Origin of the sequence: Achromobacter sp. (genome assembly GCF_050285565.1) — a bacterium.
In the GTDB taxonomy this organism is placed as follows: domain Bacteria; phylum Pseudomonadota; class Gammaproteobacteria; order Burkholderiales; family Burkholderiaceae_B; genus Achromobacter.
The window spans coordinates 55540-170882 of the sequence record NZ_JBLZXG010000007.1 but is presented as its reverse complement, the minus strand read 5'-3'; the positions used below and the strand labels follow the sequence as shown (position 1 = coordinate 170882).

Sequence of the window (115343 nt, the reverse complement as noted above, 5' to 3'; positions counted from 1 at the left end):
ATTCGCGGCGGGGACGTACGCGACTGGACGCGGCAGCGAGCGTCGCTTCTTCATTCGTCCGCAGGCGCAACTGATATGGTCTGGCGTGACCGCGAGCGCGCATACCGATCATGCCGGCACGAGGGTCACAGGGGAGGGGGGCGGCAACCTGCAAACCCGCCTGGGCACGCGGCTGTGGATGACGAGCAACGGCGCCTGCGTCGAGGCCTGCCCGGGCCAGCCCTCCGGCGTCGAGCCTTTCGTTGAAGTGAACTGGCTCCACCTCTCCAAAAGCTACGGCGCCAGGATGGGCGAAACCCGCGCATTGCTTCAGGGAACCCGCGACAGCGTCGAATGGAGCGTGGGCCTGGAAGGCGGGCTTGGCAAAGGCCTGCGGGTCGCGGCCAATGTGGCGCGGCAACAGGGCGGATACGGCTACCGCGATACGCGCGGCGCGCTGAGCGTGAGCTACCGCTTCTGAGCGCGAGCCGCGTGGCCCGTGGCGGCTATCCGTGCAGCGCCCTGCCGAAGGCCGCCAGCACCGATTCGTGCAGGGTTTCCGACAGGGTCGGATGCGCGAACACGGTGTGCATCAGGTCTTCCTCGGTGGCCTCCAGCGCCGCCGCCACGCCGTAGCCGGCGATCAGTTCGGATGCCTCCGGATGGAGGATGTGCGCGCCCAGCAGCTCGCCGGTCTTGGCGTCGAACACCGTCTTGACCAGGCCCTGATCCTCGCCCATGGCAATCGCCTTGCCGTTGCCGGCGAAGGTGAACCTGCCCACGCGGATCTCGCCGCCCGCGGCCTTGGCGTGTTCGCGGGCGCGCGCCTCGGTCATGCCGACGCTGGCGACCTGCGGATGCGAATAGGTGCAGGCGGGAATGCGCAGCGGGTCGAGCGGATGCACCGGCAGGCCGGCGATGGCTTCGACGCACAGCACCGCCTCGTGGCTGGCCTTGTGCGCCAGCCAGGGCGCGCCGGCCACGTCGCCGATGGCGTAGACGCCCGGCTCGGCGGTGCGGCCCAGGCCGTCGGTGACGATGTGGGTTTTTTCCACTTTCACGCGGGTCTGTTCCAGACCCAGGTTCTCGACGTTGCCGACGATGCCGGCCGCGACGATGACGCGCTCGACTTCCAGTTCGAACGACTTGCCCTGCTGTTCCAGCACGGCCTTGACGCCAGCGGCCGTCAGGCTGGACGACTTGACCGCGCACTGCGTCAGCACGCGGATGCCTTGCTTCTCGAACGCCTTGCGCGCCAGCGCGGAGATCTCGGCGTCTTCCTGCGGCAGGATCTCGGCGGTCATGTCGATCAGCGTCACCTCGGCGCCGATCGCGCGGTAGAAACTGGCGAACTCGGCGCCGATGGCGCCGGCGCCCACCACCAGCAGCGACTTGGGCAGCGCTGGCGGCGTCAGCGCCTGGCGGTAGGCCCAGATGCGCTCGCCCAGCGGCAGCGCCGGCAGCTCGCGCGCCCGCGCGCCGGTGGCCAGGATGATGTGGCGGGCCGACAGCGTGGCGCCGTTGTCGAGCGCGACACGGCCGCCGCCGGCCAGTTTGGCGCTGGCGGCGAATACCGCCACGCCGTTCTTCTTCATCAGGTGCGCCACGCCCTGGCCCAGGCGGCCGGCGACCTTGCGCGAGCGCGCCACCATCGCGGCCAGGTCGGGCTGGGCCGCGCCCGCGCCGGTCACGCCGTAGTGCCCGGCTTCGCGGCAGGCGCGCAGCACGGTGGCGCTGTGCAGCAGCGCCTTGGTCGGAATGCAGCCCCAGTTCAGGCAGATGCCGCCCAGCTCGGCGCGTTCCACCAGCGCGGTGGACAGGCCCAACTGCGCCGCGCGGATGGCGGCCACATAGCCGCCGGGGCCGCCGCCCACCACCACCAGGTCAAACGAAATCTTGGTCATGGCGGGGCTCACAGCAGGATGCGCACGGGGTTTTCGATCAACGCGCGCAAGGCGGCCAGCCAGCGCGCGCCGACGGCGCCGTCCACCACGCGGTGGTCGGCCGACAGCGTCACGGTCATGACGGTCGCGGCCTTGATCTCGCCGCTGTCGTCCACCACGGGCCGGCGCTCGGCCGCGCCCACCGCCAGGATCGCCGCTTGCGGCGGATTGATGATGGCGGCGAACTGCTTGATGCCGTACATGCCCAGATTGCTGACCGTCAGCGAGCCGCCGGTGAATTCCTCGGGCTTGAGGCGATTGACCTTGGCGCGCCCGGCCAGTTCGACGATCTCGCTGGCGATGGCGGACAGCGGCTTGACGTCGGCGTCGCGCACGATGGGCGTGACCAGGCCGCCGTCGGTGGCCACCGCCACGCAGATGTCGGCGCCGGCGTGGAATTCGATGGCGTCGTCGTGCCAACTGGCGTTGACCTCGGGCACCTCGCGCAGTGCCAGGGCGGCGGCGCGCACGATGAAGTCATTGACCGACAGCTTGACCGCGCCGCCCTGGTTGGCCTGCGCGCGCAGGGCCAGCAGCGCGTCCATGCGGCAATCCACCGTCAGGGTGAAGTGCGGCACCTGCTGCTTGCTTTCGGTCAGGCGGCGGGCGATGGCGCGGCGCATGCCCGAATGCGGCACGCGGCGGGCGGCGGCGCGTTGAGTTGGCGGCGCGACGGCCGGGGCGCGGTCGCGCGCGGCCTCGACGTCGCGGCGCACGATGCGGCCATGCGGGCCGGTGCCTTGCACGTCGAGCAGGTTCACATGCCATTGCGCCGCCAGGCGGCGCGCCAGCGGGCTGGCGAAGCGGCGGGTGCCGGGGGCGGGTGCGTCGGTGGCGGTGGTGCGCGCGGCGGATGCGGCGGCGACCGGCGCGGCGGTCGATGCCGCGTTGGCCGTCGCGCCGGCCGCCGGTGCCGTGGCAGCCTGTGCGGTGGCGGCGGGCGCCGCCGGCTTGGCCGCCTGCGTGCCGTTTTCCGCCAGCGCCTGGTCGATCGCCGCGGCGTCTTCGCCCGGCGCCAGCAGCACGCCGATCACGGTGTTGATCGGCACCGACGCCGGGCCGGCCTGCACCACGATGCGGCCGAGCACGCCCGCCTGTTCGGCGTTGATCTCGACGATCGCCTTCTCGGTTTCGATTTCCGCCAGCGCCTCGCCCACGGCGACCGTGTCGCCTTCCTGCTTGAGCCATTGGTGCAGCGTGCCGGCGTCGGCATCGGCCGCGACGGAGGGGAGCTTGATAAGGTGTGCCACGTGTAGTTCGTCCTATTCTGCGCGCACGGCCAGGTCGGGCCGGTAGGCCGCCGGGTCGTCGTATTCGACCAGTTCCAGCACATTGCCTTCGGGGTCGCGGAAGAAGGCCAGCCAGGTGCCGGGCCGCACTTCCATCGGCGCCGGCTCGCTGTCGAAGGCCACGCCGCGCGTCCGCAGGCGCTCGACGGTGCCGGCCAGGTCATGCACGATGAAGGTCAGGTAGGCGCTGCCCTGGCGTTCCAGGATGGCGGCGCCGCGCACCGCCGGCTCCGGCGCCCTGGCCGGTTGCAGCAGCTTGATGCGCTCGCCATACGAGGTCTGCAGGCGCGCCACGTCGTAGCCATGCGGTGTCAGACCGGTGGCGCGGGCCTTGTCGGCCGGCACGCTGACCCGGTTCACCAGCGTCAGGCCGACCACCTCGGTGTAGAACGCCAGCAGCGCGTCCAGGTCGGCGCAGCAGATGCCAACCTCCATCGGCACGCTCATGCGCAGGGCGGCGCTCATGCGCGTTCTCCCAGGTCGGCCAGCACGTCGTTCAGGCCGGCGATGACTTCCTCGGTGTCGGCGAAGGCGGCGCGTTCCAGCACCTTGGAGATGCTGGGCGAGGCTTCGCCGCCGGTGACGCGCTTGACCGGCTGGTCGAGCCAGTCGAAATAGCGGCGCTGGATCTCGTCGGCCAGCATGGCGCCGTAGGAGGTGCCGCGCGCGCCCTGTTCGACGATCAGCACGTTGTTGGTCTTCTGGATGCTGGCGCCAATGGTGTCCCAGTCCAGGTTGGCGCGGTCCAGCGTGCGCAGGTCGATGACTTCCGCGTCGACGCCGGTTTCTTGCGCCGCCTTCAGGGCGCGGCTGACCATCGACAGGTAGGTCAGCACCGTGACCTTGGCGCCTTCGCGGCGCACGCGCGCCTTGCCGAACGGGATGGCGTAGTCGAGGTCGTCGACGGGCACTTCGCCCGAGGAGGCGTAAAGGTCGACGTGCTCGATCACCAGCACCGGGTCCTTGGAGGCCAGCGCGGTGTTCATCAGGCCGATGTAGTCATAGGGCGTGGACGGCGCGACGATGCGCCAGCCCGGCGCGGTGGCGAACACGCCGGCCGGGTCCATCGAGTGTTGCGAGCCGTAGCCCGTGCCCATGGCAACCTTGGTGCGCAGCACGAACGGCACGTCGATGTCGCCGCCGAACATGTGGCGGGCCTTGCCGATCTGGTTGAAGATCTGGTCGGCCGCGACCCACATGAAGTCGGGATACATGAATTCCACCACCGGCTTGTAGCGGCCGTCCATGGCCAGGCCGCCGCCCAGGCCGGCGAAGGCGTTCTCGGAGATCGGCGTGCCCAGCACGCGGTCGGGGTATTTGTCCTTCAGGCCGCGGGTGGCGCCGTTGGTGCCGCCCTTCAGGCGGTGCACGTCCTCGCCCAGCACCACGACGCCGGGGTCGGTCTCCATGCGGCGGTCGAGCACATCGGCCACCGCATCCACGAACTTGCGCTCGGCCTGTTCGCCGGCGTGGTCGGCGGCCTCCTGGTAACGCAGGCCAGTCAGTTCCGAGCCGTCGCTGCGCAGGCCGACGTCGCGGAAGTCGGGGCGCGGCCACAAGTCGGCGCGCACGCGGCGCTTGCCGCCCTCGGTGGCCTCGGTCAGGCGGCCGGCCACGTCCTTCATGACGTCCTTGCAGCGCTGGCGCAGGCCATCGACCTCGGCCTGGGTGATCAGCTTGCGGCCGATCATCTCGGCGGCGATCTTGTCCAGCGGGTCGCGGCGGCGCCATTGCGCCTCTTCTTCCTTGCTGCGGTAGCCGAAGGCGCTGCCGGGGAAGGGGCCGTTCTGGTGGAAGAAGCGGTACACGTCCACTTCCACGATGGTGGGGCCGTTGCCGGCGCGCATGTGGGCCACCGCTTCCGCCATGGCCAGGTGCACGGCCAGCGGGTCCATGCCGTCGACCCGCCAGGCCGGGATGTTGAAGGCCTGGCCGCGCGCCGACAGGCGCGGCTCGGCGGTCGATTCCTCGACCGTGGTGGACACGGCGTAGCGGTTGTTCTCGATGAAGAAGCACAGCGGCGTCTTCCACGCGGCGGTCAGGTTCATCGTCTCCAGCACCGAGCCGATGTTGACGGCGCCGTCGCCGAAGTACGTCACGGCCACGCGGTCGGTGCCGGCGTGGCGGTGGGCCCAGGCCGCGCCGGCGGCCAGCGGCACGCCGCCGCCGACGATGGCGTTGGTGCCGAGCGCGCCGGCCTCCAGCCAACGCAGGTGCATGCTGCCGCCACGGCCGCGGCAATAGCCCTGCGCCAGGCCCATGATCTCGGCCAGGGTCTTGTGCAGCACTTCGTCGATGGCGGGCGTGAGCGGGTTGCGCGGGTCCAGGCCCAGCGGCGCGACGTGTTGCAGCGCCTTGGCCAGGAACTGGTGGTGGCCGCGGTGCGAGCCGTTGATCTGGTCGCCCGCGCCCAGCGCCAGCACCGAGCCGACGGCGCCGCCCTCCTGGCCCACCGATGAGTGGGCGGGGCCATGCACCAGGCCTTCGGCGGCCAGGTCCAGCACCGCTTCCTCGAAGGCGCGGATCCAGTGCAGCTGCGTCAGCATGGTGGCCAGCAGCGCGGGGTCGGCCTGTTGCCAGTCCGAGGCCTCGACGGTCAGTTGCCGCCAGGGCGCCTGCGAGCCAAGCGGTTGGTAGGTGGCCATGAGTGAATCTCCAGAATATAGGTAAGCGTCGATGCGTTAGACGTCAGAGGTAGCTGTAGCGGCTCCAGCCGCCGTCGGCCACCAGGGTGTGTCCGGTGATATAGGCGGCCTGGCGCGATGCCAGGAACACCGCCAGGTCGGCCATCTCGGCCGGCTGCGCCAGGCGCCGCAGCGGCGTGCGCTGCTTGAGGCGTTCGGGGTCGAGGCGGCCGCGCGCGGCCAGGTCGCGCACCAGGTCGGTCTCGACGTAGCCGGGCGCTAGCGCGTTCACGCGCACGCCCGCCGGGCCCCATTCCACCGCCAGGGTCTCGGTCAGCAGCACCACCGCGCCCTTGGTGGCGCAGTAGGCGGCGCGGTCGGGCGCGGCCACCACGCCGTACATCGAGGCCAGGTTGATGATGCAGCCCTCGCCCTTGGGCACCATGCGGCGGCCGGCGGCCTGGGCGCACAGGAATACGCCGGTCAGGTTGATGTCGACCGCGCGCCGCCATTCGTCGGGCGTGACCTCCAGCGACGGCTTGTTGGCCGAGATGCCGGCGTTGTTGACCAGCACGTCGATGCCGCCCCAGGCCTGCTCGACCTGGACGAAGGCGCGCTCGACCGCGTCGGCGTCGGTGACCGAGGCCTGCGCGGCCAGGGCCTGGCCGCCGGCCGCCTGCAGCCCGGCCACGGCGGTGTCCAGCGCGGCCGGATCCATGTCCAGCAGCGCCACCCGCGCGCCCTGGCGCACGAACGCCTCGGCGGTGGCGTAGCCGATGCCTTTGGCGCCGCCGGTGATCACCACATTCTTGCCGCGCAGGTCGGCGTGGCGTACTTCGGGAGTATTGTCCAAGTGCTTGCCTCTACAGATAGGGCGGCGGTCAGACCGCCAGCCATTCCTGGACCACGTCCTGGCGCTCATGCAACTGCGCGGGCGGTCCTTCGAAAACGATGCGGCCGTGGCCCATCACGCTCACGCGGGTGGACACCTTCAGCGCGATGGTCAGCTTCTGCTCGACCAGCACGACGGACACGCCGCGCCGGTGGATGTCGCGGATCACGTCGGCGATCACTTCAACGATCTTGGGCGCCAGGCCCTCGGTGGGTTCGTCGATCAGCATGACCTTGGGGTTGCCCAGCAGCGAGCGGCACATGGTCAGCATCTGCTGCTCGCCGCCGGACAGATTGCCGGCGCGGGTGTTGCGGCGTTCCTTCAGACGCGGGAAATAGCCGAACATCTGCTCGATGGTCCAGGCCGGCGCGTCGGGGCGGACGGGTTGCTCGCCCATGCGCAGGTTTTCGTCCACCGTCAGGTTGGCGAACACTTCGCGCTCTTCCGGCACGAAGCCCAGTCCGGCGCGGGCGATCTCGAACGGACGCTTGTTGGTGATGTCGCGGCCCTCGATGGCGATGCGGCCGCCGGTCACGTCCACCAGCCCCATGATGCTTTTCATGGTGGTGGAGCGGCCGGCGCCGTTGCGCCCCAGCAGACTGATCACTTCGCCGCGGCCGACCGCCAGGTCGATGCCGTGCAGGATGTGGCTCTTGCCGTAGTGCGCGTGCACGCCTTGCAGGGCCAGCAGGGGGGATTGCATGCTCATACCGTTTCCTCTCCCAGGTAGGCTTCGCGCACGCGGGCGTCGCCGCGGATCTCGGCGGGCGTGCCGGTGGCCAGGATCTCGCCGTACACCAGCACGCTGATGCGGTCGGCCAGCGAGAACACCACCTGCATGTCGTGCTCGACGATCAGCAGGGTGCAGTCGCGCGTCACGTCCTTGATCAGCTCGACGGTGTAGTCGACCTCGTGCTGCGACATGCCGGCCATGGGTTCGTCCAGCAGGATCACCTTGGGCCGCGAGGCCAGCGTCATGCCGATTTCCAGCGAACGCTGTTCGGAGTAATTCAGGTCGCCCGCCGCCGTGTGCTGCTTGGGCGCCAGGCGCACCTTTTCCAGCAACTGGTCGACGTGCTCATTGACGGCGCGGTGGCGCGCGATGGGGCGCCAGAAGTTGTAGACCAGGCCATGCATGCGCAGCACCGCCAGCCGCAGGTTCTCGCGCACCGACAGGCGCGGAAACACGTTGGTGATCTGGAACGAACGCGCCAGGCCGAGGCGGTTGATGCGCTCGGGCGGCAGGCCGCCGATCGAGTGCGCGCGCAGGCTGATGTCGCCCGAGGTCGGCGCGAACGAGCCCGACATCAGGTGGAACAGCGTCGACTTGCCGGCGCCGTTGGGGCCGATCACGGCGTGGCGTTCGCCGGCCTCGATCTTCAGGTTGACGCCGCGGATGATCTGCGCGTCGCCGAAGGACTTGCGCACGTCGGTCAGGGTCAGGATCTCGTGGCTCATTGCGCGGTCTCCAGCACGGGGGCGGCCTCGGCCTCGCCACGCCACAGGGCCAGCGCCCAGCGGCAGGCCAGCAGGCCGCCCGCGAACAGCGCCAGCGGCGGCAGCCAGGTCGACAGCGCCAGCGGCGCCCAGTCGTGGCCGAACAGGGAAATGGCGGGCCAGCCGGCCTCGGGGTTCATCGCCAGCAACGAGCGGTAGTCGCGCGCGAACATGCGTTGCAGCATCTCCACCGAGAACACCGTGGCGCCGGTCAGCAGCAGGCCGCCGAGGACGGACACCGCCGCGCGCGGCAGCCAGTCGGCCAGGCCGCGCTGGCGCAGCGACTTGGCGGCGCGCTGCACCAGGCCCACCAGGCCGTCCGGCACGAACAGCATCACCAGCACGAACAGGATGCCCTGGTACAGCAGCCAGGAACGGGTGATGTCCGCCAGCGTCTGCGACAGGAAAGTCAGGATCGAGGCGCCCAGCACCGGTCCCAGGAAGGCGTTGACGCCGCCGATGTAGGCGAACAGCACCGCGTCGGTCGACAGCTTGACCTCGAACAGCACGTAGTTGCCGGCCTCGATGTTCAGCGCCTGCAAGCCGCCGGCGATGCCGGCGAACATGGCCGACAGCGCGAACACCATGGTCTTGAGCGTGTGCGGCCGGTAGCCCAGGTAGCGCAGGCGGCTGGCGTTCTCGCGCAGGCCCAGCGTCAGGCGGCCCAGCGGCGTGCGGGTCAGACCATACAGCGCGGCCAGCGACACCAGCACCCAGGCCAGCACCAGGAAGTACACCTGCACGTCCGAGCCGAAAGTGAAGCCCCAGGCCGGCATGCGCATGGCCGACAGCCCGGCCTCGCCGCCGAACACGCCCTTCAGGTGCGGCGCCAGCGCGTGCAGCAGCTCGGCCAGCGCCAGCGTGATCATCGAAAAGTAGACGCCTGCGCGCAGGGTGGCGAACCAGCCCGCGACCAGGCCGAACAGCAGGCCGGCCACGCCGCCGGCCAGCGGCAGCAGCGGCGTCGGCAGCAGGCCCGCGCCGCCCAGCGCGTTCATGGCGTGGATGGTGGCGAAGGTGCCGACGCCGAAGTAGGCGGCGTGGCCGAAGGACAGCATGCCGCCCTGGCCGGCCAGCAGGTTGAAGGCGCAGGCGAACAGCGCCGCGATCAGCATCTGCACCGCCGCCACCAGTTGCCCGGCGGGCAGCAGCCAGGGCAGCGCGCACAGCGCCGCCACGCACGCGAGCAGCAGCAGGGCGGCCGGGGCGCGATGGGAAGACGTCGGGCTCATGCCTGTTCTCCCTTCAGGCCCGAGGGCTTGACCAGCAGCACCACCAGCATCAGCAGGAACGGCAGGGTCGCCGCCAGGCTGGAGATCTTCACCGTCATCAGGCCGCCCACGCTTTCGGCCCATTCGCCGGCGCCGAACAGGCCGAACAGGGTCGCCAGGCTGGCGTCGATGCCGACCGAGAACGAGCTGATCAGGCCGATCAGCAGCGAAGCGATCATGGCGCCTTCGAGCGACCCCAGGCCGCCGACCACCACCACTACGAACACCAGCACGCCCAGTTCCAGCGCCATGTTCGGATTGGTGGTGTAGAACGCGCCCGCGACCGCGCCGGCCAGCCCGGCCATCGCCGCGCCCACACCGAACACGCTCATGAACACCAGCGGCACGTTGTGGCCCAGCGCTTCGGCCATGCGTGGCCGATAGATGGCCGAGCGCACCACGATGCCGACGCGGGTGCGCGACAGCAGCAGGTAGATCACCGCGAACATCGCCAGCGACACGCCGCCCATCAGCAGGCGGTAGAAGGGATAGTCGGCGTCGAACACGCGGAAGGCCGCGAAGTTCAGGAACTGCGGCACGCGGTAGTCGACCGGGAAGTCGCCGTAGAACAGCTTGATCAGCTCGGCGACGATGAATGCCAGGCCGAAGGTCACCAGCAGCTCCTGCGCGTGGCCGAACTTGTGCACGCGGCGCAGGAAGAAGCGCTCCACGCCCATGCCGAGCACGCCGGCGATGACGGTGGCCAGCACCAGCGCGGTCCAGAACCCGGTGACGGGCGTCAGGGTATAGGCGGCGTACGCGCCTATCATGTAGAACGAGGCGTGCGCGAAGTTGAGCACGCCCATCATTCCGAAGATCAGTGTCAGGCCCGCCGACACCATGAATAGCAGCAGGCCGTAAATCACGCCGTTCAACAGCGAGACGGTAAAGTATTCCATGTCCGCTCCAAAATCCTTGCGCGCAGGCGCCGGGCGCCTGGCGTTGCATCACGCTCTGGTTTTTTCCGGCCCCGCGCCGGCGAGCGCTTTATTGGCGGTCAGCCACGGGCGGCGTGCCGCCCGCGGCCGTCGCGTCGTCAGTCCGGACGAACCATCTTGCAGGTGCCCTGCACCGGCGCGGACACGTCCGCCGCGGCCAGCACCTTGACCGGCTCGAAGCCCATGTCGGTGCCGTCGGCCTTGTACTTGGCGTTCTTGCCGACCTTGGACACCACCATCGGCAGCTGCACCTGGTGGTCCTCGGCGCGCATGGTGTAGGTGCCCAGCGGCGAGGTGTAGGTAACCTTCTCCAGCGCGCGCGCCAGGTCCGGCACCGACAGCTTGCCGTCCTTGGGCTTGACCTGCTTGAGGGCCTCGCCCAGGAAGGTGATGCCGATCACGGTCTGCGGCTCGGTGTAGCTCGGGTAGTGGCCGGTCTTGGCCTTGTAGTCCTCGGCGAACTTGGCGCCGTCCTCGCCCGCGGCCTCGATGTTGTAGGGGTGGGCGATGTAGTGGCCCAGCGCGACTTCGCCGGCGTTGGCGAGGTTGCCCACCTGGTCCAGGAACACGGTGGCAAAGCGCACCTTCAGGCCGGCCGATTGCGTTGCCTTCATCAGCAACAGCAGGTCGTTGGACCAGTTGCCGGTGATGACGGTGTCGGGGTTGGCCGAGCGGATGCGGGCCACGTAGGGCGCGAAGTCCTGGATCTTGTTGACTTCATGCAGCGTCTTGCCGACCACTTCATAGCCGTACTGCTTGGCGAAGCGCTCGGTGGCGCCTTCCATGTCCTGGCCCCAGGAGTAGTTCTGGTTGATCGCGTAGACGCGCTTGCCCAGCGTGCCGTCGGCCGCCATGACCGAGGCCAGCGCCTTGACGCGCAGGTCGGCGTTGGTGGTGAAGCGGAAATGATAGAAGTGGCACTTCTGGCCGGTCAGTTCCAGGGCTTCGCCGCCCACGTTCAGGAACACGACTTCCTTGCCCGGGTTGCGCAGGTTGTGCTTGCGCACGTCCTCGGTGAGCTGGCCGGAAATGGCCGACGACGAGCCTTGCACCAGGATCTGCACGCCTTCGGCGGCCGCGGCGCGGAAGCGGTCGGAGGCGCCGACCGGGCCGCCCTGGTTGTCGAACTCGACCAGTTCCAGCGGCTGGCCGTTCCAGCCGCCGGCGGCGTTGATGCGGTCCAGTTGGTACTTGACCGCCGCGCGGAACATCAGGCCGGTCGAGGCCTGCGGGCCGGACAGCGTTTCGATCAGGCCGATCTTGACGGGCGCGGCCTGGGCCGAGGCGGCAATGCCGGCCAGGCAAAGCAGGCCGGTGGTGAAAGCCAGTTTCATGCGTGTCTCCTCCGTGGAACGGGAGTGGTAGGTCTGTGAATCAAGCGAGCGCGCTGTGCTGCGCCTCTTCTATGCCCAGGAAGCGGGCAATTTCGGTGAGTTGCCCTTCCAGCATGTAGAGGCCGGGATGGGTGCGGCAGCCGCGCGCGGCGGCGGCGCGCAGCAGCGGCGTGTCGACGCGGCTCATCACGGCGTCGGCCACCACGGCGCCGGGCGCCAGCGCATCCAGTTGGAAGGGCAGGGGATCGTTGTCGTCCAGGCCCAGGGTGGTCGCGTTGATGGCGATGTCACACGGGTCGGGACGCGGGCCGGCCACGCTGATGGCCAGTCCGGGGAAGTGTTGCGCCAGGCGCGCGGCGAAGGCCTCGGCCTTGGCGGCCGAGCGGTTATAGAGCCGCAGGCTGGCTGGCGCGGCGTCGGCGATGGCGCAGGCGATGGCCTTGCCGGCGCCGCCCAGGCCCGCCAGGTAGACATGGCGGCCGGCAGGCTCATGGCCCTGGCCGCGCAGGCCGGCCACGAAACCCAGGCCGTCGAAGTTGCCGCCGGTCAGGCAGCCGTCGCGCAGCCGCACGGCATTGACGGCCCCGATCAGCGCGGCGGCGGGGGTGAGGGCGTCGCACAGCGCGGCGGCGCTTTCCTTGTGGGGCACGGTGACCACCAGGCCGCCCAGGTTGGCCAGGCCGCGCAGGCCCGCGAACAGGCCGGGCAGGCCGGCGGCGGTGACGTGGAAGGGAACCATGACGGCGTCGACGCCGCGCTCGCGCAGCAGGGCGTTGAGCCGCTGGGGCGTCTTGACGTGCGCGATCGGGTCGGCCGCGATCGCGAATACGGTTGTGCTGCCGGTGATTTCCACCTGATTGTCCCCTGCCTGTCATGCGGCCGTCGGCCGTGTTTTCTGGACACCCTTGATTGAAATCGCCAGTTGCTTTACGCTTTCAACACAAGTTGTCAGGCAACTTTATTAAGTTGTCCGATAAATCATAGGGCAAGCGTTTTTCCCGTGTCAAGCGATGCATTTGGCGGTTCAATCGAATCGCCGGCGGCGTCCCGGGAGCGGTCGCGGGCCGTCGAAAAAGAGCTTTGGAGACAGCATGATTTCGTTCGAAGGACAGGTAGTCGCCATCACCGGCGCGGGCAATGGCATCGGTCTGGCGACCGCGCGGCTGATGGCCGCGCACGGCGCCCGGCTGGTGCTCACCGATATCGACAGGGCGCGCCTGGACGAGGTGGCCGCGGAGCTGGACGCCAGCGGCCAGCGGGTGTTCGTGCACGCGCTGGACGTGGGCGCCTCGCACGATTGCGACCGGGTGCTGGAACGCGCCGCGCATCATTTCGGCGGCATCGACCACCTGGTGCATTGCGCCGGCATCTACCCCGAGCAACTGGTCAAGGACACCAGCGACGAGGCTTGGAAGAAGCTGATGGGGGTGAACCTGGACGGCACCTTCTATGTGTGCCGGGCGGCCCAGCGCCACCTGCGCCAGAACGGCTCGATCGTGCTGCTGACCTCGCTGGCGGCGCAGCGCGGCAGCTACGCGCACGCGGCCTACTCGGCGTCCAAGGGCGCGGTGCAGAGCTTTACCCGCAGCCTGGCCCTGGAGCTGGCGCCGCAGATCCGCGTGAACGCGGTGGCGCCGGGCATCATCGCCACTTCGATGACGCACGACCTGATCGGCCAGAAGGGCGCGCAACTGCTGGAAAGCACGCCCTTGCGGCGCTTCGGCACGGCCGAGGAAATCGCCGGCGCCATCGCCTTCCTGTGCTCGCCGCTGGCCGGTTTCGTCACTGGCGAGGTGATGCAGGTGAACGGCGGCATCTATATCGCGTAAAGTCTGAAACGGCCGCGCCCTCGTATCCGGCAAAATCCTATAATTTTCAAGGGCGCCGCCGCATTGAAACGTCGAGAATTCCTATAACCACAGGCTGGCGCGCCCCCGGGGCTTTCCGGCCGCGAGCCGCCTTCACGTTTTAACGATTCCCCATGCAGCCCACTCAAGCACAGGACTCCGACCCGCAGCGCGCCGCGCCCCGACACTCGCTTTCGGCGGGCGTGGCCGACGCGCTGGCCGAGCAGATCCGCCAGGGCGCGCTGGCGCCCGGCGACCGCCTGCCCACCGAAAAGCAATTGACCGAGATCTACTCGGTCAGCCGCGCGGTGGTGCGCGAAGCGCTGGCGCGCCTGAAATCCGAAGGCCTGATCACCTCGCAGCAGGGCAGCGGCGTGTTCGTCGACCCGAACTTCCAGCGCAACGCCTTCCGCATCGCCGCGCCCTCGCCCGGCGACAACCAGGATCTGGAACACATCCTGGAACTGATGCTGTCGATCGAAGTCACCGCCGCGCGTTACGCGGCGCAGCGCCGCACCGAGCCCGACCTGAAGAAGATGCGCCAGGCGCTGGTGGGGATGGAATACGCGCTCATCAACGACAAGCTGGGCGACGAAGAAGACTACCAGTTCCACCAGGCCATCGTGCAGGCCACGCACAACCCGCACCTGGTGGCGCTGAACGATTACCTGGAAGCGAATGTGCGGCGCGTCATCCGCAGCGCCCGCAACAATACGGCGCGCAGGTACGCCGAGCGCATGGCCGCGGTGCAGAGCGAGCACCAGGCAATCTTCGCCGCCATCGAGGGCGGCGATTCCGATGCCGCCGGCCGCGCGGCCGAGCAGCATCTGCGCAACGCCGCCGATCGCCTGCGGCTGTTCCAGGCGGAACGTTCGCCGCCGGTCTGAGCCTCAGGCGAAGGTCTGTTCCATTTCGCGGCGGAACTGCACGGCGGCCGCGCGCTCGTCGTATTCCACATCGCTCCAGCGGATCGCCTGCGACTGCCGCACCGCGCGCTTGAGCTTGACCTGGTGCGACAGGCCCAGCGGCAGGTAGCCTTCGTCGACCGAGTCGCGCGCCGGCATCAGCCGACCGTACACGGTGTAGCCGCCTTCGCCGTCCAGCAACTGCCCGGCCTGCAGGTCACGCTTGGCGGTGGCCACCACGTCGCCATGCCAGCCGGCCGGCGCGCCGGTGGGCTCGCGCCGCAAGCCGACGCTGGCCACGCTGATGCCCAGTTCCAGGCCGAGCAGATGATAGGGCTTGTACATGGCGGTGTAATTGCCGCTGGGGTCGGTGACCAGGCCGTATTCCTTGAAGCAGCGGCGCACGTAGTCGCTGTCGGCCGCCAGTGTCACGTACACGCCCCAGCGCAGGTCGCGGAACACTGGCCGGCCATCGCGTTCGAGCGAGGAAATCACCTCGACCTGGCCGCGATGGTGCAAGATGCCGCCAACCTCGCGCGGCCGCAGTACGCGCGCCAGGTCGTCCACGCCGCAGGGCGGGAAATGCAGGCCCGACGGCGAGGGCAGCAGGCCGGTGGCGTTGGACACCGCCGCCATCTCGATGGCGCTCTTGGTGCCGTCCAGGAAGCTGTTGAACATCTGCGCGTTGAAGTCGCCGGCCGCCACCATCTCGGCGGTGAAGCCGTAGTACGGCCAGACGGTGTCGGGCGTGGAGGTGTGGAACTCGGGCAGGTACTTGGTGCCCTTGCCGGCCGCCATCACCTCGAAACCCGCCGCGCGCGCCCAGTCCACCATTTCGCAGATCAGCGCCGGTTGGTCGCCGTAGGCCAGCGAGTAGACGATGCCGGCCTCGCGCGCGCGGCGCGCCAGCAGCGGGCCGGCCAGCGCGTCGGCCTCGACGTTGACCATGATGATGTGCTTGCCGTGCTCGCAGCAGGCCAGCACGTGGCCGATGCCGGCCGCCGCCTGGCCGGTGGCGTCGATGACGATGTCGACGTCCGGGCTGGCGATGACCGCGTAGGGATCGTCGGTGAAGTAGACCTTGCCGTGCTTGAGGGCATCGCCGGTGCTGGCGGCGTTGAGCGCCGTGGCCGGCCAGCCGACCCGGGTGAGCGCGGCGCGGGCGCGGTCGGGCGTGAGGTCGGCCACCGCCACCAGCCGCATGCCGGGCGTGCGGGGGGCCTGGCTCATGAACATCGCGCCGAACTTTCCGGCGCCCAGCAGCGCTACGCGCAAGGGCTTTTGGTCGGCTTCTCGCTGCTTGAGCAGGCGGTGCAGATTCATGGGCAGGCTCCTCCAGGATATGGGGATACAGCACCACAGGATAGCCGCAACCCCGGCCGCTGAACAGGGCCGGCCAGCCGGCCAGCAGGCGTTCATCCGCCTGTCATCCGGCCTTCATTCGTCGGCCGTATACAGCTCGCCCGCCAGCACGTTGCGCCAGTTGTTCCAGGTGACCCGTGGACGGTCGGCGACGCCGCGGTTGTAGGGCGCATCGAACAGAATGTGCTTCCAGCGCGGCCTGACCGCGCCCTGGATCTGGGGCTTGTCGTCGATCAGCAGGTGGCCGTGGACCAGCGTCTTGTCCTTGGTCAGGATGAGGCGGTTGGTGGCCTCGCGGCCCAGGTGTTTCTCGACCCACAGATACTTCTCGGCGACGCAGTTCTCGAACTGCGACAGCGGCGAGGTGCAGATGCGCACGTCCATGCCCAGCGCCAGCAGTTCCCGCACCGCCTCCAGCGCGCCCGGCACCGGCGGCAGATTGCGGATGAAACCGGGCGCGGTATAGATGGCCTCGGCCATGCCGCGCAGCTCGGGCGCGTAGTCCTCGCGGATGTAGAAGGACTTGCGTTCCTCGAACGCCACCGGCGCGATGTCGGGGTGGCGCGCGCGCCAGGCGTCGATGAAGGCGTGTTCGAAGTCGGCCAGCACGCCGTCTTGGTCGAGCAGGATGATCATGGAGATCCTAAGTCGTTGCGACGCGCTCGATTGTGCCAGAGTGGCGGACCCGGTTTCAGCCGGGTTGCGGCCGCGACCGGGCGAGGACGCGGTAGCGGCTGCCTCCATCGGTGGATTCGGAGGCCACCAGCACCATCCGGTCATAGCGCCAGGTCACGGGCGGCGGGGCGTCGGCGGGCGGTTCGGGGCGCTCGATGTTGCGCAGCAGCGTGACGTGCGGGCGGAATGGCTGGGGCGGCGGCGTGAAGCCGAAGGCCGATAGCCACAGCCACAGGCCGTCATGGCTGGCCTGGAGCGGCTCAGGGGTATGTTGCGGCCCGGCCCACAGGATGCGCGGCCGGGCGAAGACGCCGTAGCGGTCGATGGGAACGGCGCCGGGCAACAGCCGGTGATACGGCGTGGCGTCAACGAGTTCTGCGGCGATGTCCTGTTCCACGGCGCCCAGGAAGGCCAGCGTCATGTGCAGCGTTTCGGTGCGCATGGGGCGGCCCTTGCTGTGCGGTTGGGCGCGGGCGGCCCAGCTGGCAAGCGTATCGGCCAAGGCGGTGTCGGGCCACAGGGCGTAGAAAAGGCGGAGCGTCGACATGGCGGGATTTTAGCGTTGCCGCCCGCGCAGTCCCCCGCGCCACAGGCAAACCAAGCCGGCAAGGGGGCCTGCGACAGGCACTACGGATTGGCCGCCACGGTCTCGGTGCCGGGCACGGGGTTGCCCCAGCCGCCGCCGATGGCCCGGATCAGGTCCACCGCCGAGCGCGCCTGTTCGCCGCTCAACTGCACGGCGACCCGCTGTTGCAGCAGCACGCTGCGGTCCGCCTCGATCACATCGAGATAGCTGATCGAGCCTTCGCGGTACTGCGTGTGCGACAGCTTGGCGGCGCGGGCCGAAGCTTGCACCGCGGCATCCTGCGCGCGCGTCTGGTCGGCCAGGATGCGCAGGTTGGCCAGGTTGTCCTCGACTTCGCGGAACGCGTTCAGCACCGTCTGGCGGTAGACCGCCACGTCTTCCTCGTAGACCGCGCGGGCGCGGTCCAGGCCGGCCTGGCGGCGGCCGCCGTCGAAGATCGGCATCGACAGCGCGGCGCCGACCAGCGGGCCCAGCAGGAACGTGCGGCTGGACCACTGGAACAGGTTGCCCAGTTCCGACGACTCGTAGCCGAAGGCCCCCGTGATGTCCAGGCGCGGGAAGAACGCCGACTTGGCCGCGCCCACGCGCGCGTTGGCGGCGGCCATGGCGCGTTCGGCCGCGGCGATGTCGGGACGGCGTTCCAGCAGCGTCGACGGCAGGCCAGCCGGAATCGACAGGGCCACCTTCTCGATCGGCTTGGGCGGCATGGCGAACTCGGACGGCGCGCGGCCCAGCAGCACGGCCAGCGCGTGTTCGCCGGCGGCGCGGCGGCGGTCGATGCCCAGCGCCTCGGATTGCGCCGAGGCCAGCTCGGCCTTGGCGCGCGCCAGATCCAGTTCGCTGATGTCGCCCGCGTCGTAGCGGCGCTGGATCAGTTGCAGCGTCTCGGTGCGCAGTTGCACCGTCTGGCGGTACAGCGCGGCTTCGGCGTCCTGTTCGCGCACCAGGAAATAGGTGCTGGCGACGTCGGCCTGCAGCGCCAGCAGCACCGAGCGGTACAGCGCCTCGCTTTGCTGCGCATCGGCGGTGGCGGCGTCGGCGGTGGAGGCGACCCGGCCGAACAGGTCGGCCTCGTACGACACCGTGCCCTGCGCGCGCCAGGTGGTCACCGGCCGCGTGGGCGTGCCGTCGGGCAGGCCTTGCGATACCGCCGAGGGCCGCTGGCGGTTGGGGCCGAAACCCGCGTCCAGGCTGGGGAAGAAGCCGGCGCGGGCCTCGCGCTGCAGCGCGCGGGCCTGGGCCAGGCGGGCGGCGGCGGCCTGCAGGTTCTGGTTGGCCTTCTGGGCTTCTTCCTGCAATTGGTTCAGGCCTGCGTCGCCGAACACCTTCCACCATTCGCCGCGCAACTGTTCTTCCGACGGTTGGGCGGGTTTCCAGGTGCCGGCTTCGGCGGTGGGCAGGGCGGCTTCCTTGTAGGCCGCCGGCGTGGCGGCCGCGGGCCGTTCGTAGGTCGGGCCCACCGCGCAGCCGGCCAGCACGAGCAGGGCGGCAAGCAGGGCGGAACCGCGGATCAGTCTTTTGGTCTTCATGACGATTCTCTTGGGCGCGCGCCCCGCCGTGCGGGACGGGGCGCGCTGGCTATTTTTTCCAGGCCGGATCAGGCGTGGTGCTGCGGGGCGGGCGGGGCGTGCGGGTCGATGTGCGGCACGCACACCGGCGCTTCGTGCGGCGCGGCCGAGTGCAGCGTCTTGCCCCCCAGCGAACGCAGCAGCACGTAGAACACCGGCGTCAGGAACAGGCCGAACAGGGTCACGCCGAGCATGCCGAAGAACACCGCGACCCCCATGGCGTGGCGCATTTCCGAACCGGCGCCCGACGACAGCACCAGCGGCACCACACCCATGATGAAGGCGATCGACGTCATCAGGATCGGGCGCAGGCGCAGGCGGCTGGCCTCGATCGCGGCTTCGAGCGGCGAGCGGCCGTTCATTTCCAGCTCGCGGGCGAATTCCACGATCAGGATCGCGTTCTTGGCCGACAGCCCCACCAGCACCATCAAGCCGATCTGGGTGAAGATGTTGTTGTCGTTGCCCGTCAGGTAGACGCCGGTCAGCGCCGCCAGGATGCTCATCGGCACGATCAGGATCACGGCCAGCGGCAGGGTCAGGCTTTCGTACAGGGCGGCCAGCACCAGGAACACCAGCAGCACGCTGATCGGGAACACCCACAGGCCAGCGTTGCCCGCCAGGATCTGCTGATACGTCAGGTCGGTCCATTCCAGCTTCATGCCGCGCGGCAGGGTCTCGGCGGCGACGCGCTCGGCCGCGGCCTGCGCCTGGTTGGACGAATAGCCCGGCGCCGGCCCGCCGTTGATGTCGGCGGCGGTGTAGCCGTTGTAGCGCACCACCATCTCGGGGCCGAAGGTCTGCTTGACAGTCACCAGCGACGACAGCGGCACCATGTCACCCGCGGCATTGCGGGTCTTGAGCTGCAGGATGTCGTCGGAATGCGCGCGGAATTGCGCGTCCGCCTGCGCCCGCACCTGGAACACGCGGCCGAAACGGTTGAAGTCGTTGACGTACATCGAGCCCAGGTAGATCTGCATGGTGTCGAAGACTTCCGTCACCGGCACGCCCAATTGCTTGGCCTTGACGCGGTCCAGGTCCACGTCCAGCTGCGGCACGTTGATCTCGTAGCTGGAGAAGGCGGGGCCGAGCTCGGGCGCCTGGCGGGCCTTGGCCAGGAACGCCGACTTGGCCTTGTCCAGTTCGGCGTAGCCGGCGGCGCCGCGGTCTTCGATCTGGAACTTGAACCCCCCCAGCGTACCCAGCCCCATCACGGGCGGCGGCGGGAAAACGGCGATGAACGAGTCCTGGATGGCCGCGAACTTCTGGTTCAGCGAGGCGGCGATGGCATTACCCGACAAGGCCGCGCCCTTGCGTTCTTCGAACGGCTTGAGCGTCACGAACACGATGCCGGCGCTGGAACTGTTGGTGAAGCCGTTGATCGACAGGCCCGGGAAGGCGATGGCGCTCTGCACGCCGGGTTCCTTCAGGGCGATGTCGCTCATGCGGCGGATCACGTCTTCGGTTCGATCCAGCGAGGCGCCGTTGGGCAGTTGGGTGAAGCCGATCAGGTACTGCTTGTCCTGCGCCGGCACGAAGCCGCCGGGCACCAGGTACGACACGCCGATGGTGGCGGCCACCAGCACGGCATAGACGCCCATGGCGCCGGCCTTGCGGCGGATCACGCCGGACACGCCCACGCCGTAGTTCTCCGAGGCGCGGCCGAACACGTTGTTGAACCCGTTGAAGAAGCGGCCGAACACGCGGTTCATGCCCCGGGTCAGCCAGTCCGGCTTGTCGTGGTGGCTCTTGAGCAGCAGGGCCGACAGGGCCGGCGACAGCGTCAGCGAGTTAAAGGCCGAGATCACCGTCGAGATGGCGATGGTCATGGCGAACTGCTTGTAGAACTGGCCGGTCAGGCCGGTCATGAACGCCAGCGGCACGAACACTGCGCACAGCGTCAGGGCGATGGCGATGATGGGGCCGCTCACTTCCCGCATGGCGCGATAGGTGGCGTCGCGCGGACTCAACCCGGCCGCGATGTTGCGCTCGACGTTCTCGACCACCACGATGGCGTCGTCGACCACGATGCCGATGGCCAGCACCATCCCGAACAGCGACAGCGCGTTGATGGAATAGCCGAACATCAGCAGCAGGCCGAAGGTGCCCACGATCGACACCGGCACCGCCAGCAGCGGGATGATGGACGCGCGCCAGGTCTGTAGGAACAGGATCACCACCAGCACCACCAGCGCGATGGCTTCCAGCAGCGTGTGCACCACGGCCTCGATGCTGGCGCGCACGAACTGGGTCGGGTCGTATTCGATGCGGTATTCCACGCCCGGCGGGAAGTCCTGGGCCAGCTCCGCCATGGCCGCGCGCACCTGCGACGACACGTCCAGCGCGTTGGCGCCCGGCGATTGCATGATGCCCATGCCCACCGCCTGCTTGTTGTCCAGCAGCGAACGCAGGCCGTATTCCTGGGCATCCAGTTCCACGCGGGCCACGTCCGACAGGTGCGTCACCGCGCCGTCGGCCGAGGTCTTGAGGATGATGTCGCGGAATTCCTCTTCGGTCTGCAGGCGGCCGCGCGCGTTCACGTTCAACTGCAGCGGCACGTCGCCCTGGGTCGGGGACGCGCCGATCACGCCGGCGGCGACCTGCACGTTCTGTTCGCGGATGGCCGCGACCACTTCGCTGGCCGTCATGCCGCGCTGCGCGACCTTCTGCGGGTCGAGCCACACGCGCATCGAGTAATTGCCCGCGCCCCACACCGTCACTTCACCCACGCCGGTGATGCGCGCCAGGCGGTCCTTGATGTTCAGGATCGCGTAGTTGCGCAGGTAGGTGATGTCGTAACGGTCGTTGGGCGAGATCAGGTGCACCACCAGCGTCAGGGTGGGCGAGCTCTTGGTGGTCGTGACCCCCAGCCGCTGCACGTCCGGCGGCAGGCGCGGCAGCGCCTGCGACACGCGGTTCTGCACCAGTTGCTGCGCCTTGTCCGGGTCCACGCCCAGCTTGAAGTTGACCGTCAGCGTCAGGTTGCCGTCGCTGTTGGCCTGCGACTGCATGTACAGCATGTTTTCCACGCCGTTGATGGATTCCTCCAGCGGCGAGGCGACGGTTTCGGCGATGACCTTGGGGTTGGCGCCCGGATACTGCGCGCGCACCACCACCGAGGGCGGCACCACCTCCGGGTATTCCGAGATCGGCAACTGGAACATGGCCAGCAGGCCACCGAGCAGCACCAGCACGGACAGCACCCCGGCGAAGATCGGCCGGTCAATGAAGAATTTCGAGATATTCATGAACGTTCTCGTTCTGCTTTGCGGTTCACCGGCGGCTTAGTTGGCGGCCGCGGTCTTGACCGGGTTGCGTTGCGCCGCGACCATCGGCACCACGGTCGGGCTCACGGCGTCGCCAGGGCGCACGCGTTGCAATCCGTTGACCACGATGCGTTCGCCGGGCTTGAGACCGTCGTCGACGACCCGCAGGCCCTCCTGGTTGGCGCCCAGCTTCACCTGGCGGTAGTTGGCGTGGTTCTTGTCGTCCAGCACCAGCACGTAGCGCTTGTCCTGGTCGGTGCCGATGGCCTTCTCGTCGATCAGCACGGCGCTGCGCGGTTCGCTGCCGCCCAGGCGGATGCGGGCGTACAGGCCCGGCAGCAGGGTGCCGTCGGCGTTGTCGAACTCGGCGCGCACGCGGATGGTGCCGGACGTGGCGTCCAGCCGGTTGTCCACCGATTGCACGAAGCCGGTGCGCGAATAGCCCTCCTCGTTGGCCAGGCCCAGCTCGACCGGCACCGAGCCGGCCTTGCCGTTGCGGGCGGGGTTCACGTACTTCAGGAAGGTCTGTTCGTCGACGTCGAACGAGGCGTACATCTTCGAGACCGACACCAGCGTGGTCAGCGGCACCGAGGCGGCGCCAGCGGCGACCACGTTGCCGACCGTGACTTCCGCGCGCGACACGCGGCCGGCGACCGGCGCTTCGATGCGGGTGTAGCCCAGGTTGAGCTTGGCGTAGTCCAGCGCGGCCTGCGCGCCCTGCAGGTTGGCCGCGGCCTCGCGGGCGGCGTTCTGCTTTTCCTCGAAATCGCGGCGCGCGATGGCGTTGTCGGCCAAGAGGCGCTGGCCGCGCGCCAGTTCGCTCGCGGTGTACGAGGCGCGGGCCTTGGCGGCGGTCAGGGCGGCGGCGGCGCGGTCCACCTCGGCCGCGTAGGGACGCGGGTCGATGGTGAACAGCACGTCGCCCTTCTTGACGATGCTGCCGTCCTGGAAGTGCACCGCCGTCAGCGTGCCGGAGACCAGCGGACGGATGTCCACGCGGTCGATGGCTTCCAGCCGGCCGGAATAGCGCTGCCAGTCGACGATGGTCTTGTTGACCACTTCGGCCACTTCGACCGGGGGCGCGGCGGGCGCGGCTTGCGCCTGGGCCGCATTGGCGCCGGCGGGGGCGCGAAACAGGGCGTAGCCACCGCCGGCGGCGATGACGGCCGCGAAAACGACGAGCACAGCAATACGATTACGCGAAACCATGATGTTCCTTGTGGGTGATGTCGGGGTGAAGCGCGCTTGCCGGAACCGCGAGGGGGCGGGGGGCGGCGGGGGCGGGCATCGCGGCGGGTCTGTCAGTCCTGAAACACCGACGTCATATTGCGGTGCAACATGCGGCGCGGTTACGTTTCCCTGGTGAAATCCGTCTATTTGGAGACGGGTTTTACCGGGATCGGAATCTGAGGATTGACAGGCCCTGGGATGGCGCCGGGCGGCACGGGCACTTCAAGATGGTTTGCATTCTGAGTGTTTTGCCGGCGCGGATAAACACGTCTGTCTCGGCAACACTGTTCGGCAGATTGGTCTAATCCCGGCCGGAATCGGGTTATGCTCCGTACACCCCGACCAAACTGCCTTATAGGACACCGCCGCCATGGATCGTTTTCAGGCTATGCAGGTGTTTGTGCGCGTCGTGGACGCCAATAGTTTCACCCGGGCGGCCGACAGCCTCTCGCTACCGCGCACCACCGTCACCACCATCATTCAGAACCTCGAACGCCTGCTCGGCGTGCGCCTGCTCAACCGCACCACCCGCCGCATCGGCCTGACGCCCGACGGCGCCGGTTACTACCAGCATTGCGTGCGCATCCTGGCCGACGTCGAAGAAACCGAAGCCTGCTTCCAGGAAGCGGCCCTGCGCCTGAAGGGACGATTGCGCATCGACGTGCCGACCTGTATCGGCCGGCTGATCCTGATCCCCTCATTGTGTGATTTCCACGACAAGTACCCCGACGTCGAGCTGGTGCTCGGCCTGGGCGACCGGCCCGTGGACATGGTGCAGGAGGCCGTCGACTGCGTCATCCGCGCCGGCGACCTGGAAGACTCCAGTCTGGTGGCGCGCCGCATCGGCACGCTGCAGACCGTGACCTGCGCCTCGCCGTCCTACGTGGCGCGCCATGGCATGCCGCAAACCATCGAGGAACTGCGCAACCACCACGCGGTGCATTACTTCTCCAGCCGCACCGGCCGCAACTGCGCCTGGGACTTCAAGATCGACGGCAAGCACCAGGAAGTGGACATGCGCGGCACCGTGGCGGTGAACGAAGCCGGCGCCTACCTGGATTGCGGCCTGAAGGGTTTCGGCCTGATCCAGACGCCGCGCTACATGGCGCTGCCCTACTTGCAGTCGGGCGAGCTGATCGAAGTGCTGCCGCAATGGAAACCCAGCGCCACCGCGATCTCGGTGCTGTATCCGCAAAGCCGCCAGCTTTCGCCCAAGGTGCGGGCCTTCGCCGACTGGGCGGCCGAACTGTTCGCCAGTTGCCCGCTGCTCAGCGGCCGCGACGAAACCGATCCGGCCGCCGCCAGTTGCGGCGTGTTCCAGCAGCGCCAGGTCAGCCAGGCCCGGCAGATGGCCGTGGCCGGCGTGGCCGCCGCCAACGATCCGCTGCCGCGCCGCCGCACCGCGCGCGAAGAGGCCGCCGAGTACGCCCTGTAGGCCGGCCGCGTCACCGGCGTGGCGGCGCCGAGGGGCCGCCACGCCGGCAATCCGCCCGCCGGCGATACCCCGCGACACCGGGAAACCCCGTAGCAGATACAGGGCGTGTGTCCCTCGTACTTCTCGAAACGTCTGTATAGTCCGACAGTCAAAGCCTCAACGCATTCACTGTCGATCCGCTCTATGCAGCCTGTACTCCCCGCTTACCTGATCGCCCGTTGGCTTTTGCTGCTCGTCCTGTTGGCGGGGGTGTATTTCCTCAGCGGCTTCCTGGTTCCCGCGCTGGCCGCGCTGATCATCGGCCTGGCCAGTTGGCCGTTGTACCAGCGGCTGGTCGTGCGCTGCGGCGGCCGCACCGCGCTGGCGGCGTCGCTGGCGTTGCTGGTGGTGGTCGTGGTGTTGATCGTGCCGCTGTCGCTGGCGCTGTCGTACGCCATCAAGGAAGCAAGTTCTTTCTTCGCCTGGGCCATCGCCGCCAACCGGCACGGCGTGGCGGTGCCGGCCTGGATCACCTCGATGCCGGTGGTGGGCGACCGCCTGTCCGAATACTGGCAGGCCTACATCGGCCAGCCGCATGCGCTGGGCGCGCTGGTCGAGGCCGTCAGCGGCGAGCACCTGGGCAACATCTACCGCATGGTGCTGGCCGCCACCGGCAATGTGTTCCAGTTGCTGCTGACCGTGCTGTTCATGCTGATCACGCTGTTCTTCGTCTACAAGGACGGCATGCGCATGGTGGCGCAACTGGACGTGCTGGGCGAACGGATCCTGCCGGCGCGCTGGCAGCGTTTTTCGCGCGTGGTGCCGGCCACCATCAACTCCACCGTCACCGGCATGGGCCTGATCGCGCTGGGCGAAGGCCTGGTGCTGGGCATCGCCTACTGGGTCGCGGGGGTGCCGTCGCCGGTGCTGCTGGGCGTGGTCACCGGCTTCATGGCGCTGATTCCCGGCGGCGCGCCGCTGTCGTTCACGCTGGTGTCGCTGTATCTGGTTGGTTCCGGCCATGTGGTGGCGGGCATCGCGCTAATGGTGTGGGGCAGCGTCGAACTGTTCATCGTCGACAAGACGCTGCGGCCGCGCCTGGTGGGTGGGCCCGTCAAGCTGCCGTTCCTGCCGACCTTCTTCGGGCTGGTGGGCGGCGTGAAGACCATGGGCATCGTCGGGCTGTTCGTCGGCCCGGTGCTGATGGCGCTGCTGGTGGCCGTGTGGCGCGAATGGGTGCACCACGAGGAAGTCGAACGCGACAGCGCCCGGCTCAGGGCCGCGGCGCCGCCCGACCAGACGCCGGCCGGCGGCTAGCGCCGTGCGGCCATGCGTTTGGGTGTAATCTAGCTCTCCCCGCGCCCGCCGGCGCCTCGTCCGGCACGCGCCTGCCCTGTGCGCAGACGCTTTGCAGCTTCCGCCGCGGGGTCTGAGGGTTGGCAGGTTCAGCATGTCCCGGGCATTGCAAGAAGATGAGTTAGCGATCCTGCGCGAGCAGGGTTTCGTGGTCGCGCGCCAGTTCGCCGACCCGGCCGAGGTGGCGGCGCTGCGCGCGCTGGCCGAGCGCCATTTGCGCGAGCATGTGGCGCCCATCGAGTACGAGGCGGATCTGCGCTACCCTGGCGCGCCCGCGTCGCGCGACGCCGAAGGTGGCCTGACCGTGCGGCGCCTGCTCGGCGCCTACGGGCGTGATCCGCTGTTCGCGCAATGGGCCACCAATGCGCGCATCGGCCACGCGCTGGCGCGCTACTTCGGCCAGACGCCGGTGCTGTCCACCGTGCACCACAACTGTGTGATGACCAAGCATCCGGCCTACGGCAGCCTGACCGGCTGGCACCAGGACATCCGCTACTGGTCGTTTTCCGACGCCAACCTGATGTCCTGTTGGCTGGCGCTGGGCGACGAAACCTGGGACAACGGCGGCCTGTCGTTCATTCCCGGTTCGCACGCGGCGGCATTTCAGCCGGCGCAGTTCGACGACAAGAAGTTCTTCCGCGACGACGCGCCCGCCAACGCCGCCTGGATCGCGCGCGCCGTCTGTCCCGAGCTGCGCGCCGGCGACCTGGTGTTCTTCCATTGCCGCACGTTGCACGCGGCCCAGGGCAACCGCAGCGACCGCGTCAAGCTGTCGCTGGTGCACACCTATCATCCGCAGTCCTGCCACCCGTTGGCCGGCACCCGCTCGGCCAGCCAGCCGGGCGTGCCGCTGGCCGGTTAGCGCGGCGGCGCCGTCAGCGGCGCCGGCCCAGCCATGCCAGCAACAGCACCGAGGCGCCGATGGCCGCGAGGTTGAAGCGCATCGCGCTGGCGAAGGCCTGCGCGTAGCGGTCGCCGCTGGCCGCGTCCGCCCAGGCGTCGAGCGTGGCGCTGAACAGCATGCCGGCGGCGGACACGCCCAGCGCCGCGCCCACCTGCTGCAAGGTGGCGACCACCCCTGCCGCCATGCCGGCCTGGCGATCTTCCACCAGCCCCAGGGCCAGGTTCACCAGCGGCGTGTTGACCGCGCCTTGCGCCGCGCCCAGCCAGACCAGCGCGGGCACCAGCGACCACGGCGCGAGCGCGTCGCCGGCCGCCCCCACGTGCAGCATCAGCGCGGCCGTGGCGCCGCCATAAAGCAGCGCGGCCACGGTCACCGCGTGCGTGCCAAAGCGCGCGACCAGTCGCGGCGCCGCCATCGAGCCGGCCACGAAGCCGACGCTGGCGGGCGCGAACACCGTGCCCGCGGTCAGCGCGTCCACCCCCAGCCCGGTCTGCAACAGCAGCGCGTAGCACAGGAACATGGCGCTGGCGGTGGAGAACACCAGGGTCACCAGCAGGCAGCCGGCGGCAAAGCGCGGCTGCGCCAGCAACGCCATGTCGACCAGCGGCACGCGGCCGGCGGCGGCGGCGCGTCGCTGCATCCAGACGAACAGCGCCAGCAACGCGACCGCGATCGCGCCGCAGGCCAGCGTCCAGGCGGGCCAATGGCGCGCGGGCCCTTCGACCAGCGCCAGCAACAGCAGGCCCAGCCCGCTTCCGACCAGTGCCGAGCCGCCCCAGTCCATCGGCGCGCCCGCGGCGTCGCGCGATTCGGGAATGTGCCGCGCCAGCCGCCAGGCCAGGATGCCGACCGGCACGTTCACCAGGAAGATCGTGCGCCATGCCAGGCCGAACAGGTCGGCGTGCACGATCCAGCCGCCCAGCACCTGGCCGGCGATGGCCGCCAGCCCCAGGGTCATGCCGAGCAGGCCAAAGGCGCGGCGCCGCGCCTGGCCGTCATAGCTGACGCGGATCAACGCGTACACCTGCGGGAACAACATCGCGGCGGCCACGCCCTGCAACACCCGCGCCGCGATCAGCGCATTGGCGTCGGGCGCCAGGCCGCACAGCGCCGAGGCCAGCGCGAAACCGGCCATGCCCAGCATGAACAGACGCCGGCGGCCATGGCGGTCGCCCAACCGGCTGCCGGCGATCAGCAGCACGCCATAGGCCAACTCGTAGGCGACGATGATGAAATTGATCTGCGCGAAACTGGCCGGCAGCGTGGTCTGCATGCTGGGGATGGCGACGTTGACCACGAACAGGTCGAAGATCGTGATGAAGCCGCCGGACAGCAGCACCGCCAGGCCGAGCGGGCCGGGCGCGGCGGGCTTGGCGGGTTTGGCGCAGGCATCGGGGCAGGGCGAGGGCAGGGTGGCGGAGGGCATGAACAGGCCTTCAGAGTGGGAATCGGCGCTATTCTGTGAGCGATTCGAACCTTATACAATTTAGCTGTTTATGCTATTACTGAAGGCAATAGCCCATGCCCCGTCCTTGCCTGCGTGACCCGGCCGCCGCACCCCTGCCACCCGCGCGTCCCGACGCCGAGGCGGGCGCCCAGCGCCTGGATCGCACCCGCGCCGACCTTGCCGAATTCCTGCGGCTGCGCCGCGAGCGCCTGAGCCCCGCCGCGCTGGGCTTGCCGGCCGGCGGCCGGCGCCGCACGCCCGGCCTGCGGCGCGAGGAAGTGGCGGCGCTGGCGGGCGTGGGCCTGGCCTGGTACACCTGGTTCGAGCAGGGCCGCAACATCAGGGTGTCGGCCACCTTCCTGGAAAACCTGGCGCGGGTCCTGCGGCTGGACGCGGCCGAGCGCCGCCATCTGTACCTGCTGGCGCACCAGCGTCCCCCGGCCGAGCCGGGGCGCACCTGGTGCACCGTGCCGCCGCAGGTGCGGCGCCTGATGGACGATCTGCCCGCGCGTCCCGCCTATATCCTGAACCTGCGTTGGGACGTGGTGGCGTGGAACGCCGCCGCCGAACGCGTATTCGGCTTCGGCGCGCAACCGGCGGGACGGCGCAACCTGCTGTGGATGCTGTTCGTGGAGCCGTCGATGCGCGAGCTGTTCGTCGATTGGCCGGCACAGGCGCCGGCCATGCTGTCCACCTTCCGGCGCGATTTCGCCGCTGCCGCGGGCGCGCCGGACATCACCGAACTGGTCGACGAACTCGAACGCGTCGCGCCCGAATTCAAGGCGTGGTGGCGCGAGCACGACGTGCAGGGCGCCTGCATCGGCGTGCGCGGCCTGCGCCTGCCGGCCTTGGGCGAGATGGCGTTCGAGCACGCCACCTTGTCGGTCGATGAAAGCCGTCATCTGCGCCTGGTGGTCTACGCGCCCGCGCCGGACGAACCGCGGGCCGCGGCCTTTGCGCGCTGGCTGGCGCGCCAGCCGCGCGCGGCCGCGCGTGGCTCCAGAGAATAGGCGCCGCGTGGCGCTACGGCGGGGGCGCGGCGCGCTTTTATAGTCGGGGCGATTCGCCCCTTCCGCCCGCGCCATGTCCATCGAAATCCTGTCCCGCCGCAAGGCCCTGTCGCTGCTCGCCGTGGTGGTGCTGGCCTGGGGCTTTACCTGGGTCGTCAGCAAGTTGCTGCTGCAATACCTGACCCCGATCTGGGCGGTGGCCGCGCGCAGCGTTGTCGGCACCGCCGCGTTGCTGCTGCTGGGCCTGGCGCTGCGGCGGGTGGCCTGGCCGGTCAAGGCCGACCTGCCCGTGATCCTGAGCGTGGGTCTGCTGCACATGGGCGCGTTCGCCGCGCTGGTCAGCCTGGGCCTGCAATACGTGCCGGCCGGCCGCTCGGTGGTGCTGGCCTACACCACGCCGCTGTGGGTCATCCCGGGCGCGCGCCTGTTCCTGGCCGAACCGATCGGGCGCGGCCGGCAACTGGGGCTGGCGCTTGGCCTGCTGGGGTTGGCCGTCATCTTCAATCCGCTGGCGTTCGATTGGGGCAATCGCAAAGCCGTGCTCGGCAATGGCCTGGTGCTGCTGGCGGCGCTGTGCTGGGCCGTCAACATCGTCTACGTGCGCGCGCATCGCTGGGTCACTGCGCCGTTCGAATTGGCGTTCTGGCAGGCGTTGCTGGCGTCGGGCGTGCTGGCGGCCGTGGCCTGGGCCGCCGAGGGCGCGCCGCGCGTGGTGTGGCGGCCGGAACTGGCTTGGCTGCTGGGCTATGGCGGCGTGTTCGGCATCGCCGTGGCGTATTGGGCGGCGGTGAACGTGAACCGCGCGTTGCCCGCCAGTGTCACCGCGATCGGCCTGCTGGGCGTGCCGGTGGTGGGCCTGCTGTGTTCGGCGACCGTGCTGCATGAGCCGCTGAGCCTGCCGCTGCTGCTGGGAATGGCGCTGATCGTGGGCGGCATCGCCGCCGGGGTGCCGGACAAGGGGCGCGGATAACGGGCCGCGACAGGGCGCTTGACGGCCGGAAGCGTGTCTGTGTATCGTACGATATATATCTTAAGATACGTCGTAAGATATATCTTAAGTCATACGTCAGATACTCAGCGAGGCCCTTCATGCGCCATTTCCATTTCCTGACCGCCTTCACCCATGGCGCCCGCCACGGCGTCCGCAACGCTCATCCCGCTCATCCCGGCCACCCGCAATGCCACGATCCTCGCGGCCATGGCGCCGGCTTCGCCTCCGGCCGCTGGCACGAAGGCGGCCGTGGCCGTCCTGGGCGCCACGCCGGCAGCGGCGGGGGCGGCGGCGGGTTCGGCGGCGGGTTCGGCGGCGGGTTCGGCAGCCCGTGGGGCGGCCGCGGCGGCGACGCCGATGACAGCTTCGGCGGCGACGGCCGTCACTTCGCGCGCGGCCGCAAGGTCACCGCCGACGATCTGCAACTAATGCTGCTCGGCCTGCTGGAGCAGAACCCCAGCCACGGCTACGAACTCATCAAGGCGCTGGGCGCCATGTCCAACGGCTTCTACACGCCCAGCCCCGGCATGGTCTACCCCGCGCTGACCTACCTGGAAGAACTGGGCTACGCCACCGTCGAACAGGAAGGCAGCAAGAAGCGCTACCACCTGGCCGACCCGGGGCGCGCGCACCTGGACGCCAACCGCGAGCGTCTGTCGGTGATGTTCAACAAACTCAAGCACGTCGCCCGCAAGATGGACTGGATGCGCCAGGCCTGGAGCGGCGAGCCGCGCGCGGCCGCCGGCGATGACGAAAATGCCGCCGGCTGGATCGACGAGTTCGTGCACGCGCGCCAGGCGATCCGCCACGCGCTGCTGCAACGCACCGACGCGTCGCCGGCCGAGCAACGCCGCATCGCGGCCATCCTGCGCCGCGCCACCGAGGAAATCACGGGCAAGGATGCCGCCTGATTCCGTCCAGCCCACTTGGAGATCCCATGACTCAAACCGACCTGACCGTCGAACGCGTGCGCCATCCGCTCAAGATGCGCATGCTGACCGTGGCGCGCGTCGAACGCATCGCCGGCCTGCTGGCCCGCGTCACCTTGCGCGGCGAAGCCCTGCGCGACTTCGTCTCCGCGTCCTTCGACGACCACGTGAAACTGTTTTTCCCCGCCGATCCGTCGCAACCGCCGGTGTTGCCCGAGGTCGGCCCCGATGGCATCAAATTCCCCGACGGCGCGCCGCGCCCGGCCGCGCGCGACTACACCCCGCGCCGCTTCGATGCCGAGCGCCTGGAATTGGTGATCGACTTGGTGCTGCACGGCGACGGCCCGGCCTCGACCTGGGCCGCGCAGGCCCAGGTCGGCCAATGCCTGGGCGTGGGCGGCCCGCGCGGGTCGTTCGTGGTGCCCACCGGTTTCGACTGGCATGTGCTGATCGGTGACGAAACCGCGTTGCCAGCTATCGCCCGCCGCCTGGAGGAATTGCCCTCCACGGCGCAGGCCCTGGTGCGGATCGAAGTGCCGGGCGCCGCCAACCAGATTGCCCTGGCCACGCGGGCCCAGGCCGCGGTGCGCTGGCTGCATCGCAACGGCACCGTGGCCGGCTACAGCACCTTGTTGCTGGAAGCGGCGCGCGACCTGGTATTGCCGCCGGGCGAGGGCTATGTCTGGGTGGCGGCGGAGTCCGCCGTGGCCAAGGCGGTGCGCGAGGTCATGGTGACGCAGCACGGTGTCGACAAGCGCCGCATCCGCGCCGCCAGCTACTGGAAGCGCGGCGCCAGCGCGGTGCATGAATCGCACGACGACTGAGGCCACGGCGGCGATGCGCGTGGCAGCCCGCCATCATGGCCGGCTCCGGCGCCGGCGCGCCTATCCTTGCGCCAGCGCCAGCAGATTGGCCACGCGCCCGCCGGGCGCGTCGTCGCGCACCACCAGCCCCAGCACCGCGCGCGGCCAATCCAGCGCGAAGGGGCGATAGACCACGCCGTCCGGACGCAGGTGCCGCAGCGACGCGGGCACGATCGCCACGCCCATGCCCGCCGCCACCAGGTTCACCGCCGATGACAGTTGCGGCGCGCGCTGGCCCGGCAGCGGGTTCAGTCCGTGCCGGCGGCATGCCGCCATGATGTCGGCGCTCAGGCCATAGCCGGACTTGCGCGAATACTGGATGAAGCGTTCCTGCGCCAGGTCGGCCGGCGCCAGCCGCTTGCGCCGCGCCAGCGCGTGGCCCAGCGGCAGCGCCACCATCAACGCTTCTTCCGTCAGTTGCGTGAAGCGCAAACCGCCATCCATGGCGAACGGCGGCCGTACGAAAGCCGCGTCGATCAAGCCGGCGCGCAGGCGCGCCACCAGCGTTTCGCTGTCGTCCTGCGACAGTGTCATTTCGACGTCGGGGTATTGCTGCCGGTACTGCCGGATCAATTCGGTCACGACCGGATGGAACGAGGCCGATTCGGTGAATCCCAGCGACAACTCGCCGACTTCGCCGCGCGCGGCGCGTTGCGCGGTTCGCACCGCGTCCTGCGCGCGTTGCAGGATGTCCTGCGCGCACGCCAGGAAAGCGCGGCCGGCGTCGTTCAGGCTCACGCCGCGTCCGCGCCGGTCGAATAGCGGCGTGCCCACTTCCTGTTCCAGTTGCCGGATCTGCTGCGACAGCGGCGGCTGCGCCATGCCGAGCTGTTCGGCCGCGCGCGTGAAGTGCTGGGCCTCGGCGGTGGCGACGAAATAACGCAGATGGCGCAATTCCATTTTGGTACTCAAAAAATATTGATATTCAATTTTCCATATATTGGACATTCTAGTTCGGCGGCACGATGATGCGGGCATCGACGTCTCTTTCTCCAAAGGAATGCCCCCATGGCCAAGACCCTCACGCCCGGCGCCCGGCTGCGCCAGCATCTCGCCCAGGACATCGTGGTGGCGCCCGGCGCTTATGATGGCCTGTCGGCCCGCCTGGTGGCGGCCGCCGGCTTTAACGCGGTCTACGCCAGCGGCGGCGCCATCGCGCGCGCCGCCGGCTACCCCGATATCGGGCTGTTGAGCTTGACCGAGGTTATGGACCGCGTCGAGCAGATCGTCGACGCCAGCGGCCTGCCGGTGGTGGCCGACGCCGACACCGGCTTCGGCGGTTCCGCCAACGTCGAACGCACGGTGCGCGTCATGGCGCGCGCCGGCGTGGCGGCCTTCCATATCGAGGACCAGTCGTTTCCCAAGCGCTGCGGCCACCTGGATGACAAGAGCCTGGTGGATGCCGCCGAAATGTGCCGCAAGGTGCACATCGCGCGCCAGACGCTGGCCGATGCCGATACGCTGGTGATCGCCCGCACCGACGCCATCGCGGTGGAAGGCTTCGAGGCCGCCATCGCGCGCGCCGAACGCTACGTGAAGGCGGGCGCCGACATGGTGTTCGTCGAGGCGCCGGAAACGCTGGAACAGATCCGCGCCATCGCGGACCGGCTGCCCGGCCTGAAGCTCATCAACATGTTCTATGGCGGCAAGACGCCGCTGGTGCCGTTGCCCGACCTGGCCGCCATGGGCTACCGCCTGGCGATCATCCCGTCGGATCTGCAACGCGCCGCTATCCACGCCATGCAGGCCACGCTGGCGGCGATCCGCCAGACCGGCGACAGCCGCGCGCTGGCCGATCGCCTGACCAGCTTCAAGGAACGCGAGGAGATCGTGCAGACGCGCCGCTATCTGGCGCTGGATACGCAGTAGGCGCGGGGCCATGGCGGACGCGGGCGGGCGCGCAGGGCGCGCCGCTCGCGCGGCGTCACTGGCGGCAGCGCTGCGGCATCGACAGCGGCCACAGGCGCTGGTTGTAGGCGCCGTAGAGCGTGCGGATGCCGCACTCCAGGGTGACGCGCGCCACCATCGCGCCGCGCTCGTCCAGGATCATCGACTGCTCGCGCGTCGACACCACGGCGCGCTGGTTGGCGTAGTCCGAGGCCCACAGGTAGACCGGCGCGACCGCCATCCGGCCCTGGCCATCGGCGTAGCCGTAGTAGTCGCCCACGCCCGCGAGCGCCAGGCCGTCGCGGCGCGCCCCCAGGTGGGTGAAGGTCGGCCCGGACGCGACGCCCTTGTCGTTGATCGCGCGCATGCCGCCGCCGGCCAGCGCCAGGGCGGCCTGGCCCTCCGAGAACGCGCTGCCCGCGCCGGCCAGCGTCAGGCGGGTCTTGCCCGTGGTGTCGACGTAGGTGGTGGTCGGCTTGCCGCTCGCGTCGTGGTCATGCCGCATCAGCCAGGCCGATCCCGCCGGCCAGTCCCATTGGCCGGCCGGCAGGCTGACGACGGTCTTGCCGTGTTCGTCGATCAGGCGCGCGCCGTCGTCGCCACTGATCAGCGCGCGCGCCGGCTTGCCCTGGAAGGGCGTGCCCGCCAGCGGCCCGGGCGCGACCTGCCAGCGGCCCTGGCCGTCGACGTAGCCGTGCCGGTCGGCGCGGCGGATGGCCAACCAGTCGCCCATCTGCGCGTAGCTGGCGTCTTCCAGGTCGAGCGTGCCGGAGGCGTCCGGCGAAACCAGCCAGCGTTGTTTTTCGCTATAGGCGATGTAAGTGCCATTGGCCTCGCGCGACACCTGCAGCGCCGGCTGGAAGGCGGTCAGGACGCGCCCGTCGCGATTGACCAGCGCGGCCGGCCGGCGGTAATCGTTCTCTTGCGGTCCGGCCTGCTGCACCAGCCATAGCTTGTCGCTGACGCGCATGACGCCGTGGTGGCGCGGCGGCACCAGCCACTTGCCCTGCGGGTCGATCACGCCGACCTTGCCGGCGCCCAGCGAAGCGGCGGCCTGGCCGTCCTGGAATTGGCCGATGTGCTGGAAGGCTGGCGGCGACACTTCCTTGCCCGCGATGAAATCGTACAGGCCCCACGGGTCGCCCTCGGCCGCGGTCTTCAGGTAGCGCACCAGCCCGGGCGCCACCACCTCGGCCTCAAAGTAGTCCGGCAGCGCGTAGATCTTGCCGGTCCGGTCGATGAGCCGGGTCTGGCCCTTGGCGTAGATCAGCGCATAACCCTGGTGGAAGGCGCCGATGTGCTGCTGTAGCGGCAGATTCATGGGCCGGCCACGGCCATCGAGCAGTTGCACGCCGGCCTCGGTCCGCGCGGCGAAGCGCAGGTCGTCGGCGCCGAGGGGGGCGGCCCCGGCCGCGTCGTTGGCGCTGTCGTCGTCGCGGGGCCCGTCCAGCGGCACGACTTCGGTCCAGTCCTTGTGCGTGGCAACGCTGCCGTCGGCCAGCAGCAGGCCGGCGCCGCCGTCGGCGCAGTGGCAGTAGCCCTGGCCCAGCAGGCCCAGCGGGCCGCCCGGCACGTCCAGCGGCAGGTCGCGCAGTTGCGACCCCTGGGCCGCCTCCAGCGCGTCCGGCCGCAGGATCGCGCGGCCGTCGGCGTCCAGCGCATTGAGCAATTGGCCGTCCTGGCTGGACAGCCACAGCTTGCCCTGGCGCAGCGCCATCCGGCCGACATCGGCCAGCCACGCAGGCGCGTTCTCGCCATGCAGCCACACGCCCTTGGGCGTCAGCAGCCCGGCCACCTGGCCCGCCGGATTGCGGAACAGCAGATAGCCGCCTTCGTTCTGTTCGGCGCGCAGGCCGTTGCCCAGCGTCACCGGCTCTGCACGCCCCGCCACATAGGCCTTGAGTGTGTCGCCCGATGCGTAGACCAGCGTGTCGTCGTGGATCGCCGAAGTGCGCGCCTCGGCCGGCGTGAGCGTCGCCAGCGGCTGTCCGCCGGCATCCAGCAGGACATAGCCCTTGCCGCGTGGCAGCTCGGCGCTCCAGAAGGCCTTGCCCACGCGGGTCAGGCGCTCGTAGCGCTGGCCCTCGCCAATCACGTTGCCGGCGGCGTCGATCAGCACCACTTCCTCCGTGCCGATGGCCAGCGCTAGGGCGTCGTTGTCACGCCGCGAGATGTCGCTGTATTGCGGTGGCACACGCCAGTTCCAGTCGTCATCGAGCAGGCCGTACATGCCATGGTTGTCGACGCCGATGAACAGGCCGTTGCCGTAGCTGGACGCCACCTGCACGCCGGGCTTGGCGTAGCGGCGTTCGCCATTGGCGGCGCGGAATTCCTCGCGATACGTGAGCGACAGCCGGGCCGGCTTGCCTTCGCCCAGGCGCACGCTGTCGACGCTGGCATCGATGGCGTCGCCCACTGCCTTGCCGGCGCGGTCGATCAATTGGTACTGGCCGTCCCGCGTCACCACCGCCAGCCCGCCTGCGACGAAATCGGAGGCGCTGTCGTAGCGCGGCGGCACCGCCATCCTGCCCTTGGCGTCGATGTACCCCCATTTGCCCTTCCAGCGCACCGCCGCCATGCCGTGATGGAAATCGCCGACCCGTTCGAACTGCGGCGCCACGGCCAGTCTGCCGTTGGCGTCGATAAAGCCCCAGGCGTGGCGGCGCAGCGAGGCGTCGGTGGGCACGCGGTCGATCTCTTCGAGCGACGACGGCAGCAGCACCGCGGCGCGATTGTCAGACAGCGGGCCGATGCAGCCGGCCGGGCCGGCATCGCCATGGCGGGCGTCGCGGGCGGCGCTCACGTCCATCGGGCCGTCGACGCAGGGGATGCCATTCTGGCGGTATTGGGCGTGCGCCGACAGCGAAAGACCCAGCGCGGCCAGGGCGCAGGCGAGGCGGGTGGCGTGAAACGCGCGTGAAGTCATGGTCATTGTGCTTGGGCGGATTCAGGGGCGGGCGCGTATTCGAGGTCGCGGGCGTCAGGGCAGGTCAGCTTTTCGCGCGGCCAGGTCAGGCGTCCTTGCGCGTCGAACACGACGACCTCGCCGCAGATCAGGCCGAACAGCGTCATGGTGGCGCCGCGTTTGTCGATGAATTGCAGCAGCCCCTCGCGGCGCACCAGGGCGCGGCCTTCGCTGAAGTCATCGGCCCAGCCGAACGTCGGCGGAATGACGTAGCGGCCGGTCAGGTCGATGTAGCCCAGCAGTTTGCCGCTGCGTTGCTCGCGGCGCGCCAGCGCCAGGCCGTCGCGCAACGGGCCCAGCCGGTCGAAGTAAGGCCCGACTACGCGCTTGCCGTCGGCATTGACGAAGCCATAGCGGTCGTTCTGGCCGCGATAGACCACCACGCCTTCGCTGGCGTTGCGTTCCTCCAGCGTGAATTCGCCCTGCAAGCGGGTGATTTCGCGGCCCTGCAGATCGGTCATCACGCTTTGCGAGTTCTTGCTGTCGCGGAACACCACGCGCTTCATCGACGCCAATGGCGTGCCGTCGCCACGCGCGGCCAGCAAGGTCTTGCCGTTCTCGTCCATCAGCCGGTAGCGCTGGCCGTCGAAGACGCGCGCCAGGCCTTCGGGCTGCACGAAGAAGGGGTTGAATTCGCCTTGAACGGCCGGCACCTTGAAGTTGCCCCGGGCGTCGATGGCGCCGTTGCGCGAGCGGTACTGCACGTAGATCCAGTCGCCGAACTGTTCCTGGCGTTCGGGTTCGCCCTCGAACAGCCGGGTCATGCCGCCCTGGGCGTCGAACAGCAGCGTGGCGCCGTCCGTGCCCTGCGCCAGATAGCGGCCGCGCTTGAGATCCTGCGGGCGCTCGTGCAGCACCGCGCTGCGCTTGCCGGTGCGCAGGTCGATCAGGCGATAGGCGTCGCCGTAGCCGGTGTCATCCGCGCGCCGCGGTTCCCGCGCCAGCAGATAGCCGTTCCCCAGGTAATCGAGTTCATAGCTGCCGGAATAGGTGGCGGGCACCACCCATTTGCCCTGGCGGTCGATGACCCCCCAACGGTCGTGGTCCTGCGCCTTGGCCCAGTCGTCGGTGAAATCCTCGATGCGCTCGAGCATCGGCTTGACGACCTCGCTGGCGCCGCGGATGTTCCACAGGCCCCAGCGGCGGTCGCGGCGCCCGTCCACCGCATGGAAGTAGAGCAGATCGCCGTCGAGCTTGTCGCCATTGACCTCGATGCGCGCCGGCAGCTTCTGCGGATTGCCGCGGGTATCGATCAGCACGGCGGCATCGCGATCCATGTCGGGCGTGCGGGCCCACGCGTAGGCGCCCTTGAAGCCGCCGATGCCGGCGAACCTGGGCGGCAGGATCCAGTTGCCCTCGGCATCGATGGCGCCGACGGTGCGCTTGCGGGTCTGCACCAGCAGGGGGGCGCTGGCGTCGTAGCTGCTGATGTCGTCCCATTCCGGGTTGGTGACGATCCTGCCCGAACGCGTCAGGATGCCGGTCGGCTGGCTGTAGTCGTGGGGATGCAGCAGCGCCAGGGGCAGCGCTTCGGCCTGCGCCTTGTCGTCGCGCCGGGGGCTGAACGGCGTGACGCGGTACTGGGCCAGCCGTTCGACGGTGCCGGCGTCCAGCAGCGGGGTGCCGTCGGCGCGATAGATCTGCGCCAGGGTCGCTTCGGTGTCGTCGCCCCCGGCATCGGCACTGACGGCGGCGTCGGCGGCCGCCGTGACCTGGACGGCCTGCGCCGCATCGGCGGCGGCTGCGGCCGCTGCGGGCACGGCGCTGTCGGCCCGCGCGGCGGACGGCTGCTGGGCGTTGACCCAGGCCAGCCCGTGGCTGACCGTGACGCGGCCGAAGGCCGCTCGCACCACCTGCGGCTTGCCGTTGGGCGGGATCAGGATCACCGCGTCGATGTCGCTCAAGACCTTCCAGTCATCGGTTGCCTCGACGCCCACGTACGGATTGGTGAAGGTGTGCAGCGGCTTGAGTTGCGCGTCCAGCAGCGCGTAGGGGCCTTGCCCCTTGGGCTTCACCAGCCACAGCCCGGGCGCCACGCGCGTCACGCTCTCATAACCGTCGCCATCGAGCGCCGTGCCATCGGGCCGCACGAACCGCCAGGTGTCGTCGCGCTGCACGGCCAGCGTGTCGCCGTCGCGCAGCGGCGGTTGCTGCGAGCGCAGCACGTCCGGCGCGATGGCCCAGCGGCCGTCGGCATCCAGCAGGCCCCACCAGCCGCCATAGCGCGAACTGCGCCGCTGCGCCGGCAGGTAGCCCGAGTCGGACGGCGCCAGCATCATTACATCGGCGGGCAGCGTCAGCGCGCGTCCGGTCGCGGTGTTGAACAGCCGTGGCGGCTGCGGCACTTCCATCTCCGCGAGTTTCTGGCCACGTTCGAAGCCCCACGAGCGCGTGCCCAGCGCAAAGGTCTTGAGCACCTGGCCCTGGCGGTTGATCAGCACATCGCGTTCGTCCTGCTCGACCAGCGCGGTGCCCTCGGCGTTGAACCCCGAGGCGCGCGTGAAACGCGGTTCGATTGCCCAGTTGCCACGCTGGTCGATGTAGCCCCACAGGTCGCCCTGGCGCACCGCCGCCAGGCCGTTCTGGAACGACTCGGCTTCCTGGAACGCCGGCTTGATGACCATCCCGCCTTGCGGGTCGATGTAGCCCCAGGTGCCGGCCGGATCGCCGGCCTTGCCGGTAATCACGGCGGCCAGGCCTTCGGCATACCCGCGCTGGCAACTGACATCGGGGGTGATGGCGTAGGTGCGGCCGACACAGTCGCGTTGCCAGCCGGCATATTCGTCGGCGCTGGCGGGCGCGGGGCCCAGGCAGGCCAACGCCGCGGCCAGCGCCAGCGGCCGCAGTGCCGGCCGGCAGCCCGCGCGCAAACGGAGAGTGCCCCTCATGATGCGACGGGCGCGGAGCGCGCCAGATCGCGCGCGGGCGCAACGGATGGGAACGAGCGGGGCCGGACGTGCCGCATGATGGAAGTGCCTGTGGGAAAAGGGACGAGGACAGCACTGTAACCAGCCGTAGCACCCAAAGAAACGGCAAATGTAACGATAGAAAACGAACCGTTAACATCGCGCGGCCCGGGCCGCCGCCGTGGCGCCGGGCAGGGGGAGCGGCGGGCTTGCGGTCGAGGCCCGCTGGCATTCCCGCGGCGCATGCAGCCGGCGACAAATAATCGGTTGAAGGCCGCTCCTGGCGCCCCTGTAATAGCGTCATTCGCCCGTGCGCGGGTTCGACGTCTCACGCCAGAGGTTCGCCATGTCCGCCGTTCCCGCCGTCGCCGCCCCGTCCGGCTCCGCCGCGCCACCGCCCAACCTGTGGCTGATGGTGCTGGCGGGGGGCATCGTCATGGGCCTGGCGCTGGGCGTGCGGCACGTGCAAGGCCTGTTTCTGCTTCCCGTCACCATGGACCGCGGCTGGTCGCGCGAGGCCTTCGCCATGGCCATGGCGGTGCAGAACCTGACCTGGGGCGTGGCGCAGCCCTTTACCGGCATGATCGCCGACCGCTACGGCTCGGCCAAGGTGGTTCTGTGCGGGCTGGCGTTCTATGCGCTGGGGCTGGCCGGGATGGCGCATGCCACCAGCGCGGCGGCCTTCATGTGGAGCGCCGGCATCTGCATCGGCATCGCCCTGTCGGGCACCGCGTTCGCCGTGATCTATGGCGCGCTCAGCCGGCTGGTGCCGCCGCGGCGGCGCGGCTGGGCCCTGGGCGTGGCCGGCGCGGTCGGCGGGCTGGGGCAGTTCACCCTGGTACCGGCGGCGCAGTGGCTGATCGGCGGCTGGGGCTGGGTCAGCGCCTTGCTGATCTTCGCGGCGGTGCTGGCGGCGGTGCTGCCGCTGGCCTGGCCGCTGAAGGAAACCGCCCGCGCGGCGGCGGCGCCCGGCGCCGCGCAGCCCGAACAACGGTTGGGCGCGGCGATCCGCGAGGCGTTCGCGCAACCGGGCTTCTGGCTGCTGAACCTCGGGTTCCTGGCCTGCGGTTTCCAGTTGGCCTTCATCGGCACGCACCTGCCGGCCTATCTGATGGACAAGGGCATGCGCGCGGCGGACGCCGTCGCCGCGCTGGCCATCATCGCGCTTGCCAATGTGGCCGGCACCTACGTCTGCGGCATCCTCGGCGCGCACCATCGCCGCAAGTACCTGCTGGCCGGCATCTACCTGCTGCGCACCGCCGCCATGGCGCTGTTCTTCCTGTTGCCGCTGTCGGCAGGGTCGGTCTACGTGTTCGCGGCGGTCATGGGCTTTGTCTGGCTCGGCACGGTGCCGCTGACCAACGGCCTGATCGCGCAGGTGTTCGGGGTGCGCTACATCACGACGTTGTTCGGCTTCGTCTTTTTCGGCCACCAGCTCGGTTCGTTCCTGGGCGTATGGCTGGGCGGCGTCGTGTTCGAGGCGACCCATTCATACGACCTGATCTGGCTGGGCGCGATGGCGCTGGGCGTGCTGGCGGCGGCGCTGCACTGGCCCATCGACGACCGCGAGCTGCCGCGCGCACGCGCCGCCTTGCCCGCCTGAGGGGCGGGCGGCGGGACGACAGGGGCCGGTGCTGCGTTCGATCCGGGCAAAAACTGCGATAATCCCCGACTTTCGAGCAGGCGCCGGAGCGCCTGCGGGGCAGGGGGCATGAGCACAGGGTTCGACGGCGTCAGGCCGGCATCCGAATCGTCCATCGAGATCGGCTTCTTCTTCCAGGGCCGCCATTGCGTGGAGCGCATCCGCGTCAAGCCCACCGCCGCCAACCTCAAGCGCGCCGCCGAGCGACGCGCCGCCATCCTGGCGGCCATCGCGCGCGGCGACTTCGATTACGACGCCGAATTCCCCCGGCGTGCCGCCGCCTCCCCACCCGCCAAGGACCCGACATGACCCGCGCCGCCGCCTTGCCCGTGCACGACCTGACCGCCGATGCCTTCGCGTCCTACGGCTGGATGCTGGGCAAGCCCATCCCGCTGGGCAACGGCGTGCCCATGTTCAGCAACGAGGCCACCGACTTCTGGCACGAACATGTCTTCAACACCGGCGCCGGCGGCGACGCCGAAGTGCTGTGGGTCAACTACCGCAGCGCCTCGGCCGAGATCGCCAGCCTGGAAAAACACCTGCTGACGCAGCAGGCCATCGTGCCGCTGACGGGCGCCATCATCCAGGTGGTGGCGCGCAGCGCGGCCGACGGCAGCCCGGACCTGGAAACCCTGGCGGCGTTCCGCGTCGAACCGGGGCAGGGCGTGTGCATGCGGCCCGGCTGTTGGCACGCCACGCGCGTGGACCAGGCCGAAGTCACCTGCCTGATGTTGACGCGCCGCTCGACCACGCTGGACCTGATTCAGCACCTGACCACCGACGCCGCCGCCAGCGAAAGCGCGATCACGCCGATTCCGGCGCGGCAACTGGAGCTTCTGCGTTTGCCGGACTGAATCGTGGCGGGCGCGCGGGTGACGCCGGCGCGTCATCCGGCACATGGTGTTGGCGCATTGCATCGTCGGCCTCGTGTCCGGCAAAAAGATAGTGCTGTCATCTCCGTGCGGTTTCACTACCCTGGCGAAATGTGCCAGAATTTCGGCGAATGTCTGTCCTGTCCGCGACGCTGCCGCCATTCGGGCGTTGCCAACCGCTATCCGAGTTGGAGCATGGAATGCGCATACGCCGCGCTGGCGTCGGATCTTCCACCGGGGCTTTGCCCGGTCTTTTCCTTTGGCTCCGGGGCGTCGCCGCGCTGGCGTTGATCGCCGGCGCCAGCGGTTGCAGCTTCACCTCGCCCGACGCGGCGACCGGTTCGCAGTACGTCGGCATCGACGGCGTCACGGCGCCCGAGGCGCAGCGCATCGCCAAAGAGGCCTACCTCTACGGCTACCCGATGGTCGCCAACTACCAGGCCATCCACGCCGCCAGCATCGACACCGGCAACCCGCATTACAAAGCCCCGTTCAACACCATCAGCCACGCCCCGCTCGAAGACATGTCGGCGGTGGCGCCCAGCGTCGACGCGCCCGTGTCCTCGGCGGTGCTGGACCTGCGCGCCGAACCCGTCGTCATCAGCGTGCCGCCGATGGAATCCCGCCGCTATTTTTCGCTGCGGCTGCGCGACCTGTATGGCTATAACTTCGCCTACCTCGGCAGCCGCGCCGGCGGCAACGGCGGGGGCCGGTACCTGGTGGTCGGCCCGCGCTGGAATGGCGCCGAGCCCCAGGGCTTCACCAAGGTGATCCGCGCCGAGACCGAACTGGTCAGCATGACGGCGCGCACCCAATGGTTCGGGGCGGCGGACCTGCCGCATCTCAAGAGTATCCAGTCCGGCTACAAGGTTCAGCCGCTGTCGGCCCACCTGCGCAGAACGCCGGCGCCCGCGCCGGCCGCCGTGGCCTGGCTCGCGCCGCCGCCGCCCGCGCAGATGCGCAGCTCGCTCGAGTTCTACAACCAGTTGGGCTTCGTGCTGCAATTCGCGCCGGTCCTGCATGGCGAGCGCACGTTGCGCAAGCGCCTGGACAGCCTGCGCATCCGTCCGGACGCGCCGGTCGTCACCGATGCCCTGAATCCACGGCTGCGGCAGGTTATGCGCGAAGGCATGCATGACGGCCAGAACGACATCGACAAGCATCGGGTGGCGCTGGCCGGCAAGACCGACACGCTGTTCGGCGACCGCCAGACCCTGCGTCACGACTACCTCGCGCGCGCCACCGGCGCCCAGGTCGACCTGGACGGCGAAAACCGCGCAGAGGCGATGGCCACGGTGCTGACCACCGATGCGGCGGGGCAGCCGCTGGACGGCGCCCACTCGTACACCCTGCGTTTCGCGCCGAACGGCCTGCCGCCGGTCAACGCGTTCTGGTCGGTGACCTTGTACCGCATGCCGGGGCAACAACTGGCGCCCAACCCCATGCATCGCTACGTGATCGATGCCGCGCTGCTGCCCACGCTCACGCGTGACCGCGATGGCGGGCTGACGCTGCGCATCCAGCACCACGCGCCGGGCAAGGGCGGTCAGGCCAATTGGTTGCCGGCACCGGCCGGGCCGTTCATGCTGACCCTGCGCTACTACTGGCCCCAGCCGGCCTTGCTGGACGGCGCATGGCAGCCGCCGCAGGCGCAGCGCGTCGGGCTGTAGCGGCGTTGCGGCGGGCGGCTGAAGCGGCCGCCGATGCGGCGGGCGCCGTGCCCGGCCGGACGCCATGGCGCGTCAAAGATCCTCGCTGCGCCAGACCTTCAGCACCCGGCCGAAGATCTGCAGATCCATGTCTTCGGTGATGTCCCAGGCGTCGTATTTGGTGTTCTCGGACTTTGCCCGGATCAGCAGCCCGCGCGCGCTGGGAATGCGCTGCAAGCGCTTGATGAAGCCTTCGTTGCCGACGCGAAAGAAGAACACGCCATCGACGTCGGCCTTGACCACCCCCAGATCCACCAGCAGCGGATCGCCCGGGTTGTACATGGGCCGCATGCTGTCGCCGAACCCAGTCACCACGCACAGATTGGCCGCCGCGGTGTAGTGCCGCAGATTCTTGTGCAGCCATTCCTGGCTGACGCGCAGGCTCTGGATCACGCCGGGCTGGTCGCGCAGTTCCACCCCCGCGCCCATGGCGCCGCCGGTGTCGAAGCGTGGAATGCGCAGATCGCCGGCCGCGTCGTCGTGGACGCGCGGCGGATCGCCCGCCGCTTCGGCCAACACGATGTCAGGCGGGTACTGCGCCGCTTCGTCCAGCAATTGTTCCAGCGACAGCCCCAGGCCCGCCGCGAGGCGCGCCGCGTACTTGGAGCGCTCGCTGTCGCGCCCCTCGAGCGCGGCAATGGTGCCGACCCCGACGCCGGTGCGCGCTTCCAGTTGTTCGAGGGTAAGACCGAGGGCGGCGCGGTAGCGCCTGATTTGTTTTCCGAGAGCCATGGCGGGACGCTAAACAGTTGTGGAAAATTGTGCAACAACAAGTGTTGAAATCGAGATTATACATTTGTAGAATTCCAGTCATGGATTACCCCAAACATGTGCTGTTATCAGATGGAAGCGTGGGTAGCGTATCGCTACCCGGCGGCTTCTCCCGGCAACCCATCCGGGCGGCGGCAACGCCGTCCCACCTCCCCGGCGCCCAGGCGCCGCAATCCCGGCATCGTCCCCAGGCGGCGGACACCGGCATCGAACCCCATGGCAAGGAGCGGCAAATGAATCAGGCAGGAAACATGGCGCTGCGGGCGCCGCAAGACTGGGTCGCCGCGGCATCGCAGGCGGGCGCCGCGATCGCGCGGTCACTGACCACGCGGCCGGCGGCGCCCGCTGCCCGCCAACCAGGCGCGCGCATTCAGGATCAGACGGGGCAGGGCATGACGCGAGAGGAATCGGATCAGGTCGAGGCGCTGATCATGGAGTGGTACCACTGGAGCCGCGGCTATCGCCCGCCGCTGGGTGTAGGCAGGGTCTCGGCATTCGCGCGCGGCATGAGCGCCGACGAAGCCTATGACGACGAGGACGTCGACGCCCGCCTGGCGGCCAGCCGTGGCGAGCAGACCGAGTTGTGTATCGATGAGCTGCCGTGGCAGCAGCGCGCCGCCCTTGGCGTGCATGCCGGCAACAAGGCCGCCGGTGCCCGCGTCTTCAGCAATCCGCGTCTCACGCCCGCGCAGCAGCATGCCGCCTACCAGGAGGCCAAGGCGGCGCTGCTGCCGGCCCTGCGCCGGCGCGCGCTGGTGACGGCGCCGCAAGTGCGACCGAACCCGCGCTGACCCCGGACAGGTTCTCACGCATGAGGCTCCGCCCGGGCGCCGCGACCGCCTTCAGGTAAGTGGTAGTGGCCGGGTGCAGGCCATTCTGTCGCACGCGCGCGGCCGCTGTCACCTGAAGAGAAATTATCAATTGACAGGGAATCCGGTGCTGCGGCGCCGCCGCCAAAAAAACCGCCGCCGGAAGCTTCCGGCGGCGGCCTTGTCTTGTCCTGGGCGGGGACTCAGTCCTTGCGGCTGGTCACTTCCACCAGGTGGTAGCCGAACTGGGTCTTGACCGGGCCTTGCACTTCGCCGACCGGAGCGCTGAACACCACGGTGTCGAATTCCTTGACCATCTGGCCCGGGCCGAAGGTGCCCAGGTTGCCGCCGTCGCGGCTGGACGGGCAGCTGGAGTTTTCCTTGGCCAGTTGCGCGAAGTCGGCGCCGTTCTCGATGGCGGTCTTCAGTTCGTTGGCCTTGGCTTCGGTCGAAACCAGGATGTGGCGGGCGGAGGCTTGTGCCATGTTGAGGCTCCTTGCGGGGAATGATTGGGGTGGGGAGAGTAACGCATTTGCGCCGACTGGCTACCGTGCCATCATAAACGCGCAGCGGAAATGCCGTGGAAGGGACGGATCACGGCTGCGCCAGCCAATTCTTGAACGGCTCCAGATCCAGGTGGCCCGGCACATACCATACCTTTCTCGTGCGATCCCACTGGGCGCCCAAAGCCTTCACCACATCCCTATTGGCATACGCAACTTTCAGGTCCCGTTGGCCAACGGACGCGGTGGGCAGGGCCAGATTGCGGCGGACGGCGTTGTTGGCACGGTTTTGCGTGCTGGTCAGCTGCATCTGGGTAATGAAAGGGCTGCGCTGCGCGGGGTCTTCCGTTGGAATCAGGGTGAGTCGCGATTTTGCGCGCGTTGCCGCGACGTAGAAGAGGTTTTCTTCTTCGGGGCGTGCGCGTAGCGGGTTGGGAAATTCGCCCTGGTCGAGAAAGGGCAGGATCACGTGCTCGAACTCCTTGCCTTTGACGTTCGCCACGCAATCCAACAACACCATGTTCCTGGTGGGCCGCGCCCCAACGAACATCTCCGCGGCGCCAATCCAGGCTGAGAAATCCGGCAGGTTCAGTTTCAGGTCACGTGCCGCCGCGATGAATCCCTTCACAGACTTGGTCACGACCGCGGCTTCGTAGGGGTGAACGTAGAGCCGCCGCGCCAGCTTTTCCATGTCGATGAGTTCGCAGACGGCTTCGAATGCCGTATGTGCGGGGGCGCCTGGCTCGAGGCCGCGCAGATGCATCACCGCGTTTTCGATACGCGTTCGAGCGGCGGGGTTTCCAACACGCTGGATCTGGCCTTTGAAGAAATACTCGAGTGTCGCCGGGTCCTTGGAGATCGTCGCTTTGGCCTCGTTGAGTTCGTCCGGTGTCAGGGGGACTTCGGCGAAAGTGGCCAATGCTTCCACAATGGCCGAGCGCGTGTCGGCCGACGCTACGCTATGAAGGTCGCCCAGCGCGATGGCAAGCATGCCGCGCAGGAAGAGAATTTCATCGCGTTGCAGATAACTTTTCATCATCAACGTGCGATATTGCACTTGCGCCCGCATCAGCGCGTTTTCAACCTCGATGGACTGGTGATGGTCGCGCAACAGGATGCAGCAGCCATCCAGCGCCTTCCCATCGTTTTTCCACTGAAGGATGGCCTGCACGACCTGTTGTCCGCAAGCGCCCGGCACAGCGCCATAGGGCGCTTCGCGGATCTCGGTGTGCAGCGGCAGAGTCGAATCGACGATCTTGTTCTTGAAGGCTTCCATGGCATATGCCAGATGCGGCCCATGGCGGTACGTCATCGACAACGGGAAAGCGACGCAACCCGGGAAGCTGGCCGCGATTCGATACTCCAGGAACGAGCAGTCGGCTCCCAGATGCGAATAAATGACCTGATCTTTGTCGCCGACCCCGACAAAGTAGGGCTTGTGAACGTTGAGCAGCGATTCAATGATGCAGAACGAGGCTTCATTGACATCGTGCAGCTCGTCGCAGACCACCAGCTTGAAGGCGGGAAGGGCCTCATGCATTTCTGGCGTTGCGCGCAGGGTGCACGCCAGGTCATAGGTGGCATCGAAAAAGCCGCGAGCCTCCACATAGCCGAAGGCATCTATACGCAGCCTTTCATATTCCACCGCCCACAGATAGTCGCCCAGCGGAATGCCCAGGCTTTCCGCCGCGGATTCGGAATCCATGCCTGCCTCGTCCCGGGCCAGCGTCATAGTGGCCTTCAACTTGAGCAGATTCTCCAGGAACTGACTGATCGCCGTGTTGTGGGTGCTGATATCGAGTGCGTCCGCCCTGTCCGGATTATTCGGGCCCACGTTTTCCAGCGCCGAAAGTGCAAAGGTCCTCTGCTCGCGGGCGGAGTGAAGGCTGATGGGTACATTGTCTTCGAGCCTGGACAGCACCGCCCGCGAAAACTCCTCGACCGTCTGCACGCGAACGCGCCTGGCCGTGTTGTACGCGATGCCGATGGCGGTCAGGCGAGTCTGCATCACTTGCTTCGCTTCATCGGTGAAGGTCAGCGCAAGGATATCTTCAGGCGCCATCCCCCTGCTGATGGCCTCGCCGATGCGCAGCGCGAGCGTGGTGGTCTTGGCCGCGCCCGCATTGGCGATGACAAGACTGGTCCGATGGCGGGAACTCTGGATATTTCTCTGTTCTTCGGTCGGGGTAAAACCCGTGGGGATGAATTGAACGGAGATCGATGAAGTGGTCATGTACGTGGATGAGGGGGAGGCAAACCTGGCCGCGGTCATCAACGATACTACTTAAGGTGAAACGCAGGCGTCCTGCGGCTTCCCCCCCCCATGTGTCGCCGGTGTGCCCCAAAAAAAACGAGCGCAATGCGCGCTCGCTTTTTTCATTTCAAGGCCGCCTTTACCGCAACGGCCACCCATACATCAACCCCCCATCCCGATACGACGCGTTCAACCCCCGCGCCAGCTTCATCGGGCTGATTTCGCCCAGATTCTTCTCGAAGCTCTCGCCATAATTGCCGATCTGCTTGATGACGTTGTAGGCCCACTTGTCATCCACGCCAAGGTTCTTGCCCATGCCCGGCGTCACGCCCAGCAGGCGTTGCACGTTGGGATTGGTGCTCTTGAGCATCTCGTCGACGTTCTTCGAGGTGATGCCGTATTCCTCGGCCTCCAGCATCGCGAACATGGTCCAACGCACCACGTTGAACCATTGCTCGTCGCCCTGGCGCACCATCGGGCCCAGCGGTTCCTTGGAGAAGTTCTCCGGCAGGATCTCGTACTTTTCCGGATTCTCGAGGTTGGTGCGGGCCGCGGCCAGTTGCGACTTGTCACCGGTGAAGGCGTCGCAGCGGCCCACGGCGAAGGCGCGGATGATCTCGTCCAGGCGTTCCACCACGACGGGCTTGAAGACGATGTTCTGCGAGCGGAACCAGTCGGACAGGTTCAGTTCGGTGGTGGTGCCGGGCTGCACGCAAACCGTGGCGCCGTCCAGTTCCTTGGCGCTTTTCACGTTCAGGGACTTGTTCACCATGATGCCCTGGCTGTCGTAGTAGTTCACGCCCACGCCGATCAGGCCCAGGGTGGTGTCGCGCGTCAGAGACAGGGTGGTGTTGCGCGGCAGAACGTCGACTTCGCCGGACTGCAGGGCGGTGAAGCGCTGCACCGCGCTGACGGCCATGATCTTGGCCTTGGAGGCATCGCCGAACATGGTTACGGCGATGGCGCGGCACAGATCCACATCCAGGCCCATCCAGCCGCCCTTGCTGTCGTTGACCGAAAAGCCGGCCACGCCCGTGGACACGCCGCACTGCACGAAGCCCTTGTTCTTGACGCTCTCGAACGTCACGCCCGCGCTGGCGCTCCACGACGAGAAAAGGAGCGCGGCGCCTGCCGCGACGGTGGTCAGTGCTTTCATGGTGTCTCCGCGCTAGGGCGCAACCTATTGATCTATGTCCGCCGGTCGGCGGAAATGCGGCGAATGGTATCGGCCGGACCCGGGGCGGAGAATCGGGGAATTCCCCTTAAATCCACTGGGCGGAATTTACCGGGGCCGGATGGGCGGGCCGCGGGCCCTGTGGCGGGCGCCACCGCGCGAAATCCACTGAAACCATCTGCCCCCGGCGCGTAACCATTTCGCTAATTCCTTCCGCGCACACTGGCCTCACCGCGTCCGCATCGGCGGACGCGACTGCGAGGCAGATGCATCATGAAGAATCTTGTCAAAGCCGCGATGACCGCGGGCGCCGCGGTGGTCCTGTCCCTGGGGGCGCTCGCCGTGCCCGGCGTGGCGCAGGCCGGCGTGGCCATCAGCATCGACGTGGCGCCGCCGCCGCCCCGCGTGGAAGTGTTGCCGCCGCCGCGCGTGGGCTACGTCTGGGCGCCGGGCCACTGGGAATGGGTGGGCGGCCGCCATGCCTGGGTCGAGGGCGTATGGGTGCCTGCGCGGCCGGGTTACGTGTACCACCCGCCCGAATGGCGTCATCGGCATGGGCATTGGGTGTATTACGCGGGGCGCTGGGGGCGTTATTGACGGCATGCCAAGGGGGGAATGATGTGGGAAGGTGGGGGGCCGGGATCAGGTGGGGCCGGTCTGCCCGCGAGCGGTGATCTTCCGCGCCGGCGGCGACTGTCGCGCTATTGGCCAAGGGAGTGCGCACGCCTGGTGCCTAAATACAAAAAGCCGCGACTGCATTGCAGTGGCGGCTTTTCCAATTTGGTGCCCGGGGCCGGAATCGAACCGGCACGCCTTGCGGCGGGGGATTTTGAGTCGGTGGTTTACAGTGTGTCTACAGGGAAATGAAGCGAATTCTAGCGTAGGTTGAAATAGGTAAAACCAGTTTAAAATCAGTAGGTTAGAGTATTTTATCTGAGTTGGTGAAAGCTGATCGCTGTACCGGCACTGTACCGAAATCTCGGTACAGTGCCGACTGAGGTACGCGTGAGGGATAGCTGATCTCGGCCCCCGCTGAGACTGGCTACCTATCAAGGAGTTTCTGTTGCTATAACGCCATCAGAGGCTGGGACGAGGGACCACAGACGTGCTGGTATACCGTCATTCTTTAGCTTGCGCATGAAGTAACGGGCTTGAAGGGCGTCATGAGTCGCAATTACGACTTGAAAACCGTGATCGGCAATGTAATCACGAAGCACGTCGAATACAGACGCTGCATGTACCAAATCGTGGTGCTGAGTGGGGTCGTCTAGAAGTAGACCGCGCCACGAGGACCATTCGTGATCCAGAGCCATTGATAGCAGGAAAGTTAGCTGCACATCGGTCAGTTGGGCCTCGCTGGCTATCGCTGGAATCGGAACTAACTCTCCGTGCAGCGGAACCGAAACTTCAGCACGCTCCTTTCTATAGGAGCTGAAAAAATCCAGGCTCGTCCCGGTAAAACGCTGTTCTCTGACCACTCGTTTCAAGAGAGCCTGCCACCGCGGCACTACGGCGAGCACGTGCTTTTGAACATTTGCAATTTCAGAGGAAAGGTGCTGATTGAGCGTATCCATTGCGCCGGATAATAGCTGCAGACGCTGCGTATGCGATTTCTCTTTCGCTATCCGCTGGCGAAGATTGGCAACGAACTCGTCCTCCGAGAGGTCGCCTCGACGACGATCCAGGAGACTCTGAGCGACACGCGCATGATCCAATTTTCGCCAAGCACCAATTTCGATTTTAAGAGTCTGTAGCGTTTCTGAATGTCGAGACAACTCGCTGATGGTGGACTGCAATTGAGCCTCACGACTGTTCGCAACTTCCGCAGTTGGATCGCCGGGTAACGACAGCTGGCGCCAAGAGGCTCGGCCCGTAGCAAGCCGAGCCTGTGTATCAGCGAGCTGCGCTTCTAGGCTAGCTACCCTTGTAGCGGCGTCGTTCAATTGAAGCTGATGCCTATCCAATGCGGCCTGCTCAGCTTTCACCTTAGCGTTCAGATCTGTAATCCGGTTGGCAATTTGGTTTTGTGCCAAAGACAATTCGTCGAGCGTTTGTGCAGGCGGAGCGTCGGCGGTAATCGCAGCCAGTGCGGCAGTCGCTTGCTCGAGCCTGCTGCCGGCTTCTGATCGGGCCTGCCGCGCAGAATCTAACGCACGAGCAGCCGAGTCATCGGCGCTTTTTGTCTGTTCAAAGGCTTCGCGGGCTGGCGGGGCCGCGAGATTCTGCTGTTTCTCGTCGAGCTGGAGCTTAGCGGAGGAATTTGCCTCTTTGCGGCGTCGGAGCGACTCTTTCGCGAGGGATACGGTATCGCCCTCGAGCAGGGTATTCATCCTGATATCGTTGATTTCCGCGTCTAGGTCGGCCCTTTGGCGCTCTAGTTCAACAACCCTACCCTTGCATGCCTTTAGTTCTGCTTCGGCGTGTGTCACCGCTTCTGTGCATTCACGCAAAGCATCCGTTGCTTTTTTAACGTGTCTTTCAGCGTCGACAACTCTAGGGTTGATAGCATCCAAAGCCTTAGCTATACGCTCATGAAGGCCTACCGCTCCGTGCTCTTCACCACATAAGGGGCAGTCACCACGATCGCTTGGCAGGTGGGCCGCGATTGATGCCACGGCTTGCCTTATCAAATCGTCGGTCGACGTCAAGGTCTCATGTTGGCTCTTCGCGGCCAGTTCTTGGGCTTCAGCGGACACCCTTGAGGAAATCGCGTTCTGAAGTCGTTCCTGAAGGGAATCCTCCTTTGTCTTTTCCTCCTTGACGGAGTTCGCGTTAGCCGTAACTTGCTGAAGTATCTGTTCCCAGCGTTCTACAAGTTGATGAGCGTTGAGAAGGTCAGCGTCTATTGATAGCAACGCTTTGCGTTGAGTGTCGATAAGTTCGTGTTGGGCGATGAGCTGCTTGTTACCTTCATGTTTGCTACGTAGAGTGGAGGCTAAAGACTCGGCGTCGGTCAGAGCCTTGTCAGCGATCTCCAATATCTGTTTGCGTTGTTCGACCAATTCTTTGGCTTGGGCCTCATTCATAAGTCGATTGAGCTGCTGAATAATTGCATCACGTTCAGCTTCAGCCTTCACCAACTCCTGCTGGAGTCGCTCATGATTGACGGTGACTAGGGCACGATTCTCTTTTTTTTGTGTAAGGTCCTCCGCAGCGGTGATGAGTTCCTTACCTAGCTGTTCTGAACGCTCTTGCTCAGAAATGAATCGGCTTATGAGTCCATCAACGTCAACCAGCGCCGTGAGTTGACCACGAAGTTGGTCCAGCTTGGTTTGCACCAATTGCTCCAACGCATCGTGCACTGTTTCCAAGCCATCCTGGCCCAGCGGTGGCACGAGTAGGCCTGTGGGCAATTGATCGAAGCTTTGCGTCTGTCGGGCGACGTCGGAAATGGATTTAGCGATGTCTTCTTTGCTACGAAGGGCACCCTGAGACTGGGAAGCAGCCAGATCTCGTTCAAGGGTCAAGCTTTGCCACTCACCAAATTCTGCTTCGAGTGCTTCGAAAGTGCTCGTGACCTGCTTCAGTTGCTCCGTGAGTGCGCGGCGGATGCTGCCAAGGGCGGAACTGACCTGTGCGCCATCCTTGCCAATTGGCAGTCGCGCCAATTGGGAGCCCGCAATTTTTGCATCTGCCTTTACCAACCATTCTCCCTCTCGCTGATCGAGTAGATGGGTAAGCCTCAGTAGAAACGGAATATCCTCGGGGTTTATATCTGGGAAAAGCGGGCTGAGGTCGCCTCGTCTTTCAACATTCCCAACCTTGTTTACCTGAGTTGAGGCCTGCACATCGCCGAAATCCAGCCTTACGCCGGCCATGGTCTGAGTGTCGCGAATGATCGGTGTTAAATTCTTGCCCAGTCGGGAAATCTTGCCGGTGAGACCGAACTCGATCGCTTCGAAGATTGCCGTCTTCCCGGTACCATTGGGAGCCAAGAGGATAGTCGCACCGTGGCTAAACTCAATCTTGGTGTCGCTGCCAAATCTTCGGATGTTGGATAACGTAATGGACTTGAGCTGCTTCATTGGGCTTCCTCATCACCAAACGCCGCAACCTTCAAGGCTTCAGCAATATCGCCGCCCGATCTTCCAGACAATAGCAATTCTCGCCACGTCTCAACGTGGGGCACGACCCAGGAGTGTGCCAGGCTCAACGAAGCCAGAGCCCCTAGCAGAGGGTCGTTGATATTATTTGAGCCCCCCGCGGGGGAAAGGGTTGCCAAGAAACTGCGATCTAGAAAGGAGGCAACATCTTCGTGGACTCTGACCACGATCTTTCTGCAGAAGCGGTCGTCCGCCTCAAGGCGAGCTGCGTCTTCTGACGCAATGCCTTCGATGAGCATGAACATATATAGGTCGGCTGTCTGCGGCTCAGCGAGCATGTCGCGGACATCTGCTGCCCACCGAAACGCGCCTTGAATTTTTGCTGAATCGAAGGGGAATGCTGCGATCAGCACAGTCCGCCACCCTGCGCCTTCGTGATTGATTCGTTTGAGTTGCACCGTAGTTGAGTCAATCTCAATTGACGGCGCTGCTAGTTCACCCGTATCAGGGAACGAAATTTCGTAGCGACCTTCAGCACGCTTTGAGATGGCTGCAACCATGTCCGGAATTGTTAGCATTTCAGAGTCCTTACGCGTTCTTCGCGATGGCCGACTCGCGGGCGCGCAGTCGATCTTGCCACTGTTTGGTGAAGTGTTGACGTACAGAGGCTAGACTTCCCCTACGCAGATGGTTAAACACCCCGGATCGGGTTACTAGTAGATGTGGCTGGCGTTCCGCCGCCATACTGGTGGTCGCCTCGGCGTCGTCTGCCATTCCGAAGTTCAATAGATCTGACGGTGAATTGCTCACGCCAGACAAGATTACGACTGGGGCAGGGGAAGGGCCGATAACCGCCATTAAGGGATCGTCAGAAAGTTCCCGGACATCTGGAGTGCAACCGGCAGGGCCAGACCAGTACTTAAGCGCGATGCTTTGCACTTGCCCGCAATCCGGGAAGGACGTCCAGTCGCTACCGCTTTCGCCTACGCCCACTGCGACCAGCAACAGGGTTTCAACTGCGGTGGCTAGCAGATCCAAAGTACGAGGGCCAAGGCGAAGCGCATGCTTTGCATTCTTCCCTTCCGTCTCCGGGTAGAGAAGTTGTTCGAGAAATTTTCGGCGGCTCTCGGGATGCTCGGCGAATCGTGCCGACCATCCCAGCCAAACCGTTTCCATCGCATTTGCTAGGGCAGAATCTACAATGGCACCAAGCTTTTCAGAGACACCTTGGACGAGGTGCTCCCACACTACTTCGTCCATGGCGCTTGCAAGTGCATCAGCTTCCGCTCGGGCTGCGCCTTGCGTCTCCAACGCACGATCCGCCGCACACGCTAGACGTTCAGGATTTTCAAACCACGGGAGGTTGTTCAAGTCGCTTTCCGTGCAACCGAGCGTGTGACCGACTTCATGGCCGACGCTACTGCGCCACGTCGGCTCGTCTAGCATCAGCCCCAGACTGCCATTGGGCAAATGCAGAGCCATTCGCAGTAACGCTGATGGAAGAGTGAGGTTTGCGCCCACAGGGGGGGTGTATGGGGCGTAGATCCTCAGCTTTCGACTCCCCGGTTCAACGCTCCACATGTGAGTGACCACCCCTTGCGCAGGGCGGGAAGTCGTCCCTCCTAGATCATATGTCCCAGCGAACGACCATGGTCTGCCGGCAGGTAGTACTTCGTCACCTAACTGGTACTGAACCCAGGTTTGGACATCTTTGCGGAGTTCGTCCTTAAGCGCTCGGACCACCGCATGACAGCCAAGAGCGGACACGTCGGATGTCTCGTCTGTTATGTACGTGATCAGCCGTTCAAGCGTCCGTTTTGGATCGGTAAAGTGCCGGCCGAGAGATTCTGCGGAGCGTTGCTCCAACGTCGCATCGTTTCCCACGCAGACTATGGTGACTCGACGCAGGGTGTCCCTTATCTGCGCCCAGTCTTTGAACCCGCACCAGGTCGTGAGCCATAGATAGGTTCGTTCCGTAGGGCCGTCTTTGCGATTGGCAAGTGCGTCCAAATCAAGCCCCTCCTGGCGACACAGCTTGCACAACGCATCCAAATGGTCGACGGTGAGGTCTTTCTTGATCTGCAGGTGTGCGCCCATGAGAGTTAGCTGAAACTGACGATCAGGAAGAGTGTCGAAAGTGCCCAGTCCAGCGTGCTTGGCGAGGCTGGCGAATGCCTTATCAATGACGGAATCCGTGGGCTCAGTGGCGGAAGATCCTTCTTTGGGCGCTTTGGTCCGGTGTTTTGTCTTATCTGGATTCTTCGTGCAGAAATCACTGGCCTGACGTTTGACTTGCAGATGTTCATAGGAAACGGGTGAGTGGAGGATCACCACGTCGTCCCATTCTTCAATACCGCCCTGTTCGGCACCGATTGCGATTGGAGCGCGCCGTCCGTCAAGAAACTTATCAAGCATGTCCGACAGACGCTGAGCAATAACTAGCCTCTCGTAGTGAGACTTCTGCTCCAGCCGGAATCTCCTGATCATTTAAAGCGCTCCTGCTTCATTATTAGTCTTACAACAAATGAGTCACATAGGTAAAACAAAAACCGGCGACAGCCTATCCTGCACTAGTCCCCAAATCCCAAAGTCTTCGTCATGACGAAGACTATGGGAGCGTTAACGCGTCAGCGCGCGGTTGCACAAACTCTTGCAGGCTGATCTGACCATCGATGAAATGCTGGGCGTGGGCCTCATCTGCTTCTCTGAGCGAGAAGCCTTCTAGACCGACGGAAACCCGCGCGTAGTTAATAGCCGATTGGCGTCGACAGCGTTCGGTCTCTGATATGGTTTTGGGGGGCTGTAACCCGCATTTACCTTCGCCAGCCATGGTATCTCCTTGCTGTAGGTAACCCGATCTTACAAGAGGTACGAGTATTTTGGTTTAGGTACACGCAACCTCAAGGCTGGTGCGCTGAAATTGTCTTGTTTTACCTGCTATGGACGCCAATATCGGCTGCGTATTAGCCGTAGTTTCCAAAGAGGCTTTGCCTCTCTGGACTCTCCACCCTCGCCGGCGGGAGCCTCGGGAGCACGGGTTGCGGGCCTCTGGCCCGGAACTCCTGCCCCCGGGCATAGCGTGGGGCGCTCCTGCCGCGTCAAGGGGCCGTGTCCTCGCCCTGTGGGCTGCGGGCCGCACCAACCCCTTGACCCGTCATCCGCTTGATAGCACCGCTACTGACGCCGTTTGGCCGGAAGAGGCGTCAAGGGCGGGACCGGAAGCCGCAGCCCGAAGCGCAGCGCAGGGAACGGGTGAGGATTCCGGGCGAAGCCTTCACCCTTGATGCCTCTGGAAGCCATGCAGCCTGTCGGCCGGGGGGAGGAACAAGGCGAAGCCGCTGGGCCTGCCCCCGCGGCCAGTCCGGCAAGAACGGACGCGGGATGCAACCGAAGGGGTTGCCCAAGCGTAGCGCGGAGATATGTGCGCCCATGAATGAAAAGGCCTCGCTGAAGACGAGGCCGATGCGGACGCAACATGCACATCACTTACCGTTGACGGAGCCGCCCGTTGCCGGTCCCCAATTCTTGCCCATGTTCTGCAATACGTGTTGCCGATAGGCTGGGTTCCACATGGTGTTGCCTGCAATCATGTGGTTGGTTCGGCCAGCAGTAACCATCATGCCCGACTGCATATCGCGGCGAGTCGTCTTAGGATTCACCACGTTGCCAATACCCTGCGCCATGCTCCTGAATGTCACAGCGTCAAAGGCGATGCCGCCAGCCAGTCTCGCCCCTAAGCCACTCGTTTCTCTCTGCGCGTAGAAGATGATCAAGGCAAGAACGATGATCTGCACAAACGAACTGATGGGATTGTCCATGGTCGTGCTTATTACCCTGTCGAACAGCGCCTTGAATAGCGCCACACCGACAGATACGACAACCATTGTGATGGCAATTTCAAGTATGTAGGCCAGTGCCTGCTCAAACCATTTGTCGAACCATTTTGCGGTGACCGGAAACATTAACGCTGCGATAAACAGCGGCCCAAAACCAAGCATTATTGCCAAACCCAGCCTTGCCATGATGAGGGTCGCGGTCGCGGGCTCATCATGCTAGGCGGCCCCCGCAAGTGCCGGACGGCGCTGAGGAAAAGGGAAATCGTATCCACGGAATGAGGCGGCCGCGTGGATTGTGGCGCGCATATTGGCCGACGTGCCCGTATAGCAGAACGAGCGAGGCTGATCTGGAGAACACGGATGTGGACGGGCTAGGTGTGTCAAGGGCGGGCGCGCTGTACTGCGACTGCGGCAGCAAGCACTGAGCCCAAACAAAAAGCCGCGACTGCATTGCAGTGGCGGCTTTTCCAATTTGGTGCCCGGGGCCGGAATCGAACCGGCACGCCTTGCGGCGGGGGATTTTGAGTCCCCTGCGTCTACCAATTTCACCACCCGGGCAGGCTGGTCGCGGATCCGTCCAGGTGACGGTCGCGGGTAAAGCGAAGACCGCGATTATATGCGGTCTGGGAAAAATTGTCAGGCTAGGGGCCGGTGCCCGGGGACGCCGGCCCGGCCTGCCTACTTCTTTTCCGGCAGGAACCAGTTCATCACCAGCGCGCAGATGCCGCCGGTGGCCACGCCCGATTCCAGCACGCTTTTCACCGCGTGCGGCAGGTGCGACAGGATCTCGGGCACTTGCGACACGCCCAGGCCCAGGGCCAGCGACACGGCGATGATCAGCAGGGCGCGGCGGTCCAGGTGGATGCCGGCCAGGATGTTGATGCCGGAGGCGGCCACGGCGCCGAACATGACCATGGCGGCGCCGCCCAGCACGGGTTCGGGCACGGCCTGCAGCACGCCGGCGACGGCGGGGAACAGGCCCAGCAGCACCAGCATGCCGGCGATCCACACGCCCACGTGGCGGCTGGCGATGCCGGTCAGTTGGATGACGCCGTTGTTCTGGGCGAAGACCGAGCTGGGGAAGGTGTTGAACACGCCCGCCAGCAGCGAGTTGGCGCCGTTGACCAGCACGCCGCCCTTGATGCGCTGCATCCACAGCGGGCCTTCGACCGGCTGCTTGGAGACCTTGCTGGTGGCGGTGACGTCGCCAATGGCTTCGAGCGAGGTGACCAGGTAGATGATCAGCATCGGCACGAACAGCGCCCACGAGAAGCCCAGGCCGAAGTGCAGCGGCACCGGCACCTGGAACAGCGCGGCTTCGCGCGCGCCGGTGAAGTCCAGGCGGCCCATGTAGGCGGCGGCGATGTAGCCCACGGCCAGCGCCAGCACCAGCGCGGTGCTGCGGATCCACACCACCGGCACGCGGTTCAGCAGGATGATGGTGCCCAGCACCAGGCAGGACAGCGTCAGGTTCTCGGCGCTGGCGAAGGTGCCGCTGGCCATGGCGCCGAAGCCGCCGCCCATGCTGATGAGGCCGACCTTGATCAGCGTCAGGCCGATCAGCAGCACCACGATGCCGGTGACCAGCGGGGTGATCAGGCGCTTGACGAAGGGCAGGATGCGGCTGATGCCCATTTCGACGAAGGATCCGGCGATGACGACGCCGAAGATCGCGGCCATCACGGCCTCGACCGGGGTGCCTTGCTTGACCATGACCGAGCCGCCGGCGATCAGCGGGCCGACGAAGTTGAAGCTGGTGCCCTGCACGATCAACAGACCCGCGCCCAGCGGGCCGAAGCGCTTGCATTGCACGTAGGTGGCGATGCCGGAGATGACCAGCGACATGGACACGATCAGTGTGGTGTCGCGGCTGCTCACGCCCAGGGCCTGGCAGATCAGCAGGCCGGGGGTGACGATGGGCACCAGGATGGCCAGCAGGTGCTGCAGGGCGGCGACAAAGGCGACGGGGGCGGCGGGACGGTCGTCGGGGCCGTAGACCAGGTCGTGGCGGGGTTCGGCGTCGTCGGACGCGCCGTGGGAGGCAGGTTGGGTCAGGGAGGCGGGTTGCATGGCAGGGAGCCGGCCGGGGGGTAGGGGAGGAAAGTGCGGGATTTTAGCGGGGAAGGCCCCCGGGCGCAGCGCGGCCACCGACCCGCCGCCTGGGCGCTTGATAGAATTTTGAACCGCCCACCTGGGGCCGCCGGCCCGCGAATCGATGCAGAAGCGCACCAGAAGGATCGTGATTGTCCTGGTCTTGTTGACCGCCATCCTGCCGCTGTGCCTGCTGATCTGGCTGATCGATGGCGGCGACGACTTCGCCGCCATCGACCGTGGCGAGTCCTATGGCAGCAGCATCTACAAGCGCTATCAGGGCGAGGTTTACGCGGCCGTGCCCAGCAATGGCTATTACCGGATGCGCGAGGCGGATGCGGCGGCGTTCGAAACCTTCGATACGGGCCGCTACGACGGCCGGCAGGCGGGGCGCGACGGCCGCCACGTGTACTGCGGCAACCTGGTGCTGGCGGGGTTGCGGCCGGCGTCGACGCGCTATCTGGGCAATAGCTATTTCAGCGACGGTTCGACCACGTACTTCTGCGATTTTGCCTCCGAACGCAATCACGGCCTGGGCCGGCTGGACGAGTTCTGGCAGAGGATCCGCTACCGCGCCGGCAAGGGCGACAAGCCGCAGACTTACCTGTATCCGTTCCAGGCCCTGCCGGCCAGCGCGCAACCCTACCGGCCGCTGCTCGACCGCCAACTGGCCACCGACGGCGCGCGCGTGTTCTACGAGGGCCGCGACATGCCGCAGGCCGACCCGGCGCGGCTGCGCCGCATCGCCGCGATCCAGGGGGGCGAGAAGCGCCCGGGCGATGATTTCTTTGCGGACGGCCGCCGGGTTTATTACCGGGATACGCTCCTGCCGCTGTCGGACGATCCGGCGCTGTATACCTTCACGGTCGGCAACCTGCACCGCCAACCGTATCTGCATGACCCGCGCGACGGCATGGTGTACCTGGGCGCGTTGGCGTTCGATCCGGCGCATGCGCCGTACCGGCTGCTGAACGAGCCGGGCCGTCATGTGCACCATGCGCTGTTCGCCAGCAAGGACGGCATCTATTTCTATGACAGCGAGCAGGGCGTGGTGGCGCGGGCCGGCGACGACCCGTTCGCGGCGGGCGGCTTCACGGCGCTGTCGCCCTATGTGTTCTGGGACGGCCGTCAACTGCTGTTCCTCAAGAGCCAGGAAGCCTGGAGCCGTTCGCGCGGCGGCGGCGGCTTGATTTCCCGGTCCACGCTGGTGCTGCGGCTCAAGCCGGCGCCGGCGGGGCCGTGGACCAAGCTGGGCGAGGTCTATCACGGCTTCGGGTCGGTCTGGCGCAATGGCGACGCGCTCTATTATCTCGATGAACTGGGCGCGACCCAACTGATCTACAGTCCGATCTACCGCATCCTGGATCCCGCGGCGGCGGATTTCCTGCTGCGCTCGCGGCAAACCCGGCAGATCAAGGCCGACGACATCCGCAAGCTGGTGCACGGCGGAGCGCTGGCGGTGCCCGCGGCCGAGGAGGTGCTGGAGGCCAAGACGCGTTACCGCCGCGGGTTGCTGTCCCTTTTCTGATCGTCTCCCGGACGGCCGGCGGTTTTTCCGGTCTTGAAATATGTCACATGGCCCCCATCACAACAGGGTTTCCCGGAGACTGCCCGGGCCCTGCGCCCCGCTCTCCGGCTTCCTTTTGTCCCTAATTTTCCGACTTTTCATACAACGATGAGCCAGACCGCCACGTCCGAAACCCTGGGATTCCAGGCCGAGGTGAAGCAACTGCTGCACCTGATGATCCATTCGCTGTACAGCAACAAGGAAATCTTCCTGCGCGAGCTGGTGTCGAACGCGTCGGATGCCTGCGACAAACTGCGCTTCGAAGCCATCGACAATCCGGCCTTGCTGGAAGGCGATGGCGAGCTGGCCATCACCGTCAGCTACGACAAGGCTGCGCGCACCATCACGATTTCCGACAACGGCATCGGCCTGTCGCGTGAAGAGGCCGTGGCCAACCTGGGCACCATTGCCCGTTCCGGCACGCGCGAGTTCTTCTCGCAGTTGACCGGCGACAAGCAAAAGGACGCGCAACTGATCGGCCAGTTCGGCGTGGGCTTCTATTCGTCGTTCATCGTGGCCGACAAGGTCACGGTGGTCAGCCGCCGCGCCGGCGCCACCGACGCCATCCGCTGGGAGTCCGACGGCCAGGGCGAGTTCACCATCGCCGCCGCCGACAAGGCCACGCGCGGCACCGACGTCACGCTGCACCTGCGCGCCGACGAAGACGAGCTGCTCAACGGCTGGAAGCTGCGCGAGATCCTGCGCCGCTACTCCGACCACATTTCGCTGCCGATCCGCATGGCCAAGGAAGAGTGGGATTCGGAGAAGGGCGAACAGGTCAAGAAGGACGAGCTCGAAACGGTCAACCAGGCCAACGCGCTGTGGGCCCGCAACAAGGCGGACGTGACCGAGGAACAGTACCGCGAGTTCTACAAGACGGTGTCGCACGACTACGACGACCCGCTCGCCTGGACCCACAATCGCGTCGAAGGCCGCAGCGAATACACGCAGTTGCTGTACGTGCCCAAGCACGCGCCGATGGATCTGTGGGACCGCGACGGCCGCCGTGGCGTCAAGCTGTACGTCAAGCGCGTCTTCATCATGGATGACGCCGACCAGTTGCTGCCGTCGTACCTGCGCTTCGTGCGCGGCGTGATCGACTCGGCCGACCTGCCGCTGAACGTCTCGCGCGAGATCCTGCAGGAAAGCCGCGACGTGCGCGCCATCCGCGACGGTTCGGCCAAGCGCATCCTGTCGCTGCTGGAAGACCTGGCCGAGAACAAGCCGGAAGACTACGCCACGTTCTGGTCGGAATTCGGCCAGGTGCTCAAGGAAGGCGCGGGCGAAGACCACGCCAACCTGGAACGCATCGCCAAGCTGATGCGCTTTGCCTCGACCCATACCGGCGACCAGGCCCAGACCGTGTCGTTCGCCGACTACGTGGGCCGCATGAAGGAAGGCCAGGACAAGATCTACTACGTCACGGCCGATACCTTCGCCGCCGCCAGCAACAGCCCGCACCTGGAGATTTTCCGCAAGAAGGGCATCGAAGTGCTGCTGCTGTCCGACCGCGTCGACGAATGGATGCTGTCGTACCTGCGTGAATTCGACGGCAAGTCGCTGGTGTCGGTGGCCAAGGGCGGCCTGGACCTGGCCGAACTGGCCGACGAGGAAGAAAAGAAGCACCAGGCCGAAGTGGCCGAGGACTTCAAACCGCTGGTCGAGCGCCTGCAGAAGACCCTGGAAGACCAGGTCAAGGAAGTGCGCGTGACGCTGCGCCTGGTGGATTCGCCGGCGTGCGTGGTGGTGGGCCAGAACGAACTCAGCCCGCACCTGCTGCGCATGCTGAAGGCGGCCGGCCAGGAAGCGCCCAACGTCAAGCCGGTGCTGGAAATCAATCCGGAACACCCGCTGCTGGCGCGCATCCGCGCCGCCGACGACGGCGAGTTCGACCAGTGGGCCCGTCTGCTGCTCGACCAGGCCCTGCTGGCCGAAGGCGCGCAGATCGCCGACCCGGCGGCGTTCGTCAAGCGCTTGAACGCGCTGCTGCTGAAGTAAGCGGTTGGCGTGACAGGTGAAAGGGCGCCCGCGAGGGCGCCTTTTTCATTGGCGGTCGGCGGCGGGGGCGGGTGTGCCAGCGCGTTGGGGATGGGGCGCGCCGATCTGCTCCCTTTTATCCTCGACCACGGTTCCCGCTCGGTATTTTTTGACGAGCGGTCTGGAAACTTCCCCACGTCATTCGTGACTCCAGGTCAAAAGTCTTTCGCCGTTTCGTTGCTTTTTCTGTAAGGGTGCGCCCGGCATACTGGCTGCCTGTCTTCCGATCGGGCCTTCCCCAGCGCCGGCACGCGTGCCGCTTCATCCTGGATTGTCCGGTCGGCGCATCCAACCAAGGAACCCGTATGTCCCCCCATGAAACCCCGCCGGTGAAAGCCGGCCTGCCATTGCTGGCGCTGGCCGTTGGCGCCTTCGGCATCGGCGTCACCGAATTCTCTCCCATGGGCCTGTTGCCCGTGATCGCCGACGGCGTGGGGGTGTCCATCCCCAGCGCCGGCATGCTGATCAGCGCCTACGCCATCGGCGTGATGCTCGGCGCGCCGCTGATGACGCTGGCGCTGTCGCGCTGGTCGCGCCGCAAGGCGCTGATCGTGCTGATGGCGATCTTCACCCTGGGCAACCTGCTGTCGGCGCTGTCGCCCAACTACGCCACGCTGCTGCTGGCGCGCCTGGTGACCAGCCTGAACCATGGCGCCTTTTTCGGCCTGGGTTCGCTGGTGGCCGCCAGCGTGGTGCCGCGCCACAAGCAGGCCAGCGCGGTGGCGACGATGTTCCTGGGGCTGACGATTGCCAACGTCGGCGGCGTGCCGGCGGCGACCTGGCTGGGCCAGGTGATCGGCTGGCGCATGTCATTCGCCGCGACCTCGGTGCTGGGCCTGGTGGCGATGCTGTCGCTGTGGTTCGCGCTGCCCGCGGGCGAGGCCGGCCGGCGTCCGGACATCCGTCATGAATTGGCCGTGCTCAAGACTCCCGTTGTGCTGGTGGCGCTGCTGACCACGGTGCTGGGCGCGGGCGCGATGTTCACGCTGTACACCTATGTGGCGCCGACGCTGGCCGAGCTGACCGGCGCGTCGCCCCACTTCGTGACGGCGATGCTGGTGCTGATCGGAATTGGCTTCACCATCGGCAATACCGCCGGCGGCCGCTTCGCCGACCGTTCCCTGGACGGCAGCCTGATCGCTTTCCTGGTGCTGGTGATCGCCGACCTGCTGGCGTTTCCGTGGCTGGCGCAGACCCCGGTGGGCGCGGCGATCGGCCTGCTGGTCTTCGGCTTCGGCACCTTCGCCGTGGTGCCGCCGCTGCAGATGCGGGTGATGCGCGCCGCCACCGACGCGCCCGGCCTGGCGTCGTCGGTGAACGTGGGCGCCTTCAACCTGGGCAACGCGGTGGGCGCGGCCGCCGGCGGCGGAGTGATCTCGGCCGGCCTGGGCTATGCCGCGGTGCCGGTGGCCGGCGCGATGATTGCCGCCGCGGGCCTGGCGCTGGTGCTGTGGCAGCGCGCCGCCAACCAGCGCCAGCGCAAGCTGGCGATGCAGGGCTGTTGAGCCTTAGAACTCGAACGTCGCGCCCAGCTCGTAGGTGCGTCCCGGCGCCAGCAGTACCTGGCTGGTGGCGCGGCCGCCGTAGTAGGCGTAGAGCTTGTCGGTCAGGTTGCGCACGCGGAAGGTGATCAGCGCCGGCCGGACACGGTAGCTGATCGCCGCGTCCACCGTGGTGTGGCTGTTGATGCGGACCTGGTTGGCGTTGTCGGTGTAGATCTTGCCGGTGTGGTTCAGGCCGATGAAGAGATTCATCGGCAGTTCCTTGAGCCGGTAGTTGGCGTACAGGTTGGCGACGCGCTCGGGCACGTTGGGCGGGGTGTTGCCCACGCGCGAGGTGCCGTTGCCCTCGGTCAGCGAATCGAAGCGCGCGTTCAGCGCGGCGATATTTCCCGACAGTGTCAGTTGCGGCGTGACGCGCCAGGCCGCCGACAATTCCACCCCGCGCGACGATTGGCGGCCGTTGTTGACCGTCACGCGCGGGTCGTTGGCGTCGCGCGTCAGCATGTTCTCCAGCTTGATGTGATAGACCGCCGCGGTCCACTCCACGTCGCCCAGGCTCTGCTTGAAGCCGGCCTCCCATTGCTCGCCCTTGGCCAGCGGGAACGAGGCATCGGCCTGCGACAGCAGGAACAGCGTCCCCACCGGGAGGGTGGCGTTGGTGTACTGGGCATACACCGACGACGACGGCGTCACGTCGTACACCGTGCCCAGCCGCGCCGAGTTGGCGCTGTAGCGCGTGCCGAAGGCGCTGCGGGTGCCGGCATTCAGGTCGGTGACGCCGCGCTCGACGCGCATGCGGTCGTAGCGGTAGCCGCCCACCACGGTCCAGCGCTCGGTCAGCTTGAGCGAGTCTTCCAGGAACAACGCGGCGCCGCGTACGTCGGTGGTGTAGTCGGTGCGGTTGCCGGGGCCGCTCATCAGCGCCGGGTCATCGTTGAAATAGCCCACGTCTGGATTCCACAGCGAGACGCGCAGCGCATCCGCGGTGGTGGCGGAGCGGTTGGAGAAGCGCCGCTCGCTGTCCAGCGTGGTCTTGCTGAGTTCGCCGCCGATCACGAACTTGTTCGACAGGCCGGCGATGGTGCCGTCATGGCTGGCGTCGAAGCGGTCGATGAAATAGCGTTGGTGGTGCGTGATGATGGTCTGGTCGCGGTCGATCGATGCGGGGGCGCTGAAGGTGGCCGACTCCGAGTTCTTCCACAGGCGGTCGACCTTGTTCATCGCGAATTCGTTGCGCAGCGTCCACGACGGCGTCAACTGGTGGGTGAGGCGCGCCCGCAGCCAATACGATTCGGCCTCGTTGCGGTCGTTCAGCACGTTGTAGTTCTTGCCGGCCAGGGCGCGGTCTAGCACGCGGCCATCGGGTGTGCTGACCACGCCGGTGGGGTCCTTGGCCAGGCCGCGCGGCACCAGCGGCGTGCCCCAGTAGGCGTGGCCGGTGTCGCGCGAGTAGTCGAACGACAGGTCCAGGCGGGTGGCGGGCGCGAGGTCGAAGGCGATGCCGGTGGTCAGGTGGTCGAGCTTGTTGCTGTTGCGGTCGATGGTGCCGACGCGGGTGTCGTTGTGGCTGTAGTCGATACGGTAGGCGCCGGTCTCGCCGAAGTTGTCGCCCAGGCCGATGCCGGTGCGCGTGCTGCCATAGCTGCCATACGAGAACATCGCTTCGCGCGAGGGGTTGTCGCGGTCGGGCCGCTTGGTCTGGAAGTTGACGATGCCGCCGATGGCGCTGTCGCCTTGCAGCACCGAGGCCGGTCCTTTCAGGACCTCGATGCGTTCGTAGTTCCAGGTATCTTCGACCCGGTTGGTCGAGCCGGCGCCGGACATGCGCAGGCCGTCGTACAGGTACACGATATCGGTGAAGCCGCGCGAAGACAGGGTGGTGGGCGAGGACGGCGGACCGCCGCCGGCCAGGCCGGTGGCCCCGCGCAGGGCTTCGCTGAGGGTGCTGGCGCCGCGCTCGCGCATGGCCTGCTGCGTCACGATCTCGACCGAGGCCGGCGTTTCGCGCAGCGTCAGGCCGAGCCGCGAGGCGCTGCCGCTGCGGCTGTTCAGGTGCAGGCTTTCCGCGTCGCCGGCGGCTTCCACGCGGATGGCGGGCAGTTCGGCTTCCTGGGCCTGGACATTGGGCACGGCGGTGCAGGCCGCGAGGGCGGCGGTGGATACGATTCTTCTCATGACGCTTTCCCGAAACTCGATGGGGGGGTGAAAAACCTGTCTCTAGATCACGCGATAGCGGCGCAGGCGCCAGCCGGCCAGGGCCAGCAGCAGCGCGGCGGGCGCCAGCAGTTGCCCCAGGGCGCGCAAGGCCCGGGCGCGCACGGCGGCGGGGTCTTCCTCTTGCCAGTGAAAGACCGGCATGGCGGCGAAGTCGGCGGGCGTGATGGCGCGGCTGGCTTCGATGCGGGGCAGGAAGAAGTCCTTCCAGGCGCGGTGATAGGCATCGATCTGCCGCAGGAAATGGGCGTGGCGGCGTTGGCCGGTGCCGGCCAGCGCGGTGATGCCTTCGTACGCGACCGCCGCCGGCGACAGCGCGCTGTAGCGCGCTACCAGCGCCTGCTGGCGCGCCATCTGCGCGTCGAAGCGCTCCAGTTCCGGTTGCATCGCCGCGTCCACCTGCCGTTCGACGCGGGCATGGCCCAGCGGACGGCCGGTTATTTCCAGGCGGCCATCGCGGGGAATCAGGGCGTCGGGCTTGTCCATGTGGCCGTAGTCGGTCGACAGCAGCGCGGCGTGGTCGCGCATCGCCAGCGCCGTGGCCACGCGGGTGCGCGTGGCCAGTTCGGCGCGCGATGGCGCGGGGCTGGCGTAGGCCGCCACCAGGTTGAGCAGCACCGGCACCACCAGCACCAGCAGCACCCAGCCGACCATCAGGATCATGGCGTTGGCGGCCGACGATCTGCCGAAGGCGTTGACGGCCACCACCGCCGCGAACCAGAACAGCGCGTAGGCGCCGACCAGCAGCGCCCACCACAGCGTGGCGCTGGCGGCCTGCAGCGCCTGGGGGCGGGCCAGCAGCAACGCGGCCACCGGCAGCAGCACCGCCGCGCCCAGCAGCACCGCCGCGCGCAGCGCGATCTTGCCGCTGATCAGGGTCGCCAGCGCCAGCGGCTGCGACAGCAGCAGGCGCAGCGTGCCGTCTTCCTTTTCGCCGGACAGCAGGTTGTGCCCGAGCGCGAAGATCAGCAGCGGCAGCAGGTAGATCACCACGAACGCCAGGTCGAAATGCCCGCTGAGCAGGTGCCAGGGGTTTTCGATGTCGTTGTCGTGGATGAAGTTGACCTTGCTGTCGTAGGTCACCTTGAATTGCGACGGAAACAGGTCGGTCTGGCCCAGCGCCACCGGCGCCAGCGGCACGCTGGGCATGAGGGCGTAGTGCGCGCCCAGGCCGCCGCCCATGTTGGCGGGGCTGGCGGGGTTGCCGAACGGCGTCGGGGTTTCGCTGCCGTCCATGATGCGTCGCAACTGCGCCAACTGGCTGGCGCGGTTCTGCGCATCGGCGCGCGCCAGCGCGGCCTGGGCCTCGTCGCGCAGCGACGTCTGCAGCAGTCCGTTGAAGACGGCGTAGCCCACCAGCAGCAGGAACAGCAGGCCGCACAGCCACAGCGCGCGTTCGCGCGTCAGCAGGCGGAGTTCGTGCCGCAGGACCATCCCGAAGCGGCGGAGTTGCGAATCGTGCACCTGGGATCTCCTACAGGGCGGTCTGGCGGGCCACGGCGCGCCAGGCGAAGGCCAGGCTCAGCAGCAGCGCGGCGCCCAGCATCAACAGGCTCAGGCGCGCCTGCCGCAAGGCCCAGCCGGCCTCGGGCGGCTGGTAGCGGAACGGCGGCACGCGGGCCCACAGCGACGGGCCGGCCTGGTACGAGAAATGCTGGTGTTCCAGCGTGTCGGCATGCGCCACCAGATCGGCGCTGACGATGTCCTGGATCACGCGGCGTTGCCGTTCGGCGGCGGTGGTGAAATCGCGGTGGTGGGCGAAGTCGGTGCCGGCCATGGCGGCGGACAGCGCGCGCACCGCCAGCAGCGGCATCAGCCAGCCGGCCGATTCCTGCACGGTCTGCTGGCGCTCCCAGGTGTCCCACAGGCGGCCGAAGTGGCGGTCGTAGACGGCGTAGCTGGATTGGTCATCGAGCTTGAGCGCCAGGCCCCATTTGTTCAGCGGCACGTCGCGGCTCCAGCGTTCGGTGGTGCCGAAGGCCTGCATCCAGACACGGTCCGAGGTGGCCTTGAGGTCGTCCTGCAAGGCCTGGTTGAATTCCAGGCGCGTCGGGCTGGGATAGAGGCCGCGCGACAGCTCGGCCATGACGCGCGGCGCGATCACCGTATTGGCGATCCACAGCGCCAGCAGCACGGTGATGGCCACGCGCGACGAGCGCGCGGTCGCCGATACGCCCAGGGTGACGAAGATGAACACCGCCAGGTACAGCGCGTAGCCGCCGGCCAGCACGCCGAAGCGCCACAGCGCATCGGCCCGCCCGCCGGCCAGCCACACCGCCGCGATGGCGGCCAGCGCCGCCGGCACCAGCAGCAGGGCCAGGCTCATGGCCAGCGCCGTGACCTTGCCCCACAGCAGGCGCCCCGGCGCCACGCCCAGGCTCAGCGTCTGGCGCAGGATGCCTTGTTCGCGTTCGCCCGAGAAGGCGTTGAAGCCCAGCACGATCACCAGCAGCGGCCCCAGCGCCTGCAGGATCCAGGCGGCCGACAGGTCGCCAAAGCGTTGCAGGCCGGTGGCGTCCTGGGCGGGACGGAACTTGACCTCGCTCTGGCGGTGCGCCTGCAGCCACACGGTGCTGCCGATGTACGGATTGATGCCGGGATCGAGCAGCGCCAGCGTGGTGTCGGGCTTGAAGACGTGCATGCCCTGGTGGGCGGCGTCATGCGGGTGGCGCGTACCCTGCTTGAGCCAGTCGCTGTAATCGGTGTTCTGCGCCGCGGCCTGTTCGGCGCGCGCCTCCTGCTGGTGCAGGTAGCCGACCGCCAGCGCCGTCAGCAGCAGCACCGCGACGATGCCGCCGGCCCAATACAGCCGGCCGTCGCGCAGGCGCTCGCGCAGGTCTTTGAGAGCGATCAGGCCGATCATGCCTCGGACCTCATGTGCGCCAGGTACAGCGCTTGCAGGTCGACCTCGCCGATCTGCGCGGCGTCCAGGCTTTCCACCAGCCGGCCGCGCTTCATGATGCCGACGCGGGTGGCGGTCTGGCGCGCGTGGAACAGGTCGTGGGTGGTGGCCAGGATGGCCACGCCGCGTTCGGCGGCGCGTTGCAGCAGGCGGGTGAATTCCGCGGCGGCGGAGGGATCCAGGCCCGAGGTGGGCTCGTCCAGCAGCAACGCGCGGGCATTCTTGGCCAGGGCCACGGCGATCCACACTTTCTGCCGCATGCCCTTGGAATACGCGGCCACGCGCTTGTCGGCGGCCGCCGGGTCCAACCCGACCTCGGCCAGCAGCGCCAGCAAGCGCGCGCGCGGCGGCGCTTCGCCCAGGGCCAGCGCGGCGAAGTAGCGCAGGTTTTCCAGGCCGCTGAGGGTGCCGTACAAGTTGACCTGTTCCGGGATGTAGGCGACATGGCGCTTGCTGGCCAGCGGTTCGCGCGCCACGTCCAGCCCGTGGATCAGGGCCTGGCCGCCATCGGGCGCGATGAAGTTCAGGAACAGGTTGATGGTGGTGGTCTTGCCGGCGCCGTTGGCGCCCAGCAGGCAATAGATCTCGCCCGGCTCGATGCGCAGGTCCAGCGGGTGGAGCGCGATCTGGTCGCCGTAGCGTTTGGTCAGGCCGATGGCTTCGAGCACTGCGAGTCCTTCTTCGTTCGAAGATGCGGGGAATTCAAGGGGAGGGGGCAGCGGATGGCGCCTTCAGGCGCATGCCGCTTTAATTAAGAATGACTATCGTTGGATATGATATAACATAACGTGATTATATCGCCATACCTCACGCGGAACTCGGGCGAAATCGAGGATCTAAAGCAGAAGGGCGTCCACGTGGACGCCCTTCGTCATTGCGACAGCGGTGCCTGCCGATCAGGCCTCGATCCGCTCCACCTTGCCCACCAGCAGGATGTACGACAGCGCGCCCAACAGCGCCAGCGACGACACATACACGATGGCCGGCGCGAAGTTGTCCTTCGACACCAGGAAACCGATCACGATCGGCGTGCAGATCGACGACAGGTTGCCGACGAAGTTGAACACCCCGCCGGTCAAGCCCAGCAAGCGCACCGGCGCCAGCGCCGACACCAGCGACCACGTGATCGATGCCAGGCCGTTGCCGAAGAACGCCAGCGCCAGGAAAAAGATCACCCACGGCGTCGAATCGGTGAAGTTGGCGCCGATCATCGATGTCGAAATCAGCAGCCCCAGGATGATGGGCAGCTTGCGCGCCAGGCCCACCGTGGCGCCGCGGCGCACCAGGAAGTCCGACAGCACGCCCGAGCACAGCACGCCGACGAACGCCGCCAGGAACGGCACCGACGCCAGGAAGCCCGACTTGATGAAGTCCATGCCGCGGTACTTCACCAGGTAGGTGGGGAACCACGTCAGGAAAAACCACAGCGTCGAGGTCAGGCAGAACTGGCCCAGGTACACGCCCCACAGCTTGCGCTGGCTCATCACCAGGCCCAGGTCGTTCCAGTTGAACGGGGCCTTCTTTCGCCGCCGGGCCGCCCCAAGGCGAAAGGCGCCCCCTTGGGGGCCAGGAAGCCCGTCTTGCGGGTGCGCCGTGGGGGCGTCTTCATTGACGCGCTTGTCCAGGTCGACCACGCCGCCGCCCTTCTGGATCAGCTCGATCTCGGCCGCGTTGGCGCCCTTGAACTGGCGCGGTTCACGGTAGATCATGTACCACAGCACGCCCCAGACGATGCCCAGCAGGCCGGTGCTGACGAACACCATGTGCCAGCCGTAGTGGTGCTGCAGCCAGGCCAGCACCGGCGTCAGGAACGCCAGGCCGACGAACTGGCCCGAGGTGTAGAAGCCGATGGCGGTGGCGCGTTCCTTTTCCGGGAACCAGGTCGTGACGACGCGGTTGTTGATCGGATAGGCCGGCGCTTCCAGCGCGCCCACGGCCAGGCGCAGCACGAACAGGATCACGAAGCTGCCGGCAAAGCCCATGAAGAACGTGGCCGCCGACCACAGGATCAGCGCGGCCGCGTACAGCACGCGCGGCGACACGCGGTCCACCAGCCAACCGCCCGGGATCTGCATGGCGGCATAGGTCCAGCCGAAGGCCGACAGGATCAGGCCTTCGTGCACCGTGTCCAGGCCGAACTCGTCCTTCAGGGCGGGCGCGGCGATCGACAGGTTGCTGCGGTCCAGGTAGTTGATGACGACGGTGATGAACAGCATCACCATGATGAGATAGCGGCTGCGCGTCGGCCGCTGGGCGCTTTGCAGGCCCGGGTGGGTGGCGGTGGTCAAGGCGGTCTCCTCTTTCGCTTTTCTCTACCGGCTTACCACTCGGCGAAACTGCCGTCGGCGTGGCGCCAGATGGGGTTGCGCCAGCGGTGGCCGACCGCCGCGCGTTCTTTGACGTATTCCTCATTGACCTCGATGCCCAGGCCGGGACCCTGCGGAATCGCCACCATGCCGTTCTCGTAGGCGAACACTTCGCGGTTGCTGACGTAGTCCAGCAGGTCGTTGGCCGCGTTGTAGTGGATGCCCAGGCTCTGCTCCTGGATGAAGGCGTTGTAGCAACCGGCGTCGATCTGCAGGCAGGTGGCCAGCGCGATCGGGCCCAGCGGGCAGTGCAGCGCCAGCGCCACGTCGTAGGCCTCGGCCATGGCGGCGATCTTGCGCGTTTCAGTGATGCCGCCAGCGTGCGACGGATCGGGCTGGATGATGTCGACATAGCCGTCGGCCAGCACGCGCTTGAAATCCCAGCGCGAGAACAGGCGCTCGCCCAGCGCGATCGGCGTGGACGTCAGCGGCGCCAGTTCCTTCAGCGCCTCGTAGTGCTCGCTGAGCACAGGCTCTTCGATGAACATCAGCTTGAACGGGTCCAGCTCTTTCATCAGCACCTTGGCCATGGGCTTGTGCACGCGGCCATGGAAGTCCACGCCGATGCCGACGTTGGGGCCGACCGCCTCGCGCACGGCGGCCACGTTCTCCAGGCACTTCTCGACCTTGTCGAACGAGTCGATGTACTGCAGTTCCTCGGTGCCGTTCATCTTCACGGCGGTGAAGCCGCGCTCGACCGCGCCCTTGGCGGCCGCGGCCGTATCGGCGGGACGATCACCGCCGATCCACGAGTACACGCGGATGCGGTCGCGCACGTTGCCGCCCAGCAGTTGCGACACGGGCACGCCCAGATCCTTGCCCTTGATGTCCCACAGCGCCTGGTCGATGCCGGCCAGCGCGCTCATGTGGATGGCGCCGCCGCGATAGAAGCCGCCGCGGTACAGCACCGTCCAGTGATCCTCGATGTTGCGCGGGTCCTTGCCGATCAGGTAGTCGGACAGTTCCTCGACGGCGGCGGCCACCGAATGGGCGCGGCCTTCCACCACCGGTTCGCCCCAGCCGACGATGCCGGCGTCGGTCTCGATCTTCAGGAAGCACCACCGCGGCGGCACGATGTAGGTAGTGAGCTTGGTGATCTTCATGCTTGGGTCTCCTGGGCGGGATAGGCGCGTTGCCAGGCGGCGATGAAAGCGCGCGCGTTCTGGCCGACTTCGGTGGCCGACAGGCCGGGTTTGTACAAGGCGGAGCCCAGGCCGAAGCCGCTGGCGCCCGCCTGGGCGTAGATGGAAAGGTTGTCGGGCGTGATGCCGCCGACCGGCACCAGCGCGATCGGCGGGCGCATCACCGCGCGCCAGGCCTTGAGCACGGCCGGGCCGAGCTGCTCGGCGGGGAACATCTTGAGCACGTCGGCGCCAGCGGCCAGCGCGGCGAAGGCCTCGGTCGGCGTGGCCACGCCGGGGCACGACGCCAGGCCGGCGGCCTTGGCCGCGCGCACCACGGCCAGGTCGCTGTGCGGCATGACGATCAGTTCGCCGCCGGCATCCTTGATGCGGGCCACGTCAGCGGGATCCAGCACGGTGCCGGCGCCGACAAGGCAATCGGCCGGCAGCGCGTCGCGCATGGCGCGGATGCTGGTCAGCGGCTCGGGCGAATTGAGCGGCACTTCGATCAGGCGAAAGCCCGCGTCGTACAGCGCGCGCCCGACGGGCACGGCCTCGGCCGGGGTGATGCCGCGCAGGATGGCGATCAGGCCGCAATGGGCCATGGCGGTTTGCAGTCCGGTATGAGTCATGATGGTGTGCTCTCGGAAGAAGGGGCGGCGGGCACCAGGCCGGCGCTGAGCGCCAGGTGCCACAGGCCGCGTTCGGTGGCGTGCCGCGCCAGTTGCGGCGTGCCCAGGCCGTAGTGCCGCAGCGCCAGGATGTAGCGCTGGCACAGCGCGTCGTCGCCGCACAGCACGATGCGCGGCAGGTCGCCCTGCAGGCGCAGCATGTCGGCCAGCGCGGAGATTTCGTGGCCGATCAACAGGCCCGACAGGTAGTCGGCCTGCGACACCCCGGCCAGTTCGCCGGTCAGCCCCAGCGCGCGCGTGCTGAAGATGGTCGACAGCACGCCGGCGCGGCCGGCCGGCACGCCGGCCACTTTCAGGCCGCGCTCGAAGGCCGCCATGTCGGCGGCCGGCGCCTCGACCATGGTGCGGCCCAGGATGGTGTGGCCGCGCAGCGCGGCGTAGACCTCGCCGGTCATGAAGGTGTCGAAGTGGGTGACCTGGCCACGGCGCGTGTTGACCCATTTCGAATGGGTGCCGGGCAGGCCGATCAGCACGTTGGCGGCGGGGTCGCCGGCCTGGTCGAACAGCACGCCGAACACCTGCGTTTCTTCGCCGCGCATCACGTTGGGCAGGCCATGGCGCTGGATCAGGCCGGGCACGATGTGCACCGGCGTGGCGCCGTCGCGCTCGACGCGGGTCAGCAGGGTGCCGATGCGTTGCAGGTCGACCGGCACATCCAGGTAGGCGGCTTCCCGCCAGCCCTGGGCGCTGCCGACCATGCCGCAGGCGATCACGGGCAGGCGGGGTTCGGCCCGCAGCCAGTCGCCGCAGGCCTGCTCGAACGCCAGTTCGAAACCCGATTGGCCGCTCGGGGTGGCGGCGCCGTCCTGCAAGGGTTGGGGCAGGCGCATGATGCCCCACGGCAGGTGGCGGGTATCCAGCGTGCGGCCGGCGCTATCGAGGCGGTAGGCGCGCAGCGAAGAGGTGCCCCAGTCCAGCGCTATGAGGGCCGCGCGGGCAGGCGATCCGGTTGTCATCAGAATCTGTCTCGTCTCTGGCCGGCGGCGCGCTGCGGGCGAGGGCGCACCAAAGAGGGCGCGGTACTCGCGGAGGGGCAGGCGGTGGCCGACCTTGTTGTCGTCAGGCCCGCGGCAGCGCCGGAGAGGCACGGGAACGGGCTGCGAAAAATTCTAGATCAGCGCTTGAAAAATCTCAAAATATAGAATTAAATCCCACATACAGGGAATTTAGCGTAAAGGGATAATGATGCCTTGCCGGGGCATAGGCCATTGCGCCGCGCCTTCCGCCTTCGCCTGCCGTTTCACCTTTGCAATATCCAGCGCCTGCCCCCAATGCCCGATTCATCGCCCGCCTCTCCTGCCTACGACCCCGACGCCGCGGCCCCCGCCGGCACCCAGACCCTGATGCGCGGGCTGGGCGTGATCCAGGCCGTCGCCGCCGGGGCGCGGGATCTGAAAGACATCTGCGCCCATATCGGCGTGGCCCGCAGCACCACGCATCGGCTCGCCAGTTGCCTGGTGCAGGAACGCTACCTGCGTTCATTGCCCGGCGTGGGCTACGTGCTGGGGCCCAAGCTGATCGAACTCGGCTTCCAGGCGCGCGAAGCCTTCCCCATGGCGACGCTGGCGCGGCCGTACCTGGATAGCCTCGCGGCCGAGACCGGCGACACCATCCACCTGGCGGTGCGCGACAACGACGAAGTGCTGTACCTGGAAAAGATCCCCGGCAAGAAGGGCCTGGAGATGCGCTCGCGGGTCGGCCACCGCATGCCGCTGGCCGCCACCGGCGTCGGCAAGGCGCTTCTGCTGGATGCCGACGAACCGCAATGGAAGGCGCTGCACCGCGTCGGCGCGCCGGTATCCTCGCGCGCGCCCGGCGGCCGCCAGACCTGGGAAGCCTTCCGCGACCGCATGCGCGACTACGCGGCCAACGGCTACGCCTTCGACCTGGAAGACAACGAACCCTCGATCCGCTGCGTGGCGGCGCCGGTGCGCGATGCGTCCAGCGGCATCGTCGCCGCCATCAGCGTGTCCAGCACGGTGCCGTACATGTCGCTGGACCGCATGCGCGAGATGGTGCCGGTGGTGCGGGAGGCCGCCGCGCGCATCTCGGCGGAACTGGGGTGGAAGGTGCAGGGCGCGCCCACCCGGCCAGGGGCGGCCGACTGAGATAAATCTCCGACGAAATCGCGTGTCGCAGCCGCCGGCCCCGCTGGGGATCGGTGCTAGTCTCGTCGCTCATCCTTGATGTCCATCATGATCGAGTAGATTGACGGCGACGAGCAAGTGGCGCCCAAACCTGATGTCGCGCGCCTGTATGCGGCTTATGCCGAGCGGCTGCGTCGCTACCTGTTCCTGAAAACCAGTGAAGCCGAACTCAGCGCCGACCTGGTGCAGGAGTGCTTCGCCCGCCTCCTGGCGCACCGGGAAGACATCCCCGTCGACGACACCGTGTTGGCCTATCTCTACGCCATCGCCAACCGCCTGCTCATCGATCACCGCCGCAATCATCACCAGTCTCGCACCGACATGGCGTCGGACGACTTGCTGGAGGGCTTGCGCGACCCGCGCACCGCGCCCGACGTGCACGCGCACATGCGCCGGCAACTGGCGCGGCTGGCCGCGACCTTGGCGGAATTGCCGCCGCGCACGCGCCAGATCTTCAAGCTCTGCCGCATCGAGGGCCTGAGCCATGTAGCGGCCGCCCGCTATCTGGATATCTCTCCCAGTTCGGTGCAAAAACACCTGGCCATGGCCTTGGATCTGATGCGCGAACGGCTGGGGAACGATCCATGAACCGCGCAACAATTCCCCGCGCTGGCCGCTTTTTTACTGTGTTTCGCGCCTGGGCCGTTTATCTCTTTCATGAAGATCCCATCATGCATCCGCTGAACCGCTTCGGCCGCGAACGGCGCCTGCGCCGCCAGGCCAGCCTGTGGGCCGTGCGCCTGGAGGCGGGCGAGCTCACGCCGGCCGGACAACGCCGCCTCGACCGTTGGCTGGCGCGCGACGCGCGCCATGGCCCGGCCCTGGCCGATGCCGAAAGGGTCTGGGCCCTGGCCGGCGCCTGCTGTGATGCGCCGCCGTTGGCGCAGCCGGCCCCGCAGGCGCGGCGCCACCCTTGGCATGCCTGTGCCGCGTCATGGTGGCGGGCTACTCCCATGACGCCCCGGCGGCGCGCGGTCGCGCTGGCGGCCCTGGCGCTGATGGTGGTGGGCGTGGTCAACGGGCCGGACGCGGCCGCGCCCTGGCTGGCGGACTACCGCAGCGGCGTCGGCGAAATCCGGTCCTTGGTGTTGCCGGACGGCAGTCTCGTGCTGTTGGGCAGCAACAGCGCGCTCGACGTGGAATACGACGCCACGACCCGCCGGGTCCGGCTGCTGCGCGGCGAAGCGGTGTTTTCGCCGGTGCCCACGGGAGCGGCCGAACCGCGCCGCTTCGTGGTGGCGACGGCCGGCGGCAGCATGACCGCGCTGGGCACGCGCTACGCCGTGCGGCGCCGGGATGCCGGCCACGGCTGGATCGGCGTGTTGCAGCACCACGTCGAACTCGCGCTGGACCGTCCGCCCGCATCGGGCGATGCGCGCGCGGCGCTGACAGCCGGCGACAGCGCTGCCTTCAGCCATGCCGGCGGCATCGCGCGCAGCGACGTCGCGCCTGCGCGGGGCGCGGCCTGGGCCGACGGCTATCTCGTCTTCGAGGGCGATCCCCTGGAACGGGTCCTGCAACGCATCGGCGATTTCCGGCCGGGGCAATTGATCCTGGCGAACCGCGATGCGGCGCGCAGGCCGGTGAACGCGCTGTTCCATCTCGATAACCTCGACGGCGCGCTGGCCACGCTGCGTGGCGAGATGCGGCTTAAGCAGTTGCGCTTGCCGGGGGTGACGGTGCTGTACTGAACGGTGTCGCATCCGTCAGTGCCCTGCACGGCTCTACAAAGCCCGGTTTGTAAAACGGAAAAACAAACGCTTGTTTGTATTCGACACCCATCCGCTCGTCGATGACGCTCTCGGCGGTGGGCGATACCCATGGCCGAAAAGTCGGCGGCACGATCCGTCGCGGTGCGTGTGCAACGCCATCGTCAGGTCTTGAGTAAGACCAAGTCGGGCCATCGGCGCGCCGCTCTCCCTCTGGCGGCAGCCTGTTCCAAACTTTTTTTACTGTAGTTCGATTCACAACCGTTAATGGTAATGATGCGCGTTTGCATCAGCAGCAACCAGAGGCGGCAGTGAAGAGAAGAGAGGTGAAGTTCCGAATTGCGGGCCGTATGTTGGCCGCGGGCGCTTTGGCGCTACCTTGCCTGTCAATGGCGCAAACGCACGAGGGCGCCTCGGGCATATCGGCGCCTGCTGATCGGCAGGCCGATGAGCGTCAGCGGACGTTGGTTTTCGACATTCCGGCGCAAACGATGGCGCAGGCTGTGCTGGCATTCGCGCGTCAGTCGGGCGTTGACCTGTACATGAACGACGTCGATCTCTCGGCCTACACCAGTGTTGCCCTCAAAGGCAGCTTCAGCATCGAAGCCGGCCTGACCAGGTTGTTGGGAAACAGTCCGATCGGCTACCACTATCGCCTGACCGCGGGCGATGTCCGCCCGAATGTGCAACTGGTCGACAAAGGCCCCGGCGCGCGTGCGCGGGTGTACTCGATGGCGCCTGTCGTAGTTCGCGGCAATGATGTCAACGAGCGCGTCTACCAGGCCCCCCGCGCCGTCAGCATCGTCACGCGCGAAGAGATGGACCGCGTCCCGGTGCGCCACGCCGCCGAACTCATCCAGGACACGCCGGGCGTCGCCAGCGCCGTCAACCGCCAGAACCCCGGCCTGTCGATCAACATCCGCGGCATGCAGGACTTCGGCCGCGTCAACATGATGATCGACGGCATGCGCCAGGATTTCGTGCAGAACGGGCACATGCAACGCAACGGAGAAATGTATATCGATTCGGAATTGCTGTCCGAGGTGCAGGTAGAGCGGGGCGTGGTGCGCGGGGTGCATGGCACCGGCGCGATGGCGGGAAGCGTTGACTTTCGCACGCTGGATTTCGGGGATGTGCTGCGCGAAGGCAGAGATATCGGCTTGAAGCTGCGCGGCACGTCCGGGATGGGATATCAGGGAAACGGTATCAACTTCATCGGTAGCGCGGCGGGCGCGGCGCGCGCGGGCGAGAACCTGGAAGTGATGGCGGCGGTGTCGCGACGGTCTATCGGGGACTATCGGATAGGCGCATATGGCGGCGCTTCAGGCCAGAACTCGGTCTGGGTGACAGACAGCGGCGGCAGGGGCATCGGCAAGGTCGAATACAACGATGTGAAATTCGCCGCCCAAGAACAGGATTCCAGCCTGTTCAAGGCGCGCTGGAAATTGAATGACGCCTCGTCCCTGCAATTCAGTTATGTCGGCACGCAGGTAGGCTATTCCTACACCATGGACGCCAATCTCTCGGTGCAGGAGAGCGGCACCCCTTGGCGCAAGCTGGGCACTTCCAGCGCGCAATCCAACAGCTTCTCGGTGGACTACAAGCTCAAGCCGGCCGACAAACCTTGGTTGGATTTGAATCTGAAGCTCTATGCCGTCGATACCAGCATCAAAAACCACACGACACCGAATTATCCGAAATCCGTCGCTTTTGGATCGGTCACCGATCCGGCGCTGATTCGGGAAAACATTAATACTGAGTACTGGAACAGCGCCGGCACCGGCACGTGCGATAACACCAAGACCAAGTTCTCTTCTTACGCGAAGGACATTTGTTCACAGTACGGATTCGATCGGGATAGCCGCCTGCGCACCATAACCAATGGCTTGCAACTGGACAATACGTCGCGCTTCATGGTGGGCGAGAAAACGCTGCTCAGCGCCAACTACGGCATTGAGTACTTCACGGATCGCACCACCTCCAGCCAGCGCTGGCATGTCGAGGGGCGCGAGGTCCAACCGTTCGGCCTAGATGGTAAGGACGCGCTCAATCCGCGAGGTCACCGCAGCATGGGTAGCCTTTTCGCCGAGCTAACGCTGGAAGATGATTTCTATACGATCTCCGCGAGCCTGCGCTATGAGCGCTACCAGGCCAAGGGCAAGACACAGACGCCTGGTACGACGCGGATCTACCAAAGCACCGTGGATAAGGTTGAGCAGTCGGCGTGCGCACAGGCGGTTGGCGGCACGAATCTGACACGCGACGAGAACTACAGAGAGATTTATAGGGAAGGCTGCCGCATCGCGCGGACCGGTGATCTGGCGGCCTTGAAAGCGTGGTGGGACGCCGATCCGGCCTACCTCCTCTACTCTCTTGAAAAAGAGATCGACCCGAGCGGCAAGGTGACGTGGGTACGTACAGGCAAGACCTCGGTGCAGCACCTCAGCAGCATTGGCGGTCGCAAGCGCGAACTAGAAACTGCCTATCCATCCCGGTGGCTGGAGGACCAGCCCGCCCTATACGATTACGACGTCGACCGTAGCGCCGGCAAGCTGCTGCCGGCGCTGTCCGCTGCCATCCGCCCCGCCCGTTGGCTGGAGTTGTACGGCAGTTGGGGAAACTCCTGGCGTCCCCCGGCCATCAATGAATTGCTGATGGTCGGCGGCCATCCCACGCAGGGCTTCGCCACGATCCTGCCCAATCCCCTGCTGGATGCCGAGACCTCCCAAACCTGGGAGGTCGGCGTCAACACCATATTCAAGGACGTCGCGCTAGATGACGACAATTTGTCGCTCAAGGTCGGGTATTTCGACACGCGGGCCGACAACTATATGTTCTCCTCAATGGATGTGATGACGCCCGGCGCGGGGCTGGAGAAGTTGCCGTTTCCCGGAACGACCGCCTTCGTCAACAACCGCACCAACACCCAGTTTCGCGGGCTGGAACTGGAAGGACGCTATGACGCCGGCTGGCTCTACGGTGGCGTGAGCTACACGCATTACCTGGGCAGCGCCAACAAGTTCTGCGAAGACCTGTATTTCCTGGGGTCTGGACCCAACAAATTTGACCAGCCCAATGCGGACGGCAGCTATCCGTCGCAGCACAACGACGCCGTCGCAAAGGGGTATGGCTCCTGGCGGGCGTGGGCCGATAACCAGGTCGAGTGCGGCAATTTCGTCTTCAACAGCGCCATCGCCAAGCCGGTGGACAAGGGCATGGTCCAGGTCGGCATGCGGCTGCTGGAGCGCAAGCTGGATACCGGCGTGCGTTTCAACTACAGCGGCGAGGGTTGGTACAACCGCGACGCCGGTGGCTCCCAAGTCTGGTTCAAGTACACCACTTGGGACTGGTACGCCAGCTATCAGGCCAACGCCAACGTCAAGCTGATGGCCTCGGTCGAGAACCTGACCAACCGCATGTACGTGGAAGGGTATTCCGATGCCCTTGCGCGTACCTTCGCGCCAGGCCGCGCGGTGACGCTGGGGATGGAGGTGCGCTTCTAACACAGGAATCGTTGCGGGTCCGCTCATCGCGACCCGCGCAAGGAACATGCGTTGTCGCATGTACGGCGTTCGCGGTCTGCGGCGCCGGCCACGCCGGGAAGGCTGTTCCCGGTGCAATCTTTATCTGTAGGAAATTTCAACTATGACTGCTTTCATCAGCTATATCGATGACCATCTCAGCGCCGCAACGATGGAGGGCTCGCTCAAGGACATGCTGCTCGCATTCCAAAGTGAGGGTGCGGAAGGTGAACACACCAGCATGCCGAATTCGGGCGGCTTCTTCGGCGGCAACATGTTCAACGGCACCGAATACGCCTACACCAGCAAAGCGGTTCCCAACTATGCCTTCGTGGCCGAGGGCGACATACACTATTTCTTCCCTCCCTTCAGCGGCCACGCGGGTGATGGTCCGACCGCCCATACGGTATGGGGCGAGCTGGATTCGATCACGTTGGGTGCCGGCGTGGACAAGGCTGGTCACATGGTGGACCCGCTGATTACGTTCACGTTCGAGGGACCGATTTTCGGCGACGTTGCTGAAGGGCGGGGTAACGACGTGCACGACATTATTTGGGGCTTGATGAACGGTCACGTCGATGGCATCGACGACACCAAGGCTGGCGTCGATACCCATGGTGGTCTGCTCGCGGCCTTGGGGAACGACTTCTTCACTCAGTCCATCGCCGACCTGGTCGCCCACAACTTCACCACCGAAACCGACCTCGCCCTGGCGGCGTAATCCGGTTGCTGCGGCCTTGCGCCTCGTGGGTGCAAGGCCGCAGATCAGAGTGGCCGATTATTTCGAGCCTAGACCGTATTGCGCAGTCCTCCCCGGTAAGTGGTGATGCGGTAGCTAGAGAGTGGCTCCATCAGAAATCGTGCGATTAATTCGCATGGGCGACGTATGAACAGTACTTCGTCGTTCAGGCCGGGCCATGGCCCGGCACAAGTTCACTACTGGAAATCCAGGAGTATCGATATGACCGTAAGCATCAGTAATTTCGACGAACACCACCTTCCGGATGCCTCGACGGCGGAAAGCTCGCTGCGTGAGGTGCTCCATGTCTTCGAAACGAACGGCGTGGCGGGGGAACATGTCACCGCGTCGAACTCGGGCACGTTCTACGGTGGAGGCTGGTTCAGCTTTTTCAGCGGCACGAGCTATGCATATAGCAGCAACGACCCTGCGCACTATGCGTTCGTGGCAACGGGCGATCTGCACTACTACTTCCCGCCATTCAGCGGTTCCATGAGCGACGGCCCGACTTCGCATACGCTGTGGGGATCGATCGAGTCCATTACGTTGGGGGGCGGCGTGACCAAAGGTCAGATCGTGGATCCTCTCATTACGTTCACGTTCGATCAACCCGTTGTCGGTGCCGTCTCCGAGGGACGAGCCAACGACACCCATGACGTCATCTGGGGCTTGATGAACGGCTCGGTTGACGGTGCGGATGACAGGCTTGGCAGCGGCACGCATGGCGGGTTGATTACCGCCCTGGAAAACAACGGCCTGGACGTCGACATGTCCATCGCCGACCTCGTCGGCCACAACTTCGCCACCGAAGCCGACCTGGCCCTGGCGGCTTAACCCTTACGTGAGTTTCCCCGCGCTTTTCTCGGGCGCGTGGGCCACGGTCGCGGCGGGACTTTCCCCCGCCGCGACCGTCTTTTTGTTTATTCATTCCGCAACTCCCGACCCCCGGCCGGACAAGGACACACCACCATGCAGCAAGACCAGAAGCGCGCGGGCGCGGCACCGGAAGGGGGCGCGTTGGAGATCAAATCTCTGCTGGCGCGCTTTCGCACGGGCTGGGTCAGCGTGGCGGCCTTCAGCGTTGCCGCCAACCTGCTGATGCTGGCGCCGTCGCTCTACATGCTGCAGGTGTACGACCGCGTGCTGGCGTCCGGCAACGTCTTCACGCTGGTCATGCTGAGCCTGATGATCGTCGGGCTGCTGGCGTTGATGGGCGCGCTGGATTACGCGCGCAGCGCGGTCATCATCCAGATCGGCGCGCGCTTTGACGCCGCGCTGGCGGGGCGCGTGCATGAAGCGGCGTTCCAGCGCGGCCTGGCGGGCGTGCCGGCCAACGCGGGGCAGGCGGTCAGCGACCTGAACACGGTGCGCCAGTTCCTGACCGGCAGCGCGGTGTTCGCGTTCTTCGATGCGCCATGGTTTCCGCTGTTCCTGCTGGTGATGTTCCTGTTCCATCCTTGGGTCGGAACGCTGGCGTTGGCGGGCGCCCTGGTGTTGGTGGCGCTGGCGTGGCTCAACGAGCAGGTGTCGCGCAAGCTGCTGGCCGAGGCGGGCGGGCTGTCGGTGCGGGCGGGAATCGAGGCCGAAGGGCAGTTGCGCAATGCCGAGGCCATCCAGGCCATGGGCATGCTGGCGCGGCTGCGGTCGCGCTGGCAGCGGTTGCACGTGGGCTACGTGCGGCGTCAGGGGTTGGCGAGCCGCCGCTCGGCGATGATCGCCAGCATGTCCAAGACGGTGCGCCTGGCGCTGCAATCGCTGGTGTTGGGCCTGGGCGCGTGGCTGGTGCTGCAAAGCCATGTCAGCGCCGGCATGATGATCGCGGGATCGATCCTGATGGGGCGGGTGCTCAGCCCCATCGACCAGGTGATCGGCGCGTGGCGGCAATGGGCGGGAACGCGGTTGGCGTGGCGGCGCTTGCAGGACCTGCTGGAAACGTATCCGAAGCAGCCCGCCGGCCTGACGCTGCCCGAACCGAAGGGCGCGCTGCGGCTGGAGGGCGTGACGGTGACGCCGCCCGGCGCGGCGCAGCCGACGTTGGTGAATGTGTCGTTCGCGCTGGAGCCGGGGCAGGTGGTGGGCGTGATCGGCCCGTCCGGCGCGGGCAAATCGACGCTGGCGCGATTGGTGGCGGGCGTCTGGCCGGCGCGGCTGGGCGCGGTGCGGCTGGACGGCGCCGACCTGCGGCAATGGGAACGCACGCGGCTGGGAGAATGGTTGGGCTATGTGCCGCAGGACGTCGAGCTGTTCTCGGGGACGGTGGCCGAGAACATCGCCCGCTTTCCCGATCCGGACAGCGATGGCGCGGAACTGGCGCGGCGCGTCATCGAGGCCGCCCGGCTGGCCGGGGCGCACGACATGATCCTGGCCCTGCCGCGCGGCTATGACACGCCGCTCGGTACCGGCGGCCAGGGCCTGTCGGGCGGCCAGCGCCAGCGCATCGCGCTGGCCCGCGCGCTGTATGGCACGCCGCGCCTGGTGGTGCTGGACGAGCCCAACGCCAGCCTGGACGAAGTTGGCGAGCAGGCCTTGCTCGACGCGCTGGGCCGGTTGCGCGAGATCGGCGCGACGGTGGTGCTAGTGACGCACCGGCCCAAGGTGCTGGCGGCCACGACCCATCTGCTGTTGCTGCGTGACGGACGCGCGCAACGCTTTGGCGCGACCAGCGAGGTGTTGCGGCCGCCGCCGGAAGGCGCTGCCGGGACGCAGGCCCCGGCGGCCTCCGGGGCGGGCGCGTCCGATGCGATGGCGGCGTCGAGCCGGCCGGCGGGGGCGGCTGGCGTGGCCGGCGAGGTCGGGGCCGGCGGCACGGCGTGCGCACCGTCGGCGCGCAGGCCGGCATCGGTGGCTCAGGTGTATCCCTTGGCCGGCGGGGCGTTTGCGGGGCAGTTCTCCGGAGGCAAGGCATGACCGGACGCACCGAAGGCAATCGCGTGCTGGTGTTGCGGCCCGAACGCGACACCGGCGAACCCGACGCGGTCGATCCGATGGCTACCGCCGGGTGGTCGGCGCGTTTCGGCTGGTGGGTGCTGGCGTTGGGCTTTGGCGGCTTTCTGGCGTGGGCCGCGTGGGCGCCGCTGGACAACGGCGTGGCGATGCCGGGAATCGTGGTGGTGACTGGCGAACGGCAGGCGGTGGACAGCATCGAAGGCGGCTTGGTCAGCGCCTTGCTGGTGGCCGAGGGCGATACCGTGCAAGCCGGCCAGGCCCTGGTGCGGCTGGACGATACGCGGGTGCGCGGCGAGGCGCGCAGCCTGCGCACGCAGTTGGCGGCCGTGACCGCCCGCGAGGCCCGGCTGCTGGCCGAGCGCGATGGTCGCGACGACCTGGCAGTCCCGGCCGAGAGCGCCGATGCCGACGCCATCGGCGCCCTGGAAATGGAACGCCAGTTGTTCGCCAGCCGCCGCGCGGCGCTGGCGGGCGAACTGGCCAGCATCCAGGCCACGCTGTCCGGCAGCCGCGCCCTGGCCGGCGGTCTGGAGGCGACGCTGGCGCACAAGCGCACGCAGCGCGCCCTGCTGCGCGAGCAGTTGGGCAATCTGCGCGAGTTGGCCCGCGAAGGCTATGTGCCGCGCAATCGGGTGCTGGAACTGGAGCGGTCCCTGGCGCAACTGGACGGCGACATGGCGACGGATCTGGGCACGCTGGGACAGACGCGCCAGCAGATCGCCGAACTGGGCGTGCGCGCGCAGCAGCGGCGCGATGCGTTCCAGCGCGAAGTGCGCACGGACCTGGCGGAAACCCGCGTGCAGCGCGAACAGTTGACGCAGAAACTGGATACGGCGCGGTTCGATCTGGCGCACAGCGAGATCCGCGCGCCGGCCAGCGGCACCGTGGTGGCCCTGGCGATCCATACGGTCGGCGGCGTGGTGCAGCCGGGTTCGCGCCTGATGGAGATCGTGCCCCAGGATCAGCCGCTGGTGGTGGAGGGGCGCCTGCCGGTGGAGTCCATCGACAAGGTGCATGCCGGCCTGCCGGTGGAGCTGATGTTCACGGCGTTCGACGCCAGCCGCACGCCGCGCCTGGAGGGGGCGGTGACGCTGGTGTCGGCCGACCGCTTCGAGGACGAGCGCGGCGGCCGGCCCTATTACCGCCTGCGCGCGGATGTGGCGCCGGGGCAGTTGCGCCGTATCGGCGACGCGCCGCTGCAAGCGGGCATGCCGGTGGAGGTGTTCGTGCGCACGGGCGAACGTTCGTTGTTGAACTACCTGTTCAAGCCGTTGCTCGATCGCGCGCGGCTGGCGTGGGGGGATGCATGAGCCGCCTGTCGAGACGGGCCGCGGCAGGGATGCTGGCGTGGGTGATGTTGCTGCCCATGGGCGCGGGCGCACAGGCGCTGGATTTTCGGCAGGCGTACGCCATGGCGCTGGGCGCTGATCCGACCTGGCAGGCGGCGCGGGCGCGCGAGCGGGCCGACGCCGAGGAGTTGTCGCTGGGCCGCAGCGGTCTGTTGCCCAGCCTGAGCTATCACTACAGCCGGGCCCGCAACGACACCACGTCGCGCCAGCAAGGCCGTTGGAGCACGTTGGAGCAACGGTCGCGCTATGGCAGCCATGCCTCGGGCTTCACGCTCAGCCAGCCGCTGTTCGACGCGGCGGCGTTCGCGCAGTACCAGGCGGGACGCGAACGCGCCGAAGCCGCGGGCCTGACCCTGGCGCGCGCCAGGCAGGCGCTGGCGGTGCGCGTGCTGCAGGCCTACACCGCCGTGCTGACCGCGCAACGGGCGCTGGCGCTGACGCAAGCGCAGGGCCGTTCCCTGCAAGAGGACGCCCGCCGCAGCGCGCGCTTCGTGGCGGCCGGGCAGGGCACGCGTACCGACCAGCTTGAGATCGAGGCGCGCGCCAATGTGGTCCAGGCGCAGGAGATCGAGGCGCGGGACCAATTGCGCGAGGCGCGCAATGCGCTGCGCGCCATCGTCGGGCCGGCGTTGGCGGATCGGCCGTTGGCGCCGGTGGACCTGGGCGGGTTGGCTCGGCTGGCGGTGGACGAGCATGATCTTGCGGGATGGCGCGCGCTGGCGCTGGACGGCAATCCGGAACTCCAGGCGCAGCGCCACTTGCTGCAGGCCAGCCGGCAGCGCTACGAAGCCGCCCGCGCCGGGCATCTGCCCACCGCGCGCCTGTATGCCCGCAAGCAGTTGACCAACTCCAACGGCGAGAACCAGATCGGCCAACGCTACGACACCGGGTCGATCGGCATCGAGGTCAGCATTCCGCTGTACTCGGGCGGAAGAACCTCGGCGGCCAGCGGACAGGCCCTGGCCGAGCAGGAGGAAGCGCAGCACAAGTTGCAGGCCGCCACCTGGGCGCTGCTCGATGACCTGGAGCGGCAGTTCCATACCTTCGCCAGCAGCGGCCAGCGTATCGCGGCCTACCAGCAGGCGGCCGATGCCGCCGGGCTGCGCGTGCAAGCGACGCGGCGCAGCGTGCAGGGCGGCGAGCGCACCAACCTGGATGTGCTGGATGCCGAACGGCAGCGCTTCGAGGCGCTGCGCGACCTGGACCGCGCGCGCTACGACCATCTGCTGTCCTGGCTGACGTTGCGCTGGCAGGCCGGCGTGCTGGATGACGCGGACGTGGCGCGCGTGGGGAGGTTGTTCGTGGCGGGCTGAGGCGGGCTTGCCACGGCGGGGCGGATGCCGGCTTGGTTCGCAATGGGCCGGGCCAGCGTTCAGGGCGACTGGCGCTACCCGGGCGCGCATGCGCGCCCGGTTTACTTCAACGGCGGCAATGGCAACAGCCGCCGCGAGATGGCCTGCATGGCGGTCGTCAGTTGCGCCGCCAGCGCCTGGGCGGCCGGCGACAGCGAGCGGTCGCGCCGGTGCAGCAGGCCGATGGCGCGGCGGGCCGAGGCGTCGCACAGGGGCGCGGCGCGCAGACCGGCCAGGTTCAGTTCCGGCAGAGCCAGGCGCGGCAACACGCTCACGCCCAGCCCCTGGCGCACCATGCCGGCGGCGGTGCCCATGTTGGTGACGTCATAGCGCAGCGCGGTGGCCGGCGCGCCGGTTTCCTCGCGCACCGCGCGGTCGAACTGCTGGCGCGCATTGGAGCCCTGCGACAGCAGGATCAGGTCGTAGCGCAGCACGTCGCGCCAATGCAGCGGGCCGCGCTTGCGGTCCAGGCGATGGCCTTCGGGGTAGATGGCGCAGAAGCAGTCCTCGGCCAGCGCCGCGAACGACAGGTCCGGCGCCGGCTCGGCCAGCGCGCCGACGGCGAATTCGATCTGGTTGGTGCGCAGCATGGCCACCAGCTCGTCGTTGTGGGCCTCGACCACGCGCACCTTCAGCGCCGGATGCAGTTGCCGCAGCGCGCCGACCGCCACGGGCAGCAGTGCCAGCGCGGTGGAGGGCAGCGCGCCCAGCGTCACGTTGCCGCGCCGCACCGCCGCCAGGTCCGCCAGGCTGCGATAGGCTTCTTCCAGGTCGGCGATGGGGCGCTGCACGCGGGCGTGGAAATCCTGCCCGGCCGAGGTCAGGCTGATGCTGCGGGTGGTGCGCTCGAACAGGCGCAGGCCGAGCACGTCCTCCAGATCCTGGATCAGCGCCGTGAAGGAGGGCTGCGTCACGCCCAGCAGGTTGGCGGCGTGGGTGAACGAACCGGTATCCACCGCCAGCAGGAAGGCCTTGAGGGGCCGGTACTTGATATTCATAGCCATAGGCTAAGAATATAAGAAAAATATCAAATTGTGCCTAATAGTCGGCGGGTCGATGATGCGTCTACCGAGACCTCTGGATTGCCCCGACCTTATGCAAGCATCGAGCCCAAAGCCCTTCCGGTTGGGCGCCGAATGGCGCCACGGCCAGGACGGCGACGCCGTCATCACCTCCATCAATCCCGCCGACGGCAGCGTTGCCGGCATCGTCACGCGGGCCCAGCCGCGCGACGTGGATGCCGCCGTCGCCATCGCCTGGGACGCGTTCCAGCGCCAGCCCTGGCGCAAGCTGCGCCCCGACCAGCGCGCCGCCACGCTGTACGAGATCGGCCGGCGCCTGGCCGCCGAGCGCGAGCCGCTGGCGCGGCTGCAGATGATCGACAGCGGCAAGCCGTGGAAGGAATGCCTGAACATGGTCGACAGCGCGGCCGGGCATTTCCGCTATTACGCCGCCGTCTGCGAGACCTGGCAGAACGAGATGACCTCGCCGCGCGGCGAGTATTTCTCGATGGCGCTGGCCGAGCCGTTCGGCGTGATCGCGGCCATCACGCCGTGGAACTCGCCCATCATGAACGAGGCGCAGAAGGCCGCGCCGGCGCTGGCGGCCGGCAACGCGGTGCTGCTCAAGCCGTCCGAGGAAACCCCCCAGCTGGCGCTGGAACTGGCCCGCCTCTGCGCCGAGGCCGGGCTGCCCGAAGGCTTGCTGACGGTGCTGCCTGGCCACGGCGAAGACGTCGGCGCCGCGCTGGTCAAGCATCCCGGCGTGCGCATGGTGTCGTTCACCGGCGGCACCGAGACCGGCCGCGCCATCGGCGGCATCGCCGGCCAGCGCCTGATTCCGGTCGGCCTGGAGCTGGGCGGCAAGTCGCCGCACATCGTGTTCGACGACGCCGACCTGGACCGCGCCGTGGCCGGCGTGGTGTCGGGCATCTTCGGTTCGGCGGGCCAGAGCTGCGTGGCCGGTTCGCGGCTGTTCGTGCAGAAGTCCATCTACGGCCGCTTCATGCAGGCGCTGGTGGAGCGCACGCGCCAGGTGCGCGTGGGCCTGCCCGATGACCCGGCCACGCAGATGGGGCCGCTGGTGTCGCGCGCGCATCGCGACAAGGTCGCCGGCTATGTCGATATCGGCCGCGCCGAAGGCGGCCGCGTGCTGGTCGGCGGCGCCGCGCCGGATCGCGCCGAGCTGGCCAACGGCTGGTTCTACCTGCCCACGGTGATCGACGGCCTTGGCAATGGCGCGCGCGTCTGCCAGGAAGAGATCTTCGGGCCGGTGCTGGTGGCGTTGCCGTTCGAGGATGAGCAAGATGTGATCGAACAGGCCAATGACACGCCCTTCGGCCTGGCCGCCGGCATGTGGACCGGCGACTATGCCCGCGCCTGGCGCGTGGCGCGCGAGATCGAGGCGGGCTCGGTCTGGATCAACACCTACAAGCAATCGCATATCGCCACGCCGTTCGGCGGCTTCAAGGCCAGCGGCATCGGCCGCGAGAAGGGCCTGCATGGCCTGCGCCTCTACAGTCAGGTCAAGAGCCTGTACTGGGGCATGCACAATCAACCGATGGGACTGTGAATCACATGACGACCGACAAGAAAAGCGCGGCGCTGCCGCTGGCCGATGCCCGCATCCTGATCGCCGGCGCCGCCAGCCTGGTGGGCTCGCACACTGCCGACGCGCTGCTGGCCGCCGGCGTGCGCGAGGTGATCCTGCTGGACAACTTCGCCTTTGGCACGCCCGAGGCCATCGCCCACCTGCAAGACAATCCGCGCGTGAAAGTGGTGCGCGGCGACCTGATGCGCCTGCCCGACCTGCTGGCCGCGACCGAGGGGGTGGACGGCGTGCTGCACCTGGCGGCGTACATGACGCTGGGCTTCGCGCAGACGCCGTGGCAAGCGGTGGACGTGAACATCCGCGGCGCGCAGAACATGCTGGAAGCCTGCCGCGCCAACAAGGTGAAGAAGTTTGTGTTCGCTTCGTCCAACGCGGTCTACGGCTACGGCAGCGGCATCGCCGGCGCGCTGGTCGAGAACGGCCCGTTCCATTCCGTCGGCGCGCCGCCCGCGGCGATCCTGTACGGCGCCTCCAAGATCATGGGCGAGCAACTGTGCCGCCAGTACTACCAGAAGGCCGGGCTGGACTACGTGGTGCTGCGCTATTCCACGGTCTATGGCGAGCGCCAGCACTACCGCGCCGCCAATTCGCTCTACATCATGGAGACCTACGACCGGGTGCGCCAGGGCGAGCGCCCGGTGCTGCCGGGCGATGGCACCGATACCAAGCACTTCGTGCACGTGTCGGACGTGGCGCGCGCCAACGTCGCCGCGTTCCAGAGCGAGGCCACCGACGTGGCCGTGAACGTGTCCGGCCCGGCGCCCATCACCACCGGCGAGCTGGTGCGGCTGGTGCTGGACTACTGCAACAGCGACCTGGAACCGGAGATTCGCCCGGATCCGCCGGGCACCGTGCGCCTGACCTCGGGCGGCGCCTTCCATATTCCGCACGACCTGGCCTGGCGGTTGATCGGCTGGCAGCCGCAAGTGGGCATGGCCGAAGGCGTGACGCGCCTGCTGGCGTGGCGCGAGGCGCAGGAAGGGAGCAAGGGAACAATTTGACCCGGGGCGGCCGTCGCAGCCGTCCCGCGTGACGGGCCGGCAGGTCCGGCCCATCGCGACGCATAACAACAGCACTACCCACACAGGAGACAACCATGTTCTTTACCCGCAAGGCGGCCGCTCGCGCCGCGCTGTCCGTGGCCGCGCTGTGCGCCGCGTGGCCGGCCTGGGCCTGGCCCGATCATCCCATCGAACTGGTGGTGGGCTTCGCGCCCGGCGGCGGCACCGACCTGACGGCGCGTTCGCTGGCGGTGTTTCTGGAAAAGGAGCTGGGCGTCACCATCGTGGTGCAGAACAAGCCGGGCGCGTCCAGCGCTATCGCGCTGTCGTACGTGGCGCGCGCCAAGCCCGACGGCTACACGCTGGCCATGACCAACATGCCCGGGCTGGTGTCGCTGCCGATCGAACGCAAGGCCGGCTTCACCACCGCCGACTTCACCTATCTCGCCAACCTGGTGCGCGACCCAAGCGCCTTCAGCGTCGCCGCCGACAGTCCGTACCAGACGCTGGATGCCTTGATCAAGGCGGCGCGCGAGAAGCCGGGGTCGATCAGTTATGGCTCGACCGGCGTGGGCACCGATGATCACCTGGCGCTGGTGCTGTTCCAGAACCTGACCGGCACCAAGCTCAACCACGTGCCCTACAACGGCGCGGGGCCGCTGCGAAGTTCGGTGCTGGGCGGGCACACCGTGATCGGCGGCCTGAACCTGGGCGAAGTCATGCCCTATCACGGCAAGAACATGCGCGTGCTGGCCCAGGCCAGCGCGACGCGCTCGCCGCTGGGGCCGGACGTGCCGACGTTCAAGGAGCTGGGGGTGAACCTGGTGTTCGCGTCCGAGCGCGGCATTGTTGCGCCCAAGGGCTTGCCGGCGGATGTCGCCGAGAAGCTGCGCCAGGCCTTGGGCAAGGTCGCCGCCAATCCGGAATTCCAGGCGCAGATGAAGCAGCAGTTCACCGAGATGGATTATCTCGATGGGCCGCAGTGGCAGGAACGCTTGAAGCAGGATGATGGGCGGCTGCGGCAGATCTGGGCGAATACGCCTTGGGTGGAGTAGGGCGTCAGATGGTGGTCCCGCGATTGCGGCGAGATGCTCCAGATCGCGGGACGCGGGCCAGTGTCTGAGAACTGGTCTGAATTGCGGCTTTTTTTTACTGTAAATCGCGGCTCAACCGTTTATGTCTATGGACGGTCGCCTGCGTGCTCATGGGCGGCTATTGATTGATCTGCGATCAGGAACCGCATCATGGCTACACCTACCCTTGACCCCGTTGTCGTTTATGGCAGTTGGCCTCCAGAGCCGTCTGGTTGGGGCGGGGCGGGGGGAATGTGGGATTGGGACTTGTACTCGCGACCTGAGTGGGACTGGTTGACGGGTTGGGATTGGGGGGGATGGGGATACCCTATCGAAGACCCCGATCCGCCCGGCGAGGTCCCTGATTCCACTGTGACGGTTGATGCACCGACGCCCGAGGCTGCGCCCGCGCCTGTTCCGTCCAACTGGGGTGGCCCGGCGCTGGAGTCCGGGCTGTGGGACGTGGACCATGGGCTGTACTACTTGGCGGGCCCGCCTTCCTCTCCTCCCATCTGGGGTGATGCGAGATACCTCGACTCAGTGATCAAGGGAAAGGAGGACTACTACGCTTCCCATTACGGTGAGGAGTCCAGGTATTACCGCGATCCAACATCCTCCAGTGGTTTGGCCGCATCGGCGGTGAATGCGATTGTGCCGGAGACTGGACATCTACTGAAGCACATCGGCACGTTGCTGCAGCACAATCTGGATGAGCAAGCCTTCAAGGTATTGAAGTGGATGTCTCGCAAGAACTACGCATTCATTCAGGGCGTATTTAGTTGGAATGCCATTCAGAAGGATATTGCCGCAGGCGTACCGCCTAAGGTAGCAATAGGTTCCGAGGCGGCACTGCTGATGTTCAACTATCTGGCCGCGGAAGGAATTGCCTTTGCGGTACTGGGCTCGTTGGGCATTGCCGCGGCAGGTCCGGTCGTTGCCGCATCGGTCGTAATAGGCGCCGGCGTTGCCATTGGTTCAGATCTAATCGGGGTTAAGAGCATCGCAGCCAAGCTTATCAATGACGCGCTATTCAATGTAGATCCCCAGTTGATCGAGCCCCCGTCGGCTGCTGGCGCCAATTTCCTTCAACACGGCGAGCGAAGCGCGCTTCCCTCGCCTGCCGAAGATATGTCTGCACATCCAAGCCCACTTTTCGTTGAAGATGGGGTAGTGCAGTTTTCCGACTATCAAGTCTATCTGGCGATGCGGGAGATCGTCGAGCACCCAGATCGGTATCCGGATGCGGTTGCCCTCCTGCCCGGTATCCTTGCCAGCATTGCCGGGACTATTGGTTCCGAAGATGGCGCAGGTATTGACCTTGCCGGTGAGGATGTGAGTATGCGAGCTCCACCTGAGACTGTCCGATATGCCGATATCATCCCGGATAATGGTGTCAAGACTTTCGCAGGAGGGAATGAACGATCTTATCTGTTCATCGGCGACGACACGCCAAACAAGATGATTGGTGGCAAGGCAATCAATTGGTTCATGCCCAAAGCCGATCATGGTGGGGCCAATACCATCATCGGCAGTCCGGACGGTTACAACGTGCTCGATTTTTCGTTGAACGAAAAAGGTGTCGACATCCTCATCCAAGACAATGACCGTATGGGAAAATGGATTTTGGATCGCGCTTACGCGCTCGGCATTGATCCGGGCCGGATCTACGATCACTTCCTCACATATGGCAACGCCCTGCCTTTACTACGAGGATGGTTTGCGTCGGAAGAGTTGAATGCCGGTTCATGCGCTCGATTCTCCGATGATATCTATAAGAACATCGATTACATCATTGGTAGCAACTATGACGACATCATCATCGGTGACATGCTCGGGGGTGTGACAATGACCGGTGGGGCGGGAAACGATACCTTCATCCTGCATGGCGGAGGGAATCGTGTGATATTCAATGATGGGGATTTTGCCTCTCCAGGCAGTGGGGAAATCACCACGAAGTTCGTTCATGGCTTGACTACCGGCTCAGAAGCAGATGACTTCAATGCAAGGCACTACGCTCCCCAGTATCTGAACTTGGGTGGCTATTTCGGTTTCCGGCTCGATCCCGATGTCCTCGACTTTTCCAATCTCGACGGTGACGTCAACGTCGACGGATATCAGGCAATGAGATTTATCGGGGAACATGCTTTCACCGGTCATGCCGGTGAAGTCAGATATGTGACCCACAATTCTCATGGATCCAACATCCCGGACCAGACGGCCGGCGATGAAGGAGGCTACTTCTGGACGACGGTGCGCCTGGAAGGTGACAGAACCGGCTCCGGCGAGGCCGACTTCTTCGTGGAGTACACCAATTATTTGAACCCGTCCAACGACAACAGCTTGTGGTCGGAATATGCGACCGGCAATATCTATCCCTTCCTTGACGACGCAAATCTCTTCTTCGGTTGAGTAGTTGCGCGGAAAAATTGGCTATCGGGTCGAAGATGCAGGGTCTGTTTGAAACCAAGGAAGACGGCACGATCATCTACTACGGCAAGATGGGTCGAAACGCGCCCGGCTACATCGTTGACGAAGCTGCCATGAAGGCCATCCGGAGGTTGTACGCCTGGGCATCCGGCACATCACTTGTGACGATTCCCGCCATGGTTCGCGCCGGCCTCTGGTGGCTGTCGCTGGTGGTCGGGGTAATCTTGATCGTTGGTGCGCATCTTCGCCATAAGGAAATCGTCAAGGACCTGCCTGTCTCCGCTTGCTATTTCAACCCAGGTTTCAAAAAGCGCTGGGTGCTGCTCAGTCGGAATGCATCATATTGGATGTTAATCCCTAGCCTGCTAATCGTTTTCCCGTTTTTTATCGTGGCGTTCTGGCGAACACTGGATGACCAGGAGAGAGATCCGGTAGCGGTGTGGATGTTCCTCGGTGTGGTCGTCGTGTGCTGGATGACGTTCGCCGCGCTTTTTTTCATCAAGATCAAGCGGTCGCTCGGTAAAGTGAGGGCATGGCTCAAAGACGGCCGGAATTGAGGAAGATCTCCTTCCCGCCCTTCGGCTGTCGTCTCAGCCTGGTCAATGAATGTGGCCATCCTGTTTGCCCGGATCAAGGCAGGGGTTGGCAGACACAGGACGTAATCGTCTCGCGCGATTGCTATTCCGCAGAATTAGTCTCCCCTTTTACCCAATCGCAACGTCAACGTCCGTTGCCTCGCCGACCACGTCATCACGCGCCGGTACCACGCCGATAGCGCCGGCGTGTCCGGCCGCTCGATCGGTAGCGCCAGCCAACGGTGCGCGGAACACACCAGGGCGATGCCGCTCATGATCTGACCGAAGCCATGCCTACGACGGCAAGAACATACGTGTGCGGGCCCAGGCCAGCGAGACGCGCTCGCCGCTGGGGCCGGATGTGTCGACCCTCAAGGAACCGGCGGGTGAATGCAGGCCCTGGGCAAGGTGGCCGCCAATCCGGAGTTCCAGGCGCAGATGAAGCAGCAGTTCACCGAGATGGATTATCTGGATGGGCCGCAGTGGCAGGAACGCTTGAAGCAGGATGATGGGCGGCTGCGGCAGATCTGGGCGAGCACGCCTTGGGTGGAGTAGGGCGCTGTACGCTGTTGCCGCGATGGCGGTGACGTGCTCCGGATCGCGGGATGGGGGCTAGTGCCTGAGAACGGGTCTGAATTGCGGCTTCTTTTTTACTGTAAATCGCGGCTCAACCGTTTATGTCTATAGACGGTCGCCTGCGTGCCTGCGGGCGGCTATTGATTGATTCGCGATCCGGAGCCGCTTCATGCCCACGCCCACGCTTGGCGCCATCACCGTTTATGGCACTTATCCGCCGGAGCCGCCGAGTTGGGGCGGTGGATTAGGGTCTGGGCTGTGGGACGGCATCGGCTGGTCTTACTTCTCGACGCCCCGGATCGTTCCCGCGTGGTACATCGCGCAGATTCTCAACCAAAAGGAAGCGTATTACTTTTCGCATTACAGCGAGGAATCGAGGTATTACCACGATCCGAAGACGACGCGTGGGATGGTGGAGCCTTTGGTCAATGCGCTTATTCCAGAGACGGGAAAAGTGTTGGGGTACATGCAAGACTTGCTGAAAAGCAGTCTGGACGAGTCCTCCTTCAAGATTCTCAAGGCGATGGCGCGTACCCATGCTTACTTTATGCAGAGCGTCTTCAGTTGGAGCGAAATCCAAAAAGATATCGCTTCTGGCACGGATCCCAAGGTTGCAGTGGGCTCGGAGGTGGCATCCGTAGCGGTCAGCGCGATGATCGCCGGCGCGCTGGCCGGATTGGCCGGTGCGCTCATTGCTATCGAGGGGCCCGCCGCCGTTGCGACCATTGCCATCAACATCGGCGTTGCGACGCTATTGGATACGCTTGGACTGAAAGGGGAGGCCGCCAAGCTCATCAACGATGCCCTTGCTGGTGCGGAAAAGCATGTATCGGCCGCAGGGGATACACCTTCGGCGACATCTCCATCACCAGATGAAGCTGATCATCATGCACCTCCTGCAACCGTTGAGGCTGGCTCGCCGGCGCAGGGCGAGGCATCGCCCTTCAATGATGGCGTTACGTTTTTTTCCGATTACCAGCTTTATTTGGCTATGAAGGAAATAGGCGCGCATCCGGATGACTATCCAGATGCTGCGGTGATCCTGCCCGCAATTCTTGCGGACGTCGCAGACAGGATCGTGAGTGGCAATGGCCCAGGTATTGAGGCCAACGGTAGTGGTTCAGTCCTGCGGAGGCCACCAGAGATTGTGCACTATGCAGACATCGAACCGGAGAATGGCGTGAGGTCATTCGTGGCGGAGGATGGGAAGTCCTATCTGTTCATCGGCGACGATACCCCGAGCGAGATGGTTGGTGGCAATGCAATCAACTGGTTCATGCCGGAAAACGCCTACGACTGGTCCAACAAGGTTGCCGGTAATCCCGATGGCTACAACATCCTGGACTTCTCCTTGAACGGGTGGGGCGTCGACATCGTTGTAAGTGGTAACGATCGCATGGACAAGTGGATTGCGGATCGGGCCAGCACCTTTGGACTCAAGGACTATGACGTCAATCGCCATTTCCTTACCCATGAAAGCGCCCTGGGGAAACTTCGCGGGTACGCACCGGTGGAGTTGACATCCGGTTCTTGCGGCGACTGGTGCCCGGGGGAATATCGCAATATCGACTATCTGATCGGTAGCGACTATGACGACATCCTTGTCGGCGACGTACTCGGAGGAATGACGTTCACTGGCCGTGGTGGCAACGATACCTTCGTCGTGCACGGAGGCGGTAATCGCATCGTCTTCAACGACGGGGATTTCGTCGATCCGGCCTCTGGGAAAATCACGACGAAATACATTCACGGGCTGACCACGGCTCGCGAGGCCCGCGATTTCAACCTCAAGAACTACCAGCCGGCTTATTTGGGGGGCTATGGGGGGCTGCGTATCGAGCCCGATGTGCTGGACTTTTCAAACGTGGATGGCGACCTGAATACTGAGGGGCACCAGGCCATGCGGTTTATCGGGACAGGGCAGTTCACCGGGCATGCCGGAGAACTCAGGTATGTGACCGAGGACCATTACGGACTGTATTTGCCCGCCACTCATGATGAGGACGGCGTTGGGTGGCGGGCCACCACCGTATGTTTGGAGGGAGACAGAACCGGCGATGGAACAGGGGACTTCTTCATCGAATATACAAACTACTCCGATCCTTCTATTCCATATGGGTCAATGTTCTCTGCGTTGGTGGGAGTTATTTACCCCTATCTCGACAGTGACAACCTGTTCTTTGGCTAAGCGAAGACACTTGGGATGCACGGTTTTCGGAGATAGTGATGCGTTCGGGTTTTACATACACCGGCTTGTTCGAGACCAGGGAAGACGGCACGACTATCTACTATTACGGTAGACGTGATGGTCATGCGCTCGGATACCACGTGGACGAGGCCGCCATGAGTTCCATCCGGCGGTTGTACGTGGAGTTATTTGCGGCTTCGGTCTTTGGCATCTCTCCTGCGTTCACCGCGGGGTATCGCTGGACGGCGCTGCTGCTTGCAGCAGTGGCGGCCGCTTCCTTTTATATTCGGCACAACAGACTCATCAAGACACTGCCGGTTTCGCTCTATCCACGGCCCCGGTTCAGGAAAAGGGTGATGTTGATCGGCAGAAGCATGTCTTATGCCCTGATCGTGCCTAACATTTTTCTGCTGCCCGCTGTCGCTGCGCTGGCATTTTCCAAGCTTGATGGCGCATCCCATTTGAGTCCGATCTTGATATGGTCGGTCGTCATCGTCGCCTTTGCGGCATGGGCAGTAAATTTCGCCTTCCTGTTTGCCAAGATCAAGGCGCGGTTCGGCGGGCGCGGGAGATAGTCGTGCCACGACCGTGCGGACGAATTGTCCATCGAGATGGGACATGAACTTGGGACCGAGAGGGCTGTTCGAAACCCTGGAAGACGGCACCATCATCTATTACGGCAAGATGGGTTGGAACAAGCCCGGCTACATCGTCGACGAAGCAACCATGAGGGCGATCCAGAGGCTGACTGCGGCGTCGACAGGTACGGCGATTCTGACCATTCCGGCTCTGTTTCGCGCCGGTTTCTTATGGCTGTCGCTGGCGCTGGGGATCATTCTGGTCGCGGTAACTCACGTTCAACACAAAAAGCTTGTCAAAGACCTGCCGGTCTCCACGCTCCACTGCACGCCGGGGTTCAGACGGCGGTTTGTTTTGATAAGCCTGGACATGTCCTATTTCGTGCCGGTTTTGGGCCTGATCTTCGTTTGCCCATCGCTTGCGTGGATAGGTTGGAGCAGTCTGGGCGACCCCGATATCAAGCCGGTATTGTCGTGGGCAGCATTGGCTGGCGCGGCTTTGGGATGGTTGTTCAGCGCCGCCATGTTGTCCGTCAAGGTCACGATGTCGGTACGCCGCGTCAGGGCCTGGCTCAAAGACCGCAGGAAGTGAGACAGGCTCGTTCCGCGCCGCGATTCTGTTCGTCCGGAGATGTCGGGACGCTTTCCCCTTACTCCAACGGCAACGTCAACACCCCCTGCGTCGCCGGCCGCATCATCACGCGCCGATACCACGCCGACAGCGCCGGGGTGTCCGGCCGCTCGATCGGCAGCGCCAGCCAGCGGTGCGCCGAGCACACCAGGGCGATGTCGCCCATGGTCAGGTGGCGGCCGGCGATGAACTCGCGGCCTTGCAGCGCCTGATCCAAAATCCGCGCGCGGTCGTTGCTGCGCTTGACCGACAGGTCGATGGCGGTTTGGTCGCGCTTTTCTTCCGGCGTGCGGATCAGTCCCAGGAAGGCCGGTCCCATGGCGCCTTGCCATTCGGTGGTTTGCCAGTCCATCCAGCGGTCGGCGTCGGCGCGCAGGCAGACGTCCTCGGGCCACAGGGTGCCGGCGCCGTAGCGGGCGGCCAGGTAGCGCACGATGGCGTTGGATTCCCACAGCACGAAACCGCCGTCGTCGATGGCGGGCACGGTGCGGTTGGGGTTGATTTTGGCGTACTCGGGCGTGTCGACCACGCCGAACGGGCCGCCGGCCTCGATGAAGGTGTGCGGCAGCGCAAGTTCGCGCACGGCCAGCATCACTTTCTGCACGTTGACGGACGTCAGCCGTCCCCAGATCTTCAACATAACCATTCCTTGTAGGGGTCAGGCGGGCGGCAATTGCCGCCGCGCAAAGCCGCTGTCGCGCCCGAAGCGCGTCCAGTTGAAAGCGGGCCCCGGGTCGGTCTTGCGGCCGGGAGCGATGTGTTCGTGGCCCGAGGCGGCCGCCAGGGGGTAGCGCGCGCGCAGCACCGGCGTCAGCCGGCGCAGCGCCACGTATTGCTCGTCAGTGTAGGGCAGGGCATCGGTGCCTTCCAGTTCGATGCCGATGGAGAAGTCGTTGCAGCGTTCGCGGCCGGCGAAGCGCGAGACGCCGGCATGCCAGGCGCGCGCGTCGGTGGAGACGAACTGCACGATGCGGCCATCGCGGCGGATGAAGAAATGGGCCGATACGCGCAGGCCGCGCAGGCGTTCCAGCCAGGGGTGGGAGGCGTAGTCGAGCGTGTTCAGGAACAGGCCGGCCACCTCGGGGCCGCCGAACTGTCCGGGCGGCAGGCTGATGTTGTGCAGAACCAGCAGCGACACCTGGGCGTCGTGGGGACGCGCGTCGCAATTGGGGGAGGGCAGTCGGGAAACGCCCGGGGCCGGCGCCAGCCAGCCATGTCGATCCAGAAGCAGGGGCATGGGACGAGAGCAGGTTGGTATCCAACATGCATTATGCCGTGCATATAAAAAGGGGGCGAATGAGGGGCGCGGGCCCTTGCGGGCGCGGTGCGGTGGGTAGCCTGCCGCCCGCCTTTTATTTCGCGGCCGGCCCCAGCCGGGCGTGTTCCTGGCTGCACCAGGTCCGGCCGCCTTGCAGCAGGGCTTCGGAACGCGGCAGGTGGATGCCGCAATGGGCGCAACGCACCATGGCCTCGGGCGCGCCGGCGGCGGGCGTGCTGGCCGTGGCGCGGGGCCTGGCGCTGGCCGGGGGGGCCTGGCGCGCGGCGGCCATGCGGCCGGCGATGCGCGCCACGAACAGCACGCCGATGATGATGACGATCCAGAACAGCAGCTTGCCCACGTCAGCCTCGATGCAGAATGACTTCCAGCACGAACCGGCTGCCGGTGTAGGCCAGGATCAGGAAGCCGAACCCGGTCAGGGTCCAGCGCAGCGCCACGCGGCCGCGCCAGCCCCAGATGTGGCGGCCGGCCAGCAGCACGCCGAAGGTGAACCAGGACAGCAGCGTGAAGACGGTCTTGTGGTCGAAGGGCAGGATCTGGCCGGTGAGCTTCATGGAGGCGATGGAGCCCGAACCCACGGCCAGGGTCAGCACCACGAAGCCGATCCAGATGATGCGGAACAGTAGCTGTTCCTGCACCAGCAGCGGCGGCTGCGAGTCCAGCACGCGGCCGATGATGCTGCGTTCGGCGGGGGCGTCCAGAGGGCGGTGCAGGTGGCGGTCGAGCAGCGCCATCAACATGGCGTGCAGGGCGGCGATGGTGATCAGGCCGTAGGCGGCCAGGGCGATCAGCAGGTGCACGCGCAGCCAGGGGTTGTCGGCGTGGGGCACGAACTGGCCCTGCGGGAACAGCGCGGCCAGGCCGCTGGCCAGGGTGGCGGCCGGCAGCAGCAGCAATTGCAGGCCGTCGATGCGGACCAGCAGGCTTTCGAGCCAGAAGACGACCATGCCCAGCCAGATGGCGGCCGACAGGGCCAGCGCCCACCCGATGAACAGGTGCGGGGCCCCCAGCATGGATTGTTGCAGCCCGATTCCATGGAGAACCAGGGCTCCCAGCAGGCACATCCGGGCGACTTTGCCCGTTTGTTCGACTTCCCCGGCGCCCGCCAGGCGGATCCAGAGGGATCCCCCCAGCACCGCGTACGCCAAGGCGGCCGCTGTGTGAAATACAATGCCAAGTGACATAGAAACCGTTGTCTGGATGGGGCCTGGGGGCGCATGCCGCCCGACAGTGCGCAATCCGCGCCTGCGGCCACCGTTCAATCAACTAGTTTAAGCGGAAACGCCTCTCATGCTCGATAACCTAACTCAACGCCTGTCGCGCGTCGTCAAGACGCTGCGCGGCGAAGCCCGCCTGACCGAGGCCAACACCCAGGAAATGCTGCGCGAAGTGCGCATGGCCTTGCTGGAAGCCGACGTGGCGCTGCCGGTGGTGCGCGATTTCGTGGCGCGGGTCAAGGAAAAGGCGCTGGGCGAAGAAGTCGCCGGCAGCCTCAGCCCCGGCCAGGCCCTGGTGGGCGTGGTTCACAAGGAACTGACCGCCCTCATGGGCGGCGACCTGGGCGCCGATTCCGGCGAACTGTCGCTGGCGGTGCAGCCGCCCGCCGTGATCCTGATGGCCGGCCTGCAGGGCGCGGGCAAGACCACCACCACCGGCAAGCTGGCCCGCTGGCTGAGCGAAGGCCAGCACACCCAGCACGGCCGCAAGACCGGCAAGAAAAAGGTGCTGGTGGTGTCCGCCGACGTCTACCGTCCGGCCGCCATCGACCAGTTGAAGAGCGTGGCGGCGCAGGTCGGCGTCGATTTCCTGCCGTCCGATCCCAGCCAGAAGCCCGAGGACATCGCCCGCAACGCGGTCGACCATGCCCGTCGCCATCACTACGACGTGCTGATCCTGGACACGGCCGGCCGCCTGGGCATCGACGAGGCCATGATGCGCGAGATCCGCGCGCTGCATGACCTGGTCAAGCCGGTCGAAACGCTGTTCGTGGTCGACGCCATGCAGGGCCAGGACGCGGTCAACACCGCCCGCGCCTTTGCCGAGGCGCTGCCGCTGACCGGCGTGGTGCTGACCAAGCTGGACGGCGACGCCCGCGGCGGGGCGGCGCTGTCGGTGCGCCACGTCACCGGCAAGCCGCTCAAGTTCGTCGGCGTCTCCGAAAAGCTCGACGGCCTGGAGCCGTTCTATCCCGAGCGCATGGCGCAGCGGGTGCTGGGCATGGGCGACATCGTCTCGCTGGTCGAGCAGGCCCAGAAGAACATCGACATCGCCGAAGCCCAGAAGCTGGCGGCCAAGATCAAGTCGGGCAACAAGTTCGACCTGAACGACTTCCGCGACCAGCTCGGTCAGGTCAAGAAGCTGGGCGACATGGGTTCGCTGCTGGAAAAGCTGCCGGCCCAGTTCCAGCAGGCCGCCGGCCAGTTGCAAGGCGGCCAGGCGGAAAAGCAGTTGCGCCGCACCGAGGGCATCCTCAATTCCATGACGGCCGCCGAGCGCGCCAAGCCGGAACTCATCAAGGCCTCGCGCAAGCGCCGCATCGCGGCCGGTTCGGGCGTGCCGGTGCAGGAGGTCAACCGCCTGCTGGCCCAGTTCGAGCAGATGCAGGGCATGATGAAGCAGATGAAGAAGGGCGGCATGGCCAAGATGATGCGCGCCATGGGCGGCATGAAGGGCATGGGCCGCTTCATGAAGGGCTGAGCGGCGCGCGCAGCGCCCGGCGGCGGGGCCGTCCCGCCGGGGCCTGCCGATGTCCGCCGGCCTTGACCCCGGGGTCTTCAGAAAAAAATGGCCAGGCATTGCGCCTGGCCAAATCATCGCGGCAGGCAGGGGGTTCTGCGCCGCGATACGGGCCCGCGAGGGCCCATTCCGTTCGTTGCCTACGACAGGGGCGGGATGCGCAGCACCTGGCCCGGATAGATCTTGTCGGGGCTGGTCAGCATCGGCTTGTTGGCCTCGAAGATCAGGGTGTTCTTGGCGCCCTGGCCCTTGCCGTATTGCGCCTCGGCGATCTTCCACAGGTTGTCGCCCTTCTGCACCGTGTACATCTTGGCTTCCGGCGCGGCCTGCTTGACCTTCAACTGGTTGTCCACCGCCGCCACGCCGACGGTGTTGCCCAGCGCCAACGCGATTTTTTCGGCGGCTTCGGTGTTGGCGGCTTCGCCGGTCACGGTGACCTTGTCGCCATCCACCGAGATCTGCAGGCCATCGGCGTTCAGGCCGTGCTTGTCGAGTTCTTTCTTCAGTTCGTCGGGCGTGGCCGCCTTGGCTTCGCTGGCGCCGAAGAGCTTTTCTCCAACGTCCTTGATGAAATTGAGCAGACCCATCGTGTTTCCTTTATCTATGTGGCGGTGGGAGAAAGAGCGATGCGTGTCAGGGCGCGCGGCCCGCGAACATCTTGCGCACGATGCCGGCGATGAGCGTCAGTACCGCGCCGCCCACGCCACCGCCGACCACGCTGCTGGCAATCGCGGCAAGATCCATTCCGCTGTTGCCCGTCGCGACGGCGCTGGCGCCGGCGGTGATCATCGGCGCGAGCCAGGAGCCACCGGCCAGGCCACCGATCGCGCCGGCGATGGTGTTGCCCAGGGGCCCCAGGTTGAACTGCTGGAGCATCTTGCCCAGGCCATTGCCCCCGGCCGCGCCGGCGACAAGCTGGATGATGAGGTTGATGATGACCGCGGTGTTCATGATGCCTCCTCTGCCCCTCAGGGCATTGTGCAACGTTAGAACAACAGCAAGACAGCAGGACGACGGTAACGTCAGTAACAACGATTATGACCCGCGCCTTTGCCGCCAGACGAGGGGGGAACGTGTAACAGGTTGCTAGCCGCGTGCCAGACTGCGCAAGAATGCGCGCGAGTTGGCGGCAAGCATGGCGGCGGGAAGCTCCGCCGGGAGGGCGGGACGCTTCCCGGCAGGGCTGAGGTGGACTAGAAGCGCAGGTTGAAGGTCGCCTTGATGGCGTGGTCGGCCTGGTTGCCCCCTAATTGGCCGTTGTAGGCCAGGCCGAGCGTGGTATTGGCGAGGGCGCGGTAATCGAGGCCCGCCTCGACCACCGCCGTGTTGCGCGCCAAGGGCACGCCGGCGACGGCGTAGGTCTCGCCACCGGCGGCGAAGCGCATGGTCGCCAGGGGTGCGATGTCGCCGAACGCGCGGCGCCAGCCGGCCATGCCGCGCACCACCAGGGGGGCGCCCTTCAGATCGAAGCTGCGCGCGGCGCGCAGGCCGAGCGTGCTGAACGTGACGTCGGTGGAGCCGCTGGCGGCGGACAGCGCCGCCATGCCGCCTTGCTCGGTGAAGCCATGGGTACGCTGGTTCACATAAGCGAGGTTGGCGAACGGTTCGAAGACGGCGCGGCCGACGCGCATCTGGTAGCCCAGTTCGCCGAAGAGCTGCGAGGTGCCGGCGCGGTAGCCGCTTTTCAGGCGGTCGGAGAAGCCCGGGAAATCGACGTCGCGGCGCGCGGACAGGTCATGCCAGGTATGGCTGGCGCCCGCGCGCAGGGCCAGCCCGCCCCAGTTCGCGCCGGCATACAGGCCGAGGTGGTAGTTGTCGCTGTCGCCCGAGGAGCGGCGGTCCTCGACATTGAAGCGGGTGCGGCTGTAGCCGGCCACGGCGCCCAGGCGCCAGTGCGGCGACACGCGCGTGTCGGCGCCGCTGAGAAAGCCGCCGGTCGAACGGTCCAGGCGCGCCGCGTTGCCATTGGCCTGGGTCCGGGCCCAGGCGCCGAAGGCCTGTCCCCATAGCGTCACGCGATCGGAACCGGCCCGCGCCGCACGCGGCTGGCCGTTGTCATAGGCGATCGCCGTGGCGCCGGCCAGGGCGCCGGAGAGCCCGTCGCTGGATAGCCCGTCGCCGGAAAGCCCGTCGCCCTCGGACGCCGCGCGCAGGCGGGTGTTGACGGCGTCGCGCAGGTAACGGCTGTCTTCGATCAGGGCCGTCGTGACCGAGGCGTAGGCCTCGCCCGACAATTGATCGTAGGCGGCCCGCGCCTGCGGCGCGGACAGGCCCAGTATCGCGCCGTAGAGCGGATTGCCTTGGCCCAGGCTGTCCGCGGCCGCGCCGGTGGCGCTCTGGTTGGGCGTGTTGCCGACCTGGCCGAGGCCGACCTGATTGCGGGTCATCGTCAGATAGGCATTGTTGGCGTCGTAGTCGAGCGCCGGCGTCAGGAATGCCAGGTTCGACGTGACTGCGCTGAACGCGCCGCTGCGGCCGCCGCTGGCGCTCAGGATCGTGTAGCGCGTGGCGCTGGCGTAGTCGCCGATGCCGGCCACGACCTGCACCGTGCCGCCATTGAGGGTGGCGCTGCCGCTGGCGCTGATGCGGTCGGACGCGCCGCCCGCGTCGATCTCGACTTCGTACGTCGAGCCAGGGTTGAAGACCAGATTGCCGGCGACCTGCAGCGTGCCGATGGAGTTGCCGGGCGCGACGGTGCCGTTGACCGTCGTGTTGCCCACGCTGCCGTTGCCTTGCAGCCGGCCCGCGGCGCCCACCTCGAGGCTGCCGCCGAGTCTGCCGTTCACCGCCAGCGTGCCGGCCCGCAGGGCGGCGTTGCCCGTGTAGGCGGATGAGTCGCCGGTCAGTTCGAGCTTGCCGGCGCCGAGCTTGAGCAGATCGCCCGTGCCCGCCAGGCGGCCGCCATAGGTGCCGTTGGCGACCTGGTTGAAGGCGAGCGAGGTGCCGGCGGCCAGCGTGGCGTTGCCGCCCAGGCCGGCGCTGCTGGTGACCATCGCGCCACGGGCCAGCCTCAGGGCCAGGGTCGATGGGCCGGTCAATGTGAGGGTGCCGGAGCCGAGTTTGACGAGTTCGCCCGTGCCGCTGAACGCGCCGGCATAGGCCGTGTCGATGGCCTGGTCGACGGTCAGGGTGGCCGTGCCCAGCGCCACCGTGCCGCCCGTGCCTGCCAGCGCGGAGACGGTCAGGTCGTGATTGTTGAGATCGAGCGTGCCGCCATTGACGGTATAGGCGGTGCCGGCGACAAAGGCGCCCGCGCCGCCGGCGCGCAGCGTGCCGGCGTCGACGGTGGTGCCGCCCAGGTAGGCGTTGGCGCCGGTCAGGATGGTGGTGCCGCTGCCCAGATGGCGCAACGCGCCGGCGCCGCTGATGTCGCCGCCGAAGGTGACGTTATCGCTGCGGTTGAAGGCCAGGGTGCCCTGGTTGGCGACGTTGCCGGTGATGCTGCCGCGGTCGCCGCCATCGCCCAGTTGCAGCGTGCCGCCGGCGATGGTGGTGCCGCCGGTGTAGCGGTTGGCGCCCGTCAGGATGAGCGTGCCGGCGCCGGCCTTGGTGAGGGATTTGCCGTTCCAGCCGGTGGCGGCGTTGGCGGTCTGATCCGCCAGGTCGGCTCCCACGGTGAAGCGGTTGGCGGCGTCGGCCAGCGTGAATGTGCCGTGCGCGCCGCTGTTGCGGGCGGCCCAGGTCAGGCCGTAGGTGGCGAGATATTGCCGTTCGTCGCGCGACTTGCGGGTCGACAGGCTGAGGTAGTCGACCGCGCCGCCGAACCCGCCGATGTTGATGTGGGTGAAGTCGTTCTGGATCTCGATGCGGGTGTCGATCAGCACCTTGTCGCGTTCGAGCGGCCCGTTGATGCCGGTGAGGTTGAGCGTCGCGCCGGGGTCGATGATCAGTCGGTCGGCGGTCAGCGACGGTCCGCTGTCGTTGGCCTCGATCGAGAGCGTTGCGCCCACGCCGTAGTAGGAGGCGAAGCCGACATGGCGCCCGACATTGACCGTGGTCTTGCCCTTGATGGACAAGGCGCCCTCCTGGTACACGATGAGGTCGCCGCCCACGTTGTAGACGCTGCGCGTGGCGCCATCGCCCAGTTGCACCGCGCCTTGGTAGATCGATACATGGCCCTGTTCGCCGCGTTGGGCGCCGGCAAAGTCATTCGAGCGGGTCAGGGTCAGGGTGCCGGCGCCCTGTTTGGTCAGCGACAATGACGCGGTCGAGGAGTCGGCGAGGGTGCCGCTGAAGAGCGAGTCTTGCGCGCCGTTGATGGTCAGGGTGCGATGCGTGGTGCCGCGGTTGGTGACGATGCCATCGCCGGTCAGCCCCTTGATGGTGACGTCCAGGCCGCCGATATCGAAGACGCCGCCGTTTTCGACCTTGACCCCGCTGCTGGCGCGCAAGGCGTCGCCGGCCCCGGCGACCAGCACGCCCGCGCGCACGGTGGTCGCGCCGGTGTAGGTGTTGATGCCCTGCATCGTCAGCGTGCCGCTGCCGGCTTTGACCAGCGAGCCGCCGGTCCGGGGCGCGTTGCCGCCGTCCGCGACGATGCCCGAGAGGGCCGGTTGGTTGTCGTCGCTCGTGATCGTCAGCTCATTTCCGCCCAGATAGAAAATGCCATCGCCGGCGAGGGATCCCACCGACAGCTTGCCATCGCGTGCCGGCCCCGCGCTGTAGCCAAAGTCGACTACCGCGCCCGGGGCGTTAAAGAGGGTCGCGCGGCCGCCGTCCGCATTGCCCAGGAAGATGATCCGGGAATAATTGCTGATGCGCGCATCCGCCGCGCTGCTGTTCGTGATGAATTGCAGGGTGCCGTAGTTGCGCAGGTCGGCGTGGCCAGCCGAGCTGTTTTCGTAGAAGCCGAGCAGGTTGTTGTTGACCAGCAGGGCGCCGCCGGCGTTGGCATTGCCATAGAAGTACGCCGAGCCGACGCCGCTGGCGATGTTGATGCGGCTGATGCCGCTGTTGTCGACGTTGTGGATTTCAAGCCTGCCGCTGGTGTCGATGGCGCCGACGACGGAGCCCGCCTTGTCGCGCGTGCCCAGCACCAGCGCGCCGTCCGACACGGTGGTGCCGCCGGTGAACGTGTTGGTGCCGGTGAGGACCAGATCGGCCCGTCCCTTCTTGACCAGGGCGCCGTCGCCGGAGATCGTGCCGCCATACGTGCCGCTGGCGCCTTGGTCGAACGTCAGCGTGCCATTGGCGCCGCTGGCGAAGCGGACGTTGCCGGCGATGCTCTCGCTGGTGCCGGTCAGGCCGCCCTGTTTCACGTCCCAGTCCTGGTTGCCGCTGCCGGTCAGCGTCCAGGTGCTCGCGCCCGTCTTCTCGAAAGTGTCGAAGCCGCGGTATGACTGATCCGGGCCGACCTGCGTGATGAAAAAGCTGCTGTCGCCGGCGCCGCCCAGCGCCAGGACGTTGTTGCCGCCGCCGGGCGCCACGACGACGTTGCCGGTGATGTTCGAGCCTTGCCACAGTTCGAGGCGGTTGCCGCTGCCGAACAATTCGATGGCGTTGGCTGGCAGGCTCCGGATGCCGGGCGCGCCGGGCGCGATGGTGCCCGCGTTGACGATCGTGATGTTGCCGGAAGCGGCGCCGGAGACGCCCACGCCCGGCTGGCTGGCAGTGTAGTTGTTGGCGTTGTACGGCCCGCCTTCGCCGCCTTGGATCAGGCCGGCGTTGGTGAGCGTGGCGGCCTGGCCGGCCCGGAACGCGATGCCGGCGCCGCCCGTGCCGGGCGCCCGATCGGCCCAGGCGGTACGCGTCTCTCCGCCCTTGCCGCCGCTGATGGTGCCGAACGCGCCGTTGTCGATCGAGCCGCCCCAGGCCTCGATGCCCGCGCCGCCGCGCCGGCCCGCCGCTTCAAGCGTGAGTCCGGCGGCGCCGCCGGCAATGGTGCCCTGGTTGCTCACGGTGCCCAGGTTGCTGAGTACGCCCGCGCCCGCCGCGCCGCCCGCCGCCGAGCCCATGCCGCCCGAGCCGCCGGTGACCGTGCCGCTTTCCACGGAGAGCGTGCCGCCGTTGTAGAGGAACGCGCCCGCGCCGCCGCCGCCGCCGGAGCCACTGCTGGCGGCGCCGGTGGTGCCGCCGTTGCCGCCGGCGACACGGCTGCCGCCGGTGATGCGGAAGACGCCGCCGGAGGTCATGGTCAGGCCGACGCCGCCGCCGCCGCCGCCGGCCTGATACGCGAGGCCGAGACTCTCGCCCGCGCCGCCGTTGCCGCCAATGATGTTGTAGCCAGAGGTCCAGACGTTGGCGACCGTACTGGACGTTTCCAGCCCCGCTCCGCCACCGCCGCCGCCGCCGGAGTCGAACACGAGCGTGGCGTTGCCGCCGTCGCCGCCGACGAAATCGAAGGGCAGAACCAGGGTGCCCGGGCTGGCGTGGTTGCCGGTTCCGCCCGCGCCGCCGCCGTAGCCCGCGCCGCCGCCGCCGCCGGCAAGCCCCGAGCTGCCGGCCGCGCCGCCGCCCGGGCCCGCGCCGGGGCTGGCATCCCTGCCCAGGCCGAGCGTCTGGCCGGCATCGCCGCCCTTGCCCATCGATCCTGCCCCGCCGCCTCCACTGGCCAGGCCGCCCATTCCGCTGACGCTGCCATTGGCGCCGCCGCCGTCGCCGCCGCCGCGCAGGATCTGCTGGGCGTGGACGGCCGGTGCGGCGGCGATGCAGACCGCCAGCGACCAGGCCAGCACGGAAAGCGGCAGGCGTTCGCCGGCCGCCGGCGCGGCGGCGGCCGGGCCGCCGCGAGACATGCGGGAAGGGGAGGTGGGCCGCCGCAAGGCGCGAGAGGAGAGTCGCATGGGGAAATGCCCGCAAAATGAAAGCGGACAATCTTCGGGGATCGGCGGGGCTTTGACTTCGCCCCGCGTCCCGCAAAACCATACCCGGCGTCTCAGCCTGTCATCGGGGCGCCTCGAAGCGGCTGTTCCCCCCCGCCCGAAAAACAAAAGGGCTGCGTTGCCGCAACCCTTGATGCACCGGGATGGCCGGCCTCGCGGAGCGGGCCGGGCGGCGGCTCAGCCGCCGCCCACCGCCACCACGATCTCGACCTGGTCGCCATCGGCCAGCGCGGTCTGCGCGTGCTGGCTCTTGGGCACGATCTCGCCGTTGCGTTCCACCGCGACGCGCTTGCCGGCATAGCCGAGCGTTTCGAGCAGTTCGCCTACCGTGGTGTCCAGCGGGAATTCGCGGGCGTCGCCGTTCAGGGTGATGTGCATGTCGGTCTCCTCAGCGTTTGGCGTAAGCGTCGGTGGCGGCGATCAGGCGCGCCAGCGTGCCGGGTTCGTCGAAGGCGTGGCCGGCGTCGGGCACGATGTGGAAGTCGGCCTCGGGCCAGGCGCGGTGCAGGTCCCAGGCGCTGCGCGCGGGCGTGCAGACGTCGTAGCGGCCCTGCACGATGGTGCCGGGAATGCCGCGCAGCTTGTGGGCGTCGCGGATCAACTGGCCTTCTTCCATGAAGCCGGCGTTGACGAAATAGTGGTTTTCGATGCGGGCGAAGGCCAGCGCCGCGCGGTCGGCGGCGTGGCTCTGCTGGTGGCGCGGGCTGGGCAGCAGCGTGATGGTGCTGTCTTCCCATTTGCTCCAGGCCTTGGCCGCGCGCAGTTGCTCGGCCGGGTCATCGCCCGTCAGGCGCTTGTGATACGCCGCCACCAGGTCGCCGCGCTCGGACTCGGGAATGGGCGCCAGGTATTCTTCCCAGCGATCCGGGAACAGCCAGGAGGCGCCCTCCTGGTAGAACCACTGGATCTCGGCGCGGCGCAGCGCGAAGATGCCGCGCACCACCAGTTCGCTGACGTGCCGCGGATGCGTTTCGGCATAGGCCAGCGCCAGCGTCGATCCCCACGAGCCGCCGAACACCAGCCACTTGTCGGCGCCCATGATTTCGGTGCGCAGGCGCTCGATGTCGGCCACCAGGTGCCAGGTGGTGTTGTTGTCCAGGCTGGCGTGTGGCGTCGAGCGGCCGCAGCCGCGCTGGTCGAACAGCAGCACGTTGTAGCGCTGCGGGTCGAACAACTGGCGATGCACCGGCGAGCAGCCGCTGCCGGGGCCGCCGTGCAGGAACACGGCGGGCTTGCCCTGCGGATTGCCGCAGAGTTCCCAATAGACCTGGTGGCCGTCGCCGGTGTCCAGGCGTCCGTGGCGGTAGGGTTCGATCGCGGGGTAGAGCATCAGGCCACTCGCTTGAAGATCAGGTCCCAGACGCCGTGGCCCAGGCGCAGGCCGCGGTTCTCGAATTTGGTGAGGGGGCGGTAGTCGGGACGCGGCGCGTAGCCGTCCACCGTGTTTTTCAATTGCGGTTCGTTGCCCAGCACGTCGAGCATCTGCACCGCGTAGTCTTCCCAGTCGGTGGCGCAATGGATGTAGCCGCCCGGCGCGATGCGGCTGGCCAGCAGGGCGATGAACGGCGGCTGGATCAGGCGGCGCTTGTGGTGGCGCTTCTTGGGCCAGGGATCGGGGAAGTAGATGTGGACGCCGGCCAGCGAGTCCGGCGCGATCATGTCGCGCACGACCTCGACCGCGTCATGCTGGATGATGCGCAGGTTGGGGATGCTGGAATCCTCGATGCGGCGCAGCAGCGAGCCGACCCCGGCGTTGAACACTTCCACGCCCAGGAAGTTGTCGCCGGGACGCGCCAGCGCGATCTTCTCGGTGGTCTCGCCCATGCCGAAACCGATTTCCAGCACCGTCGGCGCCTCGCGGCCAAAAACGGCGGCGGGATCCAGGCGCTTGGGGGCGTAGGCAATCGACCACTTGCCCAGCAACTGTTCCAGCGCGGCCAATTGGCCCTGGGTGATATGGCCGCGGCGGTGCACGAAGCTGCGGATGTGGGTGGCGCCGGGGCTGTTGGGGGCGTGCGCGGCGCTGGCCAGCGCGGCTTCGGTCTGGGGGGAAACCGGCGCGGGCGCGTCGGGGCTGCCGGGTGTTGCGGGGGTGTTCACGGGCGGATTCGCAGAGCGGTTCGTTGTCATAGGCGGAATTGTAGTGGCAGCCCCGGCGGGCCGCAGCCGGCAGGGGGATTAAATGGGGACTTATTGCCGCGCGGCGCGCCGGGGCCGGCCGGGCGCGCCGCGCTATAGTGCAGCCGCGGCGTCCGCCTGGCGCCGCCCGTCCGCCATGAATATCGCCCGCATCGACCTTGTCACGCTCTCGCTTTTCGTTTCGGTGGCCCGTCAGGGCAGCATCTCGGCCGGCGCGCGCCAGTCGCATCTGGCGGTGGGCGCGGCCAGCAAGCGGATCTCGGATCTGGAGGCGGCACTGGACACCCAGTTGCTGTACCGCAATGCGGCCGGCGTGGAGCTGACCGAGGCGGGCCAGGCCTGCCTGGTGCATGCCCTGCGGGTGTTGCAGGAGGTCGAGCAGATGGCGGGCACGCTGTCCGACTATGCCCGGGGGGTGCGCGGGCAGGTGCGCATCGCCGCCAATACCTCGTCGCTGACCCAGTTCCTGCCGGAAGACCTGGCGTCCTTCATGGAGACGCATCCGGCCGTGCGCATCGACCTGGAAGAGCAGAACAGCAGCGACATCGTCACCGCCGTGCTGGAAAATCGCGCCGACGTCGGCGTGTTTGCCGACCGCACCCCGGCGGCGGGCCTGGCCACGGTGCCGTACCGGCTCGACGAACTGGTGCTGATCGTGCCGCAGCGCCATCCGCTGGCGCGCCAGGCCCGCGTGGCGTTCGCCGACACGCTGGCCTATGACTACGTCGGCCTGCCGCCGGCGACCTCCCTGGCCACCCGCCTGGCCGATGAGAGCGGCCGGCTGGGCCGCGACATGCGGCTGCGCATCCAGGTGCGCAGCTTCGACGCCATCTGCCGCATGGTGGCCGCCACGCGCGGGGTCGGCATCCTGCCACGGTTGGCGGCCGAGCCGCATGCGCGCTCCATGCCCATCCGCCTGATTCCCCTGGCCGACGATTGGGCGCGCCGCTGGCTGTTGCTGGGCGTGCGCGACGCCGACGCGCTGCCGGTGGCGGCGCGGCTGCTGCTGGCGCATCTGCGTGGCGCGCGGGACCCGGGCACGGCCTAGGGGCTGGCCGCGCAGAAAAAACGCATCGTACCGGCTGGTGATCGGGCGCCCGGCCCGGCCGCCACCGTCGCGCCGGGCTTTCTCGATCCGGGAATGCCCCCTTCCCGAATCGTCCATTCCGCCGCCGCGGGCGATGGCGCACACTGCCCGCCATCATCGGTTGGACTCGCCCGGGAGGCGACATGGCAGGGCAGATACTCGCCGGCATACGCGTGCTGGAACTGGGACAACTCATCGCGGGGCCGTTCGCCGCCAAGACGCTGGCGGACTTCGGCGCGCAGGTCGTCAAGATCGAGCCGCCGGGGCAGGGAGATCCGCTGCGCAAGTGGCGCCTGCTGCACGAGGGCACGTCGGTGTGGTGGGAAGCGCAATCGCGCAACAAGCAGTCGGTCTGCGTCGACCTGCGCCAGCCCGAAGGCCAGGACATCGTGCGCCAACTGGCGGCCGAGGCCGATGTGCTGATCGAGAACTTCCGCCCCGGCACGCTGGAGAAGTGGGGCCTGTCGTGGGAGACCCTGCATGCGCTGAACCCGCGCCTGATCATGCTGCGCATTTCCGGCTACGGCCAGACCGGGCCGAAGGCGCGCGAGCCGGGCTTTGCCGCCATTGGCGAAGCCATGGCCGGCCTGCGCTACCTGAATGGCGAGCCGGGCCGCGCGCCGGTGCGCGCCGGCCTGTCGCTGGGCGACACCATCGCCGGCCTGCATGGCGCGCTGGGCGTGTTGCTGGCGCTGTACCAGCGCGACGCCCGCGGCGGGCAGGGCCAGGTGATCGACGCCGCCTTGTACGAAAGTCTCTTCAACCTCAGCGAAAGCCTGCTGCCGGAATACTCCGTGTTCGGCGTTGTGCGCGAGCCGGCCGGCGCTTCGCTGCCGGGCATCGCGCCGTCCAACGCGTATCCGTGCCGCGATGGGTATGTGCTCATCGCGGGCAATGGCGACGCCATCTACGCCCGCCTCATGGCCCGCATCGGCCGCGACGACCTGGGCCGCGATCCCGAGCTGGCGCACAACGATGGCCGCGCCCGCCGCGTCGCCGAGATCGACCAGGCCATCGGCGCCTGGACCGGCGAGCGCGGCATCGACGAGGTGCTGCAGGCCATGCGCGAAGCCGACGTGCCTTCCGGCCGCATCTATTCGGTGGCCGATATCGCCCAGGACCCGCACTACCAGGCGCGCGGCGCCATCACCCGGCTGGAGGCCGCCAGCGGCATCGCCGTGGACATGCCGGCCGTGTTTCCGTGCCTGTCGGCCAACCCCGGCGCGGTGCGCGAGCGCGCGCCGACGCTGGGCGAGCACACCGACGCGGTGCTGGCCGCGGCCGGCCTGAGCCCGCAACAGCGCGAGGCGCTGCGGGCGCGCGGGGTGATCGCATGAGCCATTTCAATTTCCGCCGCCCGGCGAGGATGCACCCATGAACCCCGGTTCCCCCGTCCTGGAAATCAACGAGGTTGGCCCGCGCGATGGCTTGCAGATCGAAGCGCGCATGGTGCCCACCGAAGATAAGATCGCCTTCGTCGATGCATTGTCCGATTGCGGCTTTGCCCGCATCGAGGTCACCAGCTTCACCTCGCCCAAGGCGATCCCGGCCCTGGCCGACGCCGGCGCGGTGATGCAGGGTATCCGCCGCCGGCCGGGCGTGATCTACACCGCGCTGGTGCCGAACATCCGCGGCCTGGAGCGGGCGCTGGAAGCCGGCGTCGATGAGATGAACCTGGTCATGTCGTGCAGCGAGACGCACAACCGCGCCAACCTGCGCATGACCCGCCAGCAGTCGTTCGACGAGCTCAGTCAGGTGCTGGCCGCCGCCGCGCCCGCCGGCGCGCCGTGCAACGTGTCGCTGTCGACCGCGTTCGGCTGTCCGTTCGATGGCGACGTGCCAGCGGCGCAGGTGCTGGATCTGGCGGCCCGGCTGGTGG

At 67.0% G+C, this 115343-nt stretch carries 91 protein-coding genes, 1 tRNA gene and 2 pseudogenes (2 of these 94 only partly in view); 42 read left to right on the top strand and 52 right to left on the bottom strand.

Going from position 1 to position 115343, the window contains the following annotated elements; translation table 11 throughout:
• Window positions 1–460: the final stretch of an autotransporter outer membrane beta-barrel domain-containing protein gene (locus ACN6O8_RS16360; protein WP_427992081.1), read on the top strand. The gene continues 5501 nt to the left of window position 1, outside the view; 460 of the gene's 5961 nt are visible here — the last part of the coding sequence; its start codon lies off the left edge, out of view; its stop codon occupies window positions 458–460.
• A 25-nt stretch (window positions 461–485) separates the two neighbouring features.
• Here the strand turns inward: ACN6O8_RS16360 and lpdA are convergent, their stop codons facing one another.
• The 11 genes from lpdA to ACN6O8_RS16305 all read right to left on the bottom strand — a co-directional run bounded on the left by lpdA (window position 486) and on the right by ACN6O8_RS16305 (window position 12620).
• On the bottom strand, window positions 486–1883 hold the full coding sequence (gene lpdA, locus ACN6O8_RS16355; protein ID WP_427992080.1) for a dihydrolipoyl dehydrogenase: 1398 nt from the start codon (window positions 1881–1883) through the stop codon (window positions 486–488).
• A gap of 8 nt (window positions 1884–1891) precedes the next feature.
• Window positions 1892–3172 (bottom strand): pyruvate dehydrogenase complex dihydrolipoamide acetyltransferase, encoded by a 1281-nt coding sequence (locus ACN6O8_RS16350; protein ID WP_427992079.1) that lies wholly within the window; start codon window positions 3170–3172, stop codon window positions 1892–1894.
• 12 nt (window positions 3173–3184) lie between these two features.
• Window positions 3185–3676, bottom strand: coding sequence for a VOC family protein (locus ACN6O8_RS16345; protein ID WP_427992078.1), 492 nt, complete (start codon window positions 3674–3676; stop codon window positions 3185–3187).
• Entirely contained in the window at window positions 3673–5856 is a 2184-nt protein-coding gene (locus tag ACN6O8_RS16340) for an alpha-ketoacid dehydrogenase subunit alpha/beta (protein ID WP_427992077.1), read from the bottom strand. The genes ACN6O8_RS16345 and ACN6O8_RS16340 overlap by 4 nt, the downstream gene beginning before the upstream one ends.
• 43 nt (window positions 5857–5899) lie before the next feature.
• Complete coding sequence (locus tag ACN6O8_RS16335) at window positions 5900–6688, bottom strand: SDR family NAD(P)-dependent oxidoreductase (RefSeq protein WP_427992076.1); 789 nt, start codon at window positions 6686–6688, stop codon at window positions 5900–5902.
• A gap of 28 nt (window positions 6689–6716) precedes the next feature.
• Window positions 6717–7436: an ABC transporter ATP-binding protein gene (locus tag ACN6O8_RS16330; protein ID WP_427992075.1), complete on the bottom strand. Its 720-nt coding sequence runs from the start codon at window positions 7434–7436 to the stop codon at window positions 6717–6719.
• The gene (locus ACN6O8_RS16325) at window positions 7433–8185 is read right to left on the bottom strand and encodes an ABC transporter ATP-binding protein (protein WP_427992074.1); all 753 of its coding nucleotides are present in this window, start codon (window positions 8183–8185) and stop codon (window positions 7433–7435) included. Before ACN6O8_RS16325 ends, ACN6O8_RS16330 begins: the two co-directional genes overlap by 4 nt.
• Window positions 8182–9456, bottom strand: a complete 1275-nt coding sequence (locus tag ACN6O8_RS16320; protein ID WP_427992073.1) for a branched-chain amino acid ABC transporter permease — start codon at window positions 9454–9456, stop codon at window positions 8182–8184. Before ACN6O8_RS16320 ends, ACN6O8_RS16325 begins: the two co-directional genes overlap by 4 nt.
• Entirely contained in the window at window positions 9453–10394 is a 942-nt protein-coding gene (locus ACN6O8_RS16315; protein WP_006386228.1) for a branched-chain amino acid ABC transporter permease, read from the bottom strand. Before ACN6O8_RS16315 ends, ACN6O8_RS16320 begins: the two co-directional genes overlap by 4 nt.
• A 137-nt stretch (window positions 10395–10531) precedes the next feature.
• Window positions 10532–11767 carry a branched-chain amino acid ABC transporter substrate-binding protein gene (locus ACN6O8_RS16310; protein WP_427992072.1) on the bottom strand — a complete coding sequence of 412 codons (1236 nt, stop codon included), beginning with the start codon at window positions 11765–11767 and terminating at the stop codon, window positions 10532–10534.
• A gap of 40 nt (window positions 11768–11807) precedes the next feature.
• Window positions 11808–12620: a shikimate dehydrogenase family protein gene (locus tag ACN6O8_RS16305; RefSeq protein ID WP_427992071.1), complete on the bottom strand. Its 813-nt coding sequence runs from the start codon at window positions 12618–12620 to the stop codon at window positions 11808–11810.
• A gap of 238 nt (window positions 12621–12858) precedes the next feature.
• Here ACN6O8_RS16305 and ACN6O8_RS16300 point away from each other — a divergent pair, with 238 nt between their 5' ends.
• Together ACN6O8_RS16300 and ACN6O8_RS16295 are read left to right on the top strand one after the other, a co-directional pair.
• Window positions 12859–13596, top strand: a complete 738-nt coding sequence (locus ACN6O8_RS16300) for an SDR family NAD(P)-dependent oxidoreductase (protein WP_427992070.1) — start codon at window positions 12859–12861, stop codon at window positions 13594–13596.
• A 152-nt stretch (window positions 13597–13748) separates the two neighbouring features.
• Entirely contained in the window at window positions 13749–14501 is a 753-nt protein-coding gene (locus tag ACN6O8_RS16295; RefSeq protein ID WP_427992069.1) for a FadR/GntR family transcriptional regulator, read from the top strand.
• 3 nt (window positions 14502–14504) lie between these two features.
• Here the strand turns inward: ACN6O8_RS16295 and ACN6O8_RS16290 are convergent, their stop codons facing one another.
• From ACN6O8_RS16290 to ACN6O8_RS16265, 6 genes are all read right to left on the bottom strand, one after another.
• Window positions 14505–15842 carry an NAD(P)H-dependent oxidoreductase gene (locus ACN6O8_RS16290; protein ID WP_427992068.1) on the bottom strand — a complete coding sequence of 446 codons (1338 nt, stop codon included), beginning with the start codon at window positions 15840–15842 and terminating at the stop codon, window positions 14505–14507.
• A gap of 114 nt (window positions 15843–15956) precedes the next feature.
• Entirely contained in the window at window positions 15957–16517 is a 561-nt protein-coding gene (locus ACN6O8_RS16285) for a 5'-3'-deoxyribonucleotidase (protein ID WP_427992067.1), read from the bottom strand.
• A gap of 55 nt (window positions 16518–16572) precedes the next feature.
• Window positions 16573–17103: an RNA 2',3'-cyclic phosphodiesterase gene (thpR, locus tag ACN6O8_RS16280; RefSeq protein WP_427992066.1), complete on the bottom strand. Its 531-nt coding sequence runs from the start codon at window positions 17101–17103 to the stop codon at window positions 16573–16575.
• An 80-nt stretch (window positions 17104–17183) separates the two neighbouring features.
• Window positions 17184–18671 (bottom strand): efflux transporter outer membrane subunit, encoded by a 1488-nt coding sequence (locus ACN6O8_RS16275; RefSeq protein WP_427992065.1) that lies wholly within the window; start codon window positions 18669–18671, stop codon window positions 17184–17186.
• Window positions 18672–18739: 68 nt separating this feature from the next.
• Window positions 18740–21955: an efflux RND transporter permease subunit gene (locus ACN6O8_RS16270; protein WP_427992064.1), complete on the bottom strand. Its 3216-nt coding sequence runs from the start codon at window positions 21953–21955 to the stop codon at window positions 18740–18742.
• A gap of 36 nt (window positions 21956–21991) precedes the next feature.
• Entirely contained in the window at window positions 21992–23182 is a 1191-nt protein-coding gene (locus ACN6O8_RS16265; protein ID WP_427992063.1) for an efflux RND transporter periplasmic adaptor subunit, read from the bottom strand.
• Between the two features lie 391 nt (window positions 23183–23573).
• On the opposite strand from ACN6O8_RS16265, the gene ACN6O8_RS16260 reads away from it, so the two are divergent.
• The 3 genes from ACN6O8_RS16260 (at window position 23574) to ACN6O8_RS16250 (ending at window position 26835) form a co-directional block, all read left to right on the top strand.
• Window positions 23574–24638 (top strand): LysR family transcriptional regulator, encoded by a 1065-nt coding sequence (locus ACN6O8_RS16260; protein WP_427992062.1) that lies wholly within the window; start codon window positions 23574–23576, stop codon window positions 24636–24638.
• 183 nt (window positions 24639–24821) lie between these two features.
• The gene (locus ACN6O8_RS16255; RefSeq protein WP_427992061.1) at window positions 24822–25934 is read left to right on the top strand and encodes an AI-2E family transporter; all 1113 of its coding nucleotides are present in this window, start codon (window positions 24822–24824) and stop codon (window positions 25932–25934) included.
• 133 nt (window positions 25935–26067) lie between these two features.
• Complete coding sequence (locus ACN6O8_RS16250) at window positions 26068–26835, top strand: phytanoyl-CoA dioxygenase family protein (RefSeq protein ID WP_427992060.1); 768 nt, start codon at window positions 26068–26070, stop codon at window positions 26833–26835.
• A 13-nt stretch (window positions 26836–26848) separates the two neighbouring features.
• Here the strand turns inward: ACN6O8_RS16250 and ACN6O8_RS16245 are convergent, their stop codons facing one another.
• Window positions 26849–28303 carry an MFS transporter gene (locus ACN6O8_RS16245; protein WP_427992059.1) on the bottom strand — a complete coding sequence of 485 codons (1455 nt, stop codon included), beginning with the start codon at window positions 28301–28303 and terminating at the stop codon, window positions 26849–26851.
• A 95-nt stretch (window positions 28304–28398) separates the two neighbouring features.
• Here ACN6O8_RS16245 and ACN6O8_RS16240 point away from each other — a divergent pair, with 95 nt between their 5' ends.
• The 4 genes from ACN6O8_RS16240 (at window position 28399) to ACN6O8_RS16225 (ending at window position 32078) form a co-directional block, all read left to right on the top strand.
• Window positions 28399–29334 (top strand): helix-turn-helix transcriptional regulator, encoded by a 936-nt coding sequence (locus ACN6O8_RS16240; protein WP_427992058.1) that lies wholly within the window; start codon window positions 28399–28401, stop codon window positions 29332–29334.
• A gap of 73 nt (window positions 29335–29407) precedes the next feature.
• Complete coding sequence (locus ACN6O8_RS16235; protein ID WP_427992057.1) at window positions 29408–30304, top strand: DMT family transporter; 897 nt, start codon at window positions 29408–29410, stop codon at window positions 30302–30304.
• 119 nt (window positions 30305–30423) lie between these two features.
• Window positions 30424–31236 carry a PadR family transcriptional regulator gene (locus tag ACN6O8_RS16230; protein ID WP_427992056.1) on the top strand — a complete coding sequence of 271 codons (813 nt, stop codon included), beginning with the start codon at window positions 30424–30426 and terminating at the stop codon, window positions 31234–31236.
• A 26-nt stretch (window positions 31237–31262) separates the two neighbouring features.
• Window positions 31263–32078: a siderophore-interacting protein gene (locus tag ACN6O8_RS16225; RefSeq protein ID WP_427992055.1), complete on the top strand. Its 816-nt coding sequence runs from the start codon at window positions 31263–31265 to the stop codon at window positions 32076–32078.
• A 60-nt stretch (window positions 32079–32138) separates the two neighbouring features.
• On the opposite strand, the gene ACN6O8_RS16220 is transcribed toward ACN6O8_RS16225, so the two are convergent.
• Window positions 32139–33017, bottom strand: coding sequence for a LysR family transcriptional regulator (locus tag ACN6O8_RS16220; protein WP_427992054.1), 879 nt, complete (start codon window positions 33015–33017; stop codon window positions 32139–32141).
• A 108-nt stretch (window positions 33018–33125) separates the two neighbouring features.
• On the opposite strand from ACN6O8_RS16220, the gene ACN6O8_RS16215 reads away from it, so the two are divergent.
• Entirely contained in the window at window positions 33126–33986 is an 861-nt protein-coding gene (locus ACN6O8_RS16215; protein WP_427992053.1) for an isocitrate lyase/PEP mutase family protein, read from the top strand.
• A gap of 55 nt (window positions 33987–34041) precedes the next feature.
• On the opposite strand, the gene ACN6O8_RS16210 is transcribed toward ACN6O8_RS16215, so the two are convergent.
• Together ACN6O8_RS16210 and ACN6O8_RS16205 are read right to left on the bottom strand one after the other, a co-directional pair.
• Window positions 34042–36930 carry a WG repeat-containing protein gene (locus ACN6O8_RS16210; protein ID WP_427992052.1) on the bottom strand — a complete coding sequence of 963 codons (2889 nt, stop codon included), beginning with the start codon at window positions 36928–36930 and terminating at the stop codon, window positions 34042–34044.
• Between the two features lie 2 nt (window positions 36931–36932).
• Window positions 36933–39857: a WG repeat-containing protein gene (locus ACN6O8_RS16205; RefSeq protein WP_427992051.1), complete on the bottom strand. Its 2925-nt coding sequence runs from the start codon at window positions 39855–39857 to the stop codon at window positions 36933–36935.
• A 430-nt stretch (window positions 39858–40287) separates the two neighbouring features.
• Between ACN6O8_RS16205 and ACN6O8_RS16200 the strand changes: the two genes are divergently transcribed.
• The 4 genes from ACN6O8_RS16200 (at window position 40288) to ACN6O8_RS16185 (ending at window position 44059) form a co-directional block, all read left to right on the top strand.
• Window positions 40288–41478 carry an MFS transporter gene (locus ACN6O8_RS16200; RefSeq protein ID WP_427992287.1) on the top strand — a complete coding sequence of 397 codons (1191 nt, stop codon included), beginning with the start codon at window positions 40288–40290 and terminating at the stop codon, window positions 41476–41478.
• 108 nt (window positions 41479–41586) lie between these two features.
• Window positions 41587–41826 (top strand): Arm DNA-binding domain-containing protein, encoded by a 240-nt coding sequence (locus tag ACN6O8_RS16195; RefSeq protein WP_427992050.1) that lies wholly within the window; start codon window positions 41587–41589, stop codon window positions 41824–41826.
• Window positions 41823–42371 (top strand): ureidoglycolate lyase, encoded by a 549-nt coding sequence (locus tag ACN6O8_RS16190; RefSeq protein WP_427992049.1) that lies wholly within the window; start codon window positions 41823–41825, stop codon window positions 42369–42371. The genes ACN6O8_RS16195 and ACN6O8_RS16190 overlap by 4 nt, the downstream gene beginning before the upstream one ends.
• 218 nt (window positions 42372–42589) lie before the next feature.
• A complete protein-coding gene (locus tag ACN6O8_RS16185; protein ID WP_427992048.1) occupies window positions 42590–44059 on the top strand; it encodes a DUF1254 domain-containing protein in 1470 nt (489 codons plus the stop codon).
• A 72-nt stretch (window positions 44060–44131) separates the two neighbouring features.
• On the opposite strand, the gene ACN6O8_RS16180 is transcribed toward ACN6O8_RS16185, so the two are convergent.
• Window positions 44132–44830 carry an XRE family transcriptional regulator gene (locus ACN6O8_RS16180; protein WP_427992047.1) on the bottom strand — a complete coding sequence of 233 codons (699 nt, stop codon included), beginning with the start codon at window positions 44828–44830 and terminating at the stop codon, window positions 44132–44134.
• An 80-nt stretch (window positions 44831–44910) separates the two neighbouring features.
• Here ACN6O8_RS16180 and ACN6O8_RS16175 point away from each other — a divergent pair, with 80 nt between their 5' ends.
• The gene (locus tag ACN6O8_RS16175; protein ID WP_427992046.1) at window positions 44911–45660 is read left to right on the top strand and encodes a hypothetical protein; all 750 of its coding nucleotides are present in this window, start codon (window positions 44911–44913) and stop codon (window positions 45658–45660) included.
• A gap of 221 nt (window positions 45661–45881) precedes the next feature.
• Here the strand turns inward: ACN6O8_RS16175 and ACN6O8_RS16170 are convergent, their stop codons facing one another.
• From ACN6O8_RS16170 to ACN6O8_RS16160, 3 genes are all read right to left on the bottom strand, one after another.
• The gene (locus ACN6O8_RS16170; protein ID WP_006385706.1) at window positions 45882–46163 is read right to left on the bottom strand and encodes a peptidylprolyl isomerase; all 282 of its coding nucleotides are present in this window, start codon (window positions 46161–46163) and stop codon (window positions 45882–45884) included.
• Between the two features lie 109 nt (window positions 46164–46272).
• Complete coding sequence (locus ACN6O8_RS16165; RefSeq protein ID WP_427992045.1) at window positions 46273–48414, bottom strand: UvrD-helicase domain-containing protein; 2142 nt, start codon at window positions 48412–48414, stop codon at window positions 46273–46275.
• A 160-nt stretch (window positions 48415–48574) separates the two neighbouring features.
• Window positions 48575–49591: an amino acid ABC transporter substrate-binding protein gene (locus ACN6O8_RS16160; protein WP_427992044.1), complete on the bottom strand. Its 1017-nt coding sequence runs from the start codon at window positions 49589–49591 to the stop codon at window positions 48575–48577.
• 291 nt (window positions 49592–49882) lie between these two features.
• Here ACN6O8_RS16160 and ACN6O8_RS16155 point away from each other — a divergent pair, with 291 nt between their 5' ends.
• A complete protein-coding gene (locus ACN6O8_RS16155) occupies window positions 49883–50206 on the top strand; it encodes a YXWGXW repeat-containing protein (protein ID WP_427992043.1) in 324 nt (107 codons plus the stop codon).
• Between the two features lie 452 nt (window positions 50207–50658).
• On the opposite strand, the gene ACN6O8_RS16150 is transcribed toward ACN6O8_RS16155, so the two are convergent.
• From ACN6O8_RS16150 to ACN6O8_RS16120, 7 genes and pseudogenes are all read right to left on the bottom strand, one after another.
• The gene (locus tag ACN6O8_RS16150; RefSeq protein ID WP_427992042.1) at window positions 50659–53634 is read right to left on the bottom strand and encodes an AAA family ATPase; all 2976 of its coding nucleotides are present in this window, start codon (window positions 53632–53634) and stop codon (window positions 50659–50661) included.
• Window positions 53631–54212: an ABC-three component system middle component 1 gene (locus ACN6O8_RS16145; RefSeq protein WP_427992041.1), complete on the bottom strand. Its 582-nt coding sequence runs from the start codon at window positions 54210–54212 to the stop codon at window positions 53631–53633. The genes ACN6O8_RS16150 and ACN6O8_RS16145 overlap by 4 nt, the downstream gene beginning before the upstream one ends.
• Window positions 54213–54240: 28 nt before the next feature.
• Window positions 54241–56139, bottom strand: coding sequence for an ABC-three component system protein (locus ACN6O8_RS16140; RefSeq protein WP_427992040.1), 1899 nt, complete (start codon window positions 56137–56139; stop codon window positions 54241–54243).
• A 121-nt stretch (window positions 56140–56260) separates the two neighbouring features.
• Window positions 56261–56482: an antitoxin VbhA family protein gene (locus ACN6O8_RS16135; protein ID WP_427992039.1), complete on the bottom strand. Its 222-nt coding sequence runs from the start codon at window positions 56480–56482 to the stop codon at window positions 56261–56263.
• 652 nt (window positions 56483–57134) lie between these two features.
• A pseudogene (locus tag ACN6O8_RS16130) lies at window positions 57135–57680 on the bottom strand (type IV secretion system protein); the annotation flags it as partial.
• Window positions 57681–57961: 281 nt separating this feature from the next.
• Window positions 57962–58046: transfer RNA gene (locus tag ACN6O8_RS16125), tRNA-Leu, on the bottom strand.
• Window positions 58047–58166: 120 nt separating this feature from the next.
• Window positions 58167–59558 (bottom strand): nucleobase:cation symporter-2 family protein, encoded by a 1392-nt coding sequence (locus ACN6O8_RS16120; RefSeq protein WP_427992038.1) that lies wholly within the window; start codon window positions 59556–59558, stop codon window positions 58167–58169.
• Between the two features lie 169 nt (window positions 59559–59727).
• Here ACN6O8_RS16120 and ACN6O8_RS16115 point away from each other — a divergent pair, with 169 nt between their 5' ends.
• From ACN6O8_RS16115 to ACN6O8_RS16105, 3 genes are all read left to right on the top strand, one after another.
• Complete coding sequence (locus ACN6O8_RS16115) at window positions 59728–61107, top strand: DKNYY domain-containing protein (RefSeq protein ID WP_427992037.1); 1380 nt, start codon at window positions 59728–59730, stop codon at window positions 61105–61107.
• A 147-nt stretch (window positions 61108–61254) separates the two neighbouring features.
• Window positions 61255–63144, top strand: a complete 1890-nt coding sequence (gene htpG / locus ACN6O8_RS16110; protein WP_427992036.1) for a molecular chaperone HtpG — start codon at window positions 61255–61257, stop codon at window positions 63142–63144.
• A 344-nt stretch (window positions 63145–63488) separates the two neighbouring features.
• Window positions 63489–64688: an MFS transporter gene (locus tag ACN6O8_RS16105; RefSeq protein ID WP_427992035.1), complete on the top strand. Its 1200-nt coding sequence runs from the start codon at window positions 63489–63491 to the stop codon at window positions 64686–64688.
• A 3-nt stretch (window positions 64689–64691) separates the two neighbouring features.
• On the opposite strand, the gene ACN6O8_RS16100 is transcribed toward ACN6O8_RS16105, so the two are convergent.
• The 8 genes from ACN6O8_RS16100 to ACN6O8_RS16065 all read right to left on the bottom strand — a co-directional run bounded on the left by ACN6O8_RS16100 (window position 64692) and on the right by ACN6O8_RS16065 (window position 74936).
• On the bottom strand, window positions 64692–66860 hold the full coding sequence (locus ACN6O8_RS16100) for a TonB-dependent receptor (RefSeq protein ID WP_427992034.1): 2169 nt from the start codon (window positions 66858–66860) through the stop codon (window positions 64692–64694).
• Between the two features lie 42 nt (window positions 66861–66902).
• The gene (locus ACN6O8_RS16095) at window positions 66903–68363 is read right to left on the bottom strand and encodes an ABC transporter permease subunit (protein WP_427992033.1); all 1461 of its coding nucleotides are present in this window, start codon (window positions 68361–68363) and stop codon (window positions 66903–66905) included.
• A gap of 10 nt (window positions 68364–68373) precedes the next feature.
• Window positions 68374–69762, bottom strand: a complete 1389-nt coding sequence (locus ACN6O8_RS16090) for an ABC transporter permease subunit (protein ID WP_427992032.1) — start codon at window positions 69760–69762, stop codon at window positions 68374–68376.
• On the bottom strand, window positions 69759–70469 hold the full coding sequence (locus tag ACN6O8_RS16085) for an ABC transporter ATP-binding protein (protein WP_427992031.1): 711 nt from the start codon (window positions 70467–70469) through the stop codon (window positions 69759–69761). Before ACN6O8_RS16085 ends, ACN6O8_RS16090 begins: the two co-directional genes overlap by 4 nt.
• Before the next feature lie 228 nt (window positions 70470–70697).
• Window positions 70698–72089, bottom strand: a complete 1392-nt coding sequence (locus ACN6O8_RS16080; RefSeq protein WP_427992030.1) for an MFS transporter — start codon at window positions 72087–72089, stop codon at window positions 70698–70700.
• A gap of 32 nt (window positions 72090–72121) precedes the next feature.
• Complete coding sequence (dgoD, locus tag ACN6O8_RS16075) at window positions 72122–73270, bottom strand: galactonate dehydratase (protein ID WP_421465214.1); 1149 nt, start codon at window positions 73268–73270, stop codon at window positions 72122–72124.
• Complete coding sequence (locus ACN6O8_RS16070; protein WP_427992029.1) at window positions 73267–73920, bottom strand: 2-dehydro-3-deoxy-6-phosphogalactonate aldolase; 654 nt, start codon at window positions 73918–73920, stop codon at window positions 73267–73269. Before ACN6O8_RS16070 ends, dgoD begins: the two co-directional genes overlap by 4 nt.
• Window positions 73917–74936: a 2-dehydro-3-deoxygalactonokinase gene (locus tag ACN6O8_RS16065; RefSeq protein ID WP_427992028.1), complete on the bottom strand. Its 1020-nt coding sequence runs from the start codon at window positions 74934–74936 to the stop codon at window positions 73917–73919. The genes ACN6O8_RS16070 and ACN6O8_RS16065 overlap by 4 nt, the downstream gene beginning before the upstream one ends.
• A 315-nt stretch (window positions 74937–75251) precedes the next feature.
• Between ACN6O8_RS16065 and ACN6O8_RS16060 the strand changes: the two genes are divergently transcribed.
• From ACN6O8_RS16060 to ACN6O8_RS16020, 9 genes are all read left to right on the top strand, one after another.
• Entirely contained in the window at window positions 75252–76088 is an 837-nt protein-coding gene (locus tag ACN6O8_RS16060; RefSeq protein ID WP_427992027.1) for an IclR family transcriptional regulator, read from the top strand.
• Between the two features lie 117 nt (window positions 76089–76205).
• A complete protein-coding gene (locus tag ACN6O8_RS16055; RefSeq protein WP_427992026.1) occupies window positions 76206–76715 on the top strand; it encodes an RNA polymerase sigma factor in 510 nt (169 codons plus the stop codon).
• 83 nt (window positions 76716–76798) lie between these two features.
• On the top strand, window positions 76799–77818 hold the full coding sequence (locus ACN6O8_RS16050; RefSeq protein WP_427992025.1) for a FecR family protein: 1020 nt from the start codon (window positions 76799–76801) through the stop codon (window positions 77816–77818).
• Window positions 77819–78120: 302 nt separating this feature from the next.
• Window positions 78121–81339 (top strand): TonB-dependent hemoglobin/transferrin/lactoferrin family receptor, encoded by a 3219-nt coding sequence (locus ACN6O8_RS16045; RefSeq protein WP_427992024.1) that lies wholly within the window; start codon window positions 78121–78123, stop codon window positions 81337–81339.
• Window positions 81340–81481: 142 nt separating this feature from the next.
• Window positions 81482–82078, top strand: coding sequence for a heme acquisition protein HasA (locus ACN6O8_RS16040; RefSeq protein WP_427992023.1), 597 nt, complete (start codon window positions 81482–81484; stop codon window positions 82076–82078).
• Window positions 82079–82318: 240 nt separating this feature from the next.
• Window positions 82319–82930 carry a heme acquisition protein HasA gene (locus tag ACN6O8_RS16035; RefSeq protein WP_427992022.1) on the top strand — a complete coding sequence of 204 codons (612 nt, stop codon included), beginning with the start codon at window positions 82319–82321 and terminating at the stop codon, window positions 82928–82930.
• 135 nt (window positions 82931–83065) lie between these two features.
• Window positions 83066–85003, top strand: a complete 1938-nt coding sequence (locus ACN6O8_RS16030; protein ID WP_427992021.1) for a type I secretion system permease/ATPase — start codon at window positions 83066–83068, stop codon at window positions 85001–85003.
• The gene (locus ACN6O8_RS16025) at window positions 85000–86352 is read left to right on the top strand and encodes an HlyD family type I secretion periplasmic adaptor subunit (RefSeq protein WP_427992020.1); all 1353 of its coding nucleotides are present in this window, start codon (window positions 85000–85002) and stop codon (window positions 86350–86352) included. Before ACN6O8_RS16030 ends, ACN6O8_RS16025 begins: the two co-directional genes overlap by 4 nt.
• A gap of 44 nt (window positions 86353–86396) precedes the next feature.
• Window positions 86397–87704 carry a TolC family outer membrane protein gene (locus ACN6O8_RS16020; RefSeq protein WP_427992019.1) on the top strand — a complete coding sequence of 436 codons (1308 nt, stop codon included), beginning with the start codon at window positions 86397–86399 and terminating at the stop codon, window positions 87702–87704.
• 101 nt (window positions 87705–87805) lie between these two features.
• On the opposite strand, the gene ACN6O8_RS16015 is transcribed toward ACN6O8_RS16020, so the two are convergent.
• On the bottom strand, window positions 87806–88741 hold the full coding sequence (locus tag ACN6O8_RS16015) for a LysR family transcriptional regulator (RefSeq protein WP_427992018.1): 936 nt from the start codon (window positions 88739–88741) through the stop codon (window positions 87806–87808).
• A 97-nt stretch (window positions 88742–88838) separates the two neighbouring features.
• Between ACN6O8_RS16015 and ACN6O8_RS16010 the strand changes: the two genes are divergently transcribed.
• The 5 genes from ACN6O8_RS16010 to ACN6O8_RS15990 all read left to right on the top strand — a co-directional run bounded on the left by ACN6O8_RS16010 (window position 88839) and on the right by ACN6O8_RS15990 (window position 95411).
• Window positions 88839–90314: an aldehyde dehydrogenase gene (locus ACN6O8_RS16010; RefSeq protein ID WP_427992017.1), complete on the top strand. Its 1476-nt coding sequence runs from the start codon at window positions 88839–88841 to the stop codon at window positions 90312–90314.
• A 5-nt stretch (window positions 90315–90319) separates the two neighbouring features.
• On the top strand, window positions 90320–91354 hold the full coding sequence (locus ACN6O8_RS16005; protein WP_427992016.1) for an NAD-dependent epimerase/dehydratase family protein: 1035 nt from the start codon (window positions 90320–90322) through the stop codon (window positions 91352–91354).
• A 95-nt stretch (window positions 91355–91449) separates the two neighbouring features.
• Window positions 91450–92409, top strand: coding sequence for a tripartite tricarboxylate transporter substrate binding protein (locus ACN6O8_RS16000; protein WP_427992015.1), 960 nt, complete (start codon window positions 91450–91452; stop codon window positions 92407–92409).
• A gap of 189 nt (window positions 92410–92598) precedes the next feature.
• Window positions 92599–94836, top strand: a complete 2238-nt coding sequence (locus tag ACN6O8_RS15995; protein WP_427992014.1) for a hypothetical protein — start codon at window positions 92599–92601, stop codon at window positions 94834–94836.
• 35 nt (window positions 94837–94871) lie between these two features.
• Window positions 94872–95411 (top strand): hypothetical protein, encoded by a 540-nt coding sequence (locus tag ACN6O8_RS15990; protein ID WP_427992013.1) that lies wholly within the window; start codon window positions 94872–94874, stop codon window positions 95409–95411.
• A 134-nt stretch (window positions 95412–95545) separates the two neighbouring features.
• On the opposite strand, the pseudogene ACN6O8_RS15985 reads toward ACN6O8_RS15990, so the two are convergent.
• A pseudogene (locus ACN6O8_RS15985) lies at window positions 95546–95704 on the bottom strand (glutathione S-transferase); the annotation flags it as partial.
• 115 nt (window positions 95705–95819) lie between these two features.
• On the opposite strand from ACN6O8_RS15985, the gene ACN6O8_RS15980 reads away from it, so the two are divergent.
• The 4 genes from ACN6O8_RS15980 (at window position 95820) to ACN6O8_RS15965 (ending at window position 99363) form a co-directional block, all read left to right on the top strand.
• Window positions 95820–95984: a hypothetical protein gene (locus ACN6O8_RS15980; protein WP_427992012.1), complete on the top strand. Its 165-nt coding sequence runs from the start codon at window positions 95820–95822 to the stop codon at window positions 95982–95984.
• A 190-nt stretch (window positions 95985–96174) separates the two neighbouring features.
• Entirely contained in the window at window positions 96175–98193 is a 2019-nt protein-coding gene (locus tag ACN6O8_RS15975) for a hypothetical protein (protein WP_427992011.1), read from the top strand.
• Window positions 98194–98231: 38 nt separating this feature from the next.
• On the top strand, window positions 98232–98768 hold the full coding sequence (locus tag ACN6O8_RS15970) for a hypothetical protein (RefSeq protein WP_427992010.1): 537 nt from the start codon (window positions 98232–98234) through the stop codon (window positions 98766–98768).
• 43 nt (window positions 98769–98811) lie between these two features.
• A complete protein-coding gene (locus ACN6O8_RS15965) occupies window positions 98812–99363 on the top strand; it encodes a hypothetical protein (RefSeq protein ID WP_427992009.1) in 552 nt (183 codons plus the stop codon).
• Window positions 99364–99421: 58 nt separating this feature from the next.
• Here the strand turns inward: ACN6O8_RS15965 and ACN6O8_RS15960 are convergent, their stop codons facing one another.
• From ACN6O8_RS15960 to ACN6O8_RS15945, 4 genes are all read right to left on the bottom strand, one after another.
• On the bottom strand, window positions 99422–100042 hold the full coding sequence (locus ACN6O8_RS15960; RefSeq protein ID WP_427992008.1) for a glutathione S-transferase family protein: 621 nt from the start codon (window positions 100040–100042) through the stop codon (window positions 99422–99424).
• Window positions 100043–100060: 18 nt separating this feature from the next.
• Window positions 100061–100639 carry a 1,6-anhydro-N-acetylmuramyl-L-alanine amidase AmpD gene (ampD, locus tag ACN6O8_RS15955; protein ID WP_427992007.1) on the bottom strand — a complete coding sequence of 193 codons (579 nt, stop codon included), beginning with the start codon at window positions 100637–100639 and terminating at the stop codon, window positions 100061–100063.
• A gap of 115 nt (window positions 100640–100754) precedes the next feature.
• The gene (locus ACN6O8_RS15950; protein ID WP_427992006.1) at window positions 100755–101021 is read right to left on the bottom strand and encodes a PP0621 family protein; all 267 of its coding nucleotides are present in this window, start codon (window positions 101019–101021) and stop codon (window positions 100755–100757) included.
• Window position 101022: 1 nt separating this feature from the next.
• Window positions 101023–101865 carry a cytochrome C assembly family protein gene (locus tag ACN6O8_RS15945; RefSeq protein WP_427992005.1) on the bottom strand — a complete coding sequence of 281 codons (843 nt, stop codon included), beginning with the start codon at window positions 101863–101865 and terminating at the stop codon, window positions 101023–101025.
• 106 nt (window positions 101866–101971) lie between these two features.
• Here ACN6O8_RS15945 and ffh point away from each other — a divergent pair, with 106 nt between their 5' ends.
• Complete coding sequence (gene ffh / locus ACN6O8_RS15940; protein WP_006385754.1) at window positions 101972–103378, top strand: signal recognition particle protein; 1407 nt, start codon at window positions 101972–101974, stop codon at window positions 103376–103378.
• Between the two features lie 179 nt (window positions 103379–103557).
• Here the strand turns inward: ffh and lysM are convergent, their stop codons facing one another.
• The 6 genes from lysM to trmB all read right to left on the bottom strand — a co-directional run bounded on the left by lysM (window position 103558) and on the right by trmB (window position 112338).
• Window positions 103558–104004, bottom strand: coding sequence for a peptidoglycan-binding protein LysM (gene lysM / locus ACN6O8_RS15935; RefSeq protein WP_006385755.1), 447 nt, complete (start codon window positions 104002–104004; stop codon window positions 103558–103560).
• Window positions 104005–104050: 46 nt separating this feature from the next.
• Window positions 104051–104368: a hypothetical protein gene (locus ACN6O8_RS15930; RefSeq protein ID WP_427992004.1), complete on the bottom strand. Its 318-nt coding sequence runs from the start codon at window positions 104366–104368 to the stop codon at window positions 104051–104053.
• 242 nt (window positions 104369–104610) lie between these two features.
• Entirely contained in the window at window positions 104611–110199 is a 5589-nt protein-coding gene (locus ACN6O8_RS15925; protein ID WP_427992003.1) for an autotransporter domain-containing protein, read from the bottom strand.
• A gap of 216 nt (window positions 110200–110415) precedes the next feature.
• Window positions 110416–110616 carry a sulfur carrier protein ThiS gene (gene thiS / locus ACN6O8_RS15920; RefSeq protein ID WP_427992002.1) on the bottom strand — a complete coding sequence of 67 codons (201 nt, stop codon included), beginning with the start codon at window positions 110614–110616 and terminating at the stop codon, window positions 110416–110418.
• A 10-nt stretch (window positions 110617–110626) separates the two neighbouring features.
• Window positions 110627–111568, bottom strand: coding sequence for a prolyl aminopeptidase (gene pip / locus ACN6O8_RS15915; RefSeq protein WP_427992001.1), 942 nt, complete (start codon window positions 111566–111568; stop codon window positions 110627–110629).
• Window positions 111568–112338 (bottom strand): tRNA (guanosine(46)-N7)-methyltransferase TrmB, encoded by a 771-nt coding sequence (trmB, locus tag ACN6O8_RS15910; RefSeq protein WP_427992000.1) that lies wholly within the window; start codon window positions 112336–112338, stop codon window positions 111568–111570. The genes pip and trmB overlap by 1 nt, the downstream gene beginning before the upstream one ends.
• 175 nt (window positions 112339–112513) lie before the next feature.
• On the opposite strand from trmB, the gene ACN6O8_RS15905 reads away from it, so the two are divergent.
• The 3 genes from ACN6O8_RS15905 to ACN6O8_RS15895 all read left to right on the top strand — a co-directional run.
• Entirely contained in the window at window positions 112514–113425 is a 912-nt protein-coding gene (locus ACN6O8_RS15905; protein ID WP_427991999.1) for a LysR substrate-binding domain-containing protein, read from the top strand.
• Between the two features lie 182 nt (window positions 113426–113607).
• A complete protein-coding gene (locus ACN6O8_RS15900) occupies window positions 113608–114801 on the top strand; it encodes a CaiB/BaiF CoA transferase family protein (protein WP_427991998.1) in 1194 nt (397 codons plus the stop codon).
• A 37-nt stretch (window positions 114802–114838) separates the two neighbouring features.
• Window positions 114839–115343, top strand: partial view of a hydroxymethylglutaryl-CoA lyase gene (locus ACN6O8_RS15895; protein WP_427991997.1) — the 5' portion only. It continues 458 nt past the right edge of the window; the window shows 505 of its 963 coding nt (coding positions 1–505); the start codon lies at window positions 114839–114841; its stop codon lies off the right edge, out of view.

Bases quoted from the DNA above. Each gene is read 5' to 3' on its own strand.
- ACN6O8_RS15905 (WP_427991999.1), top strand. From the start codon at position 112,514: ATGAATATCGCCCGCATCGACCTTGTCACGCTCTCGCTTTTCGTTTCG.
- ACN6O8_RS16065 (WP_427992028.1), bottom strand. From the start codon at position 74,936: ATGACAACCGGATCGCCTGCCCGCGCGGCCCTCATAGCGCTGGACTGG.
- ACN6O8_RS16320 (WP_427992073.1), bottom strand. From the start codon at position 9,456: ATGAGCCCGACGTCTTCCCATCGCGCCCCGGCCGCCCTGCTGCTGCTC.
- ACN6O8_RS16170 (WP_006385706.1), bottom strand. From the start codon at position 46,163: ATGGCACAAGCCTCCGCCCGCCACATCCTGGTTTCGACCGAAGCCAAG.
- ACN6O8_RS16025 (WP_427992020.1), top strand. From the start codon at position 85,000: ATGACCGGACGCACCGAAGGCAATCGCGTGCTGGTGTTGCGGCCCGAA.
- ACN6O8_RS16050 (WP_427992025.1), top strand. From the start codon at position 76,799: ATGCATCCGCTGAACCGCTTCGGCCGCGAACGGCGCCTGCGCCGCCAG.
- htpG (WP_427992036.1), top strand. From the start codon at position 61,255: ATGAGCCAGACCGCCACGTCCGAAACCCTGGGATTCCAGGCCGAGGTG.
- ACN6O8_RS16145 (WP_427992041.1), bottom strand. From the start codon at position 54,212: ATGGTTGCAGCCATCTCAAAGCGTGCTGAAGGTCGCTACGAAATTTCG.
- ACN6O8_RS16315 (WP_006386228.1), bottom strand. From the start codon at position 10,394: ATGGAATACTTTACCGTCTCGCTGTTGAACGGCGTGATTTACGGCCTG.
- ACN6O8_RS16250 (WP_427992060.1), top strand. From the start codon at position 26,068: ATGTCCCGGGCATTGCAAGAAGATGAGTTAGCGATCCTGCGCGAGCAG.
- ACN6O8_RS16070 (WP_427992029.1), bottom strand. From the start codon at position 73,920: ATGACTCATACCGGACTGCAAACCGCCATGGCCCATTGCGGCCTGATC.
- ACN6O8_RS16215 (WP_427992053.1), top strand. From the start codon at position 33,126: ATGGCCAAGACCCTCACGCCCGGCGCCCGGCTGCGCCAGCATCTCGCC.
- ACN6O8_RS16290 (WP_427992068.1), bottom strand. From the start codon at position 15,842: ATGAATCTGCACCGCCTGCTCAAGCAGCGAGAAGCCGACCAAAAGCCC.
- ACN6O8_RS16235 (WP_427992057.1), top strand. From the start codon at position 29,408: ATGTCCATCGAAATCCTGTCCCGCCGCAAGGCCCTGTCGCTGCTCGCC.
- ACN6O8_RS16245 (WP_427992059.1), bottom strand. From the start codon at position 28,303: ATGCCCTCCGCCACCCTGCCCTCGCCCTGCCCCGATGCCTGCGCCAAA.
- ACN6O8_RS16135 (WP_427992039.1), bottom strand. From the start codon at position 56,482: ATGGCTGGCGAAGGTAAATGCGGGTTACAGCCCCCCAAAACCATATCA.
- ffh (WP_006385754.1), top strand. From the start codon at position 101,972: ATGCTCGATAACCTAACTCAACGCCTGTCGCGCGTCGTCAAGACGCTG.
- ACN6O8_RS16060 (WP_427992027.1), top strand. From the start codon at position 75,252: ATGCCCGATTCATCGCCCGCCTCTCCTGCCTACGACCCCGACGCCGCG.
- ACN6O8_RS16275 (WP_427992065.1), bottom strand. From the start codon at position 18,671: ATGAAGACCAAAAGACTGATCCGCGGTTCCGCCCTGCTTGCCGCCCTG.
- ACN6O8_RS16260 (WP_427992062.1), top strand. From the start codon at position 23,574: ATGGATCGTTTTCAGGCTATGCAGGTGTTTGTGCGCGTCGTGGACGCC.
- ACN6O8_RS15975 (WP_427992011.1), top strand. From the start codon at position 96,175: ATGCCCACGCCCACGCTTGGCGCCATCACCGTTTATGGCACTTATCCG.
- ACN6O8_RS16030 (WP_427992021.1), top strand. From the start codon at position 83,066: ATGCAGCAAGACCAGAAGCGCGCGGGCGCGGCACCGGAAGGGGGCGCG.
- thpR (WP_427992066.1), bottom strand. From the start codon at position 17,103: ATGTCGACGCTCCGCCTTTTCTACGCCCTGTGGCCCGACACCGCCTTG.
- ACN6O8_RS15965 (WP_427992009.1), top strand. From the start codon at position 98,812: ATGAACTTGGGACCGAGAGGGCTGTTCGAAACCCTGGAAGACGGCACC.
- ACN6O8_RS16330 (WP_427992075.1), bottom strand. From the start codon at position 7,436: ATGAGCATGCAATCCCCCCTGCTGGCCCTGCAAGGCGTGCACGCGCAC.
- ACN6O8_RS16255 (WP_427992061.1), top strand. From the start codon at position 24,822: ATGCAGCCTGTACTCCCCGCTTACCTGATCGCCCGTTGGCTTTTGCTG.
- ACN6O8_RS16000 (WP_427992015.1), top strand. From the start codon at position 91,450: ATGTTCTTTACCCGCAAGGCGGCCGCTCGCGCCGCGCTGTCCGTGGCC.
- ACN6O8_RS16200 (WP_427992287.1), top strand. From the start codon at position 40,288: ATGGTGCTGGCGGGGGGCATCGTCATGGGCCTGGCGCTGGGCGTGCGG.
- ACN6O8_RS16160 (WP_427992044.1), bottom strand. From the start codon at position 49,591: ATGAAAGCACTGACCACCGTCGCGGCAGGCGCCGCGCTCCTTTTCTCG.
- ACN6O8_RS16010 (WP_427992017.1), top strand. From the start codon at position 88,839: ATGCAAGCATCGAGCCCAAAGCCCTTCCGGTTGGGCGCCGAATGGCGC.
- ACN6O8_RS16220 (WP_427992054.1), bottom strand. From the start codon at position 33,017: ATGGAATTGCGCCATCTGCGTTATTTCGTCGCCACCGCCGAGGCCCAG.
- ACN6O8_RS15970 (WP_427992010.1), top strand. From the start codon at position 98,232: ATGCGTTCGGGTTTTACATACACCGGCTTGTTCGAGACCAGGGAAGAC.
- ACN6O8_RS15980 (WP_427992012.1), top strand. From the start codon at position 95,820: ATGCAGGCCCTGGGCAAGGTGGCCGCCAATCCGGAGTTCCAGGCGCAG.
- ACN6O8_RS16100 (WP_427992034.1), bottom strand. From the start codon at position 66,860: ATGAGAAGAATCGTATCCACCGCCGCCCTCGCGGCCTGCACCGCCGTG.
- ACN6O8_RS15900 (WP_427991998.1), top strand. From the start codon at position 113,608: ATGGCAGGGCAGATACTCGCCGGCATACGCGTGCTGGAACTGGGACAA.
- ACN6O8_RS16265 (WP_427992063.1), bottom strand. From the start codon at position 23,182: ATGGTTTCGCGTAATCGTATTGCTGTGCTCGTCGTTTTCGCGGCCGTC.
- ACN6O8_RS16310 (WP_427992072.1), bottom strand. From the start codon at position 11,767: ATGAAACTGGCTTTCACCACCGGCCTGCTTTGCCTGGCCGGCATTGCC.
- ACN6O8_RS16205 (WP_427992051.1), bottom strand. From the start codon at position 39,857: ATGAGGGGCACTCTCCGTTTGCGCGCGGGCTGCCGGCCGGCACTGCGG.
- lysM (WP_006385755.1), bottom strand. From the start codon at position 104,004: ATGGGTCTGCTCAATTTCATCAAGGACGTTGGAGAAAAGCTCTTCGGC.
- ACN6O8_RS16015 (WP_427992018.1), bottom strand. From the start codon at position 88,741: ATGAATATCAAGTACCGGCCCCTCAAGGCCTTCCTGCTGGCGGTGGAT.
- ACN6O8_RS16300 (WP_427992070.1), top strand. From the start codon at position 12,859: ATGATTTCGTTCGAAGGACAGGTAGTCGCCATCACCGGCGCGGGCAAT.
- ACN6O8_RS15945 (WP_427992005.1), bottom strand. From the start codon at position 101,865: ATGTCACTTGGCATTGTATTTCACACAGCGGCCGCCTTGGCGTACGCG.
- ACN6O8_RS16175 (WP_427992046.1), top strand. From the start codon at position 44,911: ATGGATTACCCCAAACATGTGCTGTTATCAGATGGAAGCGTGGGTAGC.
- ACN6O8_RS16270 (WP_427992064.1), bottom strand. From the start codon at position 21,955: ATGAATATCTCGAAATTCTTCATTGACCGGCCGATCTTCGCCGGGGTG.
- ACN6O8_RS16195 (WP_427992050.1), top strand. From the start codon at position 41,587: ATGAGCACAGGGTTCGACGGCGTCAGGCCGGCATCCGAATCGTCCATC.
- ACN6O8_RS16295 (WP_427992069.1), top strand. From the start codon at position 13,749: ATGCAGCCCACTCAAGCACAGGACTCCGACCCGCAGCGCGCCGCGCCC.
- ACN6O8_RS16140 (WP_427992040.1), bottom strand. From the start codon at position 56,139: ATGATCAGGAGATTCCGGCTGGAGCAGAAGTCTCACTACGAGAGGCTA.
- ACN6O8_RS16325 (WP_427992074.1), bottom strand. From the start codon at position 8,185: ATGAGCCACGAGATCCTGACCCTGACCGACGTGCGCAAGTCCTTCGGC.
- ACN6O8_RS15930 (WP_427992004.1), bottom strand. From the start codon at position 104,368: ATGAACACCGCGGTCATCATCAACCTCATCATCCAGCTTGTCGCCGGC.
- ACN6O8_RS16240 (WP_427992058.1), top strand. From the start codon at position 28,399: ATGCCCCGTCCTTGCCTGCGTGACCCGGCCGCCGCACCCCTGCCACCC.
- ACN6O8_RS16090 (WP_427992032.1), bottom strand. From the start codon at position 69,762: ATGATCGGCCTGATCGCTCTCAAAGACCTGCGCGAGCGCCTGCGCGAC.
- ACN6O8_RS15995 (WP_427992014.1), top strand. From the start codon at position 92,599: ATGGCTACACCTACCCTTGACCCCGTTGTCGTTTATGGCAGTTGGCCT.
- ACN6O8_RS16005 (WP_427992016.1), top strand. From the start codon at position 90,320: ATGACGACCGACAAGAAAAGCGCGGCGCTGCCGCTGGCCGATGCCCGC.
- pip (WP_427992001.1), bottom strand. From the start codon at position 111,568: ATGCTCTACCCCGCGATCGAACCCTACCGCCACGGACGCCTGGACACC.
- thiS (WP_427992002.1), bottom strand. From the start codon at position 110,616: ATGCACATCACCCTGAACGGCGACGCCCGCGAATTCCCGCTGGACACC.
- ACN6O8_RS15925 (WP_427992003.1), bottom strand. From the start codon at position 110,199: ATGCGACTCTCCTCTCGCGCCTTGCGGCGGCCCACCTCCCCTTCCCGC.
- dgoD (WP_421465214.1), bottom strand. From the start codon at position 73,270: ATGAAGATCACCAAGCTCACTACCTACATCGTGCCGCCGCGGTGGTGC.
- ACN6O8_RS16155 (WP_427992043.1), top strand. From the start codon at position 49,883: ATGAAGAATCTTGTCAAAGCCGCGATGACCGCGGGCGCCGCGGTGGTC.
- ACN6O8_RS16345 (WP_427992078.1), bottom strand. From the start codon at position 3,676: ATGAGCGCCGCCCTGCGCATGAGCGTGCCGATGGAGGTTGGCATCTGC.
- ACN6O8_RS16150 (WP_427992042.1), bottom strand. From the start codon at position 53,634: ATGAAGCAGCTCAAGTCCATTACGTTATCCAACATCCGAAGATTTGGC.
- ACN6O8_RS16230 (WP_427992056.1), top strand. From the start codon at position 30,424: ATGCGCCATTTCCATTTCCTGACCGCCTTCACCCATGGCGCCCGCCAC.
- ACN6O8_RS16180 (WP_427992047.1), bottom strand. From the start codon at position 44,830: ATGGCTCTCGGAAAACAAATCAGGCGCTACCGCGCCGCCCTCGGTCTT.
- ACN6O8_RS15990 (WP_427992013.1), top strand. From the start codon at position 94,872: ATGCAGGGTCTGTTTGAAACCAAGGAAGACGGCACGATCATCTACTAC.
- ACN6O8_RS16040 (WP_427992023.1), top strand. From the start codon at position 81,482: ATGACTGCTTTCATCAGCTATATCGATGACCATCTCAGCGCCGCAACG.
- ACN6O8_RS16285 (WP_427992067.1), bottom strand. From the start codon at position 16,517: ATGATCATCCTGCTCGACCAAGACGGCGTGCTGGCCGACTTCGAACAC.
- ACN6O8_RS16225 (WP_427992055.1), top strand. From the start codon at position 31,263: ATGACTCAAACCGACCTGACCGTCGAACGCGTGCGCCATCCGCTCAAG.
- ACN6O8_RS16190 (WP_427992049.1), top strand. From the start codon at position 41,823: ATGACCCGCGCCGCCGCCTTGCCCGTGCACGACCTGACCGCCGATGCC.
- ACN6O8_RS16340 (WP_427992077.1), bottom strand. From the start codon at position 5,856: ATGGCCACCTACCAACCGCTTGGCTCGCAGGCGCCCTGGCGGCAACTG.
- lpdA (WP_427992080.1), bottom strand. From the start codon at position 1,883: ATGACCAAGATTTCGTTTGACCTGGTGGTGGTGGGCGGCGGCCCCGGC.
- ACN6O8_RS16165 (WP_427992045.1), bottom strand. From the start codon at position 48,414: ATGACCACTTCATCGATCTCCGTTCAATTCATCCCCACGGGTTTTACC.
- ACN6O8_RS16185 (WP_427992048.1), top strand. From the start codon at position 42,590: ATGCGCATACGCCGCGCTGGCGTCGGATCTTCCACCGGGGCTTTGCCC.
- ACN6O8_RS16120 (WP_427992038.1), bottom strand. From the start codon at position 59,558: ATGCAACCCGCCTCCCTGACCCAACCTGCCTCCCACGGCGCGTCCGAC.
- ACN6O8_RS16105 (WP_427992035.1), top strand. From the start codon at position 63,489: ATGTCCCCCCATGAAACCCCGCCGGTGAAAGCCGGCCTGCCATTGCTG.
- ACN6O8_RS16020 (WP_427992019.1), top strand. From the start codon at position 86,397: ATGTTGCTGCCCATGGGCGCGGGCGCACAGGCGCTGGATTTTCGGCAG.
- ampD (WP_427992007.1), bottom strand. From the start codon at position 100,639: ATGCCCCTGCTTCTGGATCGACATGGCTGGCTGGCGCCGGCCCCGGGC.
- ACN6O8_RS16210 (WP_427992052.1), bottom strand. From the start codon at position 36,930: ATGACTTCACGCGCGTTTCACGCCACCCGCCTCGCCTGCGCCCTGGCC.
- ACN6O8_RS16035 (WP_427992022.1), top strand. From the start codon at position 82,319: ATGACCGTAAGCATCAGTAATTTCGACGAACACCACCTTCCGGATGCC.
- ACN6O8_RS15960 (WP_427992008.1), bottom strand. From the start codon at position 100,042: ATGTTGAAGATCTGGGGACGGCTGACGTCCGTCAACGTGCAGAAAGTG.